Genomic DNA, 115343 nt, shown 5'->3' on the forward strand with positions numbered 1-115343 from the left:
CCTGCTTGGCCAGCTCGGTGCGCGGGTGATCGGCGGTGGGCCAGCCGATCACCCGACGTGAGGCGACTCTCATCGCGGACAGCGCGGGGGCCGAGTGAGGATGTCGACGTCCTCGCGCAGCCGGCGGTTCTCCCGCCGCAACGCGGCCAACTCCCCGCGCTCGCTGCTGGTCAGCCCCTCACGCTCAAGCCCAGCGGTTGCGGACGCGCGCTCAGCTCGCGCCGATGAGCTTGGTGACGCGATGAGCCAGAGCGACGGCGTAGTTCTGGCCCCGATCCTGCGGATAGATCTGAGCCATCGTCGCGAGCGTCACCCGGCTCATGTGGGTGCGGTGGCCCGGGATCAGCGAGCGGTATTCGGGCGTCACGACCGGCTGGGCGAAGGGCGCCCGGGAAAACTGCCAGTCCTTGATCCAGGAGCGGTCGAAGTCCGGGTTGATCCGCTGTAGCCACGGAACATACCGCTCCAGGAGCTCGGCCGGGTCGGTGGTGAACCGCCAGTCGTCGCGCGGCACGTAGTTGCCGACGTACACGACGTGGCGGTCGCCGTACTCCGAGGGGGCCACCATCTGGGTGTGCTCGACCACAGCGAGAAACGGGAACTCGGGCTCGTTGATGTTGAGCCAGTAGTACGGGATGAAGCTCCGATCCATCTCCAGTACGAAGCAGGTGGCACCCAGGTACTGGTTGCGCCAGACCGCGTCGTCGGCCGGAACGTCGGCCGCCTTGGCGAAGACCGGCTGCGGCGTCGTGACAATCAGCTGATCGAAGTCGTAGGTGGCGCCGTCCATGGTCCGCACCGTCACCTGGTCGGCGCCGTCGGGCTGGCGGATGGTGTCGACCTTCTTGCCGAACTCGACCTTTCCGCCGCGTGCGCTGACCGCGTCCTGCAGCGCCACGTAGACCTGGTCGAAGCCGCCGCGCATGTAGCCGAGCTCGAAAGTGCGGCAATAGACCCGCGCCCACAGCCACGCCATCGACACCTGATCGGCGCGCTCACCGAACTTCCCGCGCAGCAGCGGCTCCCAGATCGACTTGGTCACGTTCGCCCCCGCCCACCGGCGCATCCAGGACAGCGCGGTCTGGTCGTTGAACCGTTCGCCGTCGCGCACCAGCTTGAGAACGGCAGACGACAGGCCGAACCGCAGGCTGTCAATCGGTGAGAAGGTGGGGAAGCGGAGCATCTCCAACGGCGTGCTGAACGGATGGAGCTTGCCGTCACGGAAGACGCCGGTCGTCGGCTTGTGGAACTGCAGGTCGCCGCCGAGCCCCAGCTCCTCGATCAGGGCGATGATGTCCCGGTCCGAACGGAAGATGTGATGGTAGTACCGTTCCAGTGGTGTGCCGCCGACTTTGATCGACGCCGCGAGCCCGCCCAGCTCGTCCGCGGCCTCCAGGACCGTGACGGAATGGCCGGCCTTGACCGCGTCATAGGCGGCCGTCAGACCGGTTGCGCCCGCACCGATGATGCCGAGATTCATGCGAAACTCCACTTTCTGTTAAGCAGGAACTGGACCGCTAATACCAACGGCAGCGACCCTGCTTTGACGAGGTTCGGATCGGCACCGAGCCCGTCGGAGAAGACACGGAAGAGAACGTAGGTCAGAGCGATGCCGGTCAGCCCGACGATGTAGAACCGCACGAAGCGGATCAGCAGTCGGTCACGCTTGTCGAAGGTGAACAGCGCATTGAGGATGAAGTTGTTCGTGATCCCCAGGCTGGTGCTGATGGCATTGGCGAGCTGCTCGTTCCATCCGAGCACGTTGTAAAGCAGCAGGAAGACGCCGAGATCGAGAGCGACCCCACTGCCTCCGACGAGCGCATAGCGGATGAGCTGCCGCAGATCCTGGCCCTTGGCCGGTGCGTCAGTCGCCGTCATAGTGGATGACCTGCCGAACGATGTAGAGGGGCCGTGCCTGGGCTTCGGTGTACGTACGTCCGATGTAGCTGCCGAGCACCCCTATGGACAGCATCTGCGTGCCGCCAAGAAAAAGCATGGCCACCATCAACATCGTCCAGCCGGATACCGTGACGTCCGGCAGGAAGATTCGCATGCCCACGGCGTACGCGATGCCGACGAAGGACAGCATCAGAACGATGAAGCCGAGCCGTGTTATCAGCCGGAGGGGCACGGTGGAGAAGCCGGTGACTCCGTCGATGGCCAGCTTCGCCATCTTGCGCAGCGGATACTTGGTATCGCCCGCGAACCGCTCGTCACGGTCGAAGGCCACCTCGCTCTGGCGGAAGCCCATCGTGGCGACGATGCCTCGGACGAAACGGCTGCGCTCGCGGAAACGGCGCAACTCCTCCGCGACGCGGCGGTCCAGGAGCCGGAAGTCTCCGGTGTCCAGCGGGATGTCCACCTTGAAGACGTTGCGCATCGTCCTGTAGTACGCGTGCGCGGTGGCGCGCTTGAACAGCGTGTCCTGGCGGGTGCGGCGGCGCGCGTGCACGATCTCCGCACCCCCGCGCCACTCGTCGATCAGCTGGAGGCTGACCCGTGGCGGGTCCTGCAGATCGGTGTCCATGATGATCACCGCATCGCCGGTCGCCTCGTCCAGGCCGGCGGTGATGGCGATCTGGTGCCCGAAGTTCCGGGAGAAGTCGATGACGCGGATACGCGGATCGTTCTTCGCCAGATCATGGAGGATGGACAACGTGGCGTCCGACGAGCCGTCGTTCACGTACACGATCTCGTACGAATACTCCGGCCGTTCGGCCAGCGCCGCGTCGAGCTCGTCATTGAAGCGCCGAATGCCGTCCTGCTCGTTGTAGACGGGCAGGACATATGAGATGAGAGCGGCACCGGAACGGTCCGTCGGCTCAGAAGTCACGCCGGCTTCCGTCATGCGCATCACCGGCTGCCCCCAACACGGCGCGCAGGGCGCGCGCAAACTTTCCCAGACATCTTGCGAACCTATGGCCATCAACTAAATTGCGGGCAAAAACCTGAAGACGTTATCGGGTCGAGAAGTTGTCCGGCTTGGGACACTCAGCGACTCAACACGGGATATCCAGGATGGTGAGAGGCCTCGACCTCATCGTGATCGTGCGAGAGACGTTCACCTTCCGGCCGGACCCCTCGCAGTCGTCTGCCAAGGAATCCGGCCGGCGTCGTGGATCCGCCTAAAAGGTCCCGCTCAAAATCGCGGCGTTTTGGCGGGTGACAGCCCACAGGTCCTGCTGCCTCTGGTGCACGTCGGCCACGGTGGCGGCGTGGTTGCCGAGGATCCCGAGCGCCCGCTCGGAGAGCACGGCACCCAGATTGACGTCGTGCACCGACACTCCCCATTCGGGGCGCCCGATGTCAGACAGGAAATAGGCCATCTTCGGGTGGGAGATCAAGCTGATGATCGGTGTACCGCAGCCGAAGGGAATCATTCCGGCGTGACCCCGCATGCCGATGACCAGCTTCGTGCGCGCGTAGGACGCCCGGATCTGCTCATTGGAGTAGTCGTACATCGGCTCCACCTGGAGCGAGATGCCGTACTCACGCCGGAGGTCGAAGACGAACTTCTCATCGGTCACCGCGTGAGCGGCGTACCGCACATCGGTGTGCTTGCCGATGGCCCGGATCGCAGTGGCCATCTCCTTCAGGAAGTGGCCGTAGTCATGTCCGAACCGCAGGCCGGCGCGGTCGTAGGCACAGTTGATCAGCACGGTTTCGTCGCGCCGGACCGGGTCTTGCCAACCGGGGGTCAGCTGCCGGGCGACTGTGGTCGGACACGGCTGGAAGAGCACCTTGTCGCGGAGTTCTGCGGGAAGAAGCGCGCGTACCTTCTCCACCGAGCCGTGGTTGCGCAGTCCGAAGAACGCCGACCTAGAGACCAGCAACCGCAGGCTCTCGGTGAAACGGCTCCGGGTGTACGACTGCCCGTCGAAGGCGTTGTATCCGACCGCGAACACCGCGATCGGCACGTTGATCCGCTTGAGCATGTCGTCGGGGACGTTCCACTGCCAGGCACTGTTGCCGTTAGGTGATGTGTCCGGGATGAACAGGCCGCCGCCGCCGATGACCAACCCGCGCCTGGAGTTGATCTGCTCGAGAGCCTTCTCGTCGACCAGCCGGTGCACGTGAACCGAGTGCCACCGCCGCGGCCCAGTGTCCGGGCCGAAGCACATACGCACCGATTCCGGCAGCACCTTGTCGCCGGCGTTTCCCTGCCCGTCCATGTAGAACGCGACGTGGGCCAGTTGCTCGGACGGGATGCCCGTATCTCCGGCGCCGCCCTCGACAGTCCGCTTGTACATGATCCGGCTCATGCGGTCAGTCGGGTTGGTCGTGAGTCCCTGCAGGGCGTACCGGTTGGCCTTGGCGTCGTCGTTCCGGATCCAGGCGATCTGAGAGACCTGGCTGAAGACCTTGGCGGAGTTGGCGGCATCGGCGGACGCCAGCAGGAGGTGCGCCTCAGCCTCGTCGTAGCGGGAGACGGACATCAGCGCGGAGCCCAGCAGCGCGTGGGCGCCGGTCTCCTTGGCCGGAATCACGCTACGGGAGAGGATGTCGACGGCCTCGTGATAGCCGCCCTTATCCATGTACGCGGAGGCCACCTGCTGGGCGGCACGCAGTTCGCCGCCGTGTTTGATCATTCGCCGTCCGAAATGCATCAGGAGCTCAGGATGCTTCGGCCCGGACTGGGCGAGGAACTTGGTCGCGAAGTCGGCGTCGCTGAGGTCGTACGCCCGCCAGGCCGCCTCTGCCTGGGAGTAGCCCAACTCCCCGCCATTCCACGGCTTGTGCCGACCGGTGAAATGCAGGATGGCCACGTCGTCAGGCACCGGAAGGTCGCCGGCCAGGCGCCGCTTGACGTAGTTGTATCGCGAGTCGAGGCTGATGAAGCTTCCCTGCAGCAACGCGTTGAGGATGCCCTGGTCGTGCTTGTCCAGTTCGTACTCGCCGGACCGACCCGTGGCGTCGATCTGGGCGCAGAACTCGTCGCTCAGGTATTCCTTCTGGATCACGAGCAGGCCGCTGTTCAGCTTGTCCTGCCCCTGGAAGAACTGGGGGACCGCGCCGAGACCCCTGCGCATCTGGAGCAGCTCGCTGAGGTCGCCCAGGACGACCATGTCGGTGTCCAGGGTGATGATCGTGTCGTAGTCGCGGATGCGGAAGACATCCAGAATGAAGTAGGCCTTGCGGACGAGATAGTTGTCCGGGTTGCCCTTGACGAACTCGTCGTAGTGCGAGGCGTTCACCTGGCGCAACTTGATGCGCGGGTGCAGTCGCCTGATGGCCGTGACGGAGGCGGGGAGAAGGTCGTCGTAGAGAACGACGAAGTCCTCACAGATACCGGGGTTGGTCAGGGCGAGGCTACGCAGGAGAGTGAGAAACCCGGGCAGGTAGTTCTCGTCCACATACGACGCGAAGGCGATCCGGCGTTTGCCCGTCAGGTTAGAAGGCGTGGCATGCCTGGGGGAAGTCATCGCAGGGAGATCCTAATATCGGTAACCGCCTGGGCACGAGCCAGGACCCATTCCTTTTCCTTGCTGTAGCCGTGCACCGGAGTGATCGGCAGTTTCATCGCGGCGGGCAGCCGGTAGGCGCCGCTGTCGTAGAAGTCGAACCCGATCAGATCGATCTTCGGGTTGACGTCCAGGAAGTCCAACAGGTACAGCATGTTGAAGCCGGTGGTCGGGATGGACGGCCACACGTCCTCGCCCATCATCCCAAGGTCCCGTACCGGCCAGCGCAGCGTCCGGTCGTTCACGTAGCGCTGCGCACCAGGGACCAGTCGACGCCGCATCGACTGCTGCCACAGGCCGTTGTTGCCACCGAAGACGAGCCGGGTCTCGACCTTCTCTGCCCAGTTGAACCCGTGCTTGTGGATCGTCGCGTGGATGTCGGTACGCTTCCCGGTGGCAGACGGGTTGATCTGGTAGGAGTTGAACCTGACCACGAGGTCATAGGAGTCGATTTCAGACCCCATCGTGCTGTTCCCGGCGCCCTGCGAGTTCGCCACCAGGCAGATCGTCTTACCCGCGACCAAGTTGCGGAAGTCGCTCACCCCGATCGGCTCGGTCCCCCCCAACAGGGGATCGAGCACCGGTTCCCGCACCTTCAGACGGACGTGGTCGGCGTAGAGTTCGAACAGCCGGGTGGACGCGGCCAGTTGCCCGGTGTTCTCCTCTAGCAGGAGATCGATGAAGTCCGCAAGCGCCGACCGGATCTCGGTGCTGGACCAGCCCTCTTCCACCATGGCGGCCAACGCCGCTACCAAACGTGGTTCGGCCTGTTCCCACTGGCCATGGTCGGCGAGATCGCCGCCTTCCGCCCAGAGCTCGATGCCGGGGATTCCGGCGAAAGACTGTGCGGCAGGGCTTTCTTCCTGGAGCAGGCGAATGCTCTCGATGAGGCGCTCGTGGCTCTGCTTGAGACCCACGATGCGAGCAGCGGTACCCAGACCGTCGTCCTTGACCAGGGCGGCGTAGCGCTCATGCGCCTCAATCGCCTCGGCGTCCTGTCCCGTGGCCTCCAAGACCTGGGCACGTAACCGCCACGCGGCTCGCGAGCTGTCTCGCACGGACAACACCGTGTCGGTGATCGTGAGTGCAAGGCGCATTTCCTCGGGCGCCCCGACGTCGACCGCCTTTGATCCAACCTGCAACAGAGCCTCAAGGATCTCAGGGAGTTCCTTGTGCCAAGTGGTCTTCGCCGAGGCGATTACCGTGGCCTTCTCAGGGTCGGCCAAGACCCGCGTATAGGTGCTGATGAGCTCGGCGATCGCCTCGTCCAAGCGAATACGCTTCTGGTCCGGGTTCCGAGACAGTTTGCCGCTGTGTACGGCGCACGCCTGGACGCAGGATGCGAGGTTTGCTCGGCCGAGTGGCGTAGCCGTGGTCATCGCCCGGGAGGCGCTGGTCAGGCGCCCCTCGAGCCAGCCGGCCCGCAACTTAACCATGTTGCTCCAATGCTGATGTTAGGCCTCTTGGCAAGACGTCATCCTAGCTGTTGGTTTACACTTTTGTACCGATTTAGCGGTCTTCGCTCACTCGAGCGCGCACCCGCGTCTACGGATCAAGTGACGTCGTCGGTAAGGGTGTAAATCGCGACTCATCCTGTGGGGTCGGCGAGTGTGGTTGTTGTGACTATGACGCGGCCAGGGCGGTGGGCACCACGGGTTCGGCCGGGCGGACCAGGGCATCTCTCGCATTCGCCCGAACGAGCTTGTTGCAACAAAACAGCCCCGGAGCATGATTGCTACGGGGCGTCTTCACAAGTGGGGCTACCAGGACTTGAACCTGGGACCTCTTCCTTATCAGGGAAGCGCTCTAACCGTCTGAGCTATAGCCCCGCGTCGCGCAAGGAACGTTACCGCATCCCGTTTCGGGTGGCGAATCCGTTGCTTGAACGAGGAAAAGCTTACCGCGTCCGCGCGCCTGCCCGCGCCGTCCGCGGCCTCCCCGAACCAACCCTGTACGGCCGGCGCCCACCCGAGCAAGGCCGTACAGGGTGGTGAGAAGACTATTCGGCCTCGCTGAAGGTGACCTCGACGCCACCCACAAGGTCGGCCGCCACGTTGTAGATCACCGCGCCGAGCGTGGACAGGGCGGTGATGAGGACCACGTTGACCGCGCCCAGCAGGCCGGTGAAGCCCAGGATGCGTGCAGGGTCGAACCAGCCGCTGATGTCCAGAGTGCTGGCCGTCTGGGTGTCGCCGCTGGTGAGCGAGCTCACCGCCGAGGTGATCGAGCTGAACACCCCGATGCTCGACAACACGAAGTACAGAATCGCCACCGCGACGAAAAGCACCACGAAGCAGACCAGGGACACCACGAAGCTGAACTTCATGGCCGACCAGGGCTCCACCCGGCGCAGCACCAGATGTGCCCGTCGAGGACCCTTGCCGTCGCCCTTCTTGCCCTTGCCCTTGGGAGCGCCGGTCAGGCTGTCGAACCTGTTACCCGAAGCGGCGTAACCGGTGTCGTCTCCTCCGAGCCTGATCGGCGACGCGGCTGCGGAACCGGAAACCGAGCCCCCGGAGACAGAACTCCCGGATACGGGACCACGGCCGGCGGATCCTGCTCCGAACGAGCCGGACGGCGCGGCCCCTGGCCCCGATGCCGAGCCGGGGGTCCTGCCCGCGCCAGAGCTGGAGCTGGATGCGTCTCCCGTGGCGGCCGCACGCGGGAACGTCGCTGTCGGCTCGCCCGAACCGGCGGGCCTGCCCGCACCGCCCACACCGCCCGAACCGGCCGGCTTGCCGGGACCGCCTGAACCGGCGGCCGGCTTACCCGCGCCGCCCGAAACGGAGGCCGCCTTGCCCGTGGAGGAAGCACCCGGCTTACCGGTCCCCGGCTTCCCCGCACCGGACACGGACGGCTCCGCCTTGATCGGATCCTTGCCGGACGGGCTCGTGCCGCCGGAGGAAGATCCGGGATTTCCGAACGGCGGTGTCTTGCCGTCCGCCGGCTTCTCCGCATCCTTGGCGGTCTGCGGTTTCCACGGCTGGTCCGACCCAGAGGTGCGGATGCGGACGGTCGCATTGTCGGACTCGGACACCACCGAGTCGACCGGTGTCACTTTTTCTTTCTCGGGCGCCACCCCGGCGACGCTATCGCTTTTGTCCACCCGTGCGGTAACCCCGTCCCTCATCGAGGAGGACGCCGGACGGGCGCCTGGTGATTTCTTTCTGGGCGCCCCAGGCCCCCGTGCATCGCCGGTCTCACTCATGCATCGTCTCCTGCCCCGTTTTCTTGAGTCTCCACTGACTCGAGCTCTGCTGGCTCGGGCTCCGCCGACTCAACGGACTCCGATTCGATGTCATCGGAGTGATCCATGGCTTCGGCATTGCGGGCGAGGGCCACGACGCTGTCCCCTCCAGCGAGGTTCATCAGGCGCACCCCCATGGTCTGGCGGCCAGACTGCTTGATCTCGCCGGCACTGGTCCGGATCACTCCACCGGCCGATGTGATGGCGAAGACCTCGTCCTCAGGCCTCACCATGACGGCTCCAACCAGCTTGCCACGGGTACTGACGATCTTCGCGGTCAGCACCCCCTTGCCGCCCCGCCCTTGAACGGGGTACTGGTCGGCGGGAGTGCGCTTCGCATACCCGCCCTCAGTGGCGATCAGCACGTCGTCGCCGTGGCTGATCACGTTCATCGCGAGGAGTTCGTCCCCGTCGATGAAGCGCATGCCGATCACACCACTGGTGGCCCGGCCCATCGGGCGGAGTGCCTCATCGGAAGCGGTGAAGCGGATCGACTGCGCGTTCTTGGAGACGAGCAGCAGATCGTCCTCTTCCGACACGAGTCGCGCGGCGATCACTTCGTCATCTTCGCGCAAATTTATAGCGATAAGTCCACCGGAACGGGGTGAATCGTACTCAGAGAGACGCGTCTTCTTGACCAGACCGCTTCGGGTGGCCAGCACCAGGTACGGCGCAACGTCGTAATCCCGCAGGTCGAGGATCTCGGCGACGTGCTCGTCGGGCTGCATGGCGAGCAGGTTCGCCAGGTGCTGTCCCCGCGCGTCGCGTCCCGAGTCCGGAAGTTCGTACGCCTTGACCCGGTAGACCCGTCCCTTGTTGGTGAAGGCCAGCAGCCAGTGATGGGTCGTGGTGACGAAGAAGTGCTCGACGATGTCGTCCTGGCGGAGCTGGGCCCCGCGCACTCCCTTGCCTCCGCGCTTCTGCGCCCGGTACAGGTCCGTGTTCGTCCGCTTGGCGTAGCCGCCGCGTGTGATCGTGACGACCATGTCCTCTTCGGCGATCAGGTCCTCGATGGACATGTCGCCCTCGTAGGCGATGATCTCCGTCTTCCGCTCGTCGCCGTACCGGGTGACGATCTCGGTGAGCTCATCGGAGACGATCTGCCGCTGCCGGGCCTCGGAGGCGAGGATGTCCTGGTAGTCGGCGATCTGCGTCATCAGGCCGTCGTACTCGTCCTGGATCTGCTGACGCTCCAGGGCGGCCAGCTTGCGCAGCTGCATGTCCAGGATGGCCTGGGCCTGCACCTGGTCGATCTCCAGGAGCTCCATCAGGCCGCCCTGCGCCTCGGCCGCCGAAGGCGACCGCCTGATCAGCGCGATGACGTCGTCCATGCGGTCGAGCGCCTTGAGGAGACCACGCAGGATGTGGGCCCGCTCCTCGGCCTTGCGGAGCAGGAACCGGGTACGCCGGACGACGACCTCGATCTGGTGCTCGACGTAGTACTTGACGAACTGGTCGAGCCGCAGCGTGCGCGGCACCCCGTCGACCAGCGCGATCATGTTGGCGCCGAACGTGGTCTGCAGCTGGGTGTGCTTGTACAGGTTGTTCAGCACGACCTTGGCGACGGCGTCGCGCTTCAGCACGATCACCAGCCGCTGTCCGGTACGCGAGGACGTCTCGTCCCGCACGTCCGCGATGCCGGTGATCTTGCCGTCCTTCACCAGCTCGGCGATGGTCAGCGCGAGGTTGTCCGGGTTCACCTGGTACGGCAGGGCCGTCACGACCAGGCACTGCCGGCCCTTGGCGTCCTCTTCCACCTCGACGATGGCCCGCATCGTGATCGAGCCGCGGCCGGTGCGGTAGGCGTCGTCGATCCCGCGACGGCCGACGATGAGGGCGCCGGTCGGGAAGTCGGGGCCCTTCACCCGGGCGATGAGCCCCTCGAGCAGCTCCTCGTCGGTCGCCTCGTGGTGCTCCAGCGCCCACTTGACGGCCTCGCCGACCTCGCGCAGGTTGTGCGGCGGAATGTTGGTCGCCATGCCGACCGCGATGCCGGCGGACCCGTTGACCAGCAGGTTGGGGAACCGCGACGGCAGGACGACGGGCTCCTGGGAGCGGCCGTCGTAGTTGGGCTGGAAGTCGACGGTGTCCTTGTCGATGTCCCTGAGCATCTCCATGGCGATCGGCGCGAGACGGCACTCGGTGTACCGCATCGCGGCGGCCGGGTCGTTGCCCGGCGAGCCGAAGTTGCCCTGACCGTCGACCAGGGGATAGCGCAGCGACCACGGCTGCGCGAGCCGTACGACGGTGTCGTAGATCGACGCGTCGCCGTGCGGGTGGTAGGAGCCCATGACGTCGCCGACGACGCGCGAGCACTTGAAGTACCCGCGGTCGGGGCGGTATCCGCCGTCGAACATCGCGTACAGCACGCGCCGGTGGACGGGCTTGAGGCCATCACGGACGTCGGGCAGCGCACGGGACACGATGACGGACATCGCGTAGTCCATGTAGCTGCGCTGCATCTCGGACTGGATGTCGACCGGTTCGACGCGATCGGCAGGCGGCCCAGGCGGCGTGTTCACTTCCGTCACGGAAAAGTCCTTTTGCTAGACGTCGAGGAAACGAACGTCACGGGCATTGCGAATGATGAAGTTCCTGCGGGCCTCGACGTCCTCACCCATCAGGACGCTGAACAGCTCGTCGGCCTGCGCGGCGTCGTCGAGCGTCACCTGCAGAAGCACGCGGGTGTCCGGGTTCATCGTGGTGTCCCACAGCTGGGCGGCGTTCATCTCGCCGAGACCCTTGAAGCGCTGCACACCGTCGTGCTGGCGCGGGTCGCGCTTGCCGCGGCCGATGCCGTCCTCGATGATCGCGTCGCGCTCCCTGTCGGAATACGCGTAGGAGGCGTCCTCGCCCTTGCGGTCCCACTTGATCTTGTAGAGCGGCGGCTGGGAGAGGTACACGTGGCCGGCCTCGATGAGCGGCCGCATGAACCGGAACAGCAGCGTCAGCAGCAGCGTGGTGATGTGCTGGCCGTCGACGTCGGCGTCCGCCATCAGGATCAGCTTGTGGTAGCGCAGCTTCTCGATGTCGAACTCGTCGTGCACGCCGGTGCCGAGAGCCGTGATCAGCGCCTGGACCTCGGTGTTCTTGAGGACCTTGTCGATCCGCGCCTTCTCCACGTTCAGGATCTTGCCGCGGATGGGCAGGATGGCCTGGAACTTGGGGTCGCGACCGCCCTTGGCGGAGCCGCCGGCCGAGTCGCCCTCGACGATGTACAGCTCGCACTTCTCGGGCTCCGACCACTGGCAGTCGGCCAGCTTGCCCGGCAGTCCGCTGCCGCTCTCCAGCAGCGACTTGCGGCGGGTGAGGTCGCGGGCCTGGCGGGCCGCGATGCGGGCGCGGGAGGCCTGGAGCGACTTGGTGATGATGTCCTTGGCCTCACCGGGGTTGCGCTCGAACCAGTCGCGCAGGTGGTCGTTGCACGCCTTCTGCACGAACGACTTCGCCTCGGTGTTGCCGAGCTTGGTCTTGGTCTGCCCCTCGAACTGGGGGTCCGCCAGCTTCACCGAGATGATCGCGGCCAGGCCCTCGCGCACGTCGTCGCCGCTCAGGTTGTCGTCCTTGCCGTCCTTGAGGAACTTCTGCTCGCGCGCGTAGCGGTTGACGATGGTCGTCAGCGCCGCGCGGAAACCCTCCTCGTGGGTGCCGCCCTCGGCCGTGTTGATCGTGTTGGCGAACGTGTAGATCGACTCGCTGTAGGCGGCGTTCCACTGCATCGCGATCTCGACCGAGATGCCGTCGCCGTGCTCCTCGAAATCGATGACGGAGCTGTGGATCGGCTCCTTCTTGGAGTTGAGGTGGGAGACGAAGTCGGCCAGGCCGCCCTCGTAGTGGTACGTGACCTCGACGGGCTCGCCGTTGATGTGATCGGGCCGCTCGTCGCGGATGATCATCGCGAGGCCCTTGTTGAGGAAGGCCATCTCCTGGAACCGGCGCGTCAGCGTCTCGAAGTTCCAGACCGTCGTCTCGAAGATGGCGTCGTCCGCCCAGAACGTGGTCGTGGTGCCGGTCTCGTCGGTCGGCTCGCCTCTGGTCAGCGGGCCGGTCGGCTTGGAGTGGTCGTAGGACTGCCGCCAGTGGTAGCCGTCCCGCTTGATCTCGACCTCGAGCCGGGTGGACAGCGCGTTGACCACGGCCGCGCCGACGCCGTGGAGGCCGCCGGAGACGGCGTACGACTTGCCGTCGAACTTGCCGCCGGCGTGCAGCGTCGTCATGACCAGTTCGACTGCCGGGCGCTTTTCCACAGGATGCTCACCGACGGGGATTCCGCGGCCGTTGTCCACGACCCGGACGCCGTTGTCGGCGAGCAGCGTGACCTCGATCCTGTCGCAGTATCCGGCCAGCGCCTCGTCGACCGAGTTGTCCACGATTTCGTAGACCAGATGATGGAGACCCCGCTCACCCGTGGACCCGATGTACATTCCCGGGCGCTTGCGGACGGCCTCCAGACCTTCAAGAACGGTGATTGAGCTTGCGTCGTAGGACAAGTGCGAAATCCTCCTGCCGTGGACACGCGACCCTGGGGCCTGCTTGGCGCCCCTGCCGTGCCCATCACCGTCGTGAACTCCCCGATGCGCTCACCCCGGGGGCGTCGGTCCACAGGACCGGGGGTGCCGCAAACCGGACGTGTCTTAAGTCCGCTTTCATTCTACCCGCCTCGGGGACCTCAGGAGGCATTGACGGGGGCTGTGATGCCCTGTCGCGCGATGATCATGGTTCTGAACCTCCCCCACTCGGGTGGGGGGTCAGCGCCGCAGACGCGATTTTGGGCCGGTTCGGGCTTTCTCCGGCTCCGCACGGTTTCGCACGGTGACCATCGATACGGGTCACCCGTAGTTGTCCCCAGGGCCCTGGCTCCCGTGCACCCGGAGGCCCCCCGCGGGACGCGGCGCCCTGTTGGGCCCGTGCACCTTCACCCGCTGCACCGTGCCGTCGCCCAATTCCTCATTCAGCCTTCTGACCAGCGTAGACGCCAGGAGACGCACCTGCGTCGCCCAGGCGGTCGAGTCAGCGGCGACGATCACCTCACCGTCGGCGAAGGTCTCGGGAACGGTGTGACCGGCCAGTTCGGGGCCGACGATCTCGCGCCACCGGCCGAAGACGCCGCCGATCGCCGCAGGCTGCTCCCACCCGCGGTCGGCGAGCAGGTCGCGGATCGCCCGGCCGAACGGCTGGGGATCTCCGGCGTCCCTTTTCGGACCGCCGCCCCTCCTCCGCGGCTCCGACCGGGGGAGCTGGCCGCGTTTGGCGGCGTCGGCCTTCGCCTGCGCCAGCTTCTCCCGGGCGAGCGCGGCGCCCTTCGCCGCGGCTCCCCCCGGCGACTGCTCCCCACCTGTGGATTCAGCGGACACGCGACACGCTCCCTTCGGACACGGTGAAGCGGGCTCCGGCGAGCTGGGCGGGCACGTCGTCGGGGACGGCCGCGGTGATGAGGACCTGCTCGGCGGTGGCGACGATGTCGGTCAGCCGCCTGCGCCGCTGGTCGTCCAGCTCGGCGAAGACGTCGTCGAGGATGAGCACCGGATCGCCGCCGTCGGATCTGAGCAGCTCATAGGCCGCCAGCCGCAGCGCCAGCGCGAACGACCACGACTCGCCGTGGCTGGCGTAGCCGCGGGCGGGCAGATCCCCGATCGTCAGGAGCAGGTCGTCGCGGTGCGGGCCGACGAGGGTGACACCGCGGTCGATCTCGGCCTGCCGCACGTCGGCCATGCCGGCGCGCAGGCGTTCGGCCAACGCTTCGCGATTTGTCCCCAGGATGTCGATATCTGTGGACAACGTGCCCCCGGGTTCCCCGCCGTCCTCGTCGGCGGAACTGCGGTACCGCAGGCCGGCGGGCGCGGAGTTCGGCGCCAGGGTGGCGTACGCCTTCGCCACCAGCGGCCGCATCGCCTCGACCAGGTCCAGCCTGGCCGCCAGAAGTTCGGCGCCGTGCCGTACGAGATGGGCGTCCCAGACCTCCAGGGTGCTCATCACGTCGCCGGCGCCCGCGGCGCCGAAGGCCGCGTCGTCGTCCCGCCTCCGGGAGCCGCCCCGCCGCCCCGACCTGGTCGCGGCGGCCGTACGCAACAGGGCGTTGCGCTGCTTCAGGACCCTGTCGTAGTCGGCCCGCACTCCGGCGAATCTCGGAGCCCGGGCGACCAGCAGGTCGTCGAGGAACCGGCGGCGCTCGGAGGGATCGCCTTTGGACAACGCCAGGTCCTCCGGCGCGAACAGCACCGTGCGCAGGATCCCCAGCGCGTCACGTGGCCGGGAGACGGGGGACCTGTTGACCCGGGCGCGGTTGGACCGCCCCGGGTTGATCTCCAGCTCGATCAGCGCCCGGCGGTCGTCCTTGACGACCACCGACCTGATGATCGCGCGCTGGGCGCCCTGCCGTACGAGGGGGGCGTCGGTCGCGACCCGGTGGCTGGAATGCGTCGCGAGATAGCCCACAGCCTCGACCAGATTGGTCTTCCCCTGCCCGTTGGGCCCGACGAAGGCCGTCGTCCCCGGCTCGAGTTCGAGCTCGACCGAGGGATACGACCGGAAGTCGGTGAGGGAGAGGCGGGCCACATGCACGCCGCAAGGCTACTAACGCCCCGGGCTTCACGTCGTACGGCAGGCGCTTTCGGGCAACCGCCCGGAAATCAGCTCTGGCCCTCCGCCGAGGTCACCGCGTGCCCGCCGAACTGGTTGCGCAGCGCGGCGATCATCTTCATCGAGGGGGAGTCGGCCTGGCGGGAGGTGAAACGCGCGTAGAGGGCGGCGGTGATCGCCGGCAGCGGCACCGCGTGGTCGACGGCCGCCTGCACGGTCCACCGACCCTCGCCCGAGTCCTCCGCATAGCCCTTGAGCTCCGACAGGTCGGGGTCCTGCTCCAGAGCCCGCACCAGCAGGTCGAGCAGCCACGAGCGGATGACGGTGCCGTGCCGCCAGCTCGCGAAGGCGCCGGGGACGTCGGTCACGACGTCGCTGGCCTCCAGCAGCTCCCAGCCCTCGGCGAAGGCCTGCATCATGCCGTACTCGATGCCGTTGTGGACCATCTTCGCGAAGTGGCCTGCGCCGATGGACCCTGCGTGGACGAACCCGTCGGGTCCCTGGGGACGCAGCGTTTCGAAGACCGGGGTGAGCCGCTGCACGTTCTCGGCGTCACCTCCGGCCATCAGGGCGTAGCCGTTCTCCAGCCCCCAGACGCCGCCGCTCACGCCGACGTCGACGAAGCCGACGCCCTTCTCGGCGAGCTCGGCGGCGTGCTTCTGGTCGTCCTTGTAGTGGGAGTTGCCGCCGTCGATGACCAGGTCACCGGGGGAGAGCACCTCCCCGAGGGCGGTGATCGTGGCACGCGTGGGCTCCCCTGCGGGAACCATCACCCACACGACCCGCGGCGCCTGGAGCCGCTCGACAAGGTCCTCGAGGCTCGCGGCGTCGCTGACCTCGGGGTCGCGGTCGTAGCCGATCACCTCGTGGCCGCCGCGGCGAAGCCGCTCGGCCATGTTGCCGCCCATCTTGCCGAGACCGATCATGCCGATCTGCATGTCTGACACACTCCTCAGCCTCCGCGTCATCACCGAGGCACGCCGTACTCAGAACCGGGCCCCCTGATTCGGCCCCGGTAGATGGTACGCCTGTGTCAGCTTGACAGTCGGATCGGCATGATGAGGTAGCGATAGTCCTCAATTGCACCGTCATCCACAGGCTTTCCACCGGTGAGGATGGCGGGCTTGGTGGACGTCGTGAACTGGAGCCTGGCCACGTCGGAGTCGATCGCCCCCAGCCCCTCCAGGAGGAACTGGTGGTTGAAGGCGATGTTGATCTCCTCGCCGTCGAACTCCACCGGCAGCGCCTCCACCGCCTGCGCCTCGTCGCCGCTCCCGGCCTCCAGGATGACCTCGCCGCCGCGGAAGGCCAGCCGTACGGGGGTGTTGCGCTCGGCGACGAGCGCGACGCGCTTGACCGCCTCCACGAACGCGCTTGTGGACAGGTCGGCGTGGGCCGAGAACTGGGTGGGCAGCAGCGAGCGGTACTTGGGGAACTCGGGGTCGAGCAGCCGCGTCGTGGTCCGCCGTCCCGAACTGGAGAATCCGATCATGCCCTCCCCGGTGCCGCCGGCGGAGCTGAGCGCGATCTCGACCTGGGCGCCCGTAGCCCCGAGCGCCTTGGCGGTGTCGGCCAGCGTACGGCCGGGCACCATGGCGATCGCCTGGAAGTCGGGCTGCTCGGGCTGCCACTTCAGCTCGCGTACGGCGAGGCGGTAGCGGTCCGTCGCGGCGAGGGTGACCGTGTCGCCCTCGATCTCCATGCGGACGCCTGTGAGCATCGGCAGGGTGTCGTCCTTGCCGGCGGCGACGGCGACCTGGGCGACGGCAGAGGCGAAGACGTCGCTGCCGATGCGGCCCGCGGCGGGCGGCATGGCCGGCAGCGACGGGTAGTCCTCAACCGGCATGGTCAGCAGCGTGAACCGGGCGCTTCCACAGGTGACGACCGCCTTGGGACCGTCGACGACGAAGTCGACCGGCTGGGCGGGGAGCGCCCTGGTGATCTCCGCGAGGAGTTTGCCTGAGACGAGAACCACACCGGCTTCGCCGACCTGTGGATCAAGGGTGACCTGTGCGGAGACCTCGTAGTCGAAGCCGGAGAGCTTCAACTGCTGCTCCTCGGTGACCTCGAGCCTCATGCCGGCCAGCACCGGCACCGACGGCCGGGCCGGAAGGCTGCGCGCCGTCCACGCGACGGCCTCGGCGAGCACGTCTCGATCGATCCGGAACATCACGTGGATCAGCCTCCTGGGTGTCGCTGCATCGTCAGGTGTCCACTCTCCCAGCCCTTGGCCCCTGGCTCCTCCAGAACCCCTTCTATGGTTCTTGAGTTCTTTAGTGAGAGAGATATAGGTCTTCTTATTAGGGGGCGTGGATATGTGGATGTCGAGCATGTTCGCAGGTCAGAGCGAATATTTAATCCACTGGGGGTGTGGGCGAGACGTGGATGCGTCCTGCGCGGCTGTGGGGGGAGAAGCGATCCCCACACCGGTTCCCCAGCCGCGGCGCCCTTCGTCCACGAGTTACCCACGGGGTTTCCACCGGTTGTCCACGGGGTGAATGGGGCCGCCGCGACCGGTGAGGCGCGTCGCGCACAGGGCGTCCCCATGTCGTCCACGAACGGTCCCCAACCTGTCCCCAGGATTTCCCCACATTCGTCCACCGCCTCTAAACGGGTCATTTCCGCCCGGCGACGCGTGGATGTCTCCCAGAAGGCGTACTCAACGCGGCTGAGGTTTGATCCACAGCGATATCCACAGGCTGTGCATCAAGTGTTGCGAGCGCGCTGCTTGACCCGGGTCGTGAGCTCGTTGACCTGGTTGTACATCGAGCGCCGCTCCGCCATGAGCGACCGGATCTTGCGGTCGGCGTGCATCACGGTGGTGTGGTCACGCCCCCCGAACTGCTGCCCGATCTTGGGAAGGGACAGGTCGGTGAGCTCGCGCGCCAGGTACATCGCGATCTGCCGGGCCGTGACGAGCGCGCGCGAACGTGAGCTTCCACACAGGTCGTCGAGGGAGACGCCGAAATACTCCGCCGTCGTCGACATGATCAGTGAAATGGTGATCTCGGGGGTGGCGTCCTCGGTGATCAGGTCCTTGAGAACGACCTCGGCGAGCTGGATGTCCACAGACTGTCGGTTCAGGCTGGCGAACGCCGTCACCCGGATGAGGGCGCCCTCGAGCTCGCGGATGTTGGTGGCGATGCGGCTCGCTATGTATTCGAGCACGTCGGGCGGCGCCGCCAGGCCCTCCTGGATGGCCTTCTTCCGGAGGATCGCGATGCGGGTCTCCAGCTCGGGCGGCTGGACGTCGGTGATCAGACCCCACTCGAAACGGTTGCGCAGCCGGTCTTCCAGGGTGACGAGCTGCTTGGGCGCCCGGTCGCTGGAGATCACGATCTGCTTGCTGGCGTTGTGGAGGGTGTTGAAGGTGTGGAAGAACTCCTCCTGCGTCTGCTCCTTGCCCTCCAGGAACTGGATGTCGTCCACCAGCAGGATGTCGACCGCGCGGTAGCGCGACCGGAAGCCGTCGGCCTTGTGGTCCCGGATCGAGTTGATGAAGTCGTTGGTGAACTCCTCGGAGCTCACGTATCTCACCCGGGCGCCGTCGTAGAGGCTCTGCGCGTAGTGGCCGATGGCGTGGAGCAGGTGCGTCTTGCCCAGGCCGGAGTCTCCGTAGATGAACAGCGGGTTGTACGCCTTCGCGGGCGTCTCCGCCACGGCCACCGCCGCGGCGTGGGCGAAACGGTTGCTCGCGCCGATGACGAAGGTCTCGAAGGTGTACTTCGCGTTCAGCCGGGCGGGCTCTCCGGTCGTCCGCGAGCCCCGGGTGTCCCACCGGTTCTGCACCGGTTCGGGCTTCGGCGCCGGAGGCGGCTCCGGAGAATACGCGGGGCCGGCCTGTGGATACTGCTGCGACCCGTACGGATCGTCCACGGGCGCTGCGCCGTCCTGGCCGAAGGAGGGGAATCCCTGAGGCTGTGGACGATGCTGTGGAAAGTCGGTGGGCGGGGTGAGCGTTTCCGGCCGGTGATGCCGCCCGTAGCTCTGCGGCGGGGGCTGGCCGTTGTGGGGATAACCCTGATCTTGAGGCTGGGGATAGCCGTCGTGCTGAGCCGGCTGCGAGGAGGACGCGCCGGGATCCACCATCACGGCGATCCGCACGGGGCGGCCGAACTCCTGCGAGAGCGCGTGGGCGATCAGGGGCCGGAGCCGCACCTCGAGGACTTCCTTCGCGAAGTCGTTCGGCGCGGCCAGGAGGATCGTGTCGTTGATGAGCCCGGACGGCTGCGTCATCTGGAGGAATGCGCGCTGCTGCCCGGAGACGCCTTCATCGAGAAGAGTCCCGAGCGCCCGAGCCCATACCGCGTTGAGGTCGACGCCTTCCATGGCTCCGCCCCTCCTCCCTAGCGCGGCCCCCGCTCGCTCGCCGCGTTCCGATTCCACTCCAGCCCAGCCGGACAACCCGGCGGTGTTCAGCTCTCGCCGGCTGATCCACATGAGATCCACATGTTGTGCACAGTCGATCCGCTGTTCTCCGGGCGCATCCACGGTGACAGAGGGAAAGGCCGGAAGGGTTGACAGTAGCGGTGAGCCAACATGCGTTCAAGACGTTGTCCACAGCCTAGTGGCCTCAGGATGCTCGCCGTGCGCGCTTGTTCCTTCCGATATCCACCGCCACTGGGGATATCCGGTGGACGACGGCGCGCGGGCAGATCGGCGCGGCCTTGGGGTTCCCGGATGCCGGGTTCGTAGGGATAGAGTGGCCGGTCGGGTTTGACCTGACACGCGATCGGCCCGTAACGTGTGCCGGTCGGCTAATCTCGCGACGGCTATTTCGCATGCCCACGCACATTGACGAGCCGCAACCTTGGAATGCCCCGCGCCCGCGGATCACGCGGGTGCTTCAGAAGCCTGGGAGCCCACTCGTGAGCAAGCGTACTTTCCAGCCGAACAACCGTCGCCGCGCGAAGACCCACGGCTTCCGGCTGCGTATGCGCACCCGTGCCGGTCGCGCGATCCTGGCGGCCCGGCGTCGTAAGGGCCGCGCCGAGCTCACCGTCTGACGACGGGAAGCGCCGTCGCCCGCCGACCCCTGGTGGTGGCGGGCGACAGCCGTACCTTGAGGAGCACACGGTGCTGCCGTCCGGGTCGCGGATGCGACGAGGCGACCAGTTCGCCGACGCGATACGCCGCGGGCGACGCGCCGGCCGCCCCACGCTGGTCGCACATTTCACCGTGCGCGAAAACGATGATCAACCGCTCGTCGGGTTCGTCGTGAGCAAAGCGGTCGGGGGCGCTGTGATCAGAAACCAGGTCAAGCGCAGGCTCAGACACCTGATGCGGGCCCGTGTGCACCGGTTGCCGAGAGGTAGCCTGCTTGTGGTACGCGCCAATCCACCGGCTGCGTCCGCGCGAAGCGAGCACCTGGCCGCCGAACTCGACGTCGCGCTGGATCGTTTACTCCGGCGGCAGGGGTCCGAATCGCGGACCCCGACGGATGGACGGTCATGACTGTGGAGCAGCCGATTCCCGAGTCCGGGATCGTGGCCCCAGACTCGCAGCCTCACGGCTCGGCGGGTCCGGTGGCTCGTGTTCTGCTTGTCCTGATCCGGTTTTACCGGGCCTTCATCAGTCCGATGCTCGGGCCGCGCTGCCGGTTCGAGCCGTCTTGCAGCGCCTACGGCCTGGAGGCGATCGCCGTTCACGGGGCTCCCCGCGGGGTATGGCTGACCGTTAGGCGTATTGGACGGTGTCATCCGTTCCACCCTGGAGGTTTCGACCCGGTGCCCCCACGCCGAGTCCGGTCTCACGACGAATCGCAAGGGAGCTAGCTCGGTGGAGCTGCCATTCCTGAATCCGCTGTACACGGCCGTGGCCTGGGTGATTACCCAGATCCATGCCGGTTACAGCCTTTTCATCCCCTCAGACAACGGGTTCAACTGGGCGCTCACCATCATCACGCTCACCGTGCTGATGCGTCTCCTGATCTTCCCGCTCTTCCTCAAGCAGATGCGCTCGTCGCGGAAGATGCAGGAGCTCGCCCCCAAGGTCCAAGAGCTGCGCAAGAAGTACAAGAGCGACAAGCAGCGCATGAACCAGGAAGTCATGCGTGTCTACCAGGAGGCCGGGGCGAACCCCCTCGGCGGATGCCTCCCGGTCGTGGCGCAGTTCCCGGTCTTCATCTCGATGTTCACCGTGCTGCGGGCCATCGCGGATGACAAGCCCGACTTCGGCATGACGACGCAACTCGTGGACAGCGCGCGTGCGGCGCACATCCTGGGCGCACCGCTCCCCGCGACCTTCTGGACGAGTGCGGGGGAGATCGCCAAGTTCGGCGCCGACCCCGTGATCACGAAGATCGTCCTCGCCATCTTCGTCGCGATCAGCTCGGGTACGACGTTCCTCACCGTCCGGCAGAGCGTGACGCGCTCAATGCAGCAGATGCCGGACAACCCCATGGCTCAGCAGCAGAAGATCCTGATGTACATCTCGCCGCTGTTCGCCATCTTCAGCTTGAACTTCCCCCTCGGCCTGATCCTTTACTGGGTGACGACCAACATCTGGACGCTCAGCCAGCAACACTGGTTCTACAGTCGCCATCCCATGCCGGTCGTCGACGAGAAGGGCAACGTGACGACGCCCGAGCCCACGAACGGGATCTTCACCAAGCTCGTCGGCAAACCGAAGGCGGCGACTCAGGAGCAACCGGCGGCGCCGGAGCCTAAGATCGTCCGGCAGCAGCCGACCCGCCAGACACGCAGCAAGCGCACCGGCAGCAAGAAGTCGTAGGAGAAGGAGAGTTCCGGACGTGACCGAACCTGAGGACGGCGTGAAGCCCGCTCCCGACGTCGAGGCGCTGGAGCAGGAGGGGGAGATCGCTGCCGACTACCTCGAGGGCCTGCTCGACATCGCCGACATCGACGGCGACATCGACATGGACGTCGAGGGCGACCGTGCGGTCGTGTCGATCGTCGACATCAAGGGCGGCGACCTCGCGGGTCCGTCCGGCGAGGTGCTCGAAGCCCTTCAGGAGCTCACCCGCCTCGCCGTGCACCGGCAGACCGGGGAGCGTTCGCGGCTGATGCTCGACGTCGGCCGTTTCCGGGAGCGCCGGAGGGTGGAGCTGACGAAGATCGGTTCGGCCGCGGCCAACGACGTCAAGCGCAGCGGAGAGCCCAAGGCGCTGCAGCCGATGACGCCGTTCGAGCGGAAGATCGTGCACGACGCCGTCGCCGCCGCGGGTCTGCGCAGCGAGTCGGAGGGCGAGGAGCCACGCCGATTCGTCGTCGTCCTGCCCGCCTAGGCAGGTTCGCCCCGGTTCTTCTCTTGTACGGCAAGCCGCCGGACTCCTCATGGAGCCGGCGGCTTCGTCGTTTCTGCCGGTCGTTCCCGACGGGAGGACGCGGGTCGGCCACGATGGCCATTCCGACGGGGGTGCGGCAGGGCATGATTTGTCAGGCACGACCTTGAAGGTCGTTCGGGGATGGGCCATTACCCTTGGCTCGACAGCGTTCGCGGATGAGTGAGTGATGACGGAGAGCAACGAGCTGCCTGAGGCGCCTGATGTGGCGCGGGAGGTTTTCATCGGTGATGCGCTGGAGCGGGCGCGGATGTTCGCGGATCTGCTCGCGGGGCCGGGGGTGGTGCGAGGTTTGCTCGGCCCGCGTGAGATACCGCGCATCTGGGAGCGCCATCTGCTCAACTGCGCCGTCGTGGCGGAGGCGATTCCCCAGGATGCGCGCGTCGTCGACATCGGGTCGGGGGCGGGGCTGCCCGGGCTGGTGCTGGCGATCGTCCGTCCGGACATTCGGGTGACCTTGCTGGACCCGCTGCTCCGGCGCACCGTGTTCTTGGCCGAGGCCGTCGAGACGCTGAAGCTGGACAACGCCGAGGTCGTCCGCGGGCGTGCGGAGGAGCTGGCAGGAAAGCGGTCGTTCGATGTCGCGACGGCTCGCGCGGTGGCGTCGCTTGATCGCCTGCTGGAGTGGGCGTTGCCGCTGCTGCGGGTCGACGGGCAGCTCCTGGCGATGAAGGGGGATCGTGCCGTCGAAGAACTCGAGGCGGCACGACCCCAATTGACGGCTTCTGGAGCGCGTTCAGCCGAGCTTGTTACGGTGGGGCGCGGTAGGGTCGAGCCGCCCGCCACTCTCGTTCGTGTGATCGCGGGAACTCCCCCCGAGTCGAGTGGACGTGGACCGCGGCGGCGGCGGAAGAGGTGAGCGTTTTGCCGGATACGGCAGGCCTGGGTTGGCCGGAAAGTTCCCCCGCCCTACCCTGGGAGATCGCGACATCACGCCGGCCTTCGGGGGTTGGCTGGCCGCGTTTCTCTGCTTCACAGGTCGAAAGGACGACGACCGTGTCCCAGACCCCCCCGATTAATGGCGATTCCCCGTTGGTACGAGAGGCATTGAGCTCCGTGGTTTCACGTGAAACAGCCGCACCCCCGCCGGCGGCTGCACCTTCCGTCGGCTACTCGACCCGTCGTGAGGGGGACTGGCCCAAACCTCCCCACTGCCGTGTGATGACGGTGGCCAACCAGAAGGGCGGGGTCGGCAAGACGACCACGGCCGTCAACCTTGCCGCGGCACTGTCCATGCATGGCCAGCGCGTGCTCGTCGTCGACCTGGATCCCCAGGGCAACGCCTCCACCGCGCTGGCGACGGAGCACCGTGCGGGAACGCCCTCGGTCTATCAGGTTCTGGTGGACGACCTTTCCCTGGCGTCCATCGTGAAGGAAGTGCCGGAGATGCCTGGCCTCTTCTGCGCTCCCGCCACGCTCGACCTGGCCGGTGCCGAGATCGAGCTGGTCCCCATGGTCGGGCGGGAGGCCCGGCTGAAGCGTGCGTTGAACTCCTTCGAGGAAATGGAGTTCGACTACATCTTCATCGACTGCCCGCCGTCGCTCGGACTGCTGACCGTGAACGCGATGGCGGCCGCCCAGGAGGTGCTCATCCCGATCCAGTGCGAGTACTACGCACTGGAGGGCCTCAGCCAGCTCCTGCAGAACGTCGAGCTCGTGCGGGTTCACCTGAACCAGAGCCTGTCGCTATCCACGATCCTTCTCACGATGTACGACGGGCGCACCCGGCTGGCCTCGCAGGTGGCGGACGAGGTCCGGTCGCATTTCGCGGACACGGTGCTCGACGCGGTGATCCCCCGCAGCGTCCGGGTTTCCGAGGCGCCCAGCTACGGCCAGTCGGTCATGACGTACGACCCGGGTTCGAGCGGCGCCATGGCGTACATGGAGGCGGCCCGTGAGATCGCCCATCGCGCCGCGGCGCTCGCCAAGGCGTAGGCCGGTCGTCGCCGCCGGCCCGGGCTTCGGCTCCTCCTCCGCCGGGACCTGCCAAACGGGTGGAAGGCACCGGGCTGGTCATGCTCTTGGTGAGACCGGGAGCCGTGATGTCGGCGCGGAGATGACGGAATCAGGGCGGGGGGATCATGAAACGATCGCCCGTCATCGCGTCGGAGCCTGTGCGCCGATGCTCATGTGGGGGCCCGCGCGGCGGTACCCTCTCGTGGTGTGCATGAAGTGCCCAGCGGCCCCGGCCGCTGGGCACTGCCTTCTGTGCGGTGCGTAAGGGAGCAGCGGTGACTCAGCAGCGTCGGGGACTGGGCAAGGGTCTTGGAGCTCTGATCCCCACGGGGCCTATCGTGGATCCGGAGGTCTCGGCCGGCTCTCCGGCCGAGACACCGCTGGAGTCGGGGCTGAAGCCCGTCGACGGCGCCTATTTCCAGGAAATCCCCGTTGCGGCGATCACGCCCAATCCGCGCCAGCCCCGCGAGGTCTTCGACGAGGATCGCCTGGAGGAACTGGCCGCGTCCATCAAGGAGGTCGGGCTTCTCCAGCCGGTCGTCGTACGCGCGGTCGGCGGCGGCAAGTTCGAGCTCATCATGGGGGAGCGGCGCTGGAGGGCGTCGCAGATCGCCGGTCTCGAGGAGATTCCCGCGATCGTCCGCAGCACGCAGGACGACGAGATGCTGCGGGAAGCCCTCATCGAGAACCTTCAGCGCGAGCAGCTGAACTCCCTTGAGGAGGCGGCGGCCTACCGGCAACTGCTCGACGACTTCGGTGCCACCCACGAGGTGCTCGCGACGAAGGTCGGCCGCTCCCGCTCGCACATCACCAACACGCTCCGCCTGCTGAACCTCCCGCCCAACGTTCAGGTACGGCTGGCCGCGGGCGTCATCAGCGCGGGACACGCCAGGGCGCTCCTGTCCCTGGACGACCCGGCCGCCCAGGATCGCCTCGCGGCGCGGATCGTCGCCGAGGGGCTGTCCGTGCGGACGGTCGAGGAGATCGTTGCGCTCGGCGACGCGACCTCCGGGCCGGCTCCCCGGCAGCCTCGGAGAAAGCAGGCAACGGCCCCGGCGCTCCGCCACCTCGCGGATCGGCTCTCGGATCACTTCGAGACGAGGGTGCGGGTCGATCTTGGTCAACGCAAGGGAAAGATCGTGGTCGAGTTCTCCACGATCGACGACCTTGAGCGCATCATCGGCACGATGGCGCCGGAGGCCGGCAACGCGATGCGTGGCCTCACCGCGGAATAGTCACTCGCTCAGGAAGCCCCGCGCCCGGAGGCGCTGCGCTGAGCAGACGCCGCGTTCAATGGGGTCTGACCCCAGTTGGGAAACGGCGGCGTTTTCAGAGCGGCGGCGTTTTCAGAGCGGCGGCGTTTTCAGAGCGGCGGCGTTTGAGGAGTAGCGGCGTACCGGGAAGTCCGGATGCGCCGCGTGAGACCGGCCGCGTTCGGCAGGAGTGCCTTTGCTATGCGGCGAGGGGTGCATCTTTGCTTGGACGCTTTCGGCAGGGTGTGTCCAGGAAGCCCCTCTGACGAATCCACGAGTCTTCGACGGCTTGGCAGGATCCCGCCCACGCGATGGGCGAGGGCGGTAGTTCGGCTCGTGATCGCGCGTAGTTCGATTTCGGCGAGGCCCATGAGCGCTCGCTTCCAACGACGAAGACTCGGCTGTTTCACGTGAAACAGCCGAGCCCGTCTCCTTTGAGGCTTGCCGGCCATGTGGCATGAGGCGTGCGGAGCCGGGTGGGTGGAACTCTGCGGAGACCCTCGATTGCCAGCCGCATCGACGATGGGGGAGACGGCACCTAGGTTCGTGGACCGGCACCGCTAGGCCCCAGAGGTGGCACGCCTGGACGCGATTCGATGACTCCGCTCTGCGGCCCGGCCCGCACCCCGACCACCGCAATGTGTTTCGCCACTCGATAGGGCATCAGTGGTCCGCAACTGAGGGTCGAGCGCAGCGGGTCGGCAGCCATGAGTGTGCACGGCGGCCGGACGCGGCACGGCGGCCACACACGATATGTAGGCCGCACGCGGCACGCCGTGGACCACGCCGGGCCGTCGTGGCCGTACAGCACCGGTTCGCCAGGGGCGACGAGGAGTCGGTGCTCGGCACCCTTGCCGACCGCAGCGGCCGGCACCGCGTCCTGCTGGTCAGAACTTGTCCACTACGGGTCGGTCACCAGTGCCGGTCTCGAGGGTTTGGCACGAGGAGCGAGTATCACGGGGGGCAGCGCGGCGTGGGCGGGTCCACGCCGGGTCAGTGAAACTCGGCCTCCGCGTCCGTCCTCTGTAGTCCGGACTGCAGCCATAGCCCCTGCAGCCACGGCGGCCTCCAGTCCGGTCACCGCGCCCCAGTCGCTGCGCCTGGCCCCCGCAGCTCGCCCGCTGAACGCCGGTCTCCGTGGGGCATGTTCTGCAGACCTGAATTGCGGCCGGATCGGCTCGATGAATTGCATTGCCTTGCCAGACAGCCCACCGGCGCCGCCATGTTTCACGTGAAACGTCGAGCCGCCACCGTTCTTCAGCGCCGCAACTGCTGTGAACGCCCTTAGGAGGCTCCCCAGCCACCCGACCCAGGAGATGCGCGGCCGACCCGGTTGAGAAGGAACGCCGAGCGTCCAAGCCGGGCCGGTTCAGCCGCGGCGTACGGCGACTTCCAGAAGGCCCTTGCAGAGAGCACCGAGATCGCGGCCCGCCGCTTCGGCGGCCATCGGGAGCAACGAGGTCTCCGTCATGCCCGGGGCCACGTTCACTTCCAGGAACCACGGCTTGCCGGAGGCGTCGACGATGAGGTCGGTACGGGAGACGTCACGCAGCCCCAGGGCGGTGTGGGCGGCCACGGCCATCGCCGCGCACGCCTCCGTCTCCTCCTTCGCCAGCCGAGCAGGAGCGAAGAATTCGGTGTGCCCCGCGGTGTACCGAGCCGCGTAGTCGTAAACCCCTCCGTCGGGCACGATTTCCACCGGAGGCAGCGCGATGGGCCCCTCGCCGAGGTCGACGACGGACACGGCGACCTCGACGCCCTGGACGTACTTCTCGATCAGCGCGGTGTCACCGTACGCGAAGCAGCCGACCATCGCGGCGGGCAACTCGTCGGCGGTGCGCACGATCGACGCCCCGAGCGCCGAGCCGCCGCGTGACGGCTTGACGAACAACGGCAGCCCGAGCCTGTCCACGATGCGGGCGAGCACGGCGGAAGCGCCCAGATCGTGGAACGTCTCCTTCGGCAGAGCGACGGAATCGGGTGTGTTCAGCCCCCACGACCGCACGACCGCCTTGGCCGTCGGCTTGTCGAAGGCCACCCGGCATGCGTCCGGAGTGGCCCCGACGTACGGCACGCCGAGCAGCTCGAGCACGGACCGGATGGCCCCGTCCTCTCCTGCTCCTCCGTGGAGCGTCACGAAGGCCGCGTTCGGCGGGTCCGACAACACAGCGGGCACGAGGCCGGAGTCGGTGTCCCTCGTCTCGACGTCGATTCCCGCTGTGCGCAGCACATCCGCGACCCGCCGGCCGGAGCGGATGGAGACCTCGCGCTCGTAGGACAGCCCGCCCGCGAGCACCAGCACGTGGCCGAGATCGCTCATGCCGGCCTCCCGTGGAGCGAAACGGCGCTCGTCGACCGCCGATCGATTCGCCGCACAGGCAAGGAGCGCTCGCTCCAGGTTCGCTTGCTCACGGAGAGGGCCTTTCTCTCGCCGAGGAGTTCCAGGTAGGGCCGGCCCGATCAGGCTAGCCCTACATGGTCTCAGGCGAGATCCGGGCCAGGCGTGTCGACTCCGAGGGGCCACCGCGCGGATCCGGTGCCGAACGTGTCGCGCAGCTGCAACTCCTGCTCGATCACGCCCGCAAGGCGGCGCACACCCTCGCGGATGCGGTCCGGCTGGGGATAGCAGTAGGACAGCCGCATGTGCTGCGCACCGCCGCCGTCGGAGTAGAAGCCGGTGCCGGGAACGAAGGCGACGCGCTCGGCGACGGCGCGCGGAAGGAGCGCCTTGGAGTCGAGGCCTTCGGGCAGCGTCATCCACACGAAGAAGCCGCCGGCCGGGCGGGTCCACGTGCATCCCGCCGGCATGAACACCTCGAGGGCGCCCAGTAGCGCGTCACGACGCTCGCGGTAGAGCTCCCGGAAGGTCTTGATCTGCTCGCGCCATGGCTGGTTCGCCAGGTATTGCCCGACGGCGAGCTGGGTGAAGGTGGAGTGCGACAAGACCGCGGACTCCATCGCCAGGACGAGCTTGTCGCGCACAGCGTGCGGGGCGAGCGCCCAGCCGACGCGGAAGCCCGGGGCGAGGGTCTTGGAGAACGAGCCAAGGTAGACGACGCCGTCCGGGTCGTCCGCGCGCAGGGCACGAAGCGGCTCACCGTCGAAACCGAGTAACCCGTACGGGTTGTCCTCCACCACGAGCACCCCGGCCCGCTGGCAGATCTCCAGCACCTGGCGCCGCCTGACCTCGTTGAGGGTGACGCCGGCCGGGTTCTGGAACGTCGGGATCGTGTACAGGAATTTGATCTTGTTTCCGGCGGTCTGCAGCGCATAGATGGTCTGCGCGAGCGACTCCGGAATGATGCCCTGGTCGTCCATGGCGATGTGCACGACCTTGGCCTGATAGGCGCTGAACGTCCCGAGGGCGCCCACGTACGACGGACCTTCGGCCAGAACGACATCACCCGGGTCGATGAAGATCCGGGTGATCAGGTCGAGGGCCTGTTGAGAGCCGACGGTGACGACCACGTCGTCGGCCCCGGCCTCGATGCCCTCCATGCGCATGACCTCGCAGATCTGCTCGCGGAGGTCGGGGTCGCCCTGGCCCGAGCCGTACTGCAGGGCCACCGGCCCGCGTTTGGCGACGAGATCGGAGACGAGCTCGCCCACCACGTCCAGGGGAAGCGCGGTGACGTACGGCATGCCGCCGGCGAGGGAGACCACCTCGGGCCTCGACGCGACGGCGAAAAGAGCTCGGACCTCGGAGGCGACCATCCCGGCGGCGCGGGCAGCGTACCGGTCGATGTAGGCGTCAATTCGCGACCCTTGGGCCGCGCTCGTCCGACCGTGATCGAGCTCATGCGTCACGGTCCACCTCCGATCACGTAGCCGAGAAAACCAGAGTACGGTAGCGCGCCACGCTGATCACAGCAGGGGCTTGACGAGGACGGGCTCCGCTCCCGTGATCCCAAGCCCGCGCCAGACGGCGGCTCGACCTCTGGTCGTGGGCCCTGACGCCCACGAAAACAGGGGTTGCCGACCGTTGTGGCGACCGGTCCGAGCCCCTGCCTCTGGGTTACCATGCCAGCTGTAGACGCCGTGAAGCGCGCGCTTTTCTTGGCAAGACTCCGGGTGAGGATTGGGGCATCACGTGTCGCGTCGGCTGGCCAACGTCACTCTGGACAACCTGGACGATCTGCCCCGCCGCTGCCGGCAGTGCGTTTTCTGGGAGCTCGATCCTGTCGGCGGTGAGCGTGCCGTGAAGGGTGGCGACCCGGGCCTGGAGAAGGAGGCGTGGATCTCCGCGACCCTGCTCGAATGGGGGAGCTGCGGGAAGATCGCGTACGTCGACGGCGTCGCTGCCGGTTTCGTGCTCTACGCCCCGCCGCTCTACGTGCCCCGTTCGATCGCGTTCCCCACGTCGCCGGTGAGCTCCGACGCGGTCCTGATGATGACGGCGCACATCATCCCCGAGTTCTCGGGGGGAGGGCTCGGCCGCATGCTCGTGCAGGGCGTCGCGAAGGATCTGACCCGCAGGGGAGTGCGGGCCATCGAAGCCTTCGGCGATCTGAAGTGGGAACAGCCCAGTTGCCTGATGCCCGCCGAATACCTGCTTTCGGTTGGGTTCAAAACCGTTCGCCCGCATCTGCGCTTCCCTCGGCTCCGGCTGGAGCTCAAGACCGCCATCTCCTGGCGTGAGGACGTCGAGGTGGCCCTGGAGCGCCTCCTCGGGTCGATGAGCCCGGAGCGGGCTCTACGGCCCGTCTGAGACGATCTCAGCGCTCCGGGCCCCTTCCTGCCGCCCGCAGTCCCCCGAAAGCGCCGTCGGCGGCCCCTGATCGTCCGGCGGCACGGCCCTGGTGCGTACGGCTTGGCCGTACAAACGGAAAGGCCCCCCTCGCCGGAGCGAGAGGAGCCTTCCTCGTGGGTGTGGGTACCGCCAGGAAAGGCGGTGGTACGGCTTGCGCCGCAGGGGGCATCGGTCCTCAGATGATGCCCTCGAGCTCGCGGAGCAGCATCGCCTTCGGCTTGGCTCCGATGATCTGCTTCACGACCTCTCCACCCTTGTAGACGTTCAGCGTCGGGATCTGGAGCACGCCGTAGTCGCGCGGCGTGGCCGGGTTCTCGTCGATGTTCAACTTGACCACGGTCAGCTTGTCGGCGTTCTCGGTCGCGATCTCCTCGAGGATGGGGGCGACCTGGCGGCAAGGACCACACCATTCAGCCCAGAAGTCCACGATGACCGGCTTGTCACTCTTGAGGACCTCGGCATCGAAGGTGCCGTCGGTCACGCTCTTGATGGCGCCCAAGGTATCTCTCCCCTTGATCTGTGTGGTCGTTGTAACCGCGGAGGGTCTCTCCGCATTCCCGCGTCAGCCCTGGTCGACGAGCCACCGCTCGGCGTCGATGGACGCGGAGCAACCGGTGCCCGCCGCGGTGATCGCCTGCCGGTAGGTGTGGTCGACGACGTCGCCCGCTGCGAAGACGCCCTCGATGTTCGTCCGCGTAGTCGGCGAGTCGACGAGGATGTAGCCCTCGTCGTCCAGGTCGATCTGGCCCCTGACCAGGTCGGTGCGCGGATCGTGCCCGATGGCGAGGAACAGGCCGCCGGCGGCGATCTCCGTCTCCTCGCCGGTCTTGACGTTCCTGACGCGCACGCCGGTGACACGCGTGTCGCCCAGGACGTCGACGACCTCGCTGTCCCAGACGAAGCGGATCTTCTCGTTCGCGAACGCGCGCTCCTGCATGATCTTGCTGGCGCGCAGTTGGTCACGCCTGTGGACGACGGTTACGGTCTTGGCGAACCGGGTGAGGAACGTGGCCTCCTCCATAGCCGTGTCACCGCCGCCGACGACCACGATGTCCTGGTCGCGGAAGAAGAAGCCGTCACACGTGGCACACCAGGAGACGCCGCGGCCGGACAGGCGCTTCTCGTTCTCCAGACCCAGCTCGCGGTAGCTCGACCCGGTCGCCAGGATGACGGACTTCGCGTAGAAGGTGTCGGTGTGGGTCTTCACGACCTTGGGGTTCGCCGCGAGATCGACCTCGACCACGTCGTCGGCGACGAGTTCGGCCCCGAAGCGTTCCGCCTGCTTGCGCATGTTGTCCATCAGGTCGGGACCCATGATCCCGTCGGGGAAGCCGGGGAAGTTCTCCACCTCGGTGGTGTTCATGAGAGCGCCGCCGGCGGTGACCGACCCCTCGAACACCAGCGGACTGAGGTCGGCGCGGGCGGAGTAGACGGCCGCCGTGTAGCCGGCAGGCCCCGACCCAATGATGATCACGTTACGGACGTCGCTCAACGGACTCGCCTTCCCGATGCGGTTCATGCCATGGCGTCAACAGATCCTAGGTCTTCAGGATTCCCGCAGGCTCCATCTCGGATACGGCGTGGTCACCCTGAGAGACGGGCTTCAGGACGCCCGTGCCGTACCGGGCTCGATGCCGGGCCGGGTCCGCAGGTGAGCGAGGATGGGCACGAGCTTGGCCCGGCCGCGGGAGCAACGGCTTTTGACCGTCCCCGCCGGCACATGAAGCACTCCGGCGGCGTCCTCCACCGAATAGCCCATCATGTCCACCAGCACCAGAGCGGCCCGCTGGTCGGCCGGCAGTCGCTTGAGCGCGGCCTCGACCTCCATGGACACCAGGTGCTCGCCGGTCTGGTCAGCCGCCGTGGCGTCTCTCTCGGCGGCCACCATCAGCTCGTCGTCGGTCACCGGCCGCACGTGCCTGCGCCGCATCCGGTCGAGACAGGCGTTGATCACGATGCGGCGCAACCAGGTGGTCACCGCGGCCTCGCCGCGGAAGCTCTCCGCCTTGCTGTAGACGGACACGAACGCGTCCTGTACGGCATCGGCGGCCTCGTCGGGGTCGCCGATGGTCCGCAGGGCGACCAGCCACAGACGATCGCGGTGACGCTTGACGATCTCCCGGAAGGCGTTGGGGTCGCCGCCCAGGTGTCGGCTCAGAAGATCGGCATCCGTCACGGCCGGGCGTGTCATGTGCTCAGCCGGTGGGGGATCGTCTGATGGGAAGGTCACATAACCCTGCTATGCAGATGCGGAGGAATGCACCAGTATGTCATAAATCGAGCCCCGGTACTTGCCCTGGTACGGAGGCAGCCGGGTGAACCAGATCAACACATATTGGCCGGTCGTCGCCTTGGACGGGGTGAGGGTGACCGTGCCCGAGGCGTCCGCTTCCTTGGCCACCGTCTTGAGCGAGCTCAGCTCGGTCGCGTCGCCGACCTTCAGCTCGATGGACGAGCCGGGGACGTCGCCCAGCGACACCGAGACGTCGGAGATCGGGATCGACTTGCCCATGTCGAGGATCAGGCCGACGCCATCCTTGAGACGCCCCAGTTCCGGGCTGTTGTAGGACGTGGTGTGCCAGTCCGTCGACGACTTCCCGTCGATGGCGGCGCCGGCCAGGTTCGGGTTCTCCGAGTGGTCGTCGCCCAGAGGGTCGAATCCCTCGGCGCTGACCGCCTTGACCGTCACCGGCTTGGGAGTCTCCGAGGGCGTGGGCGACGGGCTCTGCGCCACCGCCGGGGTGGTGCCGAGGTTCTTGCCCACGGTCCAGGCGCCGAGACCGACGGCCGCCATGACGAGCAGCACGATGATGGTCAGCAGGATCTTGCTCGCGGCCCCGCTCTGCTGCTGGGGACGTGGCGGCACGGGCGGGGGAGCGGCCGGTTGCGCGGGCCACGGCGTCGCCGTCTCCGGGGCCTCCGTGCGCTGGTTGAGCGCGGGCGGATTGGGGGAGATCGGCACAGGCGCGGGACGCGGCACCTCCGAGAGGGCGTCGGCGATCTCGGCCGGGGTGGTCAGCGGCGGCTGCCCCCTGCGGGGCTCCTGCAGGAGGATCCTGCAGGTGATGGCGTCCAGGTAGCCGGGCACGCCAGCGGTCACCTGCCGTGGTGTGCACAGCTTTCCGTAGTCGAGCGGCGCGGGCGGCAACCCGGAGTCGCCGTCGCCCGGCCAGTGGCCCGTCACGGCGGCGTACAGCAGGCGTCCCAGGCCCAGCGTGTCGTCCCTGACGGGGTCGTCGCTGGTCAGACCGAGGATCGCGGCGTCCACCGCGAGGCCGAGCAGCTTGACGGTGCTGCCCGTCGTCCACACCAGGCGGCTGGGTGTCAGGTTGAGATGGGTGAGGCCCTCGTCATGGGCGTGCGCAAGCGCCTCGGCCGCCTCGGCGACCAGCGCGGCTCCCCGCTCCGGTTCGATCGGCCTGCTCGTCAGCAGGTCGAGGAGGGACTCGCCGCTGACCCACTCGCTGACGACGTACGCCGTGCCGTCCTGGTCGGCCGCGTCGAACACCTGGGTGAGCCGGGGGTCGGTGAGACGGCTGGCCGCGCGTGCCGCCCTGACCACCTCGTCGACGCGGAGGAATTCGGGGCTGAAGGTGTGGACGGCGACAGGCCGGGCGAGAATCTCGTCGATGGCCTTCCAGAGTGTCGCACCGCCGAACTCGCTGACCCGGTCCTCAAGCCGGAAACGATCCGCCAGCCGGGTGCCTGGTTCGACTGCGGACATACTCATAGGGCCGCCTCAATCCGCGGCTCATCGGCACGCATCAGCCGATGCCGGGTGGTTTCGCCCACGCCTTCCCGCTTCCGCTCGCCGGTCGAACTCTAGGCGCACCATGCTAGTGCCGTGCCGGTCCTGCCCGCCTTCCCGATCGAAGAGGTCTGAATCGGACTTTTTGCAACCCTCTACGGTTCGGTCTCTCTTGAGGACTCTTACCGTCCTACCCGGCTTGTAACGAGTCCAATGATTGAGCTCACCTCGGGCACCCGCATCCGGTGTGCGGCCAGCAGGTAGAACAGCAGGCCGAAGCCGCCGCCGGCGGCCAGGATGACAGCGGAGCTGAGCGCCGTGATCGGTGCGATCTCCCTCGCCAGCCAGAGGACGGCCAGCGCGACGACGGCCGCGGGAATCGCCGCGACGTACATTCGGGAGAGTCCCGCCGCCACCCCGCGGCCGCCCAGACCTTGGATCTTCTTACTCGCCAGCACCCATGCGACGCCGCTGCCGATCACGTACGTCAGCGCGTAGGCGAAGGCCATGCCGATCACGATGTACCGGGCGGGAAGTGTGGAATACGCAATAAGGCTCAGAGTGGCCTGGATCGCGACGTTGATGGCGGCGATGATCGCGGGGGTTCTGGTGTCGCCGAAGCTGTAGAAGACCCGCAGCAACAGCTGGAAGATCGAGAACGGCACCAGCGCCAGGCCGAAGACCTGCAACACGTAGCCGATGTAGAGCGCGTTCTCCGCGTTCATGTTGCCCCACGAGAAGATCAGCGTGGTGGCCGCGGGCCCCAGGACCATCAGCAGCAGGCCGGACGGGACGATGACCGACGAGACGAGTCGCACACCGGAACCGAACTCCGCCCGGGCCGAGTCGAACTCCCCGTCATGGACGTACCTGCTCATCCTCGGCAGCATCGCCGTGATCACCGACACCGCGATGATTCCGTACGGCAACTGGAAGAGCTGGAAGGCGTAGGAATAGGCGCTGTTGCCCGCGCCGGGGGCCGCGTCGCCGGCGCCCGTGGCCAGCTTGGTGGTCACCCAGAAGCCGAACTGGTTGATTCCGACGAACACGAAGGTCCACAAGGCGGCCTTCCCCGCCTCCCCCAGGCCGGTGTCGCGCAGGCCCAGCCGGGGACGGAACCGGAAACCGGCCCGGTGCAACGCGATGACCAGCACGATCGACTGGGCCACGATGCCGGCCGTCGTGCCGAGACCGAGAAGCATCAGGCTCCGGTCGCTCACCTTGTCGATGTCGGACGATCCGGTCATGTAGTACGCGACGCCGATCCCGATCACGACGATGTTGTTGAGTACCGGAGCCCACATGGGGGCGGCGAACCTGTCTCGCGTGTTCAGGATCGCGCCGGCCATCGCCCCGATCCCGAAGAACGCGATCTGCGGCAGGATGAACCGTGCGAGCGAGGCCGCCACGTCGATCTTGTGTGGCGACCAGTTGGAGGCCGTGTAGAGCACCATGATCGGCCGGGCGAGCAACACGCCCAGTACGGCGATGAGCGTCAGGACCACGATCGCGAGCGTCATCAGCCGCTGCTCGAAGGCCCGTCCGCCGTCGGCGTCCTGCTTCTTGGCACGCACGATCATCGGCACGATCACGCTGCTGAGCACGCCGCCGATCAACAGGTCGAACAGGATCAAGGGAATCGTGTAGGCCGCGTTGTACGCGTCGCCGAGCGCGAAGGTGCCGATCGCCGCTGCGAGCACCGCCGTACGGACGAACCCGGTGAGCCGCGAGACCATCGTGCCGGCAGCCATGATCGCGCTGGCCCGAAGCATCCTGCTCATATGTTTCCTTCAGTTCGGCGGTCGGTTCTGCCGCATCCGGGCGCTGGCGCCTCAGAAAGTTCTCCAGAGGCTACGCGGGCGGAGTCTCGGCCCGTTCAGCCGGTACGGGTTCAGCCTGCCCGGACTCCGGTTCAGGGGTCGCCGCGTCCTCGGCGGGACTGAACGGGAACGACTTCCTGGAGCGCCGGCGCAGGATCCGCATCACCACGGCCGCCAACATGATCACCAGGGCGGTGCCGACGATGGCCAGCGCGATGCCGGTGTACCCGGTCGCGCGCACGGTCACGTGCACGGGAGGCCCGTACGGCTTGCCCTCGGCGGTGAGGAGCTGGATGGAGATCGTCGCCTCTCCGCCGCCCTCGGGCACCGTGACGGGCACGTTCACCAGTTGGCTGCGGTCTTTCAGTATCGAGATCGGATCGGTCTGGTAGGCGCCGCCGGCCGCGTCGATCCCCAGCTTCTTCGTGTTGTCGGAGGTGACCCGGATGACGATGTTGACCTCGCGGTCCAGGTTGTTGGCGACCGTCACCGGGACCTGGCCGTTCGAGCCGGCCACCGCGCGCGGGGTGTTGATCACCGACACGTCGTCCATGCGGGTTTCGATCGCATCCGCCACCTGCTCGGCGAAGGTGTTGGCGTCCTTGGAGTCGCCGCGCCACGTCGCCGAGGTCAGCCGGAGGATGGCGTCGTGGAAGAGCTGCGTGTGCTCCTTGGTCACCGTGGCCGCCGCGTCGGCCTGGTCGCTGAGTTTGCGCACCTTCTCCAGGTAGGTGCGCCCGAGCTCGGACTGGCGGTTCTTGTCGGTGTAGACGAGGTCCGACCTCGTCACCTGGTTCTTGGCGGTCTTGGTGGCGTCGAGCGTGGTCATGCGCAGCCACGGGACCTTTGAGACGCTGCCGAGCAACCCCAGGACGTATTTGGGATCCGGGTTCCACAGCGGGTTGGTGGGCGCGACGACGATCGTGCGCACCGCGGCCTTGGGCGCGAGACCTGTCGGAGGCTGCTGGGCCGACTGCTCGAAGGCGATCATCGCGGTCTCCGCGACGAACCGCTGCCGGGCGAGCGCGACGCCCCCCTGAGAGGACGCGTCGCCGCCGAGGATCTGGCTCAGGGTCGGATCGGAGAGCAGGGCGGTCACCGGACCCGACACGGTGTCGACCGTCGCGGCCGCGCCGGGCGTCGTCGTGGTGGCCGGGTTGGGCGGCAGCGTGGAACCGGAAAGCAGCACCGAGGTCACCCCGGCCGTCGCCAGCTCGTCGAGGCCGTCACGGTCGACCGCGCCCCCCGCTGGCCACGCCGTGGACGCCGGCACATTCCGCCCCAGCAGGCTGGTGGCCACGGCCGAGCCACGCTGGATCGCCGCAGCGGCCTGGGCGTCGAGCCCGTTGTGGACGAGTCCTGTGATGTCCGGATCCGCGTACGGCGTGGCCATCACGGGCTTGCCCGTCAGCGCCGTACGGAGGGCGTCGAACCACTGCGCCGTCGCCGCGTCAGGGGCCTTGCGCTGCGCTTTGTCGTCGACACCGACCTTGTACGGCCCGGCCGACGACTGGCGGGCGTCTTCGAGCACCACCGGGTCGACGAACCACGTCACGGCTTTGCCGGTGCCCTGCACGAGCTGGAGGAGCCGTGCCAGGCGGCCGGAGGTGACCGACGCGTGGAGGTCGTCGTTCATAAAGGTGGTGTCGTCGGCGCGGTGCGGCTGATCGATGACGGGCAGGGCGACGGCGAGCTTGATCTGCGGGGTCTTCTGACCCTTGGGGGCATAGGTCAGGAAGGTCCGGTCGGACGCGATCGGCTGCAGGGTTGTGCCGTCGACCAGTTCGAGCCCGAGGGGATAGACCCCGGCTTGCGTCATTCCGATCTCTTGCGGCGTCACGACGAACCTGAAGGCGTATTTGCCCGACTGGTCGAGCTGCGCGTACTGGATCTTCGTGTTGTACGACGTGGTCAGGTCGGCCTCGCCGGTCGCATAACGATCCATGTCCGCGCGTGTCTGGAACGGCTGGCTCGGCGAATAGTGGATTCGCATGCGTATGGGAGTCGATGGGGAGCCCGTGACCGTTCCCGAGATCGTGATCGGGGCGGCCGGATCGCTCGCGACCTCCGGCGTGATCTGCCCGATGACCAGCGGGTTCGCGGGAGCAGCGGCCATCTTGCCCAGACCTCGGGGAGCCGCGGCAGCCGTACCGGCCATGCTCGGGGGGACGAGCAGGGCGGCGGTCAGCAGGGCGAGCAGTGCGGCTTTACGGATCATGTGCGGGCCTGCGGTGGGGTTCGGCGCACGCCCAGAATGCTATGGCCTAAGCCGTACTCATTGGGCTGGCCAGGCTCGCCAGACCGAGTGTCCGGGGTGTCGTCAGGTCCACAGGCTTGCCCGACATCAGCTGGAAAAGGTGAAAAGCGCGAAGGCGTAGGGCTGTGCATCGTTCGCCGGTGGCGGTGTGGACCGCATCGTCCGGATCGATCCGATCGATGAGCCGCTGGTCGATGAGAACGGTCATGTGATCGGGCAGCAGGAGCGGGCAGACCAATCCGTCGGCGTAGTCGGTTTCGGAGTTCACGGTGAAAGCGGTGGCCGGCCGTATGCGCTCGGCCCCGAGGAAAGCTCCGACGGCCTTGGCCCCGGGTGGGTCCCCGACGGATCCGACGACGGCGACGGCCTCGGTGCCGGTCTTCCCCGAGACGACGAAGACGGAGACGGCGACGCAGGTCTCCGGCGACGCGGCGAGGATCTCCGGCAGGTTGTCGGAGGATGTCAAAGGACGCGGAAGCCGTACGATCTCATGGTGGATCTGGTGGGCAAGGAGCCAGCGATGAATCGCGAGAGCATCTTTCATCCCGAGTGCTCCTTGCTTTTGTCCAGCGCCCCCGAACTGACCGTAGCCTGGTGATTGCTAGGTGTGCATCTCCCCTAGGTGACACCCGGAACGACGGGGGAGAATTGTTCCGTGACCGAAGGACTTACCCAGCCTTGTCCGTTTCAAATCTGAGCGAGCGCCAGCAACGAGCCGTCGACGACCTGTTCAGGCGCATAGCCCCTGTCGCCGACCGGCTCGGGGAGCTGTTCGCCGCGAGCGGGCATGAGCTGGCCCTCGTCGGCGGCTCCGTCCGCGACGTCTTCCTCGGCCGCGTCGGCCACGACCTCGACCTGACCACGGACGCCAGGCCCGAGCGCGTGCTGGAGATCGTCAAGGACTGGGCGGACGCCGTATGGACGATCGGGATCGACTTCGGAACGGTGGGCGTCCGCAAGGACGGTTGGCAACTGGAGATCACGACATATCGCAGCGAGTCGTACGATCCAGCCTCGCGCAAGCCTGAGGTCGCCTACGGAGACACGCTCGACGGCGACCTCGCCCGCCGGGATTTCGCGGTGAACGCGATGGCGGTGCGTGTGCCCGGCCACGAGTTCGTCGACCCGTACGGCGGGCTGGCCGACCTAACCGCCAAGGTGCTGCGGACGCCGGGCAGGCCCGAGGACTCCTTCGACGACGACCCGCTGCGGATGCTGCGCGCGGCCCGATTCGCCTCGCAGCTCGGGTTCTCCGTGGACCCGAAGGCCGTCGAGGCGATGACGGCCATGGCCGGCCGCATCGAGATCGTCTCCGCCGAGCGGATCCGCGACGAGCTCGACAAGCTGATCTGCGGCGTCGGGCCCCGGGACGGGCTGGCCTTGCTCGTGGAGACCGGGCTGGCCGCGCACGTGCTGCCTGAGCTGCCCAAACTGCGCCTGGAGATCGACGAGCACCATCGGCACAAGGACGTCTACGAGCACACGTTGATCGTGCTCGAGCAGGCCGTGGCACTGGAGACGTCCGGCCCCGACCATGTGCTGCGGTGGGCCGCGCTGCTGCACGACATCGGCAAGCCGAAGACCCGCCGCAACGAGCCCGGGGGACGTGTCTCCTTCCACCACCACGAGGTGGTCGGGGCTCAGATGGCCAAGAAGCGGATGAGCGAGCTCAAGTTCCCCAAGGACGTCGTGTCGGACGTGTCACGGCTCGTGGAGCTGCATCTGCGTTTCCACGGATACGGGTCGGGCGAGTGGACCGACAGTGCCGTGCGGCGTTACGTCCGCGATGCCGGACATCTGCTGGAACGGTTGCACAAACTCACCCGGGCCGACTGCACGACCCGCAACAAGCGCAAGGCCGCCGCGCTCTCCCAGACCTACGACCAGCTGGAGGAGCGCATCTCCCGGCTCGCCGAGGAGGAGGAGCTGGCCAAGATCCGGCCAGAGCTCGACGGCAACGAGATCCAGGAGATCCTCGGCCTTTCTCCGGGGCCGCTGATCGGCCAGGCGTACAAGCACATGCTGGAGATCCGCATGGACGAAGGCATGATCGGCAAGGAAGCCGCCAAGGAAGCCCTGCTGAAGTGGGCCAAGGCCCAGGAGATCCTCCCCTGACCACCCCCATGCCTTAGCGGGGGCGGTCATGCCCTCGTTGTGGTGATCATGCAGACCTTCGGCGATTTCCGCGTCGACCTGCACCAACTCGTGGGGTGATCATGCAGGACTTCGGGCGCGCCCCGGCTGAGCAGTGCGAATCTCAATCGTGATCATGCAGAAACTCGGGATCACGCCTTCTGGCCTGCACTGTTTCATTCCGTGATCATGCAGTTTCGCCAGAACTGCATGATCACGAAAAGTGAAACCCCAGGTCGGGATGCGACTTTCCGAACTTCTGCATGGTCACGATGGGCGTTCGGCCAGGTCACGGCCACTATCGCCGAACTTCTGCATGATCACCCCCAAGGTTGGGGCAGGTCGGGGGCCACGCACACGAGCTTCTGCATGATCACGGGCAAGGGGGGGGAGGGTGCTGGGGAAGGGGCCTATCGTGGCTGGTGTGAATGGCGACGACATCCTGCGGCTGGATCGTGATCATGTGTGGCATCCCTACACGGCGGTGCCGTCCACGGTCCCTGTGCACGTCGTCACCAAGGCCACGGGTCTGCGGCTGACGCTGGCCGACGGCCGCGAGCTGCTCGACGGCATGTCGTCGTGGTGGGCGGCCATCCACGGATACGACCACCCACGCCTCAACCAGGCCGTACGCGACCAGCTCGACGACATGGCCCATGTCATGTTCGGCGGCCTCACTCACGAGCCCGCCGTACGGCTGGCCCAGACGCTGTCCACGATGACGGGTCTCGACAAGGTGTTCTTCGCCGACTCGGGCTCGGTGGCCGTCGAGGTGGCCATCAAGATGGCGTTCCAGTACGCCTCCGGCACCGGCCGCCCGGGCCGCTCCAAGCTGCTCACCGTGCGCGGCGGCTACCACGGCGACACCTTCGGTGCGATGTCGGTCTGCGACCCCGTTAACGGCATGCATCACCTGTTCTCCGGGCTGCTCCCGCAGCACGTGTTCGCCCCCCTGCCCCCCGGCGGTTACGGCTCCAGCCCCGACGACGCCTATCTCCGCGAACTGGACTCGCTCGTCTCGGCACACGCACACGAGCTGGCCGCGATCATCGTGGAGCCCGTCGTCCAGGGGGCGGGGGGCATGCGGTTCTACCACCCGGCCTACCTCCGCCGCCTGCGTGAGCTCGCCGACGAGCACGGCATCCTGCTGATCGCCGACGAGATCGCCACCGGGTTCGGCCGGACCGGGGAGATGTTCGGCTGCGACCACGCCGCGATCACGCCCGACATCATGTGCCTCGGCAAGGCGCTGACCGGCGGATACATGACCCTCGCCGCGACCCTGTGCAGCCAGAAGGTGGCCGACGGCATCGGCGTGCTCATGCACGGGCCGACCTACATGGGCAACCCGCTCGCGACCGCCGTGGCCAACGCGTCACTGGAGTTGCTGGCCGAACGCCCCTGGAGGGAGGAGGTCAAGCGCATCGAGGCCGGCCTTCTCGACGGCCTGGCGGAGGCAGCGGGCATGCCCGGCGTGCACGATGTCCGGGTGCTCGGCGCGATCGGGGTGATCGAGACCGCAGAACCCATCGATGTGGCGAAGATCCAGGACGTCGTGATGGCCCACGGCGTCTGGCTGCGGCCGTTCGGCCGCCTGATCTACACGATGCCGCCCTATGACTGTGGGACGGACGAGATTGCGCAGATCACGCGTGCCATGGTGGCCGCAGCCGCGACTCTGTGAACGCCGGGCCCACGGGTCAGTCGGTGACGATGGCGGGCTGGCGGCCGGTGCCCGTGCCGGAGACGGTGATCCGGTACACCAGTGCGCCCACCAGGTAGCCGAGGCCGATGACGGTGAGCACGAGGAACGACTTGCCGTTCGCCGGCAGGAGCAACGCCGCGATCACCGCGCCGAGCACGGTCATGCCGTTGAAGAGCATGTCGTAGATCGAGAAGACCCGGCCCAGGTAGACCTCGCCGATCTCCCGCTGGACCACGGTGTCTGCGCAGATCTTCACGCTCTGACCGGCCACGCCGAGCACGAATGCCGCGATGTTGAGGCCCACCTCGCTGAAGGTGGCGCAGAGCACGAATCCCAGGACGCCGCAGGTGATGAGCATCATCGGGATCCAGGTCTCGATGCGGTACCGCTGGGTGGCCCAGGGGGTGATCGGCACGGCGAAGAAGAAGCCGACGCCCGACGAGGCCAGCACGATCGTGATGCCGCGCAGCGCCACGTCGGCGTCGGTGGTGAAGTAGTAGCGATACAGCATGACCACCATCGCGGTCAGCATGCCGTACAGCAGGCGATGTGTGGCCATGCCGCCGAGGGCCGCCGCGGCCCCGCGCCGGTGCGCGATGTGCCGGGCGCCGTCGACGAGCCCGCTCACGACGTTCCGTACGGCCTCGCGCACCTGGGGGAGCGAGGGATCGTAGGTGGGACCGAGGAGGGACCTGCTCATCGTTCGCGCGATCAGCGCGCTCAGGCCGAAGATGAGCCCCGAGGCCACCAGCAGGAGGGCCGTGCCGCCGGTGCCGGCACCGAACACCACCCGCAGCAGGAACCCGACTCCGGCGCCGACGAAGGTCACGACGGTGCCGGACGTGGGGGTGACCGCGTTGGCCGTCACGAGCCGTTCTTTGGAGACGACGTGGGGAAGGGCCGCACTGAGGGCCGAGAGGAAGAAGCGGTTCACGCCGAGAACGCCGAGAGCGGCGGCGTAGAACACCACGTCGGACGCTCCGCCGGCCACGAGGGCGGCCGCCACGAGGAGCAGCGTCCCCCGGACGAGCGGCGCGATCACCAGGATCTGCCGCCTTGACCAGCGGTCGATGAGTACTCCGACGAAAGGCCCGAGGACGCTGTACGGCAACAGCAGAACGGCGAACCCTGCGGCGATCTCGGCCGCGGTGGCCTGACGTTCTGGACTGAAGAAGGCATAGCCTCCGACCGTGAACTGGAAGATCCCGTCCGAAAACTGAGAGACGAGCCGGGTGCCGAAGAGCCGCCGGAAGTCCCGGCCTTCCAGTACCACCCGCAGGTCGGAGAGAAATGACACGGCGAAAGCCTACGCGCGCTGATCTACCGTGCCATCCGGGGCATCACTGACCTGTCCCTGATCGCGAGTCGCCCTTCCGAAACGCACATGATCACGTACGCTCAGTGTGTGACCTATGACGAACACGTCGTGCTGGTCGACGGTGAGGGAAACCCGATCGGCACCGCTCCCAAGTCCACGGTGCACGGGGTCGAGACGCCTTTGCACCTTGCGTTCTCGAGCTACGTCTTCGACAGGCAGGCTCGCCTCCTGCTGTCCCGGAGGGCGGACCACAAGATCACCTGGCCGGGCGAATGGACCAACAGCTGCTGTGGCCATCCGCTGCCCGGGGAGCCGCTGGAGTCTGCGGTCACGCGCCGGCTCGACTACGAACTCGGGCTGCGGGTCGACTCCGTCGATCTGGTCTTGCCCCGCTTCTCCTACAAGGCCGTCATGGACAACGGCACCATGGAACACGAGCTCTGCCCGGTCTACCGGGTGATCGTGTCGGCGGATGCCGTACCGAACGCCGAGGAGGTCGGCGCGGTCAGGTGGGTTCCGTGGAAGGAGTTCGCCGACGAGGTGATGAGCGGGGAGCTGGCCATATCCCCGTGGGCGCGGGAGCAGGTGCCCCTGCTAGTGGAGCTGGGCCCCGACCCCCTCACCTGGCCGGTGGCCGATCGGGCCGGCCTTCCTCCCGCCGCTCGCTGACGGTCTGGATCGTCCCGTACGGCCAGGCGCCCTCGGCGGCGGAAGCAGCCCTGTACGGCGAAGCGCCCCAGGCCGTCCGGTGACGGACCCAGGGCGCCAGGCCTGCGAGCAGATGAGAGGCGAACCGCCTTCTAGCGCTCCACCTGGCCGCGGATGAACTGCTCGACGGCGTCGCGGGCGGCGTCGTCGGAGTACTGCTCCGGCGGCGACTTCATGAAGTAGGACGAGGGCGACAGCAGCGGGCCGCCGATGCCCCGGTCGAGGGCGATCTTCGCCGCGCGCACCGCGTCGATGATGATGCCGGCGGAGTTGGGCGAGTCCCAGACCTCCAGCTTGTACTCGAGGTTGAGCGGGGTGTCGCCGAAGGACTTGCCCTCCAGACGGACGTAGGCCCACTTGCGGTCGTCCAGCCACGGCACGTGGTCGGACGGGCCGATGTGCACGTCGGCCTTGGCCATCTCGTGCGGGATCTGCGAGGTCACCGACTGCGTCTTGGAGATCTTCTTGGACTGGAGGCGCTTGCGCTCCAGCATGTTCATGAAGTCCATGTTGCCGCCGAAGTTGAGCTGGTAGGTGCGCAGCAACTCGACGCCGCGGTCCTCGAACAGCTTGGCCAGCACGCGGTGGGTGATGGTGGCGCCGACCTGCGACTTGATGTCGTCACCGACGATCGGCACGCCGGCCTCGGTGAACTTGGCGGCCCACTCGGGGTCGGAGGCGATGAAGACGGGCAGGGCGTTGACGAATGCCACCCGCGCGTCGATGGCGCACTGGGCGTAGAAGCGGTCGGCCTCCTCCGAACCCACCGGCAGGTAGGAGACGAGCACGTCGACCTTGGCGTCCTTGAGCGCTTGGACGACGTCGACCGGCTTCTCGTCGGACTCCTCGATGATCTCGCGGTAGTACTCGCCCAGACCGTCGAACGTCGGGCCGCGCTGCACGGTGATACCCAGCGGCGGCACATCGGTGATCTTGATCGTGTTGTTCTCCGAGGCGACGATCGCCTCGGACAGGTCGCGGCCGACCTTCTTGGCATCAACGTCGAAGGCGGCGACGAACTCGACGTCACCCACGTGGTAGTCGCCGAATCGCACGTGCATCAGGCCCGGCACACGAGTGCTCGGATCTGCGTCCCTGTAGTAGTGGACACCCTGGACGAGCGACGCGGCGCAGTTACCCACACCAACGATGGCTACGCGCACCGAACCCATCGCACCTGCTCCTTTACTTTCTGTCTTACTTATCCGTTTGAGGCTTCTCGGCCCTTTGTGGTGTTTCTTGTGCGGCCTGCGGCTGATCGGGGCCGGCGGGGATCGATCCTTCGTCCGTCGCGGGGGGAGCCGTGGTGCTCCGCCGCTCGGAGTCGATCAGCTCGTTCAGCCAGCGGACCTCACGCTCGACCGACTCCAGCCCGTGGCGCTGGAGCTCGAGGGTGTAGCTGTCCAGTCGTTCTCTGGTGCGGGCGAGAGCCGTACGGACTCCTTCGAGGCGCTCTTCCAGGCGGCTGCGGCGGCCTTCGAGGATGCGCAGCCGCACCTCGGCCTCCGTGTGGCGGAAGAAGGCGAAGTGGATGCCGAAACTCTCGTCCTCCCAGGCGGAGGGGCCCGCCTGGGTGAGCAGCTCGTGGAGCCGCTCCTTGCCCTCTGCAGTGAGCTTGTAGACGATCTTCGACCGGCGGCCGATGACCGTCTCCTCCGGGGGCTCCTCCTCGACGATGAAGCCGTCGTTGAGCAGCCCTCTCAGGCAGGGATAGAGCGAGCCGTAGGAGAAGGCCCGGAACATCCCCAACAGAGTGTTGAGTCGTTTCCGCAGCTCGTAGCCGTGCAGCGGGGTCTCGTGGAGAGAGCCCAGGACGGCGAGCTCCAGCACGCCTCCACGAGGGCCTGTCACTGGAACCACCTCCCTTATGCCCGGCCGATGTATCGCTCCGATACATCTGCAGGATACGTCGGGGCGTCATATCGTGCAACGAATGAATGGTTGGGCACGCTTCGGCAAACGGCCGTAATCTGGGTCACATGTGGTCACAGCGGGCGGTCGTGGACTACGGCCTCGCACGGCGGGCGACGATCCAGTCGATCCGTTCCGGCCACATGGAAGCACGCGACGTCTGCGACGCTCACCCTTATCTGTTGCGCGCGGCGCGGTATCACGGGGAACCGACCGCACGCATCTGTCCCATCTGTGAGCAACGGAACGTGACGAATGTCACTTACGTTTATGGGGACGAACTAGGACGCCTGGCCGGACGTGTCAAGGCGACCGCCGATCTTGCCGAAATGGCCCGGGAATACGGAGAATTCCGGGTCTACGTGGTCGAGGTCTGTCAAGGTTGTTCATGGAACCATCTGGCGGTCTCGTTCGTGCTCGGGACAGGCGACCCCCCGGGTGCCTCTGTATAGGGCGACTCTTCAGCTCCACGAGGTACGCTCACCGGCCTGTCACCGATGTCGACGATTCCCCCGATAAGTAACGAGGACGCGTGACTTACAGCAGCTTCGGCCCCGAGGATCCTTCGGGCTCCGGCGGCTCGCCCCGCCCCGGGCGTCGTCGTCGCTCGCCCGAAAACTACGGGGACCATCGTGAACCGGTCCGTGGCGAGCAGCCGTCTGCGGGCCGGGCCCGCCCCGCGGCCGCCCAGCCGCCCCAATCCCCTTCGGCTCCGCGCGCGGCCCGCCCCGGCGGGCCGGCAAATGCAGGAGCCTCCGGCAACGCCCGGCGTGGCGCGGCCGCCTTCGAGGACACCGCGGCGATGAACGCGGCGCAGCCGCCTGGAGGAGGCCGCCCGTCCGATCCGCGGCAGGCCGCCGGCGGTGCCAGGCCCGATCCGCGCCAGCAGAGCAGCGGCGGCAGGCCGGCCCCCAATCGTGGTCCGGGCCAGCCCGGCGGACCTGCCCCTCGTGGCGCCGGTTCCCCGCCGCCCGGTTCCGCACCGCCCGGCTTCCAGGCGCCCGGCCCGCAGGGGCGCGCTCCGCAAGGCCCCGGCACGCCAGGCGGCCGGCCGCAGGGACCCGCTCCTCAGGGACCCGGTCAGCGGCCTGGAGCTCCAGGTGCGCCCGGTGGACCTGGTGGCCCGTCCCGCCCCGGCGTTCAGGGAGCGCGCGGCGCAGCCGGACCGGGTGGTCCCGGCGCTGAACGCACGCAGGCGCTGAACGCGCAGGCGGGCGGTTACCGCCGTGACGACGACGAGATCACAGGTCCGGGAGGGCATCGCCGCGCGCCCGGCAGGCGGCGCGTGGGCTCCGGCCCCGGAGGGCCGAGTGGCCCGGGAGGGCCGAGTGGCCCGGGAGGGCCGAGTGGCCCGGGAGGGCCGAACGGTCCGGGTGGTCCCGGCGGGCGCGGCCCCCGGGATCCGTTCGACGACGATGACGATTACGACAAGCCACGCCGGACGGGGTGGAAGCGCTTCATCCCCAACTGGAAGATCGTCGTCGCCAGCTGCACGATTCTTGCTGCAGGCATCTTCGGCATGATCATGGTCGCGTACATGAACACCCCGGTGCCCACGGCGACGCAGGCCACCGCCACCGCGCAGGGTAGCTCCATCTACTACAGCGACGGCAAGACGCTGATCGCGCGCGTCGGGATGGCCCGCGAGAACATTCCGTTCTCCGAGATGCCGCCGGCCATCCGGGACGCGGTCGTCGCGACTGAGAACAAGACGTTCTGGGACGACTCGGGAATCTCGATTCCCGGCATGGCGCGCTCGGTGTGGATGACGGCGACCGGGCAGCAGCTCCAGGGCGCTTCGACGATCACCCAGCAGATGGCCCGTAACTACTACGACGGCCTCAGCCAGGACGTGTCGATCAAGCGAAAGTTCAAGGAGATCTTCGTCTCGGTCAAGCTCGACCAGAGCCTGACCAAGGAGAAGATCCTCGAGCAGTACCTCAACACCGTCAACTTCGGCCGCGCCTACGGAATCCAGGCGGCGTCGAAGGCGTATTTCAACAAGCCCGCCAAGAGTCTCACCGTGGAGCAGGCGGCGTATCTCGCCGGCCGTATCCAGACGCCCGCCCTCGACGCGGACTCGCCGCAGCTTCAGAGCAGGTTCAAGGACGTCATCAATCTGATGGCGGCCTACGACCCGCAAAAGTACGGCAAGCTGCCGGCCACGGCGAAGTTCCCCAAGTCCATTAAGTTCCAGGACACCACGGCACTCAGCGGGTCCAAGGGCTACATGGTCAGCGTGGTGCTCGACGAGCTGGAGAAGCGCAAGATCTCGTATGCCGACATCCAGTCCAACGGCTACAAGATCGTCACCACGTTCAACAGAAGGCTCATGTCGGCCGCGAAGTCGGCGGTGCTGTCCGAGACGAGGGGCATGAGCAAGGAGTTCCACGCGGGGCTCGCCGCCGTGGACCCGGCCACCGGCAGGGTCGTCGCCTTCTACGGTGGGGACAACTACGACAAGGACAAGTGGAACGAGCCGTTCGACTCGCGGAAGCAGGCGGCGTCCGCCTTCAAGCCGTACGTGCTCGCCGCCTGGCTTGACGCGGGATACAGCCTCAAGAGCTACGTGCCCGGCAAGGAGACGGTGCCGAAGGAACTCCCAGGCACCACGCCCATCAAGAATGACGCAGGCGACGCGGGGCTACCGAGCGCGATCAACGTCACTGAAGCGACGGCCAAGTCGATCAACACGGCCTTCGCCTCGATGGCCTACGCGCTGCCGGGCCAGCTCCAGGACGTCAGGACGCTGGCCGAGCAGGCCGGAATCAGCAAGGACGCGATCGACCAGGACGAGAACGGCGTGGGCAAGGAGAACGGCCACGGCTACCAGCTCGCGATCGGAAGCGTCGGCGTCACCCCGGTCGAGCAGGCCGCCGGCTATTCGATCTTCGCGAACGCGGGCAAGCACGCCGACTGGCACGTCGTTCAGTCGATCAAGCAGGGCAACCTGACCATCCTGCCGGAGCTCAAGACCACGCGGCAGGTCATCTCGCCCGAGGCAGCGGCCGACGCCACCACCGCGATGGAAGAGGTGCTGAAGACCGGTACGGCCGGCGGCAGGGGACTGCCTGACCGGCCGTCGGCGGGTAAGACGGGAACGAACAACGACGAGAAGGAAGCCTGGTTCGTCGGCTTCACCCCGCAGTTGAGCACGGCCGTCGGCATGTATCGCGAGGTGTGCAAAACCAGCAAGGGCAAGATCGTTCAGCCGCAGTACTCGCAGTGCCCCATCACGGACGGCAAGAAGAACAGCAAGTACAACATCAACAAGCCGTTCAGCCAGGCGTACGAAGTTTCGCTGGGCTTCGCGGGTGCCACCCACCCGACCACCATCTGGCGCAACTTCATGATGGCCGCCCTGCAGGGCAAGCCTGTGGAGCAGTTCCCGAAGCCGGCCGACATCGGCACGCCGCACGATCTCCTCCAGCCGCCCCCACCGCCCGTGCAGAAGCCCGACCCGGGCCAGCAGAACCCCGGGCAGTGCCAGCCGAACGACCCGAATTGTCAGGGTGGCGGCGGCGGTAACCCCGGTCAGTGCCAGCCGGGCGACCCGACCTGTCAGGGTGGCGGCGGCGGTAACCCCGGTCAGTGCCAGCCGGGCGACCCGACCTGTCAGGGTGGCGGCGGCGGTAACCCCGGCCAGTGCCAGCCGGGCGACCCCACCTGCCAGGGCACGACCGACCCGACCAAGCCCGGCGGCGGACATGGCGGCGGGCAGCAGCCGGTGACGGGCCAGGCTCTGACCATGCGGAGATTCTCCGCACGATGAGGCGGCCTGCCCGTAGGTGACGAGGAGCGCCGGGACCGGATGATCGGTCCCGGCGCTTTTTTTCGGCTGTGATGTCGGCGGCGAGATGAGAGAAATGTGCCGCCGGGTGTCGCGGACCATCGGCGTCGAGTGGTCCAATACCCACCATGACAACCCCGACCGCGAATGCCTCCAGCCCTGGGCCGGGCGTCGCCCAGCGGGCCGTGCCGTACCTGCCTCTTGGGCTCGTCGCGGGGCTCGGCGCCGTTCTCGCCTTCCTGTGGAAATCGCCCTGCCGATTCGGAGGCGCGTGGAACACCGGGGTCGGTCAGTACACGAACTTCTGCTACACGGACATCTATCCGCTGTGGTGGGCCGAGCATCTCAACGAGGGGAAGATCCCGTACGTCGACTATCCGGTGGAATATCCGGTCGGCATCGGCGGGATCATGGAGCTGGCCCGTCGGCTGGCCCGCGGGGATGCGCTGACGTTCTACGACATCACGGTCGTGTTGATGGGCATCTCGCTCGTCGCCGGCGTCTTATTGATGGCGGCGCTCGCCGGGCCTGCCCGTCGCTGGGACGCGCTCTGGTACGCCATCGGCCCTGCGGTGATCCTCTGCGCCTACATCAACTGGGACCTGGCCGCCGGGGCTCTTGCGCTGGGAGGCCTGCTGGCCTGGGCGAAGGATCGGCAGTATCTCGCGGGCGTGCTCCTCGCCCTTGCCGTCGCGACCAAGTTCTATCCGCTGATGTTCTTCGGGGCGTTGTTCCTCCTCACGGTCAGGACCGGCAAGTGGTTCCCCTTCCTGAAGACGGTGAGTGCGGCCGCCGCGACATGGCTGCTGGTCAACGTGCCCGTCATGCTGATCAATTTCGACGGCTGGGAACGCTTCTACGCGTTCAGCAGTGAGCGCGGCGCCGACTGGGGCGGGCTCTGGTTCTTCTTCCAGCGGAAGGACTGGGGGTTCCTCGCCGACCCGGACCGGCTGAACACCATGGCGATGGGGGCGCTGGCCGTGCTGCTGCTCGGCATCGCGGCCCTGGCGGTCTTCGCCCCTCGACGCCCCCGGCTCATGCAACTGTGCTTCCTTGCGCTGGCCGCCTTCATGATCACCAATAAGGTCTGGTCGCCGCAGTACGTGTTGTGGCTGGTGCCGTTCGCGGTGCTGGCCCGGCCGAAGTGGGGCGCCCTGGTGGCCTGGCAACTGGCGGAGTGCTGGTACTTCTTCTCGATCTGGCTGTATCTGGTCGCCCAGGACCCCGCCAACGCGAGCCTCGGCATCGGCGACACGCCGTACTTCCTGTCGGTGTGGGCGAGAGCCATCACGATCGTGGTCCTCATGGCGCTCGTCGTGAAGGACGTGCTGCGCCCCGAATCCGACGTCGTCCGCCGGGGCGGTGTGGACGACCCCTCGGGCGGCGTGTTCTCCGGCGCGGCCGATCGTTTCGCGCTGCCGCTACGACGGCGCGAGACCACTCCACCTGTCTCCGCGTGACCGATTCCTCCGCACTCGGGCCGGCCGTTCACCCTTAATCCGCTGGTCCGGGGCCCGGACGGCCAAATGTGATCTTGTAGCCTTGCGATAGTGGATGCCCGAGGTGAGGCCCCGAGTCTGGAAAGAGCGTGCGAAAGAGCGTGCGGAAGATCCTGCCGTGGCAGATGGCGCTCGTCTGGGTGCTGACCCGGGCGGCGTTGCTGCTCGCCGCCCTGCAGATCATCCCCGTCGGGCACGCGGGGTCGTTCGACAACGACGTCTCGCTGTATCAGGACTGGTCGCGGACCCTGCTCACCGGCCAGTTCCCCGCGGGGGACGACAAATGGCAGTACCCGCCGCTGGCCGCCGTCCCGATGGTCGTCCCCCACCTGCTTCCGTGGGACTACCACCTCGACTTCTACCTGGTCGCCGTGCTGTGCGACCTGCTGATCCTGCTGATGCTGTGGCGGTTCACCGCCAAGACTGGCGGGAGTCGTACGGGCCTGTGGGCCTGGACCGTAGGTGCGGCACTCCTGGGACCGCTGCTGATCTCGCGGTACGACCTGATGGTGGCGCTGGTGGCCGTCATGGCGCTGACCGCGTCGGCCGACCCCGTCGTGCGCGGGCTGCTGATCGGGATCGGGCTGATCGTCAAGGTGTGGCCGGTCGCCCTGCTCGCCGGGCTGCGCCGCTGGCGTGAGGTGCTGAAGGGAGCGGGCTCGGCCGTCGCCGTCGGCGTGGTGGGGTGCGGCCTCGCCGTCGCCATGATGCCCCACGCGTTCGACTTCCTCACGGCTCAGGAGGACAGGGGGCTCCAGGTCGAGTCGCTGGCGGCCACGCCGTTCGCGCTTGGGCGGGTGCTCGGCTGGTGGGACGGTTTCACCAACTACCAGCACGGGGCCATGGAGGCGGTCGGCCCCGGTGTCGAGACGGCCGCGCGGCTCAGCCTGATCGCGACGCCCCTGGCCGTCGGCCTGCTGGCGTTGTGGTGGCTGCGTGCGCGGGCCGGCGCCCGCACGTACTACGACGCGGCGCTGACGGCCGTGCTCTTCCTGGTGGTGACCAGCCGGGTGCTCTCCCCGCAGTACATGGTCTGGCTGGTCGGCGTCGCCGCGGTCGTCCTGGCCGTACGGCCGGGCGAGGACGGCCCGACTCAGCGGCCGGCGGCGTGGCTCATCCTCGCGGCGACCCTGCTGACGGGCGTCATGTATCCGTGGGTGGAGCAGGACTACAGCTGGACGGGTCGGCTGCCGGGCACCCTCGTGCTGGTAGCCCGCAACGTGATTCTCCTCGTCGCGGCGGTCGTCTCCTTCGTGCAACTTTGGCGCAGCACCCGCCGGCGTGGCGGTCCCTCGTACGTGCCCGCCCACCGCGCCGCCGCACAGGCCTCGTAGGCGGGCCGGCGCCCTACCCGCTTCGAGTGGGCGTCAATCCAGAGATTTATCCACAGGCTGTGGACATCCCCTACAGGTTCTTGCGGAGGAAGGCGATGTCGTCCGCCTGGCCGTCCGAGGGGGTCTCCACGACGATCGGCGCGCCTGCGGCCCGGCACACGGCGAGGATCAGCTCCGGGTCGATCTGCCCGGCGCCCAGGTTGGCGTGCCGGTCGGCGCCCGAGTCGAAGGCGTCGCGCGAGTCGTTGCAGTGCACGAGGTCGATCCGCCCCGTGATCGCCAGCACCCGGTCGACCAGGCCGAGCAGCTCCTCGCCGCCCGCATGGAAGTGGCAGGTGTCCAGGCAGAACCCGATGACCGAGGGATCGGGCGCGCCCGAGGTGACGGCGTCCCAGAGCCGGGCGATCCGGTCGAGCTTGCGGGCCATCGCGTTGCCGCCGCCCGCCGTGTTCTCGATCAGCACGGGGATCGGGCAGTCCATACGCTCGAAGACCTTGCGCCAGTTGTCGAAGCCGATCTGGGCGTCGTCGGAGGCGTTGACATGACCGGCGTGCACGATCAGGCCCTTCGCGCCGATCGACGCCGCCGCCTTCATCTGCCCGTCCAGGAGCTTGCGGCTGGGGATGCGGATGCGGTTGTTGGCCGTCGCCACATTGATCACGTACGGGGCGTGGATGTAGACGTCCACGCCCGAGCCGGCGAGCGCTTCCGCGGACTCCGGGAGGACCGGGCCCTTCCACCCCTGCGGGTCCCCGAGGAAGAACTGCACGACGTCGGCGTCGCGCGCCGCCGCGTGAGCCAGAGGGTCGTCCTGGTCGACGTGGGCTCCGATCCTGTGGATCCGTTCGCCGTCGTGCCGTTCCATCTGGTTCCTCCCTCGCTCGGCCCCGCCCGGATCCCCCGCCGGAGGTAATGGGACCCGAAAACGCGAGTGCCGAACCCTAGGCGTCTTCCAAGAGCGTTTCAAGGCCTTACGGCCGGGCAGTCGCAGTCTCGCACGCGCCCTGCCCCCGCGCGCAGATGATACAAGGAGACGAGCATGCGATATCGGCTGGGAAGCCTCCTCTTACTGATCTACATCCTGGTCGGGCTCTACCTGGCGTGGGATCGCCACTACCTCACGCCGACCCTGCTGAAGCAGATCGCCCAGGCGCTGCTGGCGATCTTCCTGTGGTTCCTGATCCTCCTCGGCGTCGACCTCCACATCGGAGGAGTGTGACGCCTTGGTCGTTGACGCACGCGTCACCGGTCCCGGGCCCGCCCCGGGGCCTGTGACTCGCGCTGATCAGGGCTTCGGCAAAAAGCCGCCGTGCGCGATGCCGAGCGCCACCCCCACGAACGACGCCACGACGCCCACGATGATGATGCTGCGCTGGGCGGTCGTGGACGAGACGAACTGGGTGTAGAGCCCCGCGCAGAACCCGATCGCGCCCGCCCAGGCGGCGATCACATGGGCTCTCACGATGAAACCGGTGACGAACGCCAGCAACCCCACCAGCAGGGTCGCGAGGACCATGACGTTCTCCGCCGGATGGCGGCGGCCGTCGGTGTTCAACGTGATCCTGCCGCGCCCGTCCCTGATGATGTGACCGGTGTTCGGGATGTTCGCGGCGCTCCCCGTCGTGTTGGCCGCGGCGTCTCCTGCGGTGTATTCGGCGGGGCCTGGAACGTCGTGCATCGAGGCCACCCCCTCTCCTTCTACCAGTTTGCCGCGAAGTCCGGTGGACGGCCATATGCCTGGTAGCCTTGTGCGGCTGCGTCTGATATGGGCCGGGGCTTATGCCAGGCCCGCGCAGTGTCCTCCTGTCACGGCAAGGCGTCGTGACCGCAAGAGTCCAGAGGAGGTTGGATTCCACATGCGTCGTTACGAGCTGATGGTCATTCTCGACCCGTCCCTCGATGAGCGCACCGTGCAGCCCTCACTCGACCAGTTCCTCACCGTCGTGCGCAACGACGGCGGAAGCATCGAGAAGGTCGACGTCTGGGGGCGTCGCCGGCTGTCCTACGACATCGACAAGAAGTCGGAAGGCATCTACGCCGTCGTCGACCTCACCGCGGAGCCCGCGACGGTCAAGGAGCTGGACCGCCAGCTCAACCTGAACGAGGGCATTCTCCGTACCAAGGTCATCCGCCCCGAGCTTCACTGACCAGTGACGCGAAGCCCGGCGATTTGTCGGGCCGTAGCCGTACTCTGAGCCCCGAAGGCCCTGGGCTGACGGGATAGGAAGGCATAGCGACCGATGGCAGCAGGCGACACCACGATCACCATCGTCGGCAACCTTGTCGGCGACCCGGAGCTCCGCTTCACCCCCACGGGGCAAGCGGTGGCCCGGTTCCGTATCGCGTCCACTCCGAGGTTCCTCGACAGGCAGACCAACGAGTGGAAGGACGGCGAAGGCCTGTTCCTGACGTGCAACGTCTGGCGTCAGGCGGCGGAGAACGTCGCCGAGAGCCTGCAGCGCGGCATGCGCGTCATCGTTCAGGGGCGGCTGCGCCAGCGGTCTTACGAGACCAAGGAAGGCGAGACGCGTACGGTCTACGAGGTCGAGGTCGATGAAGTCGGCCCCTCCCTGCGCAACGCCACCGCGAAGGTGAACAAGACCACCCGTCAGGGTGGTGGTGGCGGCGGTGGTGGTGGCTTCGGCGGCGGCCCCGCGGACGACCCGTGGGCGAGCGCGTCCCCCTCCCCTCAAGGCGGGGGCGGCTACAACCAGGGCGGTCAGGGCGGCGGCTTCAGCGGCGGCGGCCAGGGTGGCGGCTTCGGCGGCGGCGGCGACTTCAGCGACGAGCCGCCCTTCTAGACCTCACTTCGGGATCACGCGTCCCGTCACATCACCACTAGTAAACCGACCGACCATTCCCGCATCATGCGGGGCTCTGAAAGGAGCACCACGATGGCGAAGCCGGCACTGCGCAAGCCGAAGAAGAAGGTTTGCCTGTTCTGCCACGACAAGATCTCCTACGTCGACTACAAGGACACGGCGCTGCTTCGGAAGTTCATCTCCGACCGCGGCAAGATCCGTGCCCGCCGGGTGACGGGCAACTGCGTCCAGCACCAGCGCGACGTGGCCACCGCTATCAAGAACGCTCGTGAGGTGGCCCTGCTGCCGTACACGAGCACCGCGCGCTAGGAAAGGAGTCTCAGGACATGAAGCTCATTCTCACCACTGAGGTCTCCGGCCTGGGCGCTCCCGGCGACGTCGTCGAGGTCAAGGACGGCTACGGCCGTAACTACCTGATCCCGCGCGGGTTCGCGATCCGCTGGACCCGCGGCGCCGAGTCCCAGATCGCCTCGATCAAGAAGGCGCGTGACGCCCGCGAGATCCGCGACCTGGGCACCGCCAAGGAGGTCGCCGGCCAGCTCGGCGCGCTCAAGGTGAAGCTGAAGACCCGCGCCGGCGAGTCCGGCCGTCTGTTCGGCTCGGTCACGACGAACGACATCGCCGAGGCCGTCAAGGCCGCGGGCGGCCCGCAGCTCGACCGCCGCCGCATCGAGATCGTCAACGCGATCAAGAGCCTCGGCACCCACCGGGTCAGCGTGAAGCTGCACCCCGAGGTCGCCGCGACCGTCGAGGTCGAGATCGTCGCCGGCTGATCCGGCCCTGAGAAGAGCCCCTTCCCGATGTCGGGAGGGGGCTTTTCCTATGCGCGGGGCGGTCATGGGGCTCCACCGATCGGCGCGGGAAGATCCACGAAGACGACAAATCCCCCCAGGTAAAGAAGGGTGCTACGAAACGCTAGTATCTTCCCAATCAATTTTGCGGATTTCGTCGTAGATCATATTGGTGGAGGCTGGAATGCACCGTCCTACGATGCTGCTCGCGGGCGGCGTCCTCGTGTTGGCGGCGGCGGCCTGCGCTCCCCAACCCAGCACCACCGCGAGCCCGAGCGCCTCAGGAAGCGCGTCTGCGACCTGCGACAAGGCGCAGCTTCCGCTGACCGCGCCGGGCAAGCTCACGATCGGAACCGACAAGCCCGCCTACGAGCCCTGGTTCAAGAACGACGACCCGACCAGCGGGCAGGGTTTCGAGAGTGCCGTGGCCTACGCGGTGGCGCAGAAGCTCGGCTTCACCAAGGACGAGGTCGCCTGGACGGTCGTTCCGTTCGACTCGTCGTTCGCCCCGGGACCGAAGAAGTTCGACTTCGACATCAACCAGATCTCCATCTCGCCCGAGCGGCAGAAGGCGGTCGACTTCAGCGAGGGCTATTACACGGTCAAGCAGGGCGTTGTCGCCCTCAACGGCTCGAAGTTCGCCGGTGCGACGACCCTGGCGGAGCTGAAGGACGCGAAGATCGGTGTTCAGGCCGGCACGACGGCCCTGCAGGCGGTCCAGCAGGTGATTCAGCCGACCAAGGACCCCAGCGTCTACAACCAGCAGATCGATGCGATCAGCGCGCTGAAGAACAAGCAGATCGACGCCATCGTGGTGGACCTTCCCACGGCGTTCTACGTCACCGCGGCCCAGATCGACGGCTCAAAGATCGTTGGTCAGTTCGCTGCGAACTCGGGCACCCCTGAGGAGTTCGGCCTGCTCTTCCAGAAGGGCAGCGGCCTGGTCTCCTGCGTGGACAAGGCTCTCGGCGATCTCAAGTCGTCCGGTGAGCTCGCGGGCATCGAGAGCCAGTGGCTGACCGGCAGCGCCGGCGCTCCGGAGCTGAAGTGACCGAAGGGGAAACCGGCACCGACGCCCCCGAAGAGTCCGGCGGCACGGGCACTTCCGCCCGGCGGACCAAGAGCGAGCATCAGATCCGCCGCGAGGCGGAGCTGCACAAGCGGTCCAGGCGCTCCACCTCGATCGCCACGGCGTCCACCATCGTGGTCGCCGTGGTCCTGATCGTGGGCGTGACGGCGTCGCCTGGCTGGCCGACGGTTCAGGACAAATTCTTCAACCCGTCGCAGTTCGCCGACGGGCTTCCTGACGTCCTGCGCGGATTCCTGCTCAACATCAAGATCTTCCTCATCGCCGAGCCGATCGTGTTGGTCCTCGCGCTGGCCGTGGCGCTGGTGCGGACCCTGCGCTCGCCGGTCTTCTTCCCGCTGCGGGCGATCGCGGTCTTCTACACCGACGTCTTCCGTGGCATCCCGACCATCCTGCTGATCTACCTGGTCGGTTTCGGCGTTCCCGCACTCCAGCTACAGGGGGCGCCGAACGATCCGGTGACGCTCGGCATCATCGCGCTCATCCTGTCCTACGGGGCGTACGTCGCGGAGGTCTTCCGCTCGGGCATCGAGTCGATTCACCCGAGCCAGCGGGCGGCCGCGCGGTCGCTTGCGCTGACTCATGGGCAGACCATGCGCTATGTGGTCGTTCCGCAGGCGGTCCGCCGTGTGATCCCGCCGCTCCTTAACGACTTCGCCTCGCTGCAGAAGGACAGCGCCCTCGTCGCCGTGCTCGGGCCGCTGGAGGCGCTGCGTCAGGCGTCGATCCACTCGTCGCTGGCGTTCAACTACACGCCCTATCTCAGCGCGGCGTTGTTGTTCATCGTCCTCACCGTGCCGATGGCCCGCTTCACCGACCATCTCGCCGCCCGGGCGGCCCGCCGCCAGCTCGCCGGGGGTCACGTATGAGCCTGCTGTCGATCCAGGGCGTCTGGAAGAACTACCACGACCACAGCGTGCTGCGGGGGATCGACCTCGAGGTGGCTCCGCACGAGGTCGTCTGCCTGATCGGCGCGTCAGGCTCGGGCAAGTCGACGCTGCTGCGCTGCGTCAACCTGCTCGAGAGCATCGACGACGGCGCCGTCTACCTCGACGGCACGGAGATCACGGACGTGCGGACCGACCCCGACGACGTGCGCAAGCGCATCGGGATGGTCTTCCAGTCGTACAACCTCTTTCCGCACATGACCGTGCTGGAGAACGTGACCCTCGCTCCCCGCAAGGTTCACAAGACGCCTGCCGCGAAGGCCGAGGCCGAGGCCATGGAACTGCTCGCGCGGTTCGGCCTGGAAGGCAAGGCGAAGGAGTATCCCGACCGCCTGTCCGGAGGTCAGCAGCAGCGGGTCGCCGTCGTCCGGTCGCTTGCCACGCAGCCCCGCCTTCTGCTGCTCGACGAGGTCACCTCCGCGCTCGACCCCACACTGGTCATGGAGGTCCTTGGCGTGATCCGCGAGCTCAAGGCGGCGGGGATGACGATGATCATCGCGACGCACGAGATGGGCTTCGCGCGGGACATCGCCGACACCGTGTGCTTCCTCGAAGGCGGCGTGCTGCTCGAACACGGGCCGCCCGAGCAGATCTTCACCGCCCCAGAGAACCCTCGCACCCGCGAGTTCCTCCGGCGCGTGCTCGAATCCGGCCGCCTCTAACCGCGGCAGGCCCTGGCCGGGTCATGCCCCCGTGACCAGCCAGGCTGTGCCGTACGCGCGGGCGCCGAGGGTGACCATGCGGGCGACCATCCACGCGCCGAGCGCGAGCCAGAGCGCGACCAGGCCGCCCGCGAGTGCGGCGAGCGGCAAGTAGACGATCGTGGAGGCGAGCGCCGCCCAGGCGAGGTAGCGCTGGTCGCCCGCGCCGATCAGCACCCCGTCGAGCACGAAGACGACGCCCGCGACCGGCTGGAACAACGCCACCGGCCACAACACGGCCATGAGATGGTCGCCGACCAGGGCGTCCGCGTCGAACAACGACGGAATGAGCGGCCTGGCGACCAGCACGATCGCGCCGAACACGACGCCGGAGGCCACGCCCCACATGACCATGCGCCGGGTGGCCGCCCGGGTCGCGGCAACGTCTCCGGCACCGAGCGCGCGGCCGGTGATCGCCTGGCCGGCGATCGCGATGGCATCGAGAGAGAACGCCAGGAACGTCCAGATCCGGGCGGCGATGGTGTGCGCCTCGATCTGGTCCTCGCCCATCCTTGTGGCCAGCGACGTGGCGACGAGCAACACGATCTGCAGGCATGCCGTACGGATGACCAGGGCGAACCCGGCGGCCCCCGCGGCGCGCACGCCGCGCGGGTCGGGGCGCAACGAGGCGCCGTGCCGCCGCGCCGACCGGATGACGAACGCCAGATAGATCGCGGCCGACAACGTCTGCGCGATCACCGTGCCCCACGCGGAGCCCGCGATGCCCCAGCGGAGCCCGAGGACGAACCAGAAGTTCAGCAGGCCGTTGAGGACGAACGAGCCGACGGACACGGCCAGCGGCGTGCGGGTGTCCTGCAGACCGCGCAGCACGCCCGTGCCGGCGAGCACCACGAGCATGCTCGGCGTGCCCAGCAGGCTGACCCGCAGGAACGTGACGGCCTGCGCGGCGAGCTCTCCCGTTGCACCGAACACGTGTACGATAAATGGCGCAAGGGGCCAGCACACCACCGCGATCACCACGCCGATGGCGGCGGCGAGCCACATGCCGTCGACGCCCTGGCGCATCGCCTGCCTGAGGTCGCCCGCACCGAGTTGCCGGGCCACGGCCGCGGTGGTGGCGTACGCGAGGAAGACGCACAGGCCCACGAGCGCCGTCAGCCCCGTGCTGGCGACACCGAGGGCGCCGAGCGCGGGATCGAGAAGGTGACCGACGATGATCGAATCGGTGAGCAGGAACAGCGGTTCCGCGACCAGCGCCCCAAAGGCCGGGACGGCCAGCCTGAGGATCTCCCTGTCATGGGCCCGACCCTGCCGGATATCGCGGCCGATGCCGGTCGTAAGTGGCATGAGCCTATTTTGCAGCTTACGGACGTATGCCCCATCGGTATCGGAGTCGTCGGTCGACTTTCTTTCCTCCACATCAGGTGGACACCGCGAAGCCTGGCCACACGGGGTTTTCGACACGGAGGACGGCGTCATCCACAGCCCTGTCCCCAGGGTTCCCACAGGTGGTCGCACAAGCCTGCACACCTTGTCCACAACCTTGTTCACAGGCTGAGTTGCCGAGCATCGGCCGGGGCCGCGAAACTGTCGGACTCGGCCCCTACAACTGAGGAGTGGGGCCGCTGCGTCGGGAGGTGTGAAGGTGAGCGTCGTCGACTTCCCGGGCGGCCCGGGAGAGTCCGCCTCCTCGTTCGAGCGGACCCCGCCCAACAACATCGAGGCCGAGCAGTCGGTGCTGGGCGGCATGCTGCTGTCCAAAGACGCCATCGCCGACGTGGTCGAGGTGCTGCGCTCGGACGACTTCTACCGGCCGGCGCACCAGATCATCTACGAGGTCGTCACCGACCTGTACGGCCGGGGAGAACCGGCCGACTCGGTCACCGTCCTCGACGAGCTCATCAAGCGTGGGGAGATCGCCCGCGTCGGCGGCGGTGCCTATCTGCACACGCTCACCGCGATCGTCCCCACGGCCGCCAACGCCGGCTACTACGCGAAGATCGTGCGCGAGCAGGCCGTGTTGCGCCGCCTGATCGAGGCGGGCACCCGGATCGTCTCCTACGGATACGGTGGGCAGGGCGAGGAGGTCGACGACCTGGTCGACCGCGCGCAGGCCGAGATCTACAAGGTCACCGAGCGCCGCACGTCGGAGGACTACCTTCCACTCGCCGAGATCATGCCGTCCGCCCTGGACGAGATCGAGGCCATCGGCAGCCGCGGCGGCCAGATGGTCGGCGTGCCCACCGGCTTCCAGGATCTCGACGCCCTGACGAACGGTCTGCATCCCGGCCAGATGATCGTCGTGGCCGCACGACCGGCCATCGGTAAGTCCACCCTGGGATTGGACTTCGCAAGGTCCGCAGCGATCAAGCATGGGATGACCACGGTCATCTTCTCGCTGGAAATGTCGCGCAACGAGATCACCATGCGTCTGCTGTCGGCAGAGGCCAGGGTCGCCCTGCACACCATGCGCTCGGGGATGATGAACGACGACGACTGGACCCGGATGGCCCGCCGTATGGGTGAGGTCGCCGAAGCGCCGCTGTTCATCGACGACTCACCCAACATGTCGATGATGGAGATCAGGGCCAAGTGCCGCCGGCTCAAGCAGCGCAACGACCTGCGGTTCGTGATCGTCGACTATCTGCAGCTGATGAGCTCGCCCAAGAAGACCGAGAGCCGCCAGCAGGAGGTCTCCGAGCTGTCGCGTGCGCTGAAGCTGCTGGCCAAGGAGCTGGAAGTCCCGGTGATCGCGATCTCCCAGCTCAACCGTGGCCCCGAGCAACGCACCGACAAGCGCCCCCAGGTGTCCGACCTGCGAGAGTCCGGCTCCATCGAGCAGGACGCGGACATGGTCATCCTGCTGCACCGGGAGGACGCCTATGAGCGGGAGTCGCCCCGGGCTGGTGAGGCCGACCTGATCGTGGCCAAGCACCGTAACGGCCCGACCGCCACGGTCACCGTCGCCTTCCAGGGCCACTACAGCCGTTTCGTCGACATGGCGACGCACTGACCCCGAGCGACTGCGCCGTTGCGCCGAGCGGGGAAGCAACCTCCTACCGAAACCTTTGCCTCTGGCCGTGCATCGGGACGGCTACGCAGCGTGGAGAGTCCATGTCATCTCGGAGAACGTCACCGAGGGCGTGTCCGAGCTCGGCACCCACCGTCTCCACGATGCGGGGCGTGGCGATGATCACGGTCGGTATCGAACCACGGGCCGGACTCGTCTCGATCAGTGAGTAGGGGCGTCGGAGGTGATTGGCCGGGGCCTGGCGTCGCGGGCCTTGCACTGTCGTGTCATCCTCACCGCGGATGAGATGAAGCGGCTCGGCCGCGACGCCAGAGAGCTCATCGCCCTGGCCGTCAAGCGGCGTCGAGGGCTTCGGTGATCTTGCGGCTCATGTCCGCCACGGTGGGGCTGGGCTGGCCCTGGTGGGTGCGAGCGGCTGCTTCGACGGCGACAAGGACGGTGCGGCGGAAGTTGTCGGCCTCTTCCGGAGCCTGCTTCTTGAGCAGGGCCATGGCCGCAGTCAGGGCCGGCAGCACCTGGTCGGCGATCACGGCTACCGACTTGCTGTCCAGCTTCATGTCCTTGGGATACGTGGCGAGCACGTGCCCGACCAGCCCGGTGGCGGAGGACAGGGCGATGGAGCCCTCGGTGGCGGACTTGTGGGGCTTGCCGGCGGCATCGGCGGCGGACATCAGCGTGACGGCGCCGTAGGCGGCGGTGCGCAGGGTGAGCTTGTCCTGGTCGGTCAGGGTGACGGACATGATCGTGTGCTCCTTGAATGTGTTCTGAAGTTCGATGGAACGGATGAAGGGTGGAATGCGGTCCTGGTGGTGGCAGGGGTATCTCATTGCTGAGGCGGGGGCCGCCGGCGTGGGCTTGGCGTCAGTCGTCGAGCGCCTGGTAGAGCGTGGTCCAGAAGTCGTTCATCAGGTGCGCCGGACTCGGCACGGAATACCCGAGCTGGCAGAGCAGGATGCCGGTGAGCTGGTTGGCCGGATCGGCGTAGGCCGAGGTGCCGCTGCCGCCGTCCCAGCCGAACTGGCCGATGGGCGCGTAGTCGCCGCGGTAGGTGCGCACCGCCATGCCGAAGCCCCAGCCGCCCTGCTGCCCCTGACCGAAGGAGATATGGACGTTGCCGGCGGCCAGGGCGGTGCGGGCGGCGTTCTGCTCGGGCGTGAGCCGGTTGGTGGTCATCAGCTCGACGGCGGCCCGGGACAGGATCCGCTTGCCCTGGTGGGTGCCGCCGTTGAGCAGCATCTGGAAGTAGGCGTGGTAGTCGTCGGCGGTGGAGACCAGCCCGCCGCCGCCGCCCTGGAACGCCGGAGGCTGGCTCCACCGTCCGCCCTTGGGCTCGTCCCAGGCGAGGAACTCGCCGGTCTGCGGGTCGGGGGCGTACAGGGTGGGCAGCCGGTCGATCTTGTCGGCGGGCACGTGGAAGCCGGTGTCGGTCATGCCGAGGGGCTCGAAGATGCGCTCGCGCAGGAACGTCTCGAACGACTGGCCACTGACCCGGGCCACCAGCACGCCGACCAGGTCGCTGCTGATGTGGTACTGCCACTGCTCGCCGGGCTGGTACATCAGCGGCAGCGCGCCCAGGCGGCGCATCCACTCATCCGGCTCGGGCACCTCCACCGGCAGGTTGGGCGTGAGCCCCTGCTCGAAGACCGCGTTCATGATCGGCCTGCCCAGCGCCGTGAAGTCTATGCCGAGCCCGAAGGTGGAGGTCAGCACGTCCCGTACGGTGATCGGCCGCCGCGCCGGCACGGTGTCGTCCAGCGGGCCGTCGGGCCGCGTCAGCACTTGACGGTTGGCAAGCTCGGGCAGCCACGGCTCCACCACGTCGTCCAGCCGCAGCCGGCACTCATCGAGAAGGACCATCGCCGCCGCGATCGAGACCGGCTTGGACGTTGAGGCCATCCGGAAGATCGTGTCCCGGCGCATCGGCGCGCCACCGTCATGTTGCATCGTGCCGAGCGCCTCGACGTGCGTCTGGCCGCCCCGGCTGGCCAGGGCGACAAGCCCGGGAATCTTCCCCGACTCGACATGCCGTGCCAGCACCTCACTCAATCTGCGCAGCCCGGTTTCGGAGAAGCCGCTGTTGCTGTGTCCCATCATGAAGCTCCTTGCCCAAAGTGTTTGATCTGCGAGACCCGTCCCGGCTTGACGCCTATGGCCTCGGCGAACCGTTCATGGCAGCAACCATCGCCGACCGCTCTGATACCGGGCCGTTGCCGTCCTGACGCGGCCGCTGACACGGCACCGCATGGTCGGCGGTGATGCCCGAGGGCGGTGAACGACACGACCTGGCCGGCCGGTCCGGAGTCAGCTTGTGATCGGGGAAATCCACTCGACGAGCTGGATCGTCACGCCGTTGGGGTCGGTGAGCTGCATCAGCAGCTCACCCCACGGCTCCCGCCGGAGCGGGATGGAGATGGTGGCGCCTTCACTGCGCAGCCGCTCGTACTCGCGGGCGAGGCTGGTGACCGTGAACACCACGATCACGTCCGCCAGGCCCTGTCCCGGTTGCCACCGCTCGAGGTCGCGCTCCACCAGGACCAGGTCGACGGCCGCGTCGTCACGGCCCAGCGCGATGAAATTCTCGCCGACCAGGATTTCGCGGAAGCCGAGATGACTAGTGAAGAACCGGCTGGAAGCGGCCGGATCGTCGACGGTCAGGGACACACCGGAAGAGACGATGTTCACGCCGCAGCACCAGAAAAGGACATATCTCCACTCACCTCCTGGTGGCGTGCTTTTTGGATGGATCAAGCATCACGCCGGGCAGTGCTGTGGATCAATGGCGACAATCGCAACGGTCGTTAACCTGCGGTTGACGGTCTCAGCCGGGCAGTGGTCCCAGCTCACGCACCACGCGGGCGAGGGCACGGATCATGTCGTTCTCCGCATCGCTGCACCACACCAGCCCGTACTGCAGCGCCGGCATGTCCGTGACAGGCAGATAGACGATGTCGGGGCGCGGGTAATACCGGGCCACGTGGACCGGGAAGAGGGAGACCGAATCCCCGATGGCCGTGAGCATGAAGATGTCCTCGATGTGGTTCACGAGGTCTGTCCGGTCGATCGACCGGCCCTTCGGAGTGAGCTCCGGAATGTATTGGTTGAACCAGTCACTAGGCACCGGCTCGGCGCTCACGTGCCGATAGTCGCTGGCCGCCTCCAGGGTGGTCGTGGACCACTTGGCGAGAGCGTTGTCGGCAGCCACGGCCAGCACCCTCGTCTCGGCGAACAGCCGGGGACCAACGGTCAGGTCGGGCTCCTCCACGGGTAGCCAGGTCACCAGGATGTCGGCCTCCCCGTTGCGCAACTGGGCGAACGGATCCGCATAACCCGACATCCACAGCCGCAGCTCCCACTGCGGGTGCCGGGAGCGGAAGGTCTCCCAATACCGGCGCAGTTCCTGGAGATTGGCGGGAAACAGGCTGACCCGGAGCGTGCCGGTCTTGCCCCGGGCCGCCAGCCGGGCCCGCTCCAGGCTCCGCGTCAACCCCTGATGCAGCTGGCGCAGGTCGTCGCGGAGCTGCTCAGCCACTGGCGTCAGCCGTACATTACGGCTGTCACGGGCGAAGAGCTCTACGCCGATGCTTCGTTCCTGCTTCTTGATCGCCTTGCTGACCGCCGCCACGGAGACGTGCAGACGCTCAGCGGTCCGGCCGAAGTGCAACTCCTCGGCAAGGGTCAGAAAGATCTCAATGTCGCGCAGCTCCACAGGCCCTCCCTCCCCGACCCCGAGTCACCCCTGAAGGCTCAAACGGTTGAGATCACTCATTGGCGTGCAAGTCTGACATGCAAATCAATACTTGGACATCAATGTGGTATCGCTATTCGTTCGCGGAGCCTGCTCGCCGCCTTAGGCCTGGTCATGAACGCCCGTGGTGTAAGGCTCCACCCGCTCGGCCCTGATGGAAGGGCTTGCCCGCTCCCTCACCGACGCTGTACGGCGAATCTCCCTTCCGTCGGGATGGAACGTGCCCGCAATGATCGGTTACGCCGGAGCTAATCTGCTCGCGCTCATTGGTCACATATCCGACATTCAGGCGTGGCACCATCGACCCCGTGAGTAACACAGGACACACCATTCACGCGGGGGATCGACTCATCCGAGCGTCCATGACGATTGTGGTCCTGGGCGTGGCGGTGGTCGCGGGCTGGGTCAGCTACTGGCACGCCGTCGCCGTGATCGAGCGGTACGGCGCTGAGGACGAACTGTCCGCACACCTCGTGCCGGTCACCGTCGACGGCATGATCTATGCGAGCTCGATGGTCCTGCTGTGGTGCGCTCGCTACCAGTTGAAGGTGCCCGCGCTCGCTCGCTGGGCGCTCGCGCTCGGGATCGCCGCGACGCTCGCGGCGAACATCCTGCACGGTGTGGAGAAGGGCGCACTCGCCGCCGCGCTCGCCGCGTGGCCGGCCGTCGCGCTCGTGATCTCGTACGAACTGACTATGTGGGTCGTGCGCTCGGGCCGTGAGGTGTCCGAGCGGGTGGCCGCCGCCGCCACCTCTGAGCAGCGATCATCCGTGGCTTCGGCCGCCGCGCCGGCCCTGGAGGGGATCGGAGAGCCGCCCGCGTGGCCTGCCGATCGCCTGGCCTCCGATCATGAGTTCCTCGACCGCGCGGGCGGTGATCAGTCCGTACGGCAGGGCCCGTCCGGCGATCGGGAGTTCGCGTCGAGGGGCGGGCTCGCGGGTCAGGCACGGCGCGCCTTCGCGGCCAGCCTCACCGATCCGGCGGGAGCCCAGGATCGGGTGACCGATCGCACCGAGGTTCATGAACGCCTCACCCCGGTGAGCGTCCGAGCCGATGAGCGCTCCGATCACCAGGACCCCGTGACACCCGATCGCCAGGGCCCTGTCGTACTAGAGGACGACCCGGCGAGCGCCGATCGGCGCACTCAGGCGGCCGCTCTCCTCGCGCGCGATCCGCACATGTCCGGTGCGGCGGTGGCCCGCGCGCTCGGGGTGTCCGAGCCGCACGGCCGCCGGTTGCGCAGGGAAGTGCTCAACGAGAGCGGTTTCGAATGGGCGGCCAAAGGCACGGCCGAGGCGCGACGCCCCGGCACGCCAGACACGGACGGCTGAGGCACGAAGTCCGGCACACCCCCGAACGGCACGAGGATCTCTGAGGAGTGACCGGTCAGGGGACCGGCCGGAAGTGGGTTGTGACGCCGGGTCAGGCCCGGACGGACGGGTCACCCGTGAGCCGTGCGGCCAGGATCTCGGCACGCGCGAGCTGCACCTTGCGGGCCTGGCCTGCGGCGAAGCCGATCAGGAACCACGGCGCCGTCATGTCGAGCCTGTCGGTCACCCGTGTGCCTGTGCCGTCGGGGGCGAGGTCGAAGCGGTAGGCCATCCGCACGTTGCCGGGGCTCTTGACCTGGCCGTGCACGGACAGTCCATCGGTGTGGAGTGCCACCTTGATGGAGTTGTCGTAGGAGAAGACCCCCAGGAAGCGGAAACGTTCGACGGCGGTGTAGCGGACCACGCGCGGTTCTGAGCGGTCGACGTCGCTGACCGCCACCACGAGGGGCGACAAACCGATGTAGTTCTCCGGAGTCGTGAGGTGCTCGAACACCTTCTCCGGAGCGGCGTCCACATGGAACTCGTCGATGAGCACCTTGCTCGACACCTGACCTCCTGCGTGCTGTGCGAAATATCGGGGGGATTGTCGCAAAGCGCGCCGTTCATGGGGAAGTGCAGGTTGATCACAAAGGGGTGTCGCGCAGGAAGGCCGCCGTGGCGGCGTCGGCGGGGAAGAACGACTCGATCACCAGCTCGGCCACGGTGATGTCGAGAGGGGTGCCGAACGTCGCCGTGATGCTGAAGAACGACAACTCGCGGCCGGCCCGGCGAACGCGGAGCGGCACGAGGATGTCGCCGGGGCCGGGCAGCTCGATCTCGGGTTCCGGCTGGTCGCATGGGTAGCCGGCCAGTTCGGCGTACAGCTCGCTCAGCTCGGGGTCGGCCGTCAGCGTGATCTGCCGCCCAAGCCGGCCGAGCAGGTGCGCCCGCCACTCGCCGAGGTTGACGATGTGCGGGGCGAGCCCTTCCGGGTGCAGGCTCGCCCGCAACACGTTGGTCAGCAGGTCGGGGTCGATGTCTTCGGTGAGCATCGTGATGCCGCCGTTGGCGTCCACGAGGTTCCAGCCCCTGTCGACGACGAGGGCGGGGAAGGGCTCGTGGGCGTTGAGCAGTTCCCTGATGGCGGCCTGCACCGAGGCCATCCGCGGGGAGTCCAGGGTCGACTCGGCGTAGACGGGGGCGTAGCCGGCCGCAAGCAACAGGCCGTTGCGTTCGCGTAGGGGCAGGTCCAGGTGCTCGCCGAGGCGCAGGACCATCTCGCGGCTGGGCTTGGCCCGTCCTGTCTCCAGGAAGCTCACGTGCCGGGTGGAGATCTCCGCCTGGATCGAGAGCTCCAGCTGGCTGAGCCGCCGGCGCTCCCGCCATTGCCGGAGAAGATCCCCGAATGGCCGCTGGTGAAGCTGCGTCGTGGTCACGTCCCGACGGTACCGAGCGGCGCGAACACCGGCGATTACCCATGAGGTAATCGCCCGGCTCACTGCCAGCGGAACGAGCGCACGGCGAACGCGGCGGCCACAAGGGCCCAGCCCGCCATCACGCCCAGGTGCAGCGCCGACGGCGCGTGGCCGCCGAGTGTGTCCACGAGGCCCTGGCCGAATGCGCCGGTGGGGGTGAAGTCGCTGAACCGCCGCAGCGGGTCGGGCATGAGTTCGCGCGGCAGCCACATGCCCGCGAAGAACAGCAGAGGGAACAGCGCCGCCGCGCCCACGCCCTGCACCACCCGTGAGTTCGGCGACACGGCCGCCAGGAGCAGGCCGATGGCGAACATGGCCACCGCGCCCAGTACGACGACCACCGTGAACCAGAGGAACGCCCGGGGAAACGGCACGTCGAGGACGAGGTGCCCCAGAGCCAGCGTCAGGGCCGTCGCCGTGACCGCCACCGCCGCGTTGATGGCGAGTTGTACGGCAAGCAGCGCGGCCGGCCGTACCGGCGTGGTGGACATCCGCCGCAGGACGCCCCGCTCCCGGTAGACGACCAGGGCGGTCGGCAGGGTGCTGAGCGCGAGCGTCCCGACCGACAGCAGCACCATCATGCCCGGGAGCTGGGCGTCGACGACGCGCAGGCCTCCCAGCTCGGGGACCGGGTCGCGGAAGCCGGGGATCGCGCTGCCGAGGATCAGCAGGAGCGCGGCGGGAAGGCCGATCGCGAAGAACACCGCGAGCGGCTCGCGGAGGAACAGGCGCGTCTCGACGGCGGCCAGCCGTCCGAGTCCGGGGGTACGGATGATCGTGGTCATGGACGTCTCCTAAGAGGCCGGGTGGCCGGTCAGCGCGAGGAACGCGTCGTCGAGGGTGGTCCGCTCCATGCGGAGGGCGGACAGCTGGGAGGCGGGCAGCGTGTTCACGACCGCGGTGAGGACGTCGTCCGTGCCGGTCACGACGACCTCGTCGCCGTCGCGGGACACCGACGTCACGTCGGGCAGGTCCTTCAGCGCGTCCACGGAGGCCGAGGTTCTGAAGGAGATCCGCTGGCCGCCGCTCACCCGGACGACCAGGCCGGCGGGAGTGTCGATCGCGAGCGCGCGCCCCGCGGAGACGACCAGCACGCGGTCGCAGAGCCGCTCGATCTCCTCCATGAAGTGCGAGATGAGCAGCACCGTCACGCCGCGTTCGCGCATGCGGGCGATCGACTCCCACGTGTCCCGCCGCGCCTGGGGGTCCAAACCGGTGGTCAGCTCGTCGAGGATCGCGATCCTGGGGTTTCCGACGAGTGCGAGCGCGATCGACAGCCGCTGCCGCTGGCCGCCGGAGAGCTTGGCGAAAGCCGTACGAGGGTCGAGGCCGGTCTCCTCCAGCAGTGCGCGCCAGTCGGCGGGCCGGGAGTAGAACGAGGCGTAGAGCGCGAGGGCCTCGCCCACTCTGATCTTGTCGGGCAGGGTGCAGTCCTGGAGCTGGACGCCGACCTGCTGTTTGAGGTCGGCGTCCACGGTCACGCGGCCCGAGGTGGGGGTTCGCAGGCCGGCGACGCACTCGACCGTCGTCGTCTTGCCCGCGCCGTTGCGCCCGACGATGCCGAAGATCTCGCCCTCGTCCACCGAGAACGAGACGTCGTCCACGGCGACGTGCGTGCCGTACGTCTTGTGGAGGTTCTCCACGGTGATGATTGCCATGCTGTCGACGGTAGGAACGGCATGCCCGCGCCGGAATGCGGCTGCGGACCGACGTGGGGTGTACCTACCCCCACCTTCTCCGGCATCTGAGACCACTGTCCCGGCCGCCGCGTCTGTCCCACACTGGCGGCATGAGCGAAAGAGGAACGGTGCCGGCGCTGGCGAAGGGGGCAGGGCTTTTCTGCGTGGCCGTGTTCAGTCAGGTGGTCGCCGCCGTGGTGCTTGTCGGCATGCTGCTGAGCTCGGTGGGCATGGTCTTCCTGTTTCCCGCGACCGTGCGGCTCATGCGAAGGATGACGCGGCTGAACCGTCGCCTGGTCGCCGCGTGGACCGGAACGCCGGTCGACGAGCCGTACCTGCCCGAGCCGGCTCCTCCGGTCCCGATCGCCGAGGGCTGGTACAGAGACGGCCGCTCGCTCTACAAAACCCCGCTCATCCCCGCGTTCAACAGGCGGCTGAACTGGCTGCTCAAGGACTCGGCCACCTGGCGTGACTTCGGCTTCCTGGCTGCGGACATGTGGGCGGGCGGCCTGATCGCCGGCGCTCCCCTGCTGCTCGTGGTCGTGGGCGCCGTGCAACTGGCCGGCGGCAACCTGATCGGCCTCACCTGGCCGCTGCTCGCGATCGCGTCGGCCCGCTGGTACGCCCCCTGGGCGCTTCACGTGTACGGCGTCATCGCCCGCACGTTCCTCGGCTCCACGGAGAAGGCGAGACTGGCGCAGCAGGTCGACCGGCTGGCCCGCGCCCGCACGGAGGTGGTCGACTCCCAGGCGGCCGAGTTGCGGCGCATCGAACGCGACCTGCACGACGGCGCGCAGGCCCGTCTCGTCGCCGTGGGCATGACGATCGGCGCGGCCGAGGAGCTGATGGAGTCCGACCCGGCCGCCGCACGGGCGCTGCTCGCCAAGGCGAGGGAGGCGTCATCGACCGCGTTGCAGGAGCTCAGGCAGCTTGTGCGGGGCATCCATCCCCCGGTGCTCGCCGAGCGGGGCCTCGGCGACGCCGTACGGGCCGTGGCCCTGGACACCGCGGTCCGCACCCACGTGAGCGTGGACCTGCCGGGAAAGCTGGACGCCCCCCTGGAGTCGGCCGCCTATTTCGCGGTCAGCGAGCTGCTCACCAATGTCGTACGGCACAGCGGCGCGAGCGAGGCGTGGATCGACATCAGCTGCCAGGGCCCCACGTTGCGCATCACGGTGCGCGACGACGGGCACGGCGGAGCCGACCCGTCCCGGGGCACCGGTCTGGCCGGCATCGAGCGCAGGCTCGCCGCGTTCGACGGCGTGCTCGCGCTCAGCAGCCCGCCCGGTGGTCCCACCACGGCCGTCATCGAACTTCCCCGCGCGTTGTCGGTCTCCCCGCGCCCGCCGGTCACCTGGCGGACGATCACCACGGGCATATGCTGGAGCCTCTGCTGGATTCCACTGTTTCCACAGGGGTTCGTGGCGATGATCCTGAAGTTGGTTGGTACGCCCGAGAAGTCATGGTTTCTGGCGCTGTACATGCCTGAGCGGCTCCAGTGGCCGACCATCATCGGCATGATCGTCTTGGGGGCCGGGATGCTCGCGACCGCCTCCGTCCTGACCGCGCGCCACCGGAACGCGAAGGACGCGGCGTGCGCGTAGTTCTGGCCGAGGACCTGCATCTTCTCCGTGAAGGCCTGGTTCACCTGCTCCGGGCCCACGGCCTGGAGGTGGTCGCGGCCGTGGAGTCGGGGCCGGAGCTGCTCGACGCCCTGGTCAGGGAACGCCCCGACGTCGCCGTCGTCGACGTACGGCTTCCGCCGACCTTCACCGACGAGGGGCTCCAGGCGTCTCTGGCGGCGCGCAAGCGCATCCCCGGCCTGCCGGTTCTGGTTCTGTCACAGCACGTGGAGCAGCTCTACGCGCGCGAGCTGCTCGCGGACGGCTCGGGCGGCATCGGCTATCTGCTGAAGGACCGCGTGTTCAACAGCGAGCAGTTCATCGACGCCGTCCGCCGCGTCGCCGCGGGAGGAACGGCGATGGACCCCGAGGTCATCGCCAAGCTGCTGGCGAGCAACGCCCGCAACGAGCCCGTCGGCCGCCTGACCCCGCGGGAGCGCGAGGTGCTCGAGCTCATGGCCGAGGGCCGGTCGAACGCCGCGATCGGCCAGCGGCTCTACCTGAGCGACAGCGCCGTCGGCAAACACACCGCGAACATCTTCGCCAAGCTGGGCCTGGCACCCTCCGACGACGACAACCGGCGGGTGCTCGCCGTGCTGGCCTATCTCAACGACAAATAGACCGCCCTTGCCAATGGCACACTGGTTCACGACCGTTTCTGTCGGTCTCGCCGGTTACCTTCAGCCAGGTACGGCTCGGCGCTGATGGTCGCAGGAGGTCATGGTGAAGTTCCAGGTGAATCGCGATGTGCTCGCCGACGCGGTGGCGTGGACGGCTCGCGTTCTACCGGGCCGCCCGGCCGTTCCGGTGCTGTCGGGCCTGCTCCTGGAGGCGGGCGACGGTCTGCGCGTCTCCGCCTTCGACTACGACGTCTCCGCGCGGGCCGAGGTGGAGGCCGACGTCGCGGAGCCGGGACGGGTGCTCATCCCCGGCAAGGTGCTCGCAGAGATCACCCGGAGCCTGCCCGACCGGCCGGTCGAGTTCCTCCGCAGCGGCTCCGAGGTGGTGCTCACCTGCGGCAGCGCCGAGTTCGGCCTGCTCACCATGCCCGACGGGGACTTCCCTTCGATCCCCGCCATGCCGCCCAAGGTCGGCGCCGTCGGGGGAGGGCTCTTCGCGACCGCCGTCGGCCAGGTCGCCTCTGCGGCGAGCCGTGACGACACGTTGCCGATGCTGACGGGCATCCGGATCGACATCGACGGCGTCCAGATGTCGATGGCCGCGACCGACCGCTACCGGATCGCGGCCAGGGACTTCCTCTGGCATCCCGAGCGGCAGGACGAGCGGCACGCGGTGATGGTGCCCGCACGGGTGCTGGTCGAGGTGGCGCGTTCCCTGCGCGGCGGCGAAGTCACGATCGGCCTCGACGACAACGTGGCCGGATTCGAGAGCCAGGGCCGCATCACCACCGTGCGGCTGCTGGACGACCAGTTCATCGACTACCGGTCCCGGTTGACCGCCGACTGGGCGATCCACGCCGAGCTCGACGTCGCCCCCTTCGTCGAGGCGATCAAGCGAGTCGTGCTCGTCGCCGAGCGCAACACGGCCGTGCGACTGTCGTTCTCGCAGGGTCGGGTGCTGATCCAGGCTGGTGGAGGCGATATCGGCCGGGGAGCCGAGGTGCTGGAGGCCGAGCTCGACGGCGACGACATCCAGATCGCGTTCCAGCCGCATTTCCTGCTCGACGGGCTGGCGGGAGTCGAGACCGAGCGGGCCCGGCTCGAGATGGATTCGCCCACCCGCCCTGCGCTGATCGCCAACGCCGGAGACGATCCCGACTTCCGCTACCTCGTGATGTCGCTCCGCCTCGCCGGCTAGCACCGGCGGGCGGTCAGGCGCTCAGGTCCTGCGATTCGGTCAGCGCGATGAGGATGTGCTCCATGCACGCGTGCCCGGCCCGCTCGGCGGCCGCCGCGTCACCGGCGACGATCGCCCGCACGATGGCGTCGTGGGGGATGTAGTTCTGCTCCAGCGAACCGCCCGCCGCGGCGATACTGGCCCGGAGGGCGGCCGAGAAGTCGACGTACAGCTCCATGAGCACGTTGTTGTGAGTCGCCTCGACGACGGCGATGTGGAACGCCAGGTCGGCCTCCACGAACCCGTCCGGGTCGCCGTGCGCCCAGGCCTTCTCCCGCTTGGCCAGGGCGGCTTCCATCGAGGTGATGTCCGTGTCGGTCCGCCGGGTGGCGGCCAGCCTGGCCGCCTCGACCTCGAGTGCCCGCCGGACCTCGAGGATCTCCAGTTGCTCGGCCGTACGCAGCCGCCTGGCCATGGCACCGGACAGCTCGCTGGTCGCCCGCACATAGGTGCCGTCACCTTGCCGGCACTCCAGCAGCCCGGCATGGGTCAGCGCACGTACGGCCTCGCGCACCGTGTTGCGGCCGACCCCGAGGTGCTCGGCCAGCACAGTCTCAGTAGGGATTTTGGCGTGCATCTGCCAGGAACCAGAGGTGATCTGCTCCTTGAGCTGGTCGATCACCTGGTCGACGAGAGACGCCCGCTGCGCCGTCCGCAGACTCACAGTCCGCCTCCTCTGGGAAACACCAGTCATCCCATGACTGAATGACTGGCCGACCCCAATTATTCCAGAGCCCTGAGTAAGGGCTCCAGGGAGGCTCAATGAGTGAGTACGGTCGCCGCGGTGGATCCTGGAATGGTCACCTGGACGCCGACGGCCTCCAGCGCCTTACGATACGCACCGGCCTGTTCCTCCACGGAACCGGCCTGTCCCCACAGGTCACCCAGCATGCGCCAGGTTCGCGCCGTCTCCCGGTCGTGCGCGTCGGGGTGCCCCTCCAGCAGGTCCCGAGCGCGCCGGAGCGTGGGAGCGGCGTCTTCGGATCGTGCCAAAGCGACTTCGGCGAGCACCAGGTGAGCCCGGGCCGCTGTGATGCCGGGGGAGCCGGCCAGCAGATCCAGTGCCTGATCGGCGAGACGCACCGCGGAATCCGCTTCCCCGAGCCGGATTCGCACGTGAGACAGCACCACGAGGCTGAGGGCGTGCTCCTCGACATGAGCCGTGAGATCGGCGAAAACGGTGCTCGCCGACTCGGCGAGCTCGTTGGCTCGGTCCAAATCCGTGGCTTGGACATCACTGGCCGTGATCATCGCCCAGTGCATCGCGATCCGTGCGTGACGGACGGCCATGCGTCCGGCGCGTCCGGCGGCGAGGGCGTCGTCGGCGAGCTGGACGGCCAGAGCCGAGTCCTCGCCCTCGGCGGCGGTGACGCTCGCACGCCACAACTCAAGGGACTCCGCGTTATGGCCGGACGGCGCCGGCGTGCCGGTGGCCGCCATGACCTGCTCCACGTACGGCAGGCCCGTGCCGGTCTCCACCAGCGCGAGCGCCAGCTCCACGGCGGTCTCACCGCGGACGAGCCCGAGCCGCTCCACCTGGGAGAGGGCGTAGGCGCCGAGGTTGCGCGCACGCAGCACGTCGCCGGCCTTGTTGTAGCAGCGGCACAGGGCCACGGCCAGGGGAAGATCTGCCAGGCGCTCGGGGTGCGCGGCGGCCTCGCGGCGCAGCCGCTCGTAGGCCTCGACGGCACGCCCGGTCCGTCCCTGGGCTTCCAGGGCGCGAGCCCTGCCGAGCCGCGCGTGGGCGGCGAGCAAGGCGTTGTCCTCGCCGGCGGCCTTGACGATGTCACTGAAACGGTCGGCCGCAACCGCGGGGTCGCCGTGATAAAGCTCGAGCTCGGCGTGGCGCAGGCCGAGCTCGGTGTCGATCCGCTGCCGCGGCTCTATGCCGTGGAGCAGGAACTCGGTGGTACAGCCCAGCCGCTCGGCCAGAAGCCGCGCAACGACCGGTGTAGGCGTCCGCTTGCCGGACTCGATAAGTGAGACATAACTGTCGGACAGGTCAGGCCCGGCCAACTGGGCCTGCGACATGCGCCTGCTCAACCGCAATCCGCGGACGCGGTCACCGATGGTTCCCTGACTCGGCATTGGATCTCTCAGGGCGGGGGAATGGTCAATGGTCTCGCCATAATGGCATGAAGCGACCGAATCGTGTAACCCTCCGTCAAGAATCACGACGATGAAGGTTCGATCACGAGACGCTGAGAGTGCTGAGAGTCAGGGCAACCTAGTCGTCGTCGTTATCCTTGCTGGGGAAGATCATTTGGCAGACCTCCAAATACAAGGTCTCCGGGTAGGGGATGTAGGGGACGGTCCGCAGTGCCTGATCTTGGCCGGCGGACTCAAGTACGAACTCTCCGTAACCGAGCAGGCGCCCCAGCAGTGATCGCTGGAAGCTCATGTCGGTGACCTTGCCCAGCGGCATCATCGCGACCTTGCGGGTGATGAGGCCGGTGGTGAGGAGCATGCGCTGCGAGGTGACGACGAAATAGTCGACCGACCATTCCGCCACCTTCCACACGAAGCGGATAAGGAGGAGCAGCCAGGCCCACCACACGATGACGAGAGCCTGGCCCCCACCGTTGCCGCTCAGCCATTTGCTGAGCAGGCCCGCGATGATGAGCCCGCCGAAGATCTCAGCGACGGGCCGGAGCAGGACGGCCGGATGGCGCCGGACCATGATGACTTGTTGTTCATGGGGGAGGAGGTAACGGTTGACCGACGACGGGGCAGAGTCCCCGTGGGTCACAAGTCTCATGTCAGCTTGGCGAAGAACTGCGACATCGAGTTGCCCGCGCTCACAAGGCCGTTGAACGCGCCCTGGACCGTCTGCGCCGCGTCAGCGGGCTTGGACAAGAGATAGAAGGCCGCCACTCCGATGGCTCCCCACTTAAGGACTTTCTTGGCCTGCACTGCCGTCACCACTCCCATGAGCTATACATTACCCAGGCCGCTAGTTCGGTAAAGCGGCAAAATCCAACTGTCGGACGAAGCCGATATAGGACGCCGTCACCTCCGTTCCGCCGCCGCGGTGGCCAGGACCCGCAGATGCTTGCGGGCGATGCGCTCCACCAGGCTCGCCGGTGCGTGGCCGGTCACTTCCAGCGCTCCGTGATGCGCGGCCTGAACACAACGGTTGACGGTCGCCGCGGGGTGAATTCCGGCGAACTCGTCCCTGAGCATGGCCTCGACCTGCTCATACTGTTCACTGTCCGGAAGTTGACTCATGGCTCTCCCCGATGCGCGCCCGCTCGCGCGAACGCGAAGAGACGTCGTCTGTAACTCTGCGTACCCAAGAGGGGGCGCAGTGTAACTATGGCGCGGGAGTTGCGGGAGAGCGGCGCGACCACGCCGGGGAAAGAAAGACGGTCTCATCGGGGGAACCGCGGCGTGCGGACGCCGCGGTTCACAGGCGGATGAGCCCGGACTTCGCGGGCTCAGACTGCGGGCTCAGACTGCGGGCTCAGACCACGCCGTAGAGACGGTCTCCCGCGTCGCCGAGGCCGGGAACGATGTAGCCCTGGTCGTTGAGGCGTTCGTCGAGCGCGGCGGTCACGACCCGGATGGGCTTGTCGGAGCCCTTGAACTCGTCGTCCATGCGGGCGATGCCTTCGGGGGCGGCCAGAAGGCAGATGGCCGTCACGTCCTCCGCCCCGCGGTCGAACAGGAAGTGGATGGCCGCCGCGAGTGTGCCGCCTGTGGCGAGCATCGGGTCGAGCACGTAGCACTGGCGGCCGGACAGATCCTCGGGCAGCCGGGTGGCGTACGTCTGGGCCTTCAGCGTGGACTCGTCGCGGATCATGCCCAGGAATCCGACCTCGGCCGTCGGCAGCAGACGCGTCATCCCGTCGAGCATGCCGAGCCCTGCGCGAAGGATCGGCACGACGAGCGGGGCCGGCCGGGCCAGCCGTACGCCGTGGGCGGGCGCGAGGGGGGTGTCGACCGTCGCGTCGACGACGCGGACGTCACGGGTGGCCTCGTAGGCGAGCAGGGTGACGAGCTCGTCGGCCAGACGCCTGAACGTCGGCGAGTCGGTCCGGACATCGCGAAGCGTGGTCAGCTTGTGGGCGACGAGCGGATGATCGACTACCAGGGTTTTCATGGTTACAAAAGTTACCGTCCCCCGGGCGGGTCATCGACGTCGCCTGACTCTTTTGATCACAATTTGGGGAGAGCGCCGGACGGTGGGAGTGGGAGTCTGGGACCATTACGTGACGTGAGGACCGTGCCGGTGGGGATGACGATGACAGACGTGGACGCGCTTGACTTCGCCATCGTGGTCTATCGCGAGGATGACAAATGGGAGGCCGAGATGCTTCCCGTGGCGCTCACCTCGGATCTGCGTGGGTTGATCCAGGCCTTGCGCCAGACGCCCAGCATGGGGACCACGATTGGCCTGGTTGCTGTGGGGGATGACTTCTTCGTGGCGTTACGGGTCTTTGGCGAAGAGATAGGGCTTTTCCTCTCCGACATCACCGCATCCTGGGACTGGCCGCTGGCCCAGCAGGTCCTCGAATACCTGGACGTGCCCGTCCCCGAGGAGGAGGAGCTCGACAGCGTGCTCCCCGCGGGCGATCTGTCGATCTTCGCCGACCTCGGGCTCGACGAGATGGAGCTCGGAGCCCTTTCCGGCGACCTCGATCTGCTGCCGGACGAGGTCCTGTCGAGCATCGCCGCCAGGCTGGGCTTCTCCCAGCAGTTCGAACGCGCCGTCGACGCCGCCATCGGCTGATCTCGGGAGCCGGCCATGCCCTCCAGACCGAATCTCTTCTCCGCCGCCTTCGTGAAGATCGACGGCGGCTGGAGCGGCACCGAGGTGGACCTCGGCGACGTCGAGATCGCCGATGACCTGGGTGACGCCGTCCAGGAGGCGCTCGGCCTGAACGGCGACGAACTGGCCCTGCTCTGCGTGGAGATCGAGGACGAGTGGTTCGCCATCGTCCGCTACGACGGGGACGCCGACCCGCGGGTCTTCCTCTCCGACGAGCACGCCGGCCTGAACGATCACCTTGGGGAGATCTTCGCCGAGCTCGCGGGCGTGGTCGTGGACAAGGACACCCCCGATCTCGGTGTACGGCCGGCCGGAGACTTCAACCTGCTCGCCGACTTCTCCCTGAGCGCCGAGGAGCTGCTGGAGCTCAGCATGGAAGAGGGCGTGCTTCCCGCGGACATCCTGTCGGTGATCGCGGAGCGGCTGTCCTTCGCCGACGAGTTCGACCGGTTGCGGTGACCGCCTCACCCCTGCGGGAGTTCGAACCGGCCATGCGCCTGGCGCTGGCGGAAGCCGTACGCGCGGGTGAACGGGGCGAGGTCCCGGTCGGGGCGGTCGTGATCGACGCCGCCGGAGCCGTGGTGTCGACCGCGGGCAACGACCGCGAGGCCGCCGCCGATCCCACCGCCCATGCCGAGGTGCTCGCCCTGCGCGCCGCCGCCCGCGCGGCCGGGGAGTGGCGGCTGACCGGACATACCCTCGTCGTCACCCTGGAGCCCTGCACGATGTGCGCGGGCGCCGCCGTGCTCTCCCGGGTCGACCGGGTCGTGTACGGCGCGGCCGACGAGAAGGCGGGCGCGGCCGGCTCGCTCTGGGACGTGATCAGGGACAGGCGGCTCAACCACCGCCCCGAGGTGATCGGCGGGGTGCTCGCCGACGAGTGCGCGGCCGTACTCAGGGAGTTCTTCTCGGGGCGGCGGCCCTGAGGCGTTCTCCCGGCCTCACCGGGTCTGTCCGAAGCGAAACGGATGCGCGGGCAGGTGGGTTCGTCCGGTAAGCTGCTGCGCGGTGGAGTCGCCTAGTGGCCGAGGGCGCACGCCTCGAAAGCGTGTGATGGGGCAACCTATCCGTGGGTTCAAATCCCACCTCCACCGCCACCGAAGAAGAGCCGTTGACCTGCGTGTACAGGTTGGCGGCTCTTTTGCTTTCACGGTTTGGCCACACGGGCGGCAGCTCCGCGATCCACTTCGCGGTTCCGCCGGTGGGCGTCAGATCCAGCCGGAGGCCATCAAGGACAGCGCCCTTTCCGATGGCGTGCCGATCTCGGGCTCCAACGTGAAGACGAACATGTCGGCGTCGGCGACGAGCAACGTCTCGCGTTCCAGCGTCAGGTCTCCCAGCCCGCGATAGCGCAGGCGCAGAGGGCTGGGCTTGAGGAGCCCCACGTCGTAACGGGTCCACAGTTCATGGAAGCGCCTGCTCTCGCTCGAAAGCTCCTCGACCAGTTCGGCGGCGAAGGAGTGGCCGGCGACTCCGGTCGCGGCGCGGAGGTGGGCCACGTGGAGGGCGGCCTCCTGATCCCACTCGAGGATGCCCTCGTGTGCCACAGGGTTGAGGAAGAGCATGCGCATCAGGTTGTCGCCGTACTGCAGTCCCCCATGGAGGAGGGTGGCCAGGTGGTTCCTGGCCAGCACGTCCAGACGGCGGTTGAGCGCGATCGCCGGCCAGTGCAGCTTCTGGACGACCCGTGCGGCCCTCGCCTCCGGAGGGTCCGCGGCCGGTGGTTCGCCGGTGCAGGGGTTGGCGAGGCGGTGCAGATATCGGGTCGCTTCCGGATCGAGTTGAAGGACCTGTGCCAGAGCGTCGAGCACCCGGTAGGAGGGGTGCGGCGCCCGGCCCTGTTCGATCCGGACGTAGTAGTCGTGACTGATGCCGGCCAGATGGGCGATCTCCTCGCGGCTCAGCCCCGAGGCCTTCCGTCGGCCGCCCGTCGGGAGCCCTGCCTGCTCGCGGGGCGTCACCTTCCTCCGCGCGGTAAGGAACGCGCCCAGCTGTCGCCCGTCACGCATTTCGCCAGGTTACAGCGGCTAAGTGGACGGCACCCGGCCGGCAGCTCGGTACGGATGATCAATGGCCGCTTCACAGGGGTGGCCGGACCCCTATGACAAAAAAGTCCACTTATGTGCCATCTGCGCACGCTGTTAGCGTCCGACCGGAATTTGCAGTTCCGGACAAAAGGGAGACGGGGTCTCCGTGGCGGCCCACGGAAGACGGCGAGATAAGAGCTGGTGTCCGCGGTCATGAACGCCGGCCCGGGGCATCGTCAGATCTCCTCTTCGGCACGCCGGCGCGGGCCGGCGCCCCCTCTTCGCGACGCCGGAAGACACCATGAGGAGAAGAAAATGACGACGGCTCAGATGCCCGATCCGGCTCCGGTGATGGCGGACTATGAGCGGATGATGTCCATGGTCACCGGTTTCTGGGTGAGCCAGGTGGTACGTGCAGCGGCGGTGTTCAACGTCGCCGAGCACGTGGCCGGCGGGCTGACGACCGCGAGCGAGATCGCCGAGGCGGAGCTCGCCGACCCGGACGCCGTCCGGCGGCTGCTGCGCACCTTGGCATCGCTGGGCCTGCTCACCTCCGTCGACGGTGTGCACTTCGCGGGCACGGGCCTGCTGGCCACTCTGCACCCGGACAGTCCGCACTCCCTTCACCACCTCGCGCTCTCCCAGGCGGCCCCGGGCCACTGGCAGCCCTGGGGCCGGTTTCCCGACGCCGTCCGCTCCGGAGCGACGCAGGGTCCCGCCGCCTACGGAAGCGAAGTCTGGGATTACCTGGCCGGGAACCCGGAGGAGGCCCACTACTTCACCCGGTCGCTGGCGAACATCACAGCGATGACCAACGCCGAGGTGGCCCGCCAGATCGGAGGGGCCGGCCTGACCGTGGACGTGGGCGGCGCGGACGGTTCCCTGATCCGCGAGCTCATGCGGAACCACCCCGGCATGCGGGGCGTGGTGCTCGACCGGCCGGATGTGGTCCCGGCCGCGCTGGAAGCGGCCAAGGCGGACGGCCTCGACGACCGTTTCGACGTCGTGGGCGGCGACTTCTTCCAGGAGGTTCCCGCCGCCGACCTCTACCTGCTGCGGTACATCGTTCACGACTGGGACGACGAGCAGGCCGTCCGCATCCTGGCGAACTGCAGAAGGTCTCTCAACGAGGGTGGCCGGGTAGCGGTGGTGGAACTGCTGGTCGGACCAGTCGGCACCCCTGGCCTCGCACCGGTGATGGACGCCAACATGCTGGTCATGACCGGAGGGCGCGAGCGTGACCTCGCCGAGTACGACGCGCTCTTCACTCAGGCCGGCCTTCGCCGGACCCGGGTGGCGGAGGCGGGGAACATGGTGGTCATCGAGGCTGTGGCCGTCTGACGGCGTCCCACCTTTACCGCTGCCGACGAGCCGCCGATCGCATGCAGGCCGGCGGCTCTCATGGACCGATGGCGCGCCCGACAGACCAGGAAATCTAGCTCAAAAACAATACAAAATAGACAATTGCATGCTTTTGTGGGCTGAGGCGGCGCCGACCGCGTTAGATCTCGAGGATGCGCGCGTGCAGAACCGAGCGCTGCTGGAGGGCCGCGCGCAGGGCCCGATGGAGGCCGTCCTCCAGGTAGAGCTCGCCGTTCCATTGGACGACATGCGGAAACAGGTCGCCGTAGAACGTGGAGTCCTGTGCGAGCAGGGAGTGCAGGTCGAGCACGGCCTTCGTGGTGATCAGGGTGTCGAGCCTGACCTGCCGAGGCGGAATCTGCGCCCATTCCCGATGAGACAGGCCGTGCTCGGGGTAGGGCCGTCCATCGCCGACCAACTTAAAGATCACGGTACGTAGTTTAGGAGAGGAATGCCACTGTTCGCCTTCGAGGGCGACTTCAGCTGACTGAACTGGTCAGATGCCGCCGGAGAAGGTGTCACACCGAGCCGGGTCACCGGTCCTGTAGCCGTTGCCGAACCACTTCGTGCGCTGCTCCGAGGTGCCGTGGGTGAACGCCTCCGGGTTGATGCGTCCTCTCATCTGCTCCTGGATACGGTCGTCCCCGACGGCCGCCGCCGCGTCGAGCGCCTCCCGGATGTCGGCGTCGCTGAACGGCTTGGCGTAGAAGCCGGTGTTCACGGCGTTGCGGGCCCACACACCCGCGAAGCAGTCGGCCTGGAGTTCGAGCCGTACGGAGGCCCCCTGGGCGCCCGCGGCCTGGCCGACCCTGCCCATGGTGCCGAGCAGGTTCTGCACGTGGTGGCCGTACTCGTGGGCGATCACGTAGGCCTGCGCGAACGGGCCGCCCTCCGCGCCGAACCGCGTGCGGAGGTCGTTGAAGAAGTTCAGGTCGATGTAGACCCGCTGGTCGGCGGGGCAGTAGAACGGCCCGACGGAGGACTCGGCGGCCCCGCATGCGGTCTGGACGCCGCCCGTGTAGAGGATGGTCTTCGCCGGGGTGTAGCCGTCGATCTTCCCGCTCCAGTAGTCCTGGATGCTGTTGACCACGCCGACGACCCGGCACTTCTCCGACTGGTCGGCGTCCGCGCCCGTACGGCACTGCTGGCTGAGGTCGGAGCCCGGCTGCAGTGCGGGTGGCTGATCTCGTCCCGTGATGTCGCCCGGATTGATGCCGAAGATCAGGGCCAGAAGGAGCACGATGATTCCGGCGGCCCCGCCTCCGACGGCGATGCCGCCGCGGGGGAAGCCTCCACGTCCCCCGCCGACGTCTTCCACCTGCGACGCGTCGAGTCGCGCATCGTCATCGAAATCCATCTTTGACGCTCCCATGTGGGTGCTTCATCGCGCGGTAGATGTTGTCGCTTCGCGCGTTCTGCCCAGGATGAGGAAGATCATTCACGAAAGGATATGGGGCTCCAGATCGTCCTGTTTCGCCGTGCCGCACAGGGCGGTGAACTGTAGGGGCTTTGGCCAGATTTACAGGGGTTAGCGACGTTAAGATTCCCGAATGGCGCTGACAGCCGACTGGGTGATCGGGGGGCCTGGCGGCGATGCGCCGCGGCCGGTCCGTGACCGGCTCCTTCCCGCGATGCCCGGCAGCCGGCTCTGGGGTTGGCTCGGCCCGCTGATCGTGGCCCTTTTCGGGGCGTTCCTCCGGTTCTATCGTCTCGGCACGCCGCACGCCGTGGTGTTCGACGAGACCTTCTACGCCAAGGACGCCTTCTCCACGATCACCTACGGCGTCGAGCGCCAGTTCGTCGACTCGGCCGATGCCCTGATGCTGGGCGGCAACACGCAGATCTTCAAGACCTGCGCGCAGGCCGCCGAGTGTGGGTCCTTCGTCGCGCATCCCCCGCTCGGCAAATGGATGATCGGCCTCGGCGAGTGGATGTTCGGCCTCACGCCTTTCGGGTGGCGGTTCATGGCGGCGCTGGCCGGGTCCGTGTCCATCCTGATCCTCGCCAGGGTCGCCCGCCGCCTGACCCGCTCGACCCTGCTCGGCTGCCTCGCGGGATTCCTGCTGGCTTTGGACGCCATGCACGTCGTGCTGTCGCGTACGGCACTGCTCGACGTCTTCCTGACCTTGTGGGTGATCGCCGCGTTCGCCTGCCTGGTGGTCGACAGGGACAGGAGCCGGGAGCGACTGGTCGCCTGGTATGAGGGGTCTCTCATCGCGGCGCCGTCCCGGTTGGGCCTGCGTCCCTGGCGGCTGGCCGCCGGGCTGTGCCTCGGCGCGGCGCTGGCCACCAAATGGACGGGGGCGTATTTCGTCGCCGCCTTCACGATCATGACGCTCCTGTGGGATGCCGGCGCCCGCCGTTCGATCGGCCAGGCTCGGCCGTACCGGGTTTCCTGGCGGCTGGACCTGCCGCTGGGCGTCGTCTGGACGGCCGTCGTGCCTGTGGTCACCTGGGTGGCCTCCTACGCAGGCTGGTTCGCCACCGACAAGGGCTGGGGCCGCAACTGGGCGGAGGCGACGTCGAGCGGCTGGCCCTACTTCGTCTTCAGCTCGCTGCGGTCGTGGCTGAGCTACCAGAAGCAGATGCTCGGCTACCACGCAAACCTGTCCACCGCGCATCCCTACCAGTCGGAGCCCTGGCAGTGGCCGCTGCTGCTGCGGCCCGTGGCGTTCTACTACGAGACGCCGGCAGGCGGATGCGGGGCGAGCAGCTGCACGTCGGCGATTCTCGGAACCGGCACCCCGGTCATCTGGTTCCTCGCCGTTCCCGCGCTGGTCGCCATGGTCGGGTGGTGGCTCACCTCGCGCGACTGGCGGGCGGGAGCCGTCCTGGGGGCCTACCTCGTGGGATGGCTGCCGTGGTTCTATTTCGCGCTGGCCGACAACCGGACGATGTACCAGTTCTACGCCCTGCCGATGCTGCCTTTCATGATCTTGGCCATCGTGCTGGCGAGCGGGCTGATCCTCGGCCCGGCGCCGGGACGGCGCAGGCTCGTCGGCAGTTCGGTGGTCGGGGCGTTCGCCCTGCTGGTCCTCGTGAACTTCTGGTGGTTGTCGCCTGTGCTGGACGCACAGGTGATCCCGTACGGCGAGTGGTTCGACCGCATGCTGTTCCGCAGCTGGATCTGAGATGCGGCCCCTTCCCGAGGCGCGGCCGGGAAGGGGCGTAACCGCGCGGGAAAGCGGAGACTAGCCGCAGCTCACCAGCAGGATGGACACGACTGTGCACCGGACTCGGGCGGAGTCGTTTCCGCCCACCGGGTCGACCGGGACCGATGCCGTGCGCGTGGCGGTGAAGGTGTACGGCACGCCGATGGACAGCAGCCGAATCGGCACGGAGAACTTCCTGACCACCGAAGACCCGGGAGCCACTTCCCCGGTGGTGCACGTGACGGTGCCAGGGGCCGTGCCGCACTCACCCGACACGGCGGTGAACCCCGGGGGCAGGGAGGTCTTCACAGTCGAGCTGCGCAGCGCGGCGGGCCCGTTGCCGGTCACCCGCAGCGTGAACTCGATCTTGGGCGCGAGCAGCCCGAGCTTGGGCTGCGCGGTGAGGCCGATCGCGGCGTCCGCCTGGCCGAGGATGGTCAGGGTCGGTCCGTCTGCCACCTCCGACGCGTAGTTGGAACCGCCGAGCTGGCCACGGATGGTCTGGTCGCTGTCCTGCGCGTCGTCCGCGATCGCCAGGGTGAAGATGACGGTCGCCGATGCTCCGCCTGACAGCGCGCCGACCGGCGCCTCGAAACCGATGGGACCGCCCGCGTCGGACACCGTGCCGCAGGGGCCGATCGCGCCGTCGCATCCGGTCAGAGTGGCGAATGACGGAAGCCCTGCCGGGCTGCCGAACACCCTTGCGGTGGCGTTCAGGACGGTGAAGGCGTGAACATTCGTGACGGTCGCCGTGACCGTCACCGAGTCGCCGGGAGCGGCCTGGGCGGACGACAGGGACAGTGTGACCTCGGGCGGCTCGGCCGAGGCGGGCACCGCCAGGAGGGGGGATACGGCCACCGTCACGGTCGCTGTGGCGGCCATCGTGGCGGCACCCACCAGCAGGGCCAGGGTGCGCCGGGCTAAGGATCTCATCGCGGCCTTTCGGTTTCGGAGAATCTGACCTCTCCGACTATCGCCGCTGATATCCCGTATGGCAGCAGATTGCGATTAATTAGTAACCATATGTAGTGGCCAATTGTGGACATCGTCGGATCGTGAGCCACGGCACGAGTTTGCGCGGCCTTCCGATGACTGAGCAGCCGAGCGTGGTGTGGTGTTTTGTCGGCATTTAAGCCCATATGTTCGCCGGGGCATATGGAGCAAGGCGGAAGCCGTCGTGACGACACCTCCACACTGTCCGCCTAACTGGCGGTTATTTCCTTCTGACGGCTCAGCGATCAATGTGCGATCATTGCCCCACATTTACGATTTGTCACGTCAGGCACTGTTGCCCCGCTTTCATCGCAGGCGCATGCCATCAGACGTCCAGGGGGCGCAATGTCTGATCACCCCGGCACGGCCGGGCGAAGCGCGGCGTTATCCGCCTTGCTGCTCACACTCGCGATCGTGCTGACGACGCTGCTGCCGACCGGCGGCGCGTGGGCGGCAGCGGACACCACCACCAGCGCCGCCACCACCGTCACCGCAGCCGGTGCGGCCGCCGAAGATTGCGCCGTCCTGCCGCTCGCCTCCTTCGGCGACACGGGTGCAGGGGTGGGCAAGGCGGCGATTCCGCGAGGCGGCAGCGCCTGCTTCACCTTCACCGCCGAGCAGGCCGGCCTGCATTACGTTGCCGTGGACGACATCCATGCTCAGACGTACGCCCAGGTCTTCGACGGCGACACGCAGCTGGACTGCTACGACCCCACATGGGGCGCCGGTTGGTGCCGGTTGTCACACGCGGGCGTCTACACCCTGCAGCTCGTCAACAACGGTTTTGACGACATGCCGGCGGCCGTCGTCTCCGTCGTTCCTCTCGCCACCACCGACTCCTGCTCGCCGGAGACGGGGACGTCGTACGCAGACCCGCCCCTGACCGGCTCGGTCCCCGGCGTGCTGGCGATCATGTGCCAGCCGTTCACCGGGCGGGCCGGAGAACGGATCACCGTCGACCTGAGGACCACCGTGTACGGCGAATCCTTGGGGTGGATCACTGACGGGACCGGTGCCCACATCTGCCCGCACTTCAACGAAGACGACAGCGACGGCTGCGTACTCCCCGGCGACGGCCCCTACCGCGTGCTCATCAGGGTCAGGCACATCGAGGGTGGTTTCCCGGCCGACTACAGGGTGAAGATCCGCCGCCTCTCCGAGCCGCAGGGCTGCGTGAGCGTTCCGATCAACTCCTACAACTCCGCGCCCACCACCCCGAGCTCGGACTCCGACTGCAAGGTCTTCACCGCCCCGGCCGCGGGACGCTACGCGGTGTACGGCGTCCCGTCGTCCGGTAGCCGGTCCGTGCCCACGGTCTACGACCACGACGGGAAGACCGTCTGTGAGACCTGGGTGTCCCCGTGTACTGTGCCCGCCGCAGGCAAGTACACCCTGATCACCGACAGTCCGACCCTGATCCTCGACCGCGCCGGTACGGCCGGTTGTGAGCCCGTCCAGCTCGGCACCTACCGTGGCGCCTTCACGGCGGGTGGTGAGGTGGACTGCCTGACGCTGCCTCTTCCCGAAGGCGCCCGGATGGCCGCGCTGACAGCCCTGAGCACGCCGGGCCCAGACCCCGATGTGACCGTCGTCGACGCCGATGGAACCACGCTGTGCGATACCGGCGACCTCTCTGAGGGGACATGTGCGCTCACCGGCAGGGCTCCGTACCGGGCGTTGGTCTCCGCCGACGACGGGGACAAGACGACCGGCTCGTACGCGGTCGCGCTGTATCGCACGGACGCCACGAGCACCTGTCAGACGCTCCCCGTGGGTGACTTCACCGCGAACAGTCCCGCTGCGTCGTTCAGCACCGGCGACGGCGTCTTCTCGACCTGCCTGAGCATTCCGGCGAACGCCCACAGCCCAGTGGAGAACGTCCAGCTTCAAGCGGTCTCCGGGTCCTCTCCGGCCCAGTTCTCGGTGCTCGACGCGTCCGGCAAGCAGGTCTGCTCCGCCTTCGGCTCCCCGTCCACCTGGACCACCTGCACCCTCACCCCGGGCGTCGCCCACACTGTCCTGGTCACCGGTGCGGACACGCGTGCCACGTACACTCTGACCCGCCGCGACGTCACCGCGACGGCGAAGGGTTGCGCCGCGACCCCCGCGACCGCGGTCGGCGGTCCTTCGACGGGCGGCGCACTCGGCGCGCCGGGCACGCTGCTCTGCCGCAAGGTGACCACCGGTAACACCACGGACACCCTGCACCTGAACGTCCGGGACGCCCTCGGCACCGCCAACCTGCTGGCCTTCGACGCGGACGGCAAGGCGGTCTGCGGCAACATCAACAAGTCCTGCGCGGTCACCGGATCCACCAGCTACCAGGTCCTCGTCACCGTTCCGAGGAACCTGCAGGCCGCCACCTCGTACCGCTTCGACGCCCTCCGTATCGCCACCGCAGCCGGACCGGCCGCCGAGTGCACCGCCGTACCGAACGTCAGCTACGGGTACGGGCCGATCACCGGCACCCTGGACGAGCAGCACACGGCCGTCTGCGCGGCGCTGCCCACCGCGTACAACGACCGGTTCGACTTCACGATCAGCGACACCGCCGGGGGCACCGAGACCGCAGTCCCCGCGCTCTACGGCACGAGCCTGGCCAACAACTGTGTGCTGTTCATTCCGAGCAGCTACCAGTGCTACATGAGCGAGCCGTACTCCACGGCCGTCTCCCCCAGCATCTTGGTCATCGGCCTGCCGGAGAAGGCGGCGCAGACCTCGTACAGTGTGCAACTCGACTGCACGGCCATCCGGTGCGGCGCCGAGAAGGTCAGTGTCACCGGAGTCAGTCCGACCACCTCCGCGGCGGGCGGCAAGGCCACCCTGACGGTGACGGGGACCGCCCTGCACGAGGACGACAAGGTCCGGATCTACCAGTCCGGCACCACGCTGGAGGCGGTCACCACCGCGGTGTCGGCGGACCGGAAAAGCCTGACGGCGGTCCTGGATCTGACCGGAGCCATGCCGGGCACGTGGTCCCTCAGCGTCATCACCCACAACAGCGTCGAATACTCCCGCGGCACCTTCACCGTCACCGAAGCCACGCTGACGAACACCGCGGCTCCCAAGATCACAGGTAGTGCCCAGGTCGGGGTGAAGCTGACCGTGTCGCCGGGCACGTGGACGCCGGCCGTGACGTCGTACGCCTACCAGTGGAAGGCGGACGGCACGGCGATCGCCGGGGCCACGGCGTCCTCGTACACGGTGCCCGCGTCGGTGCTCGGCAAGAAGCTGACGGTCGTGGTCAGTGCCCGCCGCACCGGCTACGTCGACGGCACGGCGACCACCGCCGCCGTGACCGTCGCCAAGGGCGTCGCCTCGAAAGTCGTCAAGGCGCCGGTCATCTCCGGCACCGCCAGGGTCGGAGTGAAGCTGACCGTGTCACCGGGCACGTGGACGCCGGCCGTGACGTCGTACGCCTACCAGTGGAAGGCGAACGGCGTCTCGATCGCCGGGGCCACGGCGTCCTCCTACACGGTGCCCGCGTCGGTGCTCGGCAAGAAGCTGACGGTCGTGGTCAGTGCCCGCCGCACCGGGTACGCCGACGGCACGGCGACCACCGCCGCCGTGACCGTCGCCAAGGGCGTCGCTCCGAAGGTCGTCAAGAGGCCGACCATCTCCGGCACGGCCAAGGTCGGCCGGACGCTCAAGGCCTCCCACGGCACCTGGACGCCTGCTCCGACGTCATATCTCTACCGGTGGTACGCGAACGGCAAGGCGATCGCGGGCGCCACCAAGTCTTCGCTGATCCTCAAGTCCTCCCTGCGCGGCAAGAAGATCACCGTGAAGGTCGCCGCTCGCCGTACGGGTCACGCAGAAGGCCTCGCCACCAGCACGGCGACGCGGGCGGTCGCCCGCTGAGCCGCGAGGTGCCGAAACGACAGGGTGGGCTCCGCCGGACATCCGGCGAAGCCCACCCGGCCGGTCGGTCTCAGCCGGCGGTGACGTCTGCGTCGGCGCCGTCGCGCAGAGCCTCCGCCATCCGGCGGGCGTCCGTCCGGGCGGGGATGGGGAAACGCAACTTGAGCCCCTGCTCGGCGCCCACCGCCACCTTGAGGACGCCGGTGATCCCCACGCTGACGTTCACGACGCCGATCGCGGGCCGGGGGATCTCGCCAATCAGGTTGCGGGTCGGGCGGCCGGTCAACTGGTTCATCTCAAAGAACAGCAGGCGGCGGTCGGTGAGAAGCACATAGCGCTTCACCGGCACCAGGAACGCCGCGGCGGCACCGCCGGTCAGGGCGGCCGTGGCGAGCCCCAGGGCGAGGCTCCGCTTGAGACGCATGCTGCCGACCATCGCGATGCTGGCGATCTCCGGCTGCTCGCCCGGCTCGAGCGACTCCGCCGCCGCTTCGATGAGCCGCTGCCTGGACTTGGACATACCCATGAAAACCTCGCACCCGCTATCTGAACCGTACGAACTGTGCCTTCGATTGATCGGCGCGGAAAACCGTAACGAAATGCCATTTCGCGTTCAATCGATCAAGGCCGTCTCAATCAAATCGAGATCGCCGGTTTCTCAGCCGGACACACGAAAGTCCACGAAGACGGTCACAGGCTTCGCGATCAGCACCATGTCCGGGACGCGGCCGTAAGGCGATGCGAGAAGGCCCGGTCGCCATAAGCGACCGGGCCCTGCGCCCGAGGTCAGAGTGAACGATGTCGAGACCTGGCCGACGGGCCGGTCGAGGGGTCAGCTGAACGGCAGTTCGGCCGAGGGCTTCGGCTTGGCGTCGGTCCACCCCGCCGAGCGGTAGGCGATGTAATTGATGACGAACCCGGGCTTCATTTCCGCGTACGGGCCGCCGGGCTTGGTCAGCTCCTCCTGTACGGACAGCACCGCTCCGGTGCGCTCATCGAAGACGATCACCGTGCGGGAGCGGTAGGTCCCCTGCTCGGCCTTCGGCCCGCCGTACTCGCCGGTGACCGTCGTGGCGCGGTCGTCGGAGGCCAGGGCGACGCCCTTGCGCTCCAGCGGGTCGGTGTCGCGGCCGATGGCGTGGATGCCCGGCTGGTCGGCCAGTGCCCGCATCAGGCCCGCCCGCACCTTCGGCGGGACCGGGTCCATCGCCAGGGCTCCCGCCATCGAGATCTTGACGCTGGGCGGGAGCCGCATCCCCTCGTGCCCCCCCTCGCGCGTCCCCTTCGGGTTCATCCTCTTCGTGAGCGCCTCGTCGCTCAGGAACCTCTCGGCGAGCTTGGCGGGATCGGTCGGCAGGTTCTGCAGGTCCTCGACCGACATCCCGGGGGCGCCCACGAATCCTCCGCCGCCGCCGCGTGGGTCCGTGCCCCTCTCCGGGCCGTCCATCTGCCACTTCTGCGCCTTGGCGGTGTAGGTGTAGTAGTGGTCGCCGGACCAGACGCGAAAGCTCGACGGCGACCCGTCCTTGCGCCACAGTGCCGCGTCCTGCGCGGTCAACGGGTGGGCCGGGAGGTCGCGGCCGTAGTGCCCCTCGCCCATGCCGGACTTGGCGCCCCACCAGCTGAACATCTCGCTGTGCGCACCGGTGATCGCGTAGGTTCCGGTCTTCGGGCGCATGATGTAGGACTGGCCATCGATCTGATCGATGTACCAGTACTTGCCGGTCGGCTGCTGTTCCGCCTTCTCCGCCGCCGCGAGGACCGCCCCCTTGGCGTCCAGGTTCAGCGAGCTGGGCCGCGCGACCGTGCTCCCTCCGCCAGGCGCGTTCCCGCCGACGACCGTGTTCCCCCCGGCGAGCGTGATCGCCACGGTCGCCGCCGCGGCCGCCGCGAGCGCACCGGTCAGCCCCCACCGCAGCCGGGGCGTCGAACGGCGGGACGGCTCGTCCAGCAGTGCCTTCGCCCTGGCGATCGCCCGGGCGGTGGGTGGGGCGGGCTCGGGGTAGCCGTCCCGGACCATCCGCACTTCATCCATGCTGTTCCTCCAAAGTGAACATCGGATTGGTCCCGCCAAGCGCCTTGCGCAGTGTGGTTCGGGCACGGTTCAGCCGGGAGCCGACCGTGCCATAGGAGATCCCCAACGCCGCCGCGATCTCGTCGTGGCTGAGATCGGCCAAGGCAACGAGCAGCAGCACGTCGCGTTGCCCGCGCGGCAGCGCCGCGATCGCCTCGGCCAGCTCTCCCCGCAGGCCCTCGGCGCTGACCCGCGAATCGATCCGCTCGGCGTGCTCCTCGGCGCCCCGGCCCGGGCCGAGGCGGGCGCCTGCCCGCAGCGCGCGCGTCTCGGCCCGCCGGTGCCTGCCGATCACCTTGGTCGCGATGCCGTACAGCCAGGTGCGCACGCCCGCGCGTTCCGGGTCGTAACGCCGACGTTGCCGGAACGCCTCCAGGAACGTCTGCGCCGCGACGTCGTCGGCGGCGTCCGGGCCGAGCCGCTTGGCCGCGTACCGGTGGATCTCGGCGAAATAGACGTCGAAGACCTCGTCGAAACGCTCGGCGGGGCGAGGCGGGGGGTCCCCTGTCATGTGGTGCCTTTCCATAGCGCGGATGGCGGTCACATGGGTATCAACCGCAACCGGCTTTCGCTTTCCCGCCGCGCCCGGCTAGATCAGAGCCGTGCAGGTACTGGCCGTGAGAGGTTTTAGCCCCGACCGTAGAGGGTGGCCAAATCGATCAGCCGGACGTCGGGGTCGGCATCCGCAGCGGCGTATGCCTTGTCGTTGAAGCCTGTGCCACTGAAGCAGATGAGTCGAGTGTCGGTCGTGTCGTAACGTCCGGCCTCGGCGATGAGGCTACGGATGTGCCGAAGGCGTTCGATGTGGGCCATGCCCATGGTGTCGTTCCACTTGGCCTCCCCGATGGCCAGGAGCGGCGCCTTGGAACCGTCGGCCACGCCGATGACCGCCACATCGACCTCATGCCCGGTGCGGGCTCGGGCATCGTGGACTATGCCGTGCCCGACACGGGCAGGTAGACCGCTCAGAAGTTCGGGGTCAGCGTGATGCAGCGCCCAGTCGCGGCAGACCTGTTCGAAGTGGGGCCCGAGGACATTACTGACGAACCGACGTTGACTGGCTTGCCAGACCCGCCTCGCGCTCCCGGGGCGTTCGAGCTGATCCCAGACCGGGCGCATGATCGCGTGGTAGAACCCGATCAGCGGTTCGGCGATGCGGTACGTGGGGCGATTGTCGCGGAAGGCGTCCGCGTCACGGTGCAGCAGCCCTGCGTCTTCGAGGACGTTGATGGGGTGCGCGATATCGGTGGCCTTGCGTTCCAGATAGCCGGCCATGCCCCCGCGCGTGGCATTGCCGTCGGCAACGGCGGCCAGGACGCGGCGTCTCGGGATTGAGGACGGTACAGACAACCCAGTCGTCGAAGTCGTCCGGCCCTTCGGGGGTGTCGCCACGCGCGAACTCGCGCCGGTAGGCAGGGGTTCCGCCGACGATCGCGTTCACCTTCATGGCCAGGTGGGGGTCGCCGATGCCCCAGAACTCGGCGGCGAGGTAGTGGTCGAGGGGGCGGACGACCAGTTCAAGCCCGGCGCGACCGCGCAGCGGGGCATTGCCCGACAGCAGCCGGCCCATGAAGGACAGCGCCGAGCCGCACAGCAGCAGCCTGGTGCGCGAGCCGGTGCGCTGGTCACGCAGAGGTCGCAGTGCCTCTTGAATGATCGAAGGCAGTTCCGGGTTGGCCTTGGCGAGGTACGGAAACTCGTCGATCACAACGGGGACGGGGCGCTCGGAGCCGAGGGCGAGCAGCGCGTCGACAGCCTCCGACCAGTTGGCGAAGTGGAACGGGCTTGCAGGGCGAACATGGGCGGTCAGCGCCGCACTCATCCGTCGCAGCGACTCGGCGTCGGCGGCCTCGGTCGCACCGAAGTAGAACCCTCCCGCGACGCGGCAAGCGGCGTCCAGCAGGAAGGTCTTGCCCTGGCGTAGACGCCCGGAGACCACGCCAAGGGTCGCTCCCGGCTGCGGATCGGTGATGAACCGGCTCAATGCCGACCACTCGTAATCCCGGTCGAAGATCTCGGCGGGCTTGTCCACACCTCACCCCGATGGACATAGAAGTACGCCTACATAAAACATGCTCCTACTTCTGGCGCTAGAGGAGTGCGGCCATGCGCGCGATATACGGGAAGTCATCTATGAGCGAGTCGCCTCGTAGCCGGGGAGGACGGCCGGGGTGGTCCGGGTTGCCGGGCGCATGGTGAGGATCAGTACGGCCAGCCCGGCGAAGATGACCGCGGCGACGACGCCGGTGACGTGCAGGCCGGCGGTGAACGCTTCCCGTGCGGTGTGCAGCAGTTCTTCGCCCTGGCCTGCGGGAAGATGCCGGCTGGTGGCCACCGCGCCGGCCAGCGAGTCGGACGTGCCGTCCATCCGGCTGCGGTAGACCACCGCGGCCACGACACCGAGCAGTGCGAAGCCGAGCGAACCGCCCAAGTAGTTGCCGGTCTCCGACATCGACGCCGCCGAGCCGGCGCGCTCCGGCGGGACGGACCCGACGACCAGCCCGGTGCCCAGCGCGAACAGCGGGCCGGTGCCCAGCGCCAGTACGGCGATGCCGATCATCACCAGCGGCAGGGCGCTCGCACCGTCGGCGCCCACCAGCAGCAGGCTGCCCAGTGCCGACCCCGCAAGCCCGCCGGCGATCGCGGTCGTCTGCTTCATCCGCCGGGCCAGCGCCGGCGCGGCCATGGTGCCGACCGCCACGCCCAGGCCCATCGGCGCGAACAGCACCGCCGACGCGACCGGCGAGTAGCCCAGCACGCTCTGCAGATACTGGGTCACCAGCAGGCCCGTACCGGCCATGGCGATGCCGGCGAAGACCAGCGCGATGAGCACGGCCGTGAACGGGCGGTTGCGCAACAGCCGCAGGTCCAGCAGCGGCGTCTCCAGCCGCAGCTGCCGCCGTACGAACAGGTATCCGATGGCTGTGCCGACGACGAGGGCCGCCGCCGGCACGACCGGCACGCTCTCGACGGTCAGCTGCTTGATGCCGTAGACCGTCAGGAGCACCGCCACGAGCGACAGCCCGACGTCGGCCAGGTCGAGCAGGCCGGCCTGGTCGCTGCGGAACTCCGGCAGCAGGACACGCCCGGCGATCACCAGCAATGCCATCGCCGGCACGGCGGCCAGGAACACCGATCCCCACCAGAAGTGCTGGAGCAGGAATCCGGCGAGTACAGGTCCGAGCGCGCCGCCGGTGAACTGGCAGGTCGCCCAGATCGCGATGGCCTGCCCGCGCTGTCGTTCGTCGCGGAACATGTTGGTGATCAAGGCAAGTGTGGACGGCGCCAGGGTCGCGCCGGCGACGCCCAGCAGTGCACGCGCGACGATCAGCATCAGCGGGCTGACCGAAAAGGCGGCCACGACCGACAGCACCGCGAACGCCGCTCCGCCGATCATCAGCAGTCGCCGGCGGCCGATCCGGTCGCCGAGCGTACCCATCGTGATGACCAGGCCGGCCACCATGAGTCCGTAGCTGTCACTGATCCACAGCTGCTGGACGTTGGTGGCGCCCAGGTCGGCGCTCAGCTGTGGGAGGGCGAGGAGCAACGCCGTCATGTCCATCGCGACGAGCAATGTCGGCAACATGAGGACGACCAGTCCCAGCCATGCCCGGTTCACTCGCATATCCGAACTTCCTGTTCTCTCGACGTTTCGCCGGATGGTCGGAGCGGTCGAGGGCTTCTTGACATCGGCACGGACGGAAATCTCTCGCGGTGGGGCGTCACCGGAAATGACGACCTCGCGGTCTGGGCGATGTGACGGCGAAACTCATGCGAGAGTTTTCAGCGGGGGACGTCAAGACGACGGCGGTGGCTCCGACCAACGGTTGAAGGGCCCGTCCGGGGCTCGCGAACCACGAGGAGTACGAGATGAAGTTCCTGATCAGCCTGCACGTCAACCCGGCCGTGCTGGACGCGCTGACCGACGAGGAGAGGGCGGCGATCGGCGACGGCCACGGCAGGTTCATCGAGGCGCTGAAGGAGTCCGGCGAGCTGATCCTCACGCAGGCGCTGGTCGACCCGTCACAGGCCGCCGTGGTGTCCGTACGCAACGGCCAGCCGGTGGTGACCGACGGACCCTTCCTGGAGTCCAAGGAGTACCTGGGCGGCTTCTACCTGATCGACTGCGAGAACAAGGACCGGGCGATCGAGCTGGCAGCGCAGATCCCGGACACCGCGATCGAGGGTCTTGGGGTCGAAGTGCGGCAGGTGATGTTCGGCTGACGGACAATTGGCGGCATGACGGCGCCGGCCATCGAGGACCTGCTGCGTGAACTCACGCCGCAGGTCCTCGGCGCGTTGGTGCGTCGGCACGGCGAGTTCGAAGGGTGTGAGGACGCCGTACAGGAGGCGGTCCTCGCCGCCACCGTGCAGTGGCCGGCCGAGGGAGTCCCGAACAATCCGCGCGGCTGGCTGGTGACTGTCGCGTCCCGGCGGCTCATCGACCAGCTGCGCAGTGACCACGCGCGCCGCGAGCGGGAGGCGGCGACGGTCACCGAGGTGGTGCCCGAGGAGGTACCGGACACCGACGACACGCTCGTCCTGCTGTTCCTGTGCTGCCATCCGACGCTGACCGCGGCCTCGCAGACCGCCCTGACGCTGCGGGCGGTCGGCGGGCTGACCACTGCCGAGATAGCCCGCGCGTTCCTGGTGCCGGAGGCCACGATGGCGGCCAGGATCAGCCGGGCCAAGCAGCGCATCAAGGCCGCCGGCAGCTCGTTCAGCCTGCCGGACGGCGCGGAGCGCGAGGAGCGACTACAGGTCGTCCTGCACGTGCTCTACCTGATCTTCAACGAGGGTTACACCGCCTCCTCGGGCAGCGAGTTGGACCGAGCCGATCTCGCGCACGAGGCGATCCGGCTGGCCAGGATGGTGCACGCGCAGCTGCCCGAGGACGGCGAGGTGACCGGCCTGCTCGCGCTGATGCTGCTGACCCACGCCCGCAGGGAGGCGCGTACGACGGCGGCCGGCGACCTGGTTCCGCTGGACGAGCAGGACCGTACGAAGTGGGATCGCGAGCTGATCGACGAGGGCACCGAGCTGGTCAAGGCGTCGCTTGCCGGCCCGGCCCTGGGCCCTTACCAGCTACAGGCCGCCATCGCCGCCACGCACGCCGACGCGGCCACGGTCGAGGAGACCAACTGGCCGCAGGTGCACGCCCTTTACCTGATTCTGGAACGGATCGCGCCCAACCCGATGGTCACCCTCAATCGGGCGATCGCGCTCGCCGAGACCGAGGGCCCGCCGGCCGGGCTGGCCCTGCTGTCCACATTGGACGGTGACGAGCGGGTCGCGGGGCATCACCGGCTGCTGTCCGTACGGGCGCATCTGCTGGAGAAGACCGGCGACACGGCCGCAGCGTACGAGCACTACCGGCGCGCCGCGAAGGCCACCGCCAGCCTCGCCGAGCGGCGCTACCTGGAGTCCCGGGCCAGCCGGCTGCGAACAGGATGAACTGAACGCCCAAGCGCCGCGGCGCGCTCGTCTTGGGATGTTGAGAGCTCGACCGAGACCCGGAAACGTCAAGAGGGGCCGACACAAGGTCGTTGTGCTCCCTTTCGGGAAACGCCTCGATTCCGAGCGGAAGCCGGTCGACGGGGTCCGGCCCGGGGGTGCATGATGCCTGTGATCACACGAGGGGTGCCATGGGGCTGTTCGCGGCGAAATGTCCGGTCGGTGCGACGGAGCGAGCGTGGACGCAAGACTGCATGGCCTGGCTTGCGGCCGAGTTCGGCCGCGAGGTGCTCAAGCAGGGGCCGGTCTTGCCGACCGCCGGTTTCTTCCCGGGCTCGTACGCCGGCTCTGATGCGGACATCCGGGCTCTGGTTGCCCAGATCTGTGGGTACCTGAACGTGGAACCCAGTCTGCTCGTGGTCGAGATCGAGCCCGACGACGGGGAGGACGCGATGGTTGCCGGGCTCGGGCTTGCCCGCAAGTCCCGCTCCGCCGCAGGGCACTACCGACGCGAGAACGGGCGCCCAGTCATAGCCATCGACCAGCGCCAGGCCGCTCGCCCGATGGCCCTCGTCGCCACCATCGCCCATGAACTGGGCCATGTGCGCCTCCTCGATGAGCAGCGCATCACCCCCGACCGCTACGACCACGAGCCGCTCACCGACCTGCTGACGGTCTACTTCGGCCTCGGCATCTTCACGGCCAACTCGGCCTTCACCTTCAGCCAGGGCAACCAGAGTTGGTCGTATACGCGGCTCGGCTACCTTTCCGAGCAGATGCTCGGCTACGCGCTCGCCTGCTACGCACACCTGCGCGGGGAAACCCGACCCGCGTGGGCGCGCCATCTGGACGCCAACCCCCGGGGTTACCTGAAGCAGAGCCTGCTCTATCTGGCCCAGAACCCACTGGACATCTGACGACTAAGGGGCCCTTCGCGTCCGCAAACTCCGAAATCGGACCTGGCGGATGCTCACAATGCCGGAACAAGATCTATCAGCCTCGTTACTACGACATCCGCCCCAGCGGTTGCGAACTGATCAGCCTTGCCGGGCTCGTTGGCGTAGCCAACCGAGAGGACTCCGGCGGCCTTGGCCGCCTCGATGTCGCTGAGGGAGTCTCCAACCAGGACCGTCCGCTTTGGATCGGCCCCCAGCTTGTCGAGCACTTGCTGTACGAGGTGCGGGTTTGGCTTCATGAGGTTCGGGTTTCGTCACCGACAGCATGCGGCAGAGCGTTGCCGATCAAGTGGACGGACTGCTCTGGAAGGCTGAGGAAGCCTCGAGGGACGGGGCCGACGAACCGCCGGACAAGGCCAACTGAGACGGAGACGCACGAAAGCCCCGGTTGTATCAGACCGGGGGTTTCGTGTTCTTGCTGCTCAACCAGGCGCGGAGGATAGGAGATTCGAACCCCCCAACATGCTTTCCAAGTCTGCTGACGTCTGTTCACGGGAGATCACATGCGGTCTGACCTGGGCATCGAGGAGGCCCGCGGATCCGTACGGACGGCGGTGTACGGAGGTGAACTGAGACGGGAATTGAGACGGGCGGAGACTCGACCCCTGCGGGTTGAGCAGGACGCTCGTCGGGATCTAGCGGGCGGGGTCGCGGTTGTAGAGCTTCCTGGCCCACAGGTAGCCGACCAGGGCGATGCCGGCGCCCCAGACGATCGCGACGGTCGCGTTGTCGCCCATCGGGGTGCCGAGCAGCAGGGATCGCAGGGTCTCGATGAGCGGGGTGAACGGCTGGTGCTCGGCGAACCAGCGCAGCGGGCCGGGCATGGAGTCGGTGGGGACGAACCCGCTACCGAACAGCGGCAGGAACATCAGCGGCATGGGGATGTTACTGGCGATCTCGACAGTGGGAGAGACCAGGCCGAGCGCGGCCGACAACCAGGTGAGGCCGAGGACGAACAGGGTCAGGATGCCGAGCGCGGCGAGCCACTGCAGAGGGCCGGTGGTCGAGCGGAATCCAAGCAGTACGGCGACGCCGCCGACGACGGCGACCCCGAGCAGGGTCTGGATCATGCTGCCGAGCACGTGACCGGTCGGGACGGAGGCGCGGGCGATGGCCATGGTCCGGAAGCGGGCGACGATGCCCTCGGTCATGTCGGTTGCGACGGTCACCGCGGTGGCGGTGGCGGCCGAGGCGACCGTCATCAGGATGATGCCGGGGGTGACGTAGGCGAGGTAGTCGGCTCGGCCGCCGGCCTGGCCGAGCCCCGCGCCGAGGGTGCCGCCGAAGACGTAGACGAACAGCAGCAGGAAGATGATCGGCATACCGATGATCATCAGGGTGAGGGTGGGGTAGCGGAGCATGTGCCGCAGGTTGCGGCGCAGCATCGTGGCCGAGTCGTGGAGCGCGTTCATCGGGCGGGTTCGCTTTCCTGGGTGAGGGCGAGGAAGACGTCGTCGAGGTCGGGGGCGTGGACGGCCAGTTCGTCGACAGTGACGGAGGCGGTGTCGAGCCAGTCGAGCAGCGCTCGCAGCGATCTGACGCCGCCGTCGCTTGGGACGTGCAGGGTGAGCGTCTCCTCTTCGCGGGAGATCGGGCGCAGCCCCTGGGACGCCGTCTCGAAGCCGTGTGGGTCGGCGAAGCGTAGGCTGACGTGGCCGCCGGGGACCAGGCGTTTGAGTTCTTCTGCGGTGCCCTGGGCGACCATCTTGCCGTGGTTCAGCACGGCGATCCGGTGGGCGAGCTGGTCGGCTTCTTCCAAGTACTGGGTGGTGAGGAAGATGGTGACGCCGTGGTCGGTGACCAGTCCGCGGATGATCTGCCACATGGTGCGGCGGCTGCGCGGGTCCAAGCCGGTGGTGGGTTCGTCGAGGAAGATGATGCGAGGGTCGCCGACGAGGGTCATGGCGAGATCGAGACGACGTCGCATGCCGCCGGAGTAGGTCGCGGCGGGTTTGCCGGCGGCCTCGGCCAGGTCGAACCGCTCGAGCAGTTCCCGCGCCCGCTCGCGGCCCCGGGATCGGCCCAGGTGGTGCAGGTCGGCCATGAGGCGGAGGTTCTCCTCGCCGGTGAGCAGGCCGTCCACCGCGGAGTACTGGCCGGTGACGCCGATCGCGGCGCGTACGGCCTGCGCTTCCCTGGTCAGGTGATGGCCGGCCACTCGGACGTCGCCGCCGTCGGCGGAGATGAGCGTGGAGAGGATCTTCACCATGGTGGTCTTGCCTGCGCCGTTGGGGCCGAGGAGGGAGAAGATGGTGCCGGCCGGGATGTCCAGGTCGACGCCGTCGAGTACGAGGTGCTTGCCGTAGGCCTTGCGCAGGCCGGTGGCGGAGATCGCCGGGTCGGTCATGATCGGGTCCTTGAAGGTCGGGTGTGGGCTCGAGGCGGCGTTTCAGGCTGAGGTGGCGATCAGCGGGCGGGGCTCTGCGCCGGCGGCCTGCCGTACGGCTCGCCTGGCCGCGAGGATGGTCCAGGCGGTGGCGAACGCGGTGACCAGTGCCGTCGCGGCGAAGGCGGCGAGGGTGGCCGCGTCGGGGTGGATCAGGGACTGGCCGCGGGCGGCCTGCCAGGTCACGACGGCGACGAAGCCGCTGTAGCCGAGGGCGGCGGCACCCACCAGGCGGGCACGCACTCGCTCGTCCCGCAACCAGGCGTACCGGGTGGCCAGGGCGGCCAGGACCGCGGTGAGGGCGAGCAGCAGCTGGATGCCGTGCAGGCCGAAGAAGTGCGGGACGCGGAAGTCTCCACCGGTGACGCTCCAGTTGGTGAGGGGCATGCCGTGGCCGTCGGGGTCGCCGATGCCGTGGCCCTGGTACATGGGGATCTGGGCGCCGTTGGCGTCGGTGACCGTACGGGGGTGTATGTCGGTGACCATCCAGTAGAGCGGGAGGAGCATGCCGACGGTGGCCAGTCCAAGCCCGGCGCGTATCGCGCGGGTGAGCGCGGGGCCGGCGGTGCGCTGGATCACCACCATGATCCCGATGATCAGCTGCGCGATCATGATGATCATTACGCCGTAGGTGAGGAACGGGACCAGCGCCAAGGTGATGGGATCGCTCTGGTCGGCGTTGAAGTGGCTGAAGGTGCCGCGGGCGGCCTGCAGGGTGATGACGCCGACCTCGACGGTCGCGGCGACGGCGAACACGGTGCCGACCCACCAGCCCAGGCGCCTGCCCTTGGTCAGCTTGGAGAGCAGCCAGGCCAGCGTCCCGGCGTAGAGGCCGAAGGCGAAGCCGAACTTCAACGGTTTGACCCACACCGACTCGCCCAGCAGCGTCCGGTCGTCGATCAGCAGCCCGGCGACGCAGACGAGCATCAGGGTGCACATGAGGCCCGCGCAGATCAGCAGCGGACGATGCCAGGACTTCACAGGAACTCCGATCAAGCTCGTCGTTTCGACATACGAAAAGCTAGCTTGCATTCAGTTTTTCGTCAACGCTGAATCTGCTGGTTGGGTGGGTAAATGAGGGTTCCTTGCAATGGCTTGTCGATGAACGCAAGTGGTCGACTTGCAATGAGATGGGAGTGGATGCAAGACTGCCCGTCCGTGCAGGCGCGACCAGGAAGGCACCCCCATGCCCGGAGGCAGGCTGACCCACCAGGACCGCCGGCAGATCGCCGACGGCCTGGCGGAAGGGCTCACCTATACCGAGATCGCCGCCCGCCTGGACCGGCCGCTGTCCACTGTCACGCGCGAGGTGGCCCGCAACGGCGGACCCGAGGGGTACCAGGCCGACCAGGCGCACGAGGCCACCCGGGAACGCGCCAGGAGGAGCCAGCCTGCCCCTGGGGAACGCGACGTCGAGGCGGTCGACGCCGTGGAGGAGCAGTTCACCGAGATCATGGTCAGCACCGGTCTGTCGCGGATGACCGCCCGCGTGCTCGCCAGCCTCTACCTCACCGACAGCGGCAGCCTCACCGCCGCCGAACTCACCCGGCGCCTTCAGGTCAGCCCGGCCTCCGTCTCCAAGGCCATCGGCGAGCTCGAACAGCAGGAGATGGTCCGCCGCGAACGCGACCCGCGCAGGCGCCGCGACCGCTACATCATCGACGCCGACGCGCTCTTCCGCGCCTGGATGGCCGGCGCCCGCCAGAACGCCCTGCTGGCCGACTTCGCCCGCGGAGCGGCTGAGACCCTCGGGGCCGCCTCGCCCGCCGGGGGCCGGCTGCGGGACGTCGGCGACTTCTTCGACCACGTCGGCCAGGCCATGCTGCAGGCGGCCGAGCAGTGGCGCGAGGCCTACAACGCCAAGCAAGAGCTGTGAACGGCCGGTTCGGCTTTATTGGGTGCTGCGACCAGACATGATCATCGGTTCGTTCCTAGTTCGGACCACTTCCGATCACCGGTCCCGCTGTCATCCGATCGCGAGGATGATCCGTTCGGACGGCATCGCTGTGGCGGCAAGATGCTGGAAGCCGATCTTCGGCGAGCCGTTGGTGGGAAGGCTTTCCGGCCCACCGAGACCCCGGACAGCAAGAAGGGGCCGACTTGGATGGGGTCGGCCCCTTCTTGGTTTACTGCCTCAACCAGGCGCGGAGGATAGGAGATTCGAACTCCTGAGGGGTTGCCCCCAACACGCTTTCCAAGCGTGCGCCCTAGGCCAACTAGGCGAATCCTCCGCCGAACAGCTTAGCGGACGTTGGGCCGAATGGTGACCGTCGTTTTCGCGGGTTTTCCGGGCCTGCGCACGCCCGGGGAGTGGATAGACTGTGGCACGGACCCCTCGCGCGGCGTCATCCTGTGAACCTCCCCAGGGCCGGAAGGCAGCAAGGATAAGCGGGCTCTGGCGGGTGCGCGAGGGGTTCTTTCAGTTAGCGGGCCCGCCCGCCGGGTTGACCCCCCGAGGAGACGGCATGAGCCTTGCGCTGTACCGCAAGTACAGGCCCGGCACGTTTGCCGAGGTCAAGGGGCAGGAGCACGTCACAGAACCGCTGCGGCAGGCGCTTCGCAGTGGCCGGATCAACCATGCCTACCTGTTCAGCGGCCCGCGCGGCTGCGGCAAGACCTCCAGCGCCCGCATTCTCGCCCGGTCCCTGAACTGTGAGAAGGGCCCCACGCCCGACCCGTGTGGCGAGTGTGAGTCCTGTGTCGCGCTGGGCCCGACCGGCCCCGGCCACCTCGACGTCATCGAGATCGACGCCGCTTCCCACGGTGGTGTGGACGACGCCCGCGACCTTCGTGAGCGGGCCTTCTTCGCCCCGGTCTCCGCCCGCTTCAAGATCTACATCATCGACGAGGCCCACATGGTCACCCGTGAGGGCTTCAACGCGCTGCTCAAGCTGGTCGAGGAGCCTCCACCGCACCTCAAGTTCGTCTTCGCGACCACGGAGCCGGAGAAGGTCATCGGGACGATCAAGTCCCGCACGCACCACTATCCGTTCCGGCTGATGCCGCCGAGCACGCTCCGCCAGCTCATGGAGGAGATCCTCGAGTCGGAGGCCGTGCCGTACGAGCCTGCCGCGCTGCCGCTGGTCGTGCGCGCGGGGGCGGGCTCGGCCCGCGACTCGCTGTCGATCCTCGACCAGCTCCTCTCCGGTGCGGACGAGAGCGGGATCACCTACCAGCGTGCGGTCTCCCTGCTCGGGTACACCGACGGCGGGCTGCTCGACGAGGTCGTCGGCGCCTTCGCCGCCCGCGAAGGCGCGCAGGTCTTCCACACGCTCAACCGGGTCATCGAGGGTGGCCACGACCCCCGCAGGTTCGCCATGGACCTGCTGGAGCGCTTCCGCGACCTCGTGATCCTCGCGAACGTGCCCGAGGCCGCCGCCAACGGCCTGCTGGACCGCCCGGCCGACGAGCTGGAGCGGCTGCAGGCGCAGGCCGCCTCGATGGGTCCTGCCGAGCTCACCCGCGCGGCCGAGGTGTTCAACGCCGGGCTCACCGAGATGCGCGGCGCCACATCTCCCCGTCTGCTCCTCGAGCTGATGTGCGCCCGCGTGCTGCTGCCCGCCGCCGCCCAGGGCGAGGCCGCGCTGCTCGCGCGTCTCGAACGGCTCGAACGCAGCGGTGTGCCCGCGGCGGTGTACGCGGCGCCGATCCCGTCGGCCGTCCAGCCTCCCGCCGCGCCGGTCTCGCCCCCTGCTCCGGCTCCCGCGTCGGCCCAGGCTCCGGCCCCTGCTCCCGCTCCCCAGGCCGAGCCGCCGGCGGCGGGAGGTTCGGGGGATGACGACTGGCCGGCGCCCGCGAGGCCGGGTGCCCAGGCCTCCGCGGAGCCCGTGCAGGACGCCCCCGCAGGCGGAGCGGCCCAGGGGGGCCCGGTTCAGCAGGCATGGCCCCGGGTGCTCGACGCGATCAAGAACAGGCAACGGGTCGCGTGGATGATCCTCAACGCTCAGGGCCGATTGCTGGGCGTGGAGGGCAACGTCGTCACCGTGGGCTTCGAAAAGCCCGGTGACGTGCAGGGTTTCCTCAAGGGCAAGCGCGACGAGGTCGTGGCGGCCGCGCTGGGCGACGTGCTCGGCGGCACCTGGCGGGTCGACGTGGTCGTCGGTGGCTCCGGTCCCGGCGGGGGCGGCTCCCGCGGCTCGGGCGGTCCCTCCGGCGGCAGCGGCGGGCCCGGCGGCGGTTCCCCGGGCGGCGGTCAGGGTCCGGCGGCGCCCTCCGGCCCCGGGGCGAACGGCACCCCGGCGGACGACCTTTCCGGTGCGGCATCCAGGTCCGCCGGGGGCTCAGGCGGTTCGGAGGCGCACCCGGGCACCCAGACGTCCGCCCCCGCCGCGAACGGCGTGCCCGACGACGGCTCGGCCCGCAACGGATCGCCCCACAACGGATCGACACAGAACGGTTCAACCCAGAACGGCTCGGGCCACCAGGCGGGCGGCGCTCGTGGCGCGGTTGCGGCCGCTCATCCCTCGCCGGCCGTCGTCTCGGCGACCGTGTCCGCCGGGGTGTCCGCCGGAGGGTCCGCCGGGGTGACCGACGAAAGCTGGCCCGACGAGCCGTCGGACGACGATGACGGCCATCCGATGCCCGCGCCGCCGATGTCCGGTTCGAAGGCCGGATCGGGCATGGCCGCGGCCAAGTCGGCCGCCCGCGCCGCCGCTCAGGGCGGCCCCCGCCAGGCGTGGCCGGAGTCGGTGCCCGCTCGCAGGAAGGCGGGCCCGGACGACGGCGATCCCCTCAACGACAGTGAGGGGGGCGAGCTCAGCGGCATGGCCCTCATCCAGCGCGAGCTCGGCGGCCGGATCATCGACGAGATCGACCAGCCCTGACGCGGGTGCGTCAGGCGTCGCCGAGGCTGAGCCGTACGGAGGCGGCGGCGTGGCGCTGGTCGCCCGCGGGAAGGGCCGCGACGAGCCGTTCGAGCACCTCGACGTCATCCTGCCCGATGGTGGTCTGCGCGTAGGACCACAGGTCGTCGATCGTGCCCTTGGTCAGCAGGCCGGTGCGCACCCTCGCCTCCAGTTCGTCGCGCGTCCTGCGGATCGCGGGCGCCTCCGACCGGGGTAGCAGCGGCCCCTGGTAGAGCCGGGCCACGGTGGCGAGGTCGCCTTCGCCCAAAGCCTGCCGTACCGCGAGGAAGTCGCCCGAGACCTCGCAGGTCAGCCGGTAGGGCTTGGCGGCGATGGCCCGGGTCAGCTGGGCCCGCAGGCGGTGGATCTCGGCGCGGATGGTCACGGGGTTGCCGGCGTCGCCGTACAGGAGATAGGAGAGCTTCTCCGCGGTCAGGCCGCGCGGGTGGGAGGCCAGCAGGGTGAGGATCTCCGCGTGCCTGAGCGAGAGCGGGACGCGGACGCCGTCGAGGTGGGCGAACGGGTGCTCGGCCCCGAGCAGGGTGAGGGTGAGCCGGGGCGCGGGCGACGAGCCGACGGGGATGAGCCGGTAGGCGTCGCCCAGCGGTTCGACGAGGAAGGCACGGCCGTCGGCGAGGATCGCCCGGTCGCCGGGCTCGGGCAGGCGGATGCGACGGCCGATGCTGTGGTCGCCGCCGATGATTCGGCCGGTCAGGGCGACCAGTGCCCCTGGTCTGTTGAGGTGGCGGTGGTGGCGGCCGCGGAGCCGCTCGTCGTGTTCGCGCATCCGCAGGGTGAGGTGGCTCTCCGCGAGGCGGGCGGCCGCGCCGACCAGGGCGGCCGTGGCCGGGTGGAGGGTGCGCGCTCTGCCGGTGATGTCGAGGCAGCCGAGCATGCCGCCGGAATCGGGGTCGACGATCGGAGCGCCCGCGCAGGACCATACGCGCAGGGCGAGCGACAGGTGTTCGCCCGCGTATACGCGGGCCGGCTTGCCGACGGCCAGAGCCGTGCCGATGCCGTTGGTGCCGACCGCCTGCTCCGACCACTGGAAACCGTCGGCCAGGCCGATGCCGTCGGCCGCCCGGCGCACCGCGTGGTGGCCCTCACGCCACAGCACACGGCCGTCGGCATCGGTGATGACCATGATGTGCGCGGCCTCGTCGGCGATCTGCAGAAGGGTTTGACGGAGCATCGGGAGCAGCGTGTGCATCGGATGGGCCCGGCGCGCGTCGTCGATCACGTCGGTGTCGTAGACGAGCGGAGCGGCGTGCGTCTCGGGATCGATGCCGGCCTCCAGCGACCTGCGCCAGGAATCCGAGATGACCTTGCGGTTTTCCCCTCCTCCGGCGCGCTCTGCCGTCGCCGCTGCCTCGTGCAGCCGGCGGACTGACAGGTCCGGCATCCAGCACCCCCGGTCCGTCGGGCGAAGATCTGAAGAATGTCTCTGGGGACTGCCTAACACCCGAGACGGCATTTGCCAATCTCCATGAGTAACCACGTGATCGCAACCTGTATGCAACGTTAGGCCGGTTACGGTTCCCAAGTCGCGTGAGGACGGCAACGACCAGGCGCGATGGAACGGACGGGACCCGGACGCTTGGAGGGGGGACGGGCCCCGGCCGGTTCTGATCCCGCATGGATGGGGACGGCGAGGGTAGCGCGGTCCCCATCCGTGCGGTTCCTTGTGATCCGTGAGTTATCTGAGGTCATTTCCGGCTAATACGTTTTTGACGGTTGGCCGGATGTCGCGGTGACGAGGCCGCGTCGTTCAGGCCCGTCAAGCCCTGCACGGCCTGCGGATCGCGCATCCCGGCCTCCGGCCGCCGCTCTTGACCCTCGGCCGTGATTGCCCTCCGGATCGCGGGGAACACGCACGGGCGCCAGTGCCACATAGGCGGTAAACGCCGTAGGCTCGTCGCGACGAATACGTCGCAGGACGCTGAGGAGCGCACGATCGTGAATCCAGGAGATGTCAACCTCCAGCAGTTGCTGGAGCAGGCTCAGCTGATGCAGCAGCAGCTCGTCTCCGCGCAGCAGGAGCTCAGCGACGCGGAGGTCGAGGGAACCGCAGGTGGCGGGCTCGTCGTCGCGACCGTCAACGGGAGCGGCGAGCTGCTGGAACTGGAGATCAGCCCGTCGGCCATCGACGCCGACGACCCGCAGGAGACCGCGGAGACCATCGCCGACCTCGTACTCGCCGCCGTCAGGGACGCCGTACGCGCCGCCGCCGAGCTGCAGCAGGAGAAGCTCGGCCCGCTCGCCCAGGGTCTCGGGGGCGGCCTCGGCCAGCTGCCGGGGTTCTAGAAGCCATGTACGAAGGGGTCGTCCAGAATCTGATCGACGAGCTCGGGCTGCTGCCCGGCGTCGGTCCCAAGAGCGCGCAGCGCATCGCCTTCCACCTGCTCGCGGCCGAGCCCGCGGACGTGAAGCGGCTCGCGCACGCGCTGCTCGAGGTCAAGGAGAAGGTCCGCTTCTGCCGGATCTGCGGCAACGTGGCCGCGGAGGCCGAATGCAAGATCTGCCGTGACCAGCGGCGCGACCCGCATGTGATCTGCGTCGTCGAGGAGTCGAAAGACGTCGTGGCGATCGAGAAGACCCGCGAGTTCCGTGGCCGCTACCACGTGCTCGGCGGGGCGATCAGCCCGATCGACGGGGTGGGTCCCGACGACCTGAAGATCCGCGAGCTCATGGCCCGCCTGGCCGACGGCCAGGTGACCGAGCTGATCCTCGCGACCGACCCGAACCTCGAGGGTGAGGCGACGGCCACCTACCTGGCCAGGCTCGTCAAGCCGTTGGGGCTGAAAGTGACACGACTGGCCAGCGGTCTCCCGGTGGGCGGCGATCTCGAATACGCCGACGAGGTCACCTTGGGCCGCGCTTTCGAAGGACGGAGGCTGCTGGATGTCTGACGAGTGGAACACACTGGCCGAACGGATCGCCGGGCACGCCCAGAACTACATCGACGGCCTCACGCGGCTGGCGGGAGGCGAGGGCGGCGACGCCATCCTGCCCCTCCTGCTGATGGAGGTGGCGCAGGTGAGCGCCGCGGGCACCCAGCTCGGAGCGATGGAAGACGTGATCCTCAAGGGCAACGTCGAGCCTGCGCTGAGCGAAGACCCGGACATCGATCCCCTTCGTACGGCACTGGCCGCGCGCCTCGGTCCTGTGGACGACTACGCCGAGGTGTTCGACCCGTACAAGGACACGGCGGTCACACCGTACCGGCTGTCGGACGACCTGTCGGCGGTGGCGGCGGACCTGATCCACGGGCTGCGGCACTACTGGGCCGGGCGGCCGCTCGAGGCCGTGTGGTGGTGGCAGTACTCCTACTTCAACACGTGGGGGAACCACGCGGGCGCGGCGCTGCGCGCCCTGCACGCCCTGGTCGCGCACACCCGTCTTGACGTCGTGGAAGAGCACACGGTCGTCTGACCCGTCCCACATGCTGGTCTAATCCAGTTGGGCCTTTGAGCCCCCCAAGTACACTGTGAGCTCCACGTCCTGATTCGTTCGGAGATTCCTGTGGCGCTCGTTGTCCAGAAATATGGTGGTTCCTCCGTCGCCGACGCCGCTTGTATCAAACGGGTCGCCCAGCGAATCGTGGCGACGAAAAAGGCCGGCAACGATGTCGTGGTGATCGTGTCCGCGATGGGCGACACCACCGACGAGCTCCTCGAGCTGGCGCAGCAGGTGTCGCCGCTGCCTCCGGGCCGCGAGCTGGACATGCTGCTGACCTCGGGTGAGCGGATCTCGATGGCGCTGCTGGCGATGGCGATCGCCAACCTGGGCCAGGAGGCGCGCTCGTTCACCGGCTCGCAGGCCGGCGTGATCACCGACTCCACGCACGGCAAGGCCCGCATCATCGACGTCACCCCCGGCCGCATCAGGGGGGCGCTCGACGACGGGCAGATCGCCATCGTCGCCGGTTTCCAGGGCGTCTCCCAGGACACCAAGGACATCACGACGCTCGGCCGGGGCGGCTCCGACACCACCGCCGTCGCCCTCGCCGCCGCGCTCGGCGCCGACGTCTGCGAGATCTACACCGACGTGGACGGCATCTTCACCGCCGATCCGCGCATCGTCCGTACGGCCCGCCAGATCCCGCGCATCTCGTACGAGGAGACGCTGGAGATGGCCGCGTGCGGCGCCAGGATCCTCCACCTGCGCTGTGTCGAGTACGCGCGGCGGTTCAACCTGCCGATTCACGTCAGAAGCTCGTTCAGCACCCGGGAAGGCACGTGGGTCGTCTCCGACCCCAATATCGAAGGAACCGAGATGGAGCAGCCCATCATCTCCGGCGTCGCGCACGACCGGAGCGAGGCCAAGATCACTGTGGTCGGGGTGCCCGACAAGGTCGGAGAGGCCGCGGCCATCTTCAAGACGCTGGCCGACGCCGAGATCAACATCGACATGATCGTCCAGAACGTCTCGGCCGCCGCCACCGGGCGCACGGACATCTCCTTCACGCTGCCGACCAACGACAGCCAGACCGCGCTCACCGCGCTGAAGAAGATGCAGAGCGAGGTCGGGTTCGAAAAGCTGCTCTATGACGACCAGATCGGCAAGGTCTCCCTGATCGGCGCCGGCATGCGCTCGCACCCCGGCGTGACCGCCAAGTTCTTCGGCGCGCTGGCCGACGCGGGCGTGAACATCGAGATGATCTCGACCTCCGAGATCCGCATCTCGGTCGTCGTCGGCCAGAACGACGTGGACGCGGCCGTGACCTCCGCCCACCGGGCGTTCGACCTCGACTCCGACCAGGTCGAGGCCGTGGTGTACGGAGGTACCGGACGATGAGTCGCAAGCCCACGCTGGCCGTCGTCGGGGCGACCGGTGCCGTCGGCACCGTCATGCTCGACATCCTGACCAACCGGGCCGACCTGTCCGAGGCGTACGGAGAGATCCGCCTGATCGCCTCGCCGCGTTCGGCGGGCAAGGTGCTCCAGGTGCGCGGCGAGGACGTCGTCGTGCAGGCTCTGGCGCCCGAGGCGTTCGACGGGGTCGACATCGCGATGTTCGACGTGCCCGACGAGGTGTCCGCCGAATGGGCGCCCATGGCCGCCTCGCGCGGCGCGGTGGCCGTGGACAACTCCGGCGCGTTCCGCATGGACCCCGACGTGCCGCTCGTGGTGCCCGAGTGCAACCCCGAGAAGGCACTCGAGCGGCCCAAGGGGATCATCGCCAACCCCAACTGCACCACGCTCTCGATGATGGCCGCCATGGGCGCGCTGCACCGGGAATACGGCCTGCGCGAACTCGTGGTCGCCTCCTACCAGGCCGTCTCCGGCGCCGGGGTGATCGGGCCCGAGCGGCTCTACCAGGAGATCGAGGCCGTCGCCGGCGACCGGACGATGGGCACCGTGGCCGGGGACGTGCGCAAGGCCGTGCCCGACCTCGCCGGATCGCCGTTCCCGGCGCCGCTGGCGCTCAACGTCGTGCCGTGGGCGGGCTCGCTCAAGGACGACGGCTGGTCGTCGGAGGAGCTCAAGGTCCGCAACGAGTCGCGCAAGATCCTCGGCATTCCGGATCTGAAGGTGTCGGCGACCTGCGTCCGCGTTCCGGTCGTGACCACCCACTCCCTCGCGGTCCACGCGACGTTCGAGCGGGAGATCACGGTGGAGGGCGCCCGGGAGGTCCTGGACGCCGCGCCGACCGTCGTCGTGCTCGACGACCCGGCGAACGGCGTCTTCCCGACGCCGGCCGACGTTGTGGGCACCGACCCGACCTACGTCGGCCGGATTCGCCAGGCGCTCGATTTCCCGAACACGCTCGACCTGTTCGTGTGCGGCGACAACCTCCGCAAGGGGGCTGCCTTGAACACCGCCGAGATCGCCGCCCTGGTGGCCCAGGAATTCCTCACCTGACGCTTTGTGGTGATCATGCAGAAGTTCCGGGGAACCTTGAGCGTGATCATGCAGAAGTTCGGCGACATGCCGTCTGGCCTGCCCAAACCTTAGGCGTGATCATGCAGAACTTCGGGGATGCGGGCTCTGACCTGCGGTGACGTCCTTCGTGATCATGCAGTTCTTCGCGTACGGCACAGCCGAGCTGCGGCTCTGCCGTACGCGATCATGCAATGTCTCCGAGGCATCCAGCGATGCCGGGTGGGCCGCGTAACCGTCGAGTGCATGATCACGAGTTGGGTTTTTCCAGCTCACGGGCGTGATTCACGAACTTCTGCATGATCACGAATGGTGAAAGCCCTGCTCACTGCCGCTGATCTCGAACTTCTGCATGATCACGATTCGGGTTTGGGCAGGCCGAGCGCTTGTCTACGAACTTCTGCATGATCACGCCCAATCCACAGCTGATGATGGGGGTCAAGGCCAACGTGGGGCGGTGACCGGATATGGGCGAAAGCCGTACAGTGACGAACGTGGCCGAGAAGACACGCCAGTTGATCGTCGAGACGGCCCTCCGGTTGTTCAAGGAGCGCGGTTTCGAGGCGACGACCATGCGGGCTATCGCCGCGGAGGCCGGAGTATCGGTGGGGAACGCGTATTACTACTTCTCCTCCAAGGAACAGCTCATCCAGGCCTACTACGAACGGGCCCAGGCCGCTCACGAGGAGGCGTGCTGCGAGATCCTCGCCACGGAGCGGTCGCTGGCCGGGCGGCTGAAGGGCGTGCTCCGCGAATGGGTGCGGGTCTCGGAGCCCTACCACGAGTTCGCGGTCAAGTTCTTCAAGCACGCGGCCGAGCCCACCAACCCGCTGAGCCCCTTCAGCGCGGAGTCGACCCCCACGCGTGAATCGGCGATCGGCCTCTACCGGCAGGTCGTGGAAGGGTCGCGCGACCGGATCGACCCGGGGCTACGGGCGGAGTTGCCCGAGCTGCTGTGGTTGTTGTCGATGGGCGTTGTGCTGTTCTGGGTGCATGACACCTCGCCGGGGTGTGAGCGCACTTACCGCCTGATCGACCGTACGGTGTCACTCGTCGACAGGCTGGTGGGGCTTTCCTCCCTGCCGGGTGTCCGCGGCGTCGTCAAGGATTTCATCGAGGTGGTGCACGAGCTCCGTACGTGAACGGACGGACATACCGGCCGGTTGGTAAGGTCAGGAAAAGCCGACCGGAGGGTGCACATGGATCGCTGGGGCATGACGATTCCGTTCTTCGACCAGACGCTCAGCGGGTCGCGGGAGCTCATCGCGGCTCTGCCCGAGTTGGGCTACACGGACGCCTGGTCGGCCGAGGTGAGCGGCATGGACGGCTTCGTTCCCCTGGCCCTCGCCGCGCAGTGGGCCCCCGAGCTCCGCCTGGGCACGGCGATCGTCCCGGTGTCCACCCGGGGTCCCGGCCTGCTCGCCATGTCCGCGGCGACCCTGGCCGATCTCGCGCCGGGCCGGTTCGTGCTCGGCATCGGCGCGTCGTCCCCGGTGATCGTGGAGAACTGGAACTCCGGAGAGTTCGTCAAGCCGTACGCCCGCACCCGTGACACCCTGCGTTTCCTGCGGGCGGCGCTCGCCGGGGAGAAGGTCACGCAGGCGTACGAGACCTTCGAGGTGAAGGGCTTCCGATTGGAGAACGCCCCAGCCGTCCCGCCCAAGATCGTGCTGGCCGCGCTGCGCCCCGGCATGCTTCGCCTGGCCGCGCGGGAGGCCGACGGCGCGATCACCAACTGGGTCTCGCCCTCCGACGTACGGAAGGTCCGGGCCGAACTGGGGGAAGGGACCGAGCTGATCGCGCGCCTGTTCGTGATGGTCGGCGAAGACGCGGCCCGGGTGCGCGAGTCGGCCCGCCGGATGCTCGCCGCCTATCTCACCGTCCCCGTGTACGCGGCCTTCCACGACTGGCTGGGCAGGGGCGACGTACTGCGCCCGATGCAGGAGGCGTGGGCGGCCGGCGACCGGCGGGCCGCGGTGAAGGCGATTCCCGACGAGGTCGTCGACGACCTGATCGTGCACGGGGACGCCGCCACGTGCCGGGCCCGCATCAGGGAGTATGTGGCGAACGGTCTGGACACCCCTGTGCTCGCGCCGCTCGCCGGTGGTGACGTGCCCGTCGACCAGGCGGTGCGCGACCTCGCGCCCGTGCTCGGCTGACGTCGCCCACAGGCTCCGAGGTCTATCCACAGGCTGTGGAAAGTCAACCAGGCGGAACCGCACCGGAGCCCAGCGACGTTAACAAGATGGCAAAGGGGGCAGGTTGTCTCTCGGAGGTGGCGGCATGGCGAAGGCGGGACGTGCGGCGGCGACGTGGCGTGCTTACCGGGAGATCTCCCGGCCGGGATCGCCCGGTCTGATGAGCCGGGTGAGGGCGCTTCCCCGGATGGTCCGCCGCTCGCTCAGGGGTGACTATCCCGGGCTGTCCAAGGGCAAGCTGACCATGCTGGGGCTGGCCGTGGCCTACATCGTGTCCCCGGTCGACGCGATCCCCGAATTCCTGCCCGCCATCGGCGTCGTCGACGACTTCGGCGTCTTCCTCTGGCTGATGACGTCGCTGCTGGGCGAGAGCGGGCGGTACGTCCAGTGGGAGCGCGCCGGGCTCCCGCACGGCGGACATCACTACAAGGGGCACCCCCGTCGCCGGTAAAACCCCCCATATGTGTAGGGTATTCTCTATACCTCTCTAAAGGTGCATTTGTGACATCGGCGAGAGGTTTCCCCACCCCGGAACGAATAGAGCTGCCCACGCCATGCCCGCACTCGCCTCGACACGCACCATTGAATCCGCGCGTGCGAACTGGGACGCCTGGAGGGCCTCCCGGCTCGCGGCCGTGACATCGCCCACAGGCAACCTCGCGCTCGTGGAGACCCGCTGGTCGGCGCCGGACGCGAACCAGTCGCCGGAAGAGGCGCTCGCCGGGCAGCCTGACACCGTGACGGCCACCACGCTGGAGCGGCGGCACATCGGCACCGGCGACGTGGAACGCGGCATCCGTCTCTGGGATGCCGACTCCCCGGCGATCCGCCACTTCGAGACCATCGACGTCTTCCCGTTCGCCCCCGAATGGGTGATCGAGGCCACCTACACCCCGGTGCCCGGATCGCGGGCGGTGCCGTTCGAGCACATCCGCGACAACGGCGGCACGCGTGATCTCGTGGTCCCCGGCGACATCACCTTCACCCTGGACGGCGTCGCCTACAACCTGAGCGCCTTCGACGACGAGGGGACACTGCTGCTCGTCTTCGGCGACCCGACCAACGGCTCGGTGACGTACGGCGCCGGGCGTTTCCTCACGGTGCCGCACGAGCCCGGATCCGGCACGGTCGTCCTCGACTTCAACCAGGCCTTCGTGCCGCCGTGCGGCTTCTCCGTGCACTACAACTGTCCGCTGCCGCCGTTCCAGAACCGCTTCCCCGTTCCGGTCGAGGCCGGCGAGAAGCGACCCGTCTTCACCGGCGATTTCCAGCCGTACTGAGCACGCCGCGCCTGAAAAGGCCGCACCGAGCATTCGGCCGCAACACCCGGCTCTTCACCGGCGGCCGTATCGAATGACACACCAGCGCCCCCCGCAGTTCCCGCACCACCGCCATCGCATGCCCGGTGGCCCGACGGCCACCACCAGGAGAAACAGTGAACAGGAAGACGACGTCGCTCATCGGCGCAGCGGTGCTCGCGCTCGCTCTGGCCGCCTGCGGCGGCACGGGCTCATCGGGCTCGGCCGGCAGCACGCCGGCCGCCGGCGCTTTCAACAAGGACGCGACCATCCAGATCGGGTCG

The 115343-nt window shown here is 68.0% G+C and carries 108 protein-coding genes, 3 tRNA genes and 1 other RNA gene (1 of these 112 running past the window's edge); 53 read left to right on the forward strand and 59 right to left on the reverse strand.

All coding sequences use genetic code 11. The features are described 5' to 3' along the window. Positions 1–211: 211 nt before the first annotated feature. The 14 genes from Pth03_RS02810 to dnaA all read right to left on the reverse strand — a co-directional run bounded on the left by Pth03_RS02810 (position 212) and on the right by dnaA (position 19617). Positions 212–1480: an NAD(P)/FAD-dependent oxidoreductase gene (locus tag Pth03_RS02810; protein ID WP_203942506.1), complete on the reverse strand. Its 1269-nt coding sequence runs from the start codon at positions 1478–1480 to the stop codon at positions 212–214. Further along, complete coding sequence (locus Pth03_RS02815; RefSeq protein ID WP_203942507.1) at positions 1477–1878, reverse strand: GtrA family protein; 402 nt, start codon at positions 1876–1878, stop codon at positions 1477–1479. Before Pth03_RS02815 ends, Pth03_RS02810 begins: the two co-directional genes overlap by 4 nt. Continuing rightward, complete coding sequence (locus tag Pth03_RS02820) at positions 1865–2833, reverse strand: glycosyltransferase family 2 protein (protein WP_203942508.1); 969 nt, start codon at positions 2831–2833, stop codon at positions 1865–1867. The genes Pth03_RS02815 and Pth03_RS02820 overlap by 14 nt, the downstream gene beginning before the upstream one ends. Before the next feature lie 292 nt (positions 2834–3125). Further along, complete coding sequence (locus Pth03_RS02825; RefSeq protein WP_203942509.1) at positions 3126–5423, reverse strand: glycosyltransferase; 2298 nt, start codon at positions 5421–5423, stop codon at positions 3126–3128. Continuing rightward, the gene (locus tag Pth03_RS02830; protein ID WP_203942510.1) at positions 5420–6733 is read right to left on the reverse strand and encodes a glycosyltransferase family 29 protein; all 1314 of its coding nucleotides are present in this window, start codon (positions 6731–6733) and stop codon (positions 5420–5422) included. Before Pth03_RS02830 ends, Pth03_RS02825 begins: the two co-directional genes overlap by 4 nt. 484 nt (positions 6734–7217) lie before the next feature. After that, a tRNA-Ile gene (locus tag Pth03_RS02835) sits at positions 7218–7291 on the reverse strand. Between the two features lie 170 nt (positions 7292–7461). After that, the gene (locus Pth03_RS41240) at positions 7462–8520 is read right to left on the reverse strand and encodes a DUF3566 domain-containing protein (protein ID WP_239118714.1); all 1059 of its coding nucleotides are present in this window, start codon (positions 8518–8520) and stop codon (positions 7462–7464) included. Between the two features lie 146 nt (positions 8521–8666). Next, positions 8667–11240 (reverse strand): DNA gyrase subunit A, encoded by a 2574-nt coding sequence (gyrA, locus tag Pth03_RS02845; RefSeq protein ID WP_203942511.1) that lies wholly within the window; start codon positions 11238–11240, stop codon positions 8667–8669. Positions 11241–11255: 15 nt separating this feature from the next. Beyond that, entirely contained in the window at positions 11256–13199 is a 1944-nt protein-coding gene (gyrB, locus tag Pth03_RS02850; protein ID WP_203942512.1) for a DNA topoisomerase (ATP-hydrolyzing) subunit B, read from the reverse strand. Positions 13200–13538: 339 nt separating this feature from the next. Next, complete coding sequence (locus tag Pth03_RS02855) at positions 13539–14063, reverse strand: DciA family protein (protein WP_203942513.1); 525 nt, start codon at positions 14061–14063, stop codon at positions 13539–13541. Continuing rightward, positions 14053–15270 (reverse strand): DNA replication/repair protein RecF, encoded by a 1218-nt coding sequence (gene recF, locus Pth03_RS02860; protein ID WP_203942514.1) that lies wholly within the window; start codon positions 15268–15270, stop codon positions 14053–14055. Before recF ends, Pth03_RS02855 begins: the two co-directional genes overlap by 11 nt. A 68-nt stretch (positions 15271–15338) precedes the next feature. Next, positions 15339–16256 carry a phosphogluconate dehydrogenase (NAD(+)-dependent, decarboxylating) gene (gene gnd / locus Pth03_RS02865; RefSeq protein ID WP_203942515.1) on the reverse strand — a complete coding sequence of 306 codons (918 nt, stop codon included), beginning with the start codon at positions 16254–16256 and terminating at the stop codon, positions 15339–15341. Positions 16257–16321: 65 nt separating this feature from the next. Next, a complete protein-coding gene (dnaN, locus tag Pth03_RS02870) occupies positions 16322–17461 on the reverse strand; it encodes a DNA polymerase III subunit beta (RefSeq protein ID WP_203942516.1) in 1140 nt (379 codons plus the stop codon). A gap of 533 nt (positions 17462–17994) precedes the next feature. Continuing rightward, positions 17995–19617 (reverse strand): chromosomal replication initiator protein DnaA, encoded by a 1623-nt coding sequence (gene dnaA / locus Pth03_RS02875; RefSeq protein WP_203942517.1) that lies wholly within the window; start codon positions 19615–19617, stop codon positions 17995–17997. A gap of 539 nt (positions 19618–20156) precedes the next feature. On the opposite strand from dnaA, the gene rpmH reads away from it, so the two are divergent. From rpmH to Pth03_RS02915, 8 genes are all read left to right on the forward strand, one after another. Next, positions 20157–20294 (forward strand): 50S ribosomal protein L34, encoded by a 138-nt coding sequence (rpmH, locus tag Pth03_RS02880; protein ID WP_155353559.1) that lies wholly within the window; start codon positions 20157–20159, stop codon positions 20292–20294. A gap of 70 nt (positions 20295–20364) precedes the next feature. Further along, a complete protein-coding gene (gene rnpA / locus Pth03_RS02885) occupies positions 20365–20742 on the forward strand; it encodes a ribonuclease P protein component (protein WP_203942518.1) in 378 nt (125 codons plus the stop codon). Then, positions 20739–21062: a membrane protein insertion efficiency factor YidD gene (yidD, locus tag Pth03_RS02890; protein WP_203942519.1), complete on the forward strand. Its 324-nt coding sequence runs from the start codon at positions 20739–20741 to the stop codon at positions 21060–21062. The genes rnpA and yidD overlap by 4 nt, the downstream gene beginning before the upstream one ends. 4 nt (positions 21063–21066) lie before the next feature. Continuing rightward, positions 21067–22020: a membrane protein insertase YidC gene (gene yidC / locus Pth03_RS02895; protein WP_203942520.1), complete on the forward strand. Its 954-nt coding sequence runs from the start codon at positions 21067–21069 to the stop codon at positions 22018–22020. A 19-nt stretch (positions 22021–22039) separates the two neighbouring features. Beyond that, the gene (locus Pth03_RS02900) at positions 22040–22534 is read left to right on the forward strand and encodes a Jag family protein (protein ID WP_203942521.1); all 495 of its coding nucleotides are present in this window, start codon (positions 22040–22042) and stop codon (positions 22532–22534) included. Positions 22535–22760: 226 nt separating this feature from the next. Then, complete coding sequence (rsmG, locus tag Pth03_RS02905; protein WP_203942522.1) at positions 22761–23450, forward strand: 16S rRNA (guanine(527)-N(7))-methyltransferase RsmG; 690 nt, start codon at positions 22761–22763, stop codon at positions 23448–23450. A 302-nt stretch (positions 23451–23752) separates the two neighbouring features. Continuing rightward, on the forward strand, positions 23753–24526 hold the full coding sequence (locus Pth03_RS02910) for a ParA family protein (protein ID WP_203942523.1): 774 nt from the start codon (positions 23753–23755) through the stop codon (positions 24524–24526). A gap of 296 nt (positions 24527–24822) precedes the next feature. Further along, on the forward strand, positions 24823–25782 hold the full coding sequence (locus tag Pth03_RS02915; RefSeq protein ID WP_203942524.1) for a ParB/RepB/Spo0J family partition protein: 960 nt from the start codon (positions 24823–24825) through the stop codon (positions 25780–25782). 1387 nt (positions 25783–27169) lie between these two features. Here the strand turns inward: Pth03_RS02915 and Pth03_RS02920 are convergent. Together Pth03_RS02920 and Pth03_RS02925 are read right to left on the reverse strand one after the other, a co-directional pair. Beyond that, positions 27170–28120, reverse strand: coding sequence for a D-alanine--D-alanine ligase family protein (locus tag Pth03_RS02920; protein ID WP_203942525.1), 951 nt, complete (start codon positions 28118–28120; stop codon positions 27170–27172). A 161-nt stretch (positions 28121–28281) separates the two neighbouring features. Then, positions 28282–29514, reverse strand: a complete 1233-nt coding sequence (locus Pth03_RS02925) for an aminotransferase-like domain-containing protein (protein ID WP_203942734.1) — start codon at positions 29512–29514, stop codon at positions 28282–28284. A 376-nt stretch (positions 29515–29890) separates the two neighbouring features. Here Pth03_RS02925 and Pth03_RS02930 point away from each other — a divergent pair, with 376 nt between their 5' ends. Then, a complete protein-coding gene (locus Pth03_RS02930) occupies positions 29891–30508 on the forward strand; it encodes a GNAT family N-acetyltransferase (protein WP_203942526.1) in 618 nt (205 codons plus the stop codon). A gap of 217 nt (positions 30509–30725) precedes the next feature. Here Pth03_RS02930 and trxA read toward each other — a convergent pair whose 3' ends face one another. From trxA to Pth03_RS02965, 7 genes are all read right to left on the reverse strand, one after another. Then, positions 30726–31049, reverse strand: coding sequence for a thioredoxin (trxA, locus tag Pth03_RS02935; protein ID WP_275413017.1), 324 nt, complete (start codon positions 31047–31049; stop codon positions 30726–30728). 63 nt (positions 31050–31112) lie between these two features. Continuing rightward, a complete protein-coding gene (trxB, locus tag Pth03_RS02940; protein ID WP_203942527.1) occupies positions 31113–32042 on the reverse strand; it encodes a thioredoxin-disulfide reductase in 930 nt (309 codons plus the stop codon). Between the two features lie 111 nt (positions 32043–32153). Then, entirely contained in the window at positions 32154–32741 is a 588-nt protein-coding gene (sigM, locus tag Pth03_RS02945; protein ID WP_203942528.1) for an RNA polymerase sigma factor SigM, read from the reverse strand. Positions 32742–32789: 48 nt separating this feature from the next. Then, entirely contained in the window at positions 32790–34280 is a 1491-nt protein-coding gene (locus tag Pth03_RS02950; protein ID WP_203942529.1) for a protein kinase family protein, read from the reverse strand. 200 nt (positions 34281–34480) lie between these two features. Then, positions 34481–36079: a murein biosynthesis integral membrane protein MurJ gene (gene murJ / locus Pth03_RS02955; protein ID WP_203942530.1), complete on the reverse strand. Its 1599-nt coding sequence runs from the start codon at positions 36077–36079 to the stop codon at positions 34481–34483. Between the two features lie 70 nt (positions 36080–36149). Next, positions 36150–38336, reverse strand: a complete 2187-nt coding sequence (locus tag Pth03_RS02960; protein WP_203942531.1) for a DUF6049 family protein — start codon at positions 38334–38336, stop codon at positions 36150–36152. Positions 38337–38382: 46 nt separating this feature from the next. Then, the gene (locus Pth03_RS02965) at positions 38383–38919 is read right to left on the reverse strand and encodes an aminoacyl-tRNA deacylase (protein ID WP_203942532.1); all 537 of its coding nucleotides are present in this window, start codon (positions 38917–38919) and stop codon (positions 38383–38385) included. 134 nt (positions 38920–39053) lie between these two features. Between Pth03_RS02965 and Pth03_RS02970 the strand changes: the two genes are divergently transcribed. After that, positions 39054–40490 (forward strand): CCA tRNA nucleotidyltransferase, encoded by a 1437-nt coding sequence (locus tag Pth03_RS02970; RefSeq protein ID WP_203942533.1) that lies wholly within the window; start codon positions 39054–39056, stop codon positions 40488–40490. Positions 40491–40923: 433 nt separating this feature from the next. Continuing rightward, positions 40924–42192, forward strand: a complete 1269-nt coding sequence (locus Pth03_RS02975) for an adenosylmethionine--8-amino-7-oxononanoate transaminase (RefSeq protein ID WP_239118716.1) — start codon at positions 40924–40926, stop codon at positions 42190–42192. A 16-nt stretch (positions 42193–42208) separates the two neighbouring features. Here Pth03_RS02975 and Pth03_RS02980 read toward each other — a convergent pair whose 3' ends face one another. After that, a complete protein-coding gene (locus tag Pth03_RS02980) occupies positions 42209–43510 on the reverse strand; it encodes an MFS transporter (RefSeq protein WP_203942534.1) in 1302 nt (433 codons plus the stop codon). A 108-nt stretch (positions 43511–43618) separates the two neighbouring features. On the opposite strand from Pth03_RS02980, the gene idi reads away from it, so the two are divergent. Continuing rightward, positions 43619–44200 carry an isopentenyl-diphosphate Delta-isomerase gene (gene idi, locus Pth03_RS02985; RefSeq protein WP_373318485.1) on the forward strand — a complete coding sequence of 194 codons (582 nt, stop codon included), beginning with the start codon at positions 43619–43621 and terminating at the stop codon, positions 44198–44200. Between the two features lie 131 nt (positions 44201–44331). Here idi and Pth03_RS02990 read toward each other — a convergent pair whose 3' ends face one another. Both Pth03_RS02990 and Pth03_RS02995 read right to left on the reverse strand, forming a co-directional pair. Continuing rightward, on the reverse strand, positions 44332–45411 hold the full coding sequence (locus tag Pth03_RS02990; RefSeq protein WP_203942536.1) for an inositol-3-phosphate synthase: 1080 nt from the start codon (positions 45409–45411) through the stop codon (positions 44332–44334). Between the two features lie 25 nt (positions 45412–45436). Next, complete coding sequence (locus Pth03_RS02995) at positions 45437–46090, reverse strand: PadR family transcriptional regulator (protein ID WP_203942537.1); 654 nt, start codon at positions 46088–46090, stop codon at positions 45437–45439. Positions 46091–46218: 128 nt separating this feature from the next. On the opposite strand from Pth03_RS02995, the gene Pth03_RS03000 reads away from it, so the two are divergent. The 5 genes from Pth03_RS03000 (at position 46219) to Pth03_RS03020 (ending at position 52773) form a co-directional block, all read left to right on the forward strand. Continuing rightward, the gene (locus Pth03_RS03000) at positions 46219–46602 is read left to right on the forward strand and encodes a DUF5318 family protein (protein WP_203942538.1); all 384 of its coding nucleotides are present in this window, start codon (positions 46219–46221) and stop codon (positions 46600–46602) included. A 411-nt stretch (positions 46603–47013) separates the two neighbouring features. Then, entirely contained in the window at positions 47014–47352 is a 339-nt protein-coding gene (locus tag Pth03_RS03005) for a hypothetical protein (protein WP_203942539.1), read from the forward strand. Between the two features lie 335 nt (positions 47353–47687). After that, positions 47688–49922 (forward strand): transglycosylase domain-containing protein, encoded by a 2235-nt coding sequence (locus tag Pth03_RS03010; protein ID WP_203942540.1) that lies wholly within the window; start codon positions 47688–47690, stop codon positions 49920–49922. 146 nt (positions 49923–50068) lie between these two features. Continuing rightward, positions 50069–51400 (forward strand): glycosyltransferase family 87 protein, encoded by a 1332-nt coding sequence (locus tag Pth03_RS03015; RefSeq protein WP_203942541.1) that lies wholly within the window; start codon positions 50069–50071, stop codon positions 51398–51400. Between the two features lie 128 nt (positions 51401–51528). Continuing rightward, positions 51529–52773 (forward strand): glycosyltransferase family 87 protein, encoded by a 1245-nt coding sequence (locus Pth03_RS03020; RefSeq protein ID WP_203942542.1) that lies wholly within the window; start codon positions 51529–51531, stop codon positions 52771–52773. Between the two features lie 70 nt (positions 52774–52843). Here Pth03_RS03020 and Pth03_RS03025 read toward each other — a convergent pair whose 3' ends face one another. Beyond that, entirely contained in the window at positions 52844–53638 is a 795-nt protein-coding gene (locus Pth03_RS03025) for a deoxyribonuclease IV (protein ID WP_203942543.1), read from the reverse strand. A 174-nt stretch (positions 53639–53812) separates the two neighbouring features. Here Pth03_RS03025 and Pth03_RS03030 point away from each other — a divergent pair, with 174 nt between their 5' ends. Next, entirely contained in the window at positions 53813–53992 is a 180-nt protein-coding gene (locus tag Pth03_RS03030; RefSeq protein WP_203942544.1) for a hypothetical protein, read from the forward strand. A 66-nt stretch (positions 53993–54058) separates the two neighbouring features. On the opposite strand, the gene Pth03_RS03035 is transcribed toward Pth03_RS03030, so the two are convergent. Then, on the reverse strand, positions 54059–54451 hold the full coding sequence (locus tag Pth03_RS03035; protein WP_239118717.1) for a hypothetical protein: 393 nt from the start codon (positions 54449–54451) through the stop codon (positions 54059–54061). 178 nt (positions 54452–54629) lie between these two features. Here Pth03_RS03035 and rpsF point away from each other — a divergent pair, with 178 nt between their 5' ends. From rpsF to Pth03_RS03070, 7 genes are all read left to right on the forward strand, one after another. After that, positions 54630–54920 (forward strand): 30S ribosomal protein S6, encoded by a 291-nt coding sequence (gene rpsF / locus Pth03_RS03040; RefSeq protein ID WP_203942545.1) that lies wholly within the window; start codon positions 54630–54632, stop codon positions 54918–54920. 93 nt (positions 54921–55013) lie between these two features. Beyond that, positions 55014–55574, forward strand: a complete 561-nt coding sequence (locus Pth03_RS03045; RefSeq protein ID WP_203942546.1) for a single-stranded DNA-binding protein — start codon at positions 55014–55016, stop codon at positions 55572–55574. 93 nt (positions 55575–55667) lie between these two features. After that, positions 55668–55904, forward strand: a complete 237-nt coding sequence (gene rpsR, locus Pth03_RS03050) for a 30S ribosomal protein S18 (RefSeq protein WP_203942547.1) — start codon at positions 55668–55670, stop codon at positions 55902–55904. 17 nt (positions 55905–55921) lie between these two features. Beyond that, entirely contained in the window at positions 55922–56368 is a 447-nt protein-coding gene (rplI, locus tag Pth03_RS03055; RefSeq protein WP_203942548.1) for a 50S ribosomal protein L9, read from the forward strand. A gap of 202 nt (positions 56369–56570) precedes the next feature. Then, entirely contained in the window at positions 56571–57437 is an 867-nt protein-coding gene (locus tag Pth03_RS03060) for an ABC transporter substrate-binding protein (RefSeq protein WP_203942549.1), read from the forward strand. After that, complete coding sequence (locus Pth03_RS03065) at positions 57434–58342, forward strand: amino acid ABC transporter permease (protein WP_239118718.1); 909 nt, start codon at positions 57434–57436, stop codon at positions 58340–58342. The genes Pth03_RS03060 and Pth03_RS03065 overlap by 4 nt, the downstream gene beginning before the upstream one ends. Next, positions 58339–59082 (forward strand): amino acid ABC transporter ATP-binding protein, encoded by a 744-nt coding sequence (locus Pth03_RS03070; RefSeq protein ID WP_203942550.1) that lies wholly within the window; start codon positions 58339–58341, stop codon positions 59080–59082. The genes Pth03_RS03065 and Pth03_RS03070 overlap by 4 nt, the downstream gene beginning before the upstream one ends. Before the next feature lie 21 nt (positions 59083–59103). Here the strand turns inward: Pth03_RS03070 and Pth03_RS03075 are convergent, their stop codons facing one another. Next, entirely contained in the window at positions 59104–60429 is a 1326-nt protein-coding gene (locus Pth03_RS03075) for an MATE family efflux transporter (protein ID WP_203942551.1), read from the reverse strand. A gap of 298 nt (positions 60430–60727) precedes the next feature. On the opposite strand from Pth03_RS03075, the gene dnaB reads away from it, so the two are divergent. After that, positions 60728–62095, forward strand: coding sequence for a replicative DNA helicase (dnaB, locus tag Pth03_RS03080; protein WP_203942552.1), 1368 nt, complete (start codon positions 60728–60730; stop codon positions 62093–62095). Positions 62096–62445: 350 nt separating this feature from the next. Here dnaB and Pth03_RS03085 read toward each other — a convergent pair whose 3' ends face one another. The 4 genes from Pth03_RS03085 to Pth03_RS03100 all read right to left on the reverse strand — a co-directional run bounded on the left by Pth03_RS03085 (position 62446) and on the right by Pth03_RS03100 (position 65819). After that, on the reverse strand, positions 62446–62853 hold the full coding sequence (locus tag Pth03_RS03085; RefSeq protein ID WP_203942553.1) for a hypothetical protein: 408 nt from the start codon (positions 62851–62853) through the stop codon (positions 62446–62448). 121 nt (positions 62854–62974) lie between these two features. After that, positions 62975–64207 carry a serine hydrolase domain-containing protein gene (locus Pth03_RS03090; RefSeq protein WP_239118719.1) on the reverse strand — a complete coding sequence of 411 codons (1233 nt, stop codon included), beginning with the start codon at positions 64205–64207 and terminating at the stop codon, positions 62975–62977. Positions 64208–64414: 207 nt separating this feature from the next. Continuing rightward, on the reverse strand, positions 64415–64795 hold the full coding sequence (locus Pth03_RS03095) for a VOC family protein (protein WP_203942554.1): 381 nt from the start codon (positions 64793–64795) through the stop codon (positions 64415–64417). Positions 64796–64931: 136 nt separating this feature from the next. Then, the gene (locus tag Pth03_RS03100; RefSeq protein ID WP_203942555.1) at positions 64932–65819 is read right to left on the reverse strand and encodes a LysR family transcriptional regulator; all 888 of its coding nucleotides are present in this window, start codon (positions 65817–65819) and stop codon (positions 64932–64934) included. 401 nt (positions 65820–66220) lie between these two features. Here Pth03_RS03100 and Pth03_RS03105 point away from each other — a divergent pair, with 401 nt between their 5' ends. Beyond that, positions 66221–67189 (forward strand): DUF2637 domain-containing protein, encoded by a 969-nt coding sequence (locus Pth03_RS03105; protein ID WP_203942556.1) that lies wholly within the window; start codon positions 66221–66223, stop codon positions 67187–67189. A gap of 91 nt (positions 67190–67280) precedes the next feature. On the opposite strand, the gene Pth03_RS03110 is transcribed toward Pth03_RS03105, so the two are convergent. The 4 genes from Pth03_RS03110 to Pth03_RS03125 form a co-directional block, all read right to left on the reverse strand. Beyond that, entirely contained in the window at positions 67281–67736 is a 456-nt protein-coding gene (locus Pth03_RS03110; protein WP_203942557.1) for an SRPBCC family protein, read from the reverse strand. 76 nt (positions 67737–67812) lie between these two features. Then, positions 67813–68604 (reverse strand): helix-turn-helix domain-containing protein, encoded by a 792-nt coding sequence (locus Pth03_RS03115; RefSeq protein WP_203942558.1) that lies wholly within the window; start codon positions 68602–68604, stop codon positions 67813–67815. A 59-nt stretch (positions 68605–68663) separates the two neighbouring features. Further along, the gene (locus Pth03_RS03120; RefSeq protein WP_203942559.1) at positions 68664–69428 is read right to left on the reverse strand and encodes an ABC transporter permease; all 765 of its coding nucleotides are present in this window, start codon (positions 69426–69428) and stop codon (positions 68664–68666) included. Between the two features lie 9 nt (positions 69429–69437). Then, complete coding sequence (locus Pth03_RS03125) at positions 69438–70301, reverse strand: ABC transporter ATP-binding protein (RefSeq protein ID WP_203942560.1); 864 nt, start codon at positions 70299–70301, stop codon at positions 69438–69440. A gap of 131 nt (positions 70302–70432) precedes the next feature. Here Pth03_RS03125 and Pth03_RS03130 point away from each other — a divergent pair, with 131 nt between their 5' ends. From Pth03_RS03130 to dnaN (Pth03_RS03140), 3 genes are all read left to right on the forward strand, one after another. Further along, entirely contained in the window at positions 70433–71926 is a 1494-nt protein-coding gene (locus tag Pth03_RS03130) for a sensor histidine kinase (protein ID WP_203942561.1), read from the forward strand. Continuing rightward, positions 71917–72564, forward strand: a complete 648-nt coding sequence (locus tag Pth03_RS03135) for a response regulator (protein WP_203942562.1) — start codon at positions 71917–71919, stop codon at positions 72562–72564. The genes Pth03_RS03130 and Pth03_RS03135 overlap by 10 nt, the downstream gene beginning before the upstream one ends. 103 nt (positions 72565–72667) lie before the next feature. Continuing rightward, a complete protein-coding gene (gene dnaN / locus Pth03_RS03140) occupies positions 72668–73762 on the forward strand; it encodes a DNA polymerase III subunit beta (protein WP_203942740.1) in 1095 nt (364 codons plus the stop codon). A gap of 13 nt (positions 73763–73775) precedes the next feature. Here dnaN (Pth03_RS03140) and Pth03_RS03145 read toward each other — a convergent pair whose 3' ends face one another. The 6 genes from Pth03_RS03145 to upp form a co-directional block, all read right to left on the reverse strand. Beyond that, on the reverse strand, positions 73776–74465 hold the full coding sequence (locus Pth03_RS03145; protein ID WP_203942563.1) for a FadR/GntR family transcriptional regulator: 690 nt from the start codon (positions 74463–74465) through the stop codon (positions 73776–73778). A 95-nt stretch (positions 74466–74560) separates the two neighbouring features. After that, on the reverse strand, positions 74561–75889 hold the full coding sequence (locus tag Pth03_RS03150) for a helix-turn-helix domain-containing protein (protein ID WP_203942564.1): 1329 nt from the start codon (positions 75887–75889) through the stop codon (positions 74561–74563). Positions 75890–76028: 139 nt separating this feature from the next. Further along, positions 76029–76559: a PH domain-containing protein gene (locus Pth03_RS03155; RefSeq protein WP_203942565.1), complete on the reverse strand. Its 531-nt coding sequence runs from the start codon at positions 76557–76559 to the stop codon at positions 76029–76031. After that, entirely contained in the window at positions 76556–76732 is a 177-nt protein-coding gene (locus Pth03_RS03160; protein ID WP_203942566.1) for a hypothetical protein, read from the reverse strand. Before Pth03_RS03160 ends, Pth03_RS03155 begins: the two co-directional genes overlap by 4 nt. Positions 76733–76810: 78 nt before the next feature. Continuing rightward, positions 76811–77029 carry a three-helix bundle dimerization domain-containing protein gene (locus Pth03_RS03165; RefSeq protein WP_203942567.1) on the reverse strand — a complete coding sequence of 73 codons (219 nt, stop codon included), beginning with the start codon at positions 77027–77029 and terminating at the stop codon, positions 76811–76813. A 235-nt stretch (positions 77030–77264) separates the two neighbouring features. Next, positions 77265–77903 (reverse strand): uracil phosphoribosyltransferase, encoded by a 639-nt coding sequence (upp, locus tag Pth03_RS03170; RefSeq protein WP_203942568.1) that lies wholly within the window; start codon positions 77901–77903, stop codon positions 77265–77267. 135 nt (positions 77904–78038) lie between these two features. On the opposite strand from upp, the gene Pth03_RS03175 reads away from it, so the two are divergent. From Pth03_RS03175 to Pth03_RS03190, 4 genes are all read left to right on the forward strand, one after another. Further along, positions 78039–78533 (forward strand): tRNA adenosine deaminase-associated protein, encoded by a 495-nt coding sequence (locus Pth03_RS03175; protein WP_203942741.1) that lies wholly within the window; start codon positions 78039–78041, stop codon positions 78531–78533. A 15-nt stretch (positions 78534–78548) separates the two neighbouring features. Next, entirely contained in the window at positions 78549–79031 is a 483-nt protein-coding gene (locus tag Pth03_RS03180; RefSeq protein ID WP_203942569.1) for a tRNA adenosine deaminase-associated protein, read from the forward strand. Positions 79032–79063: 32 nt separating this feature from the next. Next, entirely contained in the window at positions 79064–79498 is a 435-nt protein-coding gene (tadA, locus tag Pth03_RS03185) for a tRNA adenosine(34) deaminase TadA (RefSeq protein WP_203942742.1), read from the forward strand. Between the two features lie 81 nt (positions 79499–79579). Further along, positions 79580–79669: transfer RNA gene (locus tag Pth03_RS03190), tRNA-Ser, on the forward strand. A 111-nt stretch (positions 79670–79780) separates the two neighbouring features. On the opposite strand, the gene Pth03_RS03195 is transcribed toward Pth03_RS03190, so the two are convergent. Beyond that, a complete protein-coding gene (locus Pth03_RS03195; RefSeq protein WP_203942570.1) occupies positions 79781–80581 on the reverse strand; it encodes a helix-turn-helix transcriptional regulator in 801 nt (266 codons plus the stop codon). A 333-nt stretch (positions 80582–80914) separates the two neighbouring features. Between Pth03_RS03195 and Pth03_RS03200 the strand changes: the two genes are divergently transcribed. Continuing rightward, positions 80915–81940 carry a methyltransferase gene (locus tag Pth03_RS03200; RefSeq protein ID WP_203942571.1) on the forward strand — a complete coding sequence of 342 codons (1026 nt, stop codon included), beginning with the start codon at positions 80915–80917 and terminating at the stop codon, positions 81938–81940. 160 nt (positions 81941–82100) lie between these two features. Here Pth03_RS03200 and Pth03_RS03205 read toward each other — a convergent pair whose 3' ends face one another. Further along, positions 82101–82391, reverse strand: a complete 291-nt coding sequence (locus Pth03_RS03205) for a type II toxin-antitoxin system VapB family antitoxin (RefSeq protein WP_203942572.1) — start codon at positions 82389–82391, stop codon at positions 82101–82103. Positions 82392–82457: 66 nt separating this feature from the next. Further along, positions 82458–83318 carry a KPN_02809 family neutral zinc metallopeptidase gene (ypfJ, locus tag Pth03_RS03210; protein WP_203942573.1) on the reverse strand — a complete coding sequence of 287 codons (861 nt, stop codon included), beginning with the start codon at positions 83316–83318 and terminating at the stop codon, positions 82458–82460. Positions 83319–83511: 193 nt separating this feature from the next. Between ypfJ and Pth03_RS03215 the strand changes: the two genes are divergently transcribed. After that, a complete protein-coding gene (locus Pth03_RS03215) occupies positions 83512–85092 on the forward strand; it encodes a dolichyl-phosphate-mannose--protein mannosyltransferase (RefSeq protein ID WP_239118721.1) in 1581 nt (526 codons plus the stop codon). A gap of 60 nt (positions 85093–85152) precedes the next feature. On the opposite strand, the gene Pth03_RS03220 is transcribed toward Pth03_RS03215, so the two are convergent. Then, entirely contained in the window at positions 85153–86046 is an 894-nt protein-coding gene (locus tag Pth03_RS03220) for a DUF11 domain-containing protein (protein WP_203942574.1), read from the reverse strand. Positions 86047–86451: 405 nt separating this feature from the next. Here Pth03_RS03220 and Pth03_RS03225 point away from each other — a divergent pair, with 405 nt between their 5' ends. Further along, positions 86452–89967, forward strand: a complete 3516-nt coding sequence (locus tag Pth03_RS03225) for a hypothetical protein (protein WP_203942575.1) — start codon at positions 86452–86454, stop codon at positions 89965–89967. A 70-nt stretch (positions 89968–90037) separates the two neighbouring features. On the opposite strand, the gene Pth03_RS03230 is transcribed toward Pth03_RS03225, so the two are convergent. From Pth03_RS03230 to Pth03_RS03250, 6 genes are all read right to left on the reverse strand, one after another. Continuing rightward, a complete protein-coding gene (locus Pth03_RS03230) occupies positions 90038–90487 on the reverse strand; it encodes a hypothetical protein (protein WP_203942576.1) in 450 nt (149 codons plus the stop codon). Between the two features lie 312 nt (positions 90488–90799). Continuing rightward, positions 90800–92002: a CU044_5270 family protein gene (locus Pth03_RS03235; protein WP_203942577.1), complete on the reverse strand. Its 1203-nt coding sequence runs from the start codon at positions 92000–92002 to the stop codon at positions 90800–90802. Continuing rightward, a complete protein-coding gene (locus Pth03_RS03240; protein ID WP_203942578.1) occupies positions 91995–92552 on the reverse strand; it encodes an RNA polymerase sigma factor in 558 nt (185 codons plus the stop codon). The genes Pth03_RS03235 and Pth03_RS03240 overlap by 8 nt, the downstream gene beginning before the upstream one ends. Before the next feature lie 116 nt (positions 92553–92668). After that, the gene (locus Pth03_RS41245; protein WP_239118722.1) at positions 92669–93316 is read right to left on the reverse strand and encodes a hypothetical protein; all 648 of its coding nucleotides are present in this window, start codon (positions 93314–93316) and stop codon (positions 92669–92671) included. Then, positions 93234–94073 (reverse strand): AAA family ATPase, encoded by an 840-nt coding sequence (locus tag Pth03_RS41250; protein WP_239118723.1) that lies wholly within the window; start codon positions 94071–94073, stop codon positions 93234–93236. The genes Pth03_RS41245 and Pth03_RS41250 overlap by 83 nt, the downstream gene beginning before the upstream one ends. Positions 94074–94172: 99 nt before the next feature. After that, a complete protein-coding gene (locus tag Pth03_RS03250; RefSeq protein ID WP_203942579.1) occupies positions 94173–95666 on the reverse strand; it encodes an MFS transporter in 1494 nt (497 codons plus the stop codon). 245 nt (positions 95667–95911) lie between these two features. Between Pth03_RS03250 and Pth03_RS03255 the strand changes: the two genes are divergently transcribed. The 3 genes from Pth03_RS03255 to Pth03_RS03265 all read left to right on the forward strand — a co-directional run bounded on the left by Pth03_RS03255 (position 95912) and on the right by Pth03_RS03265 (position 98412). Further along, the gene (locus tag Pth03_RS03255; protein WP_203942580.1) at positions 95912–96265 is read left to right on the forward strand and encodes a YciI family protein; all 354 of its coding nucleotides are present in this window, start codon (positions 95912–95914) and stop codon (positions 96263–96265) included. 15 nt (positions 96266–96280) lie between these two features. Then, the gene (locus Pth03_RS03260) at positions 96281–97495 is read left to right on the forward strand and encodes an RNA polymerase sigma factor (protein ID WP_203942581.1); all 1215 of its coding nucleotides are present in this window, start codon (positions 96281–96283) and stop codon (positions 97493–97495) included. A gap of 191 nt (positions 97496–97686) precedes the next feature. After that, on the forward strand, positions 97687–98412 hold the full coding sequence (locus Pth03_RS03265; protein ID WP_203942582.1) for a hypothetical protein: 726 nt from the start codon (positions 97687–97689) through the stop codon (positions 98410–98412). 53 nt (positions 98413–98465) lie between these two features. Here Pth03_RS03265 and Pth03_RS03270 read toward each other — a convergent pair whose 3' ends face one another. The 4 genes from Pth03_RS03270 to Pth03_RS03285 all read right to left on the reverse strand — a co-directional run bounded on the left by Pth03_RS03270 (position 98466) and on the right by Pth03_RS03285 (position 101818). After that, positions 98466–98690, reverse strand: a complete 225-nt coding sequence (locus Pth03_RS03270) for an HAD family hydrolase (protein WP_275413019.1) — start codon at positions 98688–98690, stop codon at positions 98466–98468. Between the two features lie 396 nt (positions 98691–99086). Further along, the gene (locus Pth03_RS03275; protein ID WP_203942584.1) at positions 99087–99863 is read right to left on the reverse strand and encodes an ABC transporter permease; all 777 of its coding nucleotides are present in this window, start codon (positions 99861–99863) and stop codon (positions 99087–99089) included. Then, positions 99860–100798, reverse strand: coding sequence for an ATP-binding cassette domain-containing protein (locus Pth03_RS03280; RefSeq protein ID WP_203942585.1), 939 nt, complete (start codon positions 100796–100798; stop codon positions 99860–99862). The genes Pth03_RS03275 and Pth03_RS03280 overlap by 4 nt, the downstream gene beginning before the upstream one ends. 42 nt (positions 100799–100840) lie before the next feature. After that, complete coding sequence (locus tag Pth03_RS03285) at positions 100841–101818, reverse strand: hypothetical protein (RefSeq protein ID WP_203942586.1); 978 nt, start codon at positions 101816–101818, stop codon at positions 100841–100843. A gap of 205 nt (positions 101819–102023) precedes the next feature. On the opposite strand from Pth03_RS03285, the gene Pth03_RS03290 reads away from it, so the two are divergent. After that, on the forward strand, positions 102024–102713 hold the full coding sequence (locus Pth03_RS03290) for a GbsR/MarR family transcriptional regulator (protein ID WP_203942587.1): 690 nt from the start codon (positions 102024–102026) through the stop codon (positions 102711–102713). A 269-nt stretch (positions 102714–102982) separates the two neighbouring features. Here the strand turns inward: Pth03_RS03290 and Pth03_RS03295 are convergent. Further along, positions 102983–103068 (reverse strand) — tRNA-Ser (locus tag Pth03_RS03295). Positions 103069–103163: 95 nt separating this feature from the next. Between Pth03_RS03295 and ffs the strand changes: the two genes are divergently transcribed. Both ffs and Pth03_RS03305 read left to right on the forward strand, forming a co-directional pair. Further along, an RNA gene (gene ffs / locus Pth03_RS03300) (signal recognition particle sRNA small type) lies at positions 103164–103259 on the forward strand. 43 nt (positions 103260–103302) lie between these two features. Further along, positions 103303–105660 carry a DNA polymerase III subunit gamma and tau gene (locus Pth03_RS03305; protein ID WP_203942588.1) on the forward strand — a complete coding sequence of 786 codons (2358 nt, stop codon included), beginning with the start codon at positions 103303–103305 and terminating at the stop codon, positions 105658–105660. Positions 105661–105670: 10 nt separating this feature from the next. Here Pth03_RS03305 and Pth03_RS03310 read toward each other — a convergent pair whose 3' ends face one another. After that, positions 105671–107083, reverse strand: coding sequence for a helix-turn-helix domain-containing protein (locus tag Pth03_RS03310; protein ID WP_203942589.1), 1413 nt, complete (start codon positions 107081–107083; stop codon positions 105671–105673). A 554-nt stretch (positions 107084–107637) separates the two neighbouring features. On the opposite strand from Pth03_RS03310, the gene Pth03_RS03315 reads away from it, so the two are divergent. From Pth03_RS03315 to Pth03_RS03360, 10 genes are all read left to right on the forward strand, one after another. Further along, positions 107638–107985, forward strand: coding sequence for a YbaB/EbfC family nucleoid-associated protein (locus tag Pth03_RS03315; protein WP_203942590.1), 348 nt, complete (start codon positions 107638–107640; stop codon positions 107983–107985). Between the two features lie 5 nt (positions 107986–107990). Next, complete coding sequence (gene recR, locus Pth03_RS03320; protein ID WP_203942591.1) at positions 107991–108590, forward strand: recombination mediator RecR; 600 nt, start codon at positions 107991–107993, stop codon at positions 108588–108590. Then, complete coding sequence (locus Pth03_RS03325; protein ID WP_203942592.1) at positions 108583–109113, forward strand: DUF5063 domain-containing protein; 531 nt, start codon at positions 108583–108585, stop codon at positions 109111–109113. Before recR ends, Pth03_RS03325 begins: the two co-directional genes overlap by 8 nt. A 90-nt stretch (positions 109114–109203) precedes the next feature. Next, a complete protein-coding gene (locus Pth03_RS03330; protein WP_203942593.1) occupies positions 109204–110478 on the forward strand; it encodes an aspartate kinase in 1275 nt (424 codons plus the stop codon). Further along, on the forward strand, positions 110475–111545 hold the full coding sequence (locus Pth03_RS03335; RefSeq protein WP_203942594.1) for an aspartate-semialdehyde dehydrogenase: 1071 nt from the start codon (positions 110475–110477) through the stop codon (positions 111543–111545). The genes Pth03_RS03330 and Pth03_RS03335 overlap by 4 nt, the downstream gene beginning before the upstream one ends. 512 nt (positions 111546–112057) lie before the next feature. Further along, complete coding sequence (locus tag Pth03_RS03340) at positions 112058–112705, forward strand: TetR/AcrR family transcriptional regulator (RefSeq protein ID WP_239118724.1); 648 nt, start codon at positions 112058–112060, stop codon at positions 112703–112705. A gap of 57 nt (positions 112706–112762) precedes the next feature. Next, positions 112763–113722 carry an LLM class F420-dependent oxidoreductase gene (locus Pth03_RS03345; RefSeq protein ID WP_203942596.1) on the forward strand — a complete coding sequence of 320 codons (960 nt, stop codon included), beginning with the start codon at positions 112763–112765 and terminating at the stop codon, positions 113720–113722. 124 nt (positions 113723–113846) lie between these two features. Continuing rightward, complete coding sequence (locus Pth03_RS03350) at positions 113847–114212, forward strand: YkvA family protein (RefSeq protein ID WP_203942597.1); 366 nt, start codon at positions 113847–113849, stop codon at positions 114210–114212. Positions 114213–114396: 184 nt separating this feature from the next. After that, positions 114397–115041, forward strand: coding sequence for a DUF1684 domain-containing protein (locus Pth03_RS03355; RefSeq protein WP_203942598.1), 645 nt, complete (start codon positions 114397–114399; stop codon positions 115039–115041). A gap of 155 nt (positions 115042–115196) precedes the next feature. Further along, on the forward strand, positions 115197–115343 hold the 5' end (the start) of the coding sequence (locus tag Pth03_RS03360; protein WP_203942599.1) for an ABC transporter substrate-binding protein. The gene runs 1377 nt beyond the window's last position; only the first 147 of its 1524 coding nucleotides appear in the window; the start codon lies at positions 115197–115199; its stop codon lies off the right edge, out of view.

This window comes from Planotetraspora thailandica (assembly GCF_016863335.1).
GTDB lineage: Bacteria > Actinomycetota > Actinomycetes > Streptosporangiales > Streptosporangiaceae > Planotetraspora > Planotetraspora thailandica.

What these genes read in the sequence shown, in the direction of transcription:
- Pth03_RS03090 (WP_239118719.1), bottom strand. Translation starts at nt 64,207, where the DNA reads ATGATGGGACACAGCAACAGCGGCTTCTCCGAAACCGGGCTGCGCAGA.
- Pth03_RS03310 (WP_203942589.1), bottom strand. Translation starts at nt 107,083, where the DNA reads ATGCCGGACCTGTCAGTCCGCCGGCTGCACGAGGCAGCGGCGACGGCA.
- rpsR (WP_203942547.1), top strand. Translation starts at nt 55,668, where the DNA reads ATGGCGAAGCCGGCACTGCGCAAGCCGAAGAAGAAGGTTTGCCTGTTC.
- Pth03_RS03120 (WP_203942559.1), bottom strand. Translation starts at nt 69,428, where the DNA reads ATGACCACGATCATCCGTACCCCCGGACTCGGACGGCTGGCCGCCGTC.
- recR (WP_203942591.1), top strand. Translation starts at nt 107,991, where the DNA reads ATGTACGAAGGGGTCGTCCAGAATCTGATCGACGAGCTCGGGCTGCTG.
- Pth03_RS03125 (WP_203942560.1), bottom strand. Translation starts at nt 70,301, where the DNA reads ATGGCAATCATCACCGTGGAGAACCTCCACAAGACGTACGGCACGCAC.
- Pth03_RS03345 (WP_203942596.1), top strand. Translation starts at nt 112,763, where the DNA reads ATGGATCGCTGGGGCATGACGATTCCGTTCTTCGACCAGACGCTCAGC.
- Pth03_RS03305 (WP_203942588.1), top strand. Translation starts at nt 103,303, where the DNA reads ATGAGCCTTGCGCTGTACCGCAAGTACAGGCCCGGCACGTTTGCCGAG.
- Pth03_RS03010 (WP_203942540.1), top strand. Translation starts at nt 47,688, where the DNA reads ATGAACACCCCGGTGCCCACGGCGACGCAGGCCACCGCCACCGCGCAG.
- Pth03_RS02990 (WP_203942536.1), bottom strand. Translation starts at nt 45,411, where the DNA reads ATGGGTTCGGTGCGCGTAGCCATCGTTGGTGTGGGTAACTGCGCCGCG.
- Pth03_RS03150 (WP_203942564.1), bottom strand. Translation starts at nt 75,889, where the DNA reads ATGCCGAGTCAGGGAACCATCGGTGACCGCGTCCGCGGATTGCGGTTG.
- Pth03_RS03160 (WP_203942566.1), bottom strand. Translation starts at nt 76,732, where the DNA reads ATGGGAGTGGTGACGGCAGTGCAGGCCAAGAAAGTCCTTAAGTGGGGA.
- upp (WP_203942568.1), bottom strand. Translation starts at nt 77,903, where the DNA reads ATGAAAACCCTGGTAGTCGATCATCCGCTCGTCGCCCACAAGCTGACC.
- Pth03_RS03075 (WP_203942551.1), bottom strand. Translation starts at nt 60,429, where the DNA reads ATGCCACTTACGACCGGCATCGGCCGCGATATCCGGCAGGGTCGGGCC.
- Pth03_RS03265 (WP_203942582.1), top strand. Translation starts at nt 97,687, where the DNA reads ATGGGGCTGTTCGCGGCGAAATGTCCGGTCGGTGCGACGGAGCGAGCG.
- Pth03_RS03015 (WP_203942541.1), top strand. Translation starts at nt 50,069, where the DNA reads ATGACAACCCCGACCGCGAATGCCTCCAGCCCTGGGCCGGGCGTCGCC.
- Pth03_RS02950 (WP_203942529.1), bottom strand. Translation starts at nt 34,280, where the DNA reads ATGAGTATGTCCGCAGTCGAACCAGGCACCCGGCTGGCGGATCGTTTC.
- Pth03_RS03335 (WP_203942594.1), top strand. Translation starts at nt 110,475, where the DNA reads ATGAGTCGCAAGCCCACGCTGGCCGTCGTCGGGGCGACCGGTGCCGTC.
- gnd (WP_203942515.1), bottom strand. Translation starts at nt 16,256, where the DNA reads ATGACGCGGAGGCTGAGGAGTGTGTCAGACATGCAGATCGGCATGATC.
- Pth03_RS03290 (WP_203942587.1), top strand. Translation starts at nt 102,024, where the DNA reads ATGCCCGGAGGCAGGCTGACCCACCAGGACCGCCGGCAGATCGCCGAC.
- Pth03_RS02920 (WP_203942525.1), bottom strand. Translation starts at nt 28,120, where the DNA reads ATGAGCGATCTCGGCCACGTGCTGGTGCTCGCGGGCGGGCTGTCCTAC.
- Pth03_RS03200 (WP_203942571.1), top strand. Translation starts at nt 80,915, where the DNA reads ATGACGACGGCTCAGATGCCCGATCCGGCTCCGGTGATGGCGGACTAT.
- Pth03_RS03240 (WP_203942578.1), bottom strand. Translation starts at nt 92,552, where the DNA reads ATGACAGGGGACCCCCCGCCTCGCCCCGCCGAGCGTTTCGACGAGGTC.
- Pth03_RS03280 (WP_203942585.1), bottom strand. Translation starts at nt 100,798, where the DNA reads ATGACCGACCCGGCGATCTCCGCCACCGGCCTGCGCAAGGCCTACGGC.
- Pth03_RS03250 (WP_203942579.1), bottom strand. Translation starts at nt 95,666, where the DNA reads ATGCGAGTGAACCGGGCATGGCTGGGACTGGTCGTCCTCATGTTGCCG.
- Pth03_RS02910 (WP_203942523.1), top strand. Translation starts at nt 23,753, where the DNA reads ATGACGGTGGCCAACCAGAAGGGCGGGGTCGGCAAGACGACCACGGCC.
- Pth03_RS03085 (WP_203942553.1), bottom strand. Translation starts at nt 62,853, where the DNA reads ATGTCCGTCACCCTGACCGACCAGGACAAGCTCACCCTGCGCACCGCC.
- Pth03_RS02965 (WP_203942532.1), bottom strand. Translation starts at nt 38,919, where the DNA reads ATGAAAGATGCTCTCGCGATTCATCGCTGGCTCCTTGCCCACCAGATC.
- Pth03_RS03180 (WP_203942569.1), top strand. Translation starts at nt 78,549, where the DNA reads ATGCCCTCCAGACCGAATCTCTTCTCCGCCGCCTTCGTGAAGATCGAC.
- Pth03_RS03105 (WP_203942556.1), top strand. Translation starts at nt 66,221, where the DNA reads ATGACGATTGTGGTCCTGGGCGTGGCGGTGGTCGCGGGCTGGGTCAGC.
- tadA (WP_203942742.1), top strand. Translation starts at nt 79,064, where the DNA reads ATGCGCCTGGCGCTGGCGGAAGCCGTACGCGCGGGTGAACGGGGCGAG.
- Pth03_RS03235 (WP_203942577.1), bottom strand. Translation starts at nt 92,002, where the DNA reads ATGGATGAAGTGCGGATGGTCCGGGACGGCTACCCCGAGCCCGCCCCA.
- Pth03_RS03070 (WP_203942550.1), top strand. Translation starts at nt 58,339, where the DNA reads ATGAGCCTGCTGTCGATCCAGGGCGTCTGGAAGAACTACCACGACCAC.
- ypfJ (WP_203942573.1), bottom strand. Translation starts at nt 83,318, where the DNA reads ATGGATTTCGATGACGATGCGCGACTCGACGCGTCGCAGGTGGAAGAC.
- Pth03_RS02960 (WP_203942531.1), bottom strand. Translation starts at nt 38,336, where the DNA reads ATGATCCGTAAAGCCGCACTGCTCGCCCTGCTGACCGCCGCCCTGCTC.
- Pth03_RS03000 (WP_203942538.1), top strand. Translation starts at nt 46,219, where the DNA reads ATGTGGTCACAGCGGGCGGTCGTGGACTACGGCCTCGCACGGCGGGCG.
- Pth03_RS03270 (WP_275413019.1), bottom strand. Translation starts at nt 98,690, where the DNA reads ATGAAGCCAAACCCGCACCTCGTACAGCAAGTGCTCGACAAGCTGGGG.
- Pth03_RS02925 (WP_203942734.1), bottom strand. Translation starts at nt 29,514, where the DNA reads ATGGTCGCCTCCGAGGTCCGAGCTCTTTTCGCCGTCGCGTCGAGGCCC.
- Pth03_RS03155 (WP_203942565.1), bottom strand. Translation starts at nt 76,559, where the DNA reads ATGAGACTTGTGACCCACGGGGACTCTGCCCCGTCGTCGGTCAACCGT.
- Pth03_RS03275 (WP_203942584.1), bottom strand. Translation starts at nt 99,863, where the DNA reads ATGAACGCGCTCCACGACTCGGCCACGATGCTGCGCCGCAACCTGCGG.
- Pth03_RS03325 (WP_203942592.1), top strand. Translation starts at nt 108,583, where the DNA reads ATGTCTGACGAGTGGAACACACTGGCCGAACGGATCGCCGGGCACGCC.
- rpsF (WP_203942545.1), top strand. Translation starts at nt 54,630, where the DNA reads ATGCGTCGTTACGAGCTGATGGTCATTCTCGACCCGTCCCTCGATGAG.
- rplI (WP_203942548.1), top strand. Translation starts at nt 55,922, where the DNA reads ATGAAGCTCATTCTCACCACTGAGGTCTCCGGCCTGGGCGCTCCCGGC.
- Pth03_RS03255 (WP_203942580.1), top strand. Translation starts at nt 95,912, where the DNA reads ATGAAGTTCCTGATCAGCCTGCACGTCAACCCGGCCGTGCTGGACGCG.
- Pth03_RS03045 (WP_203942546.1), top strand. Translation starts at nt 55,014, where the DNA reads ATGGCAGCAGGCGACACCACGATCACCATCGTCGGCAACCTTGTCGGC.
- Pth03_RS03175 (WP_203942741.1), top strand. Translation starts at nt 78,039, where the DNA reads ATGACGATGACAGACGTGGACGCGCTTGACTTCGCCATCGTGGTCTAT.
- Pth03_RS03230 (WP_203942576.1), bottom strand. Translation starts at nt 90,487, where the DNA reads ATGTCCAAGTCCAGGCAGCGGCTCATCGAAGCGGCGGCGGAGTCGCTC.
- Pth03_RS03260 (WP_203942581.1), top strand. Translation starts at nt 96,281, where the DNA reads ATGACGGCGCCGGCCATCGAGGACCTGCTGCGTGAACTCACGCCGCAG.
- Pth03_RS03030 (WP_203942544.1), top strand. Translation starts at nt 53,813, where the DNA reads ATGCGATATCGGCTGGGAAGCCTCCTCTTACTGATCTACATCCTGGTC.
- murJ (WP_203942530.1), bottom strand. Translation starts at nt 36,079, where the DNA reads ATGAGCAGGATGCTTCGGGCCAGCGCGATCATGGCTGCCGGCACGATG.
- Pth03_RS41245 (WP_239118722.1), bottom strand. Translation starts at nt 93,316, where the DNA reads ATGGCCGGCTATCTGGAACGCAAGGCCACCGATATCGCGCACCCCATC.
- Pth03_RS03220 (WP_203942574.1), bottom strand. Translation starts at nt 86,046, where the DNA reads ATGAGATCCTTAGCCCGGCGCACCCTGGCCCTGCTGGTGGGTGCCGCC.
- Pth03_RS03195 (WP_203942570.1), bottom strand. Translation starts at nt 80,581, where the DNA reads ATGCGTGACGGGCGACAGCTGGGCGCGTTCCTTACCGCGCGGAGGAAG.
- Pth03_RS02825 (WP_203942509.1), bottom strand. Translation starts at nt 5,423, where the DNA reads ATGACTTCCCCCAGGCATGCCACGCCTTCTAACCTGACGGGCAAACGC.
- Pth03_RS03130 (WP_203942561.1), top strand. Translation starts at nt 70,433, where the DNA reads ATGAGCGAAAGAGGAACGGTGCCGGCGCTGGCGAAGGGGGCAGGGCTT.
- yidD (WP_203942519.1), top strand. Translation starts at nt 20,739, where the DNA reads ATGACTGTGGAGCAGCCGATTCCCGAGTCCGGGATCGTGGCCCCAGAC.
- Pth03_RS03215 (WP_239118721.1), top strand. Translation starts at nt 83,512, where the DNA reads ATGGCGCTGACAGCCGACTGGGTGATCGGGGGGCCTGGCGGCGATGCG.
- dnaA (WP_203942517.1), bottom strand. Translation starts at nt 19,617, where the DNA reads ATGGAAGGCGTCGACCTCAACGCGGTATGGGCTCGGGCGCTCGGGACT.
- Pth03_RS03060 (WP_203942549.1), top strand. Translation starts at nt 56,571, where the DNA reads ATGCACCGTCCTACGATGCTGCTCGCGGGCGGCGTCCTCGTGTTGGCG.
- rsmG (WP_203942522.1), top strand. Translation starts at nt 22,761, where the DNA reads ATGACGGAGAGCAACGAGCTGCCTGAGGCGCCTGATGTGGCGCGGGAG.
- sigM (WP_203942528.1), bottom strand. Translation starts at nt 32,741, where the DNA reads ATGACACGCCCGGCCGTGACGGATGCCGATCTTCTGAGCCGACACCTG.
- Pth03_RS03165 (WP_203942567.1), bottom strand. Translation starts at nt 77,029, where the DNA reads ATGAGTCAACTTCCGGACAGTGAACAGTATGAGCAGGTCGAGGCCATG.
- Pth03_RS03225 (WP_203942575.1), top strand. Translation starts at nt 86,452, where the DNA reads ATGTCTGATCACCCCGGCACGGCCGGGCGAAGCGCGGCGTTATCCGCC.
- Pth03_RS02810 (WP_203942506.1), bottom strand. Translation starts at nt 1,480, where the DNA reads ATGAATCTCGGCATCATCGGTGCGGGCGCAACCGGTCTGACGGCCGCC.
- Pth03_RS03035 (WP_239118717.1), bottom strand. Translation starts at nt 54,451, where the DNA reads ATGCACGACGTTCCAGGCCCCGCCGAATACACCGCAGGAGACGCCGCG.
- Pth03_RS03350 (WP_203942597.1), top strand. Translation starts at nt 113,847, where the DNA reads ATGGCGAAGGCGGGACGTGCGGCGGCGACGTGGCGTGCTTACCGGGAG.
- Pth03_RS02815 (WP_203942507.1), bottom strand. Translation starts at nt 1,878, where the DNA reads ATGACGGCGACTGACGCACCGGCCAAGGGCCAGGATCTGCGGCAGCTC.
- Pth03_RS03025 (WP_203942543.1), bottom strand. Translation starts at nt 53,638, where the DNA reads ATGGAACGGCACGACGGCGAACGGATCCACAGGATCGGAGCCCACGTC.